This is a genomic window from Pinirhizobacter soli (assembly GCF_015905305.1).
Lineage (GTDB): Bacteria > Pseudomonadota > Gammaproteobacteria > Xanthomonadales > Rhodanobacteraceae > Pinirhizobacter > Pinirhizobacter soli.
This window is the reverse complement of sequence record NZ_JADZLQ010000001.1, coordinates 1-115,343: the sequence shown is the minus strand read 5'-3', so window position 1 is coordinate 115,343 and position 115,343 is coordinate 1. Positions and strand designations below refer to the sequence as shown.

General features: G+C 63.0%; 73 protein-coding genes (1 of these 73 running past the window's edge). 39 read left to right on the top strand and 34 right to left on the bottom strand.

Annotation, left to right across the window (positions count from 1 at the left end):
* Both NDK18_RS00350 and NDK18_RS00345 read right to left on the bottom strand, forming a co-directional pair.
* Positions 1-179, bottom strand: the 5' portion of a protein-coding gene (locus NDK18_RS00350) for a hypothetical protein (protein WP_250623049.1). It extends 94 nt beyond the left edge of the window; the window shows 179 of its 273 coding nt (coding positions 1-179); its start codon is at positions 177-179; its stop codon lies off the left edge, out of view.
* Positions 180-518: 339 nt separating this feature from the next.
* Positions 519-881, bottom strand: a complete 363-nt coding sequence (locus NDK18_RS00345; RefSeq protein ID WP_250623050.1) for a winged helix-turn-helix transcriptional regulator — start codon at positions 879-881, stop codon at positions 519-521.
* Between the two features lie 114 nt (positions 882-995).
* Between NDK18_RS00345 and NDK18_RS00340 the strand changes: the two genes are divergently transcribed.
* From NDK18_RS00340 to NDK18_RS00325, 4 genes are all read left to right on the top strand, one after another.
* Complete coding sequence (locus NDK18_RS00340) at positions 996-1,730, top strand: SDR family NAD(P)-dependent oxidoreductase (protein WP_250624409.1); 735 nt, start codon at positions 996-998, stop codon at positions 1,728-1,730.
* A 38-nt stretch (positions 1,731-1,768) separates the two neighbouring features.
* The gene (locus NDK18_RS00335; RefSeq protein ID WP_250626741.1) at positions 1,769-2,185 is read left to right on the top strand and encodes a nuclear transport factor 2 family protein; all 417 of its coding nucleotides are present in this window, start codon (positions 1,769-1,771) and stop codon (positions 2,183-2,185) included.
* An 11-nt stretch (positions 2,186-2,196) separates the two neighbouring features.
* Positions 2,197-2,829, top strand: coding sequence for a class I SAM-dependent methyltransferase (locus NDK18_RS00330; protein ID WP_250626740.1), 633 nt, complete (start codon positions 2,197-2,199; stop codon positions 2,827-2,829).
* A 384-nt stretch (positions 2,830-3,213) separates the two neighbouring features.
* A complete protein-coding gene (locus NDK18_RS00325) occupies positions 3,214-3,978 on the top strand; it encodes a TlpA family protein disulfide reductase (protein WP_250623053.1) in 765 nt (254 codons plus the stop codon).
* Positions 3,979-4,596: 618 nt separating this feature from the next.
* On the opposite strand, the gene NDK18_RS00320 is transcribed toward NDK18_RS00325, so the two are convergent.
* On the bottom strand, positions 4,597-6,027 hold the full coding sequence (locus NDK18_RS00320) for an amidohydrolase family protein (RefSeq protein WP_250626739.1): 1,431 nt from the start codon (positions 6,025-6,027) through the stop codon (positions 4,597-4,599).
* 152 nt (positions 6,028-6,179) lie between these two features.
* Here NDK18_RS00320 and NDK18_RS00315 point away from each other — a divergent pair, with 152 nt between their 5' ends.
* On the top strand, positions 6,180-7,100 hold the full coding sequence (locus NDK18_RS00315; protein ID WP_250626738.1) for a LysR family transcriptional regulator: 921 nt from the start codon (positions 6,180-6,182) through the stop codon (positions 7,098-7,100).
* A gap of 65 nt (positions 7,101-7,165) precedes the next feature.
* On the opposite strand, the gene NDK18_RS00310 is transcribed toward NDK18_RS00315, so the two are convergent.
* Positions 7,166-7,912, bottom strand: a complete 747-nt coding sequence (locus tag NDK18_RS00310) for an SDR family oxidoreductase (RefSeq protein ID WP_250623056.1) — start codon at positions 7,910-7,912, stop codon at positions 7,166-7,168.
* A gap of 350 nt (positions 7,913-8,262) precedes the next feature.
* Here NDK18_RS00310 and NDK18_RS00305 point away from each other — a divergent pair, with 350 nt between their 5' ends.
* The 4 genes from NDK18_RS00305 to NDK18_RS00300 all read left to right on the top strand — a co-directional run bounded on the left by NDK18_RS00305 (position 8,263) and on the right by NDK18_RS00300 (position 10,193).
* Positions 8,263-8,637 carry a hypothetical protein gene (locus tag NDK18_RS00305; RefSeq protein ID WP_250626737.1) on the top strand — a complete coding sequence of 125 codons (375 nt, stop codon included), beginning with the start codon at positions 8,263-8,265 and terminating at the stop codon, positions 8,635-8,637.
* 238 nt (positions 8,638-8,875) lie between these two features.
* Positions 8,876-9,451 carry a DUF3653 domain-containing protein gene (locus NDK18_RS19460; RefSeq protein ID WP_425600621.1) on the top strand — a complete coding sequence of 192 codons (576 nt, stop codon included), beginning with the start codon at positions 8,876-8,878 and terminating at the stop codon, positions 9,449-9,451.
* A gap of 2 nt (positions 9,452-9,453) precedes the next feature.
* Positions 9,454-9,792, top strand: coding sequence for an SEC-C metal-binding domain-containing protein (locus NDK18_RS19455; RefSeq protein WP_425600620.1), 339 nt, complete (start codon positions 9,454-9,456; stop codon positions 9,790-9,792).
* A gap of 98 nt (positions 9,793-9,890) precedes the next feature.
* Positions 9,891-10,193: a hypothetical protein gene (locus NDK18_RS00300; RefSeq protein WP_250626736.1), complete on the top strand. Its 303-nt coding sequence runs from the start codon at positions 9,891-9,893 to the stop codon at positions 10,191-10,193.
* 54 nt (positions 10,194-10,247) lie between these two features.
* Here the strand turns inward: NDK18_RS00300 and NDK18_RS00295 are convergent, their stop codons facing one another.
* From NDK18_RS00295 to NDK18_RS00275, 5 genes are all read right to left on the bottom strand, one after another.
* Complete coding sequence (locus NDK18_RS00295) at positions 10,248-10,949, bottom strand: nucleotidyl transferase AbiEii/AbiGii toxin family protein (RefSeq protein WP_250623070.1); 702 nt, start codon at positions 10,947-10,949, stop codon at positions 10,248-10,250.
* Positions 10,942-11,337, bottom strand: coding sequence for a helix-turn-helix domain-containing protein (locus NDK18_RS00290; protein WP_250623071.1), 396 nt, complete (start codon positions 11,335-11,337; stop codon positions 10,942-10,944). Before NDK18_RS00290 ends, NDK18_RS00295 begins: the two co-directional genes overlap by 8 nt.
* Positions 11,338-11,471: 134 nt before the next feature.
* A complete protein-coding gene (locus tag NDK18_RS00285) occupies positions 11,472-12,554 on the bottom strand; it encodes a S41 family peptidase (RefSeq protein WP_250626735.1) in 1,083 nt (360 codons plus the stop codon).
* A 114-nt stretch (positions 12,555-12,668) separates the two neighbouring features.
* Entirely contained in the window at positions 12,669-13,334 is a 666-nt protein-coding gene (locus NDK18_RS00280) for a response regulator (protein WP_250626734.1), read from the bottom strand.
* A 1-nt stretch (position 13,335) separates the two neighbouring features.
* A complete protein-coding gene (locus NDK18_RS00275) occupies positions 13,336-14,730 on the bottom strand; it encodes an ATP-binding protein (protein WP_250626733.1) in 1,395 nt (464 codons plus the stop codon).
* 501 nt (positions 14,731-15,231) lie between these two features.
* On the opposite strand from NDK18_RS00275, the gene NDK18_RS00270 reads away from it, so the two are divergent.
* Complete coding sequence (locus NDK18_RS00270; RefSeq protein ID WP_250626732.1) at positions 15,232-16,473, top strand: histidine-type phosphatase; 1,242 nt, start codon at positions 15,232-15,234, stop codon at positions 16,471-16,473.
* Here NDK18_RS00270 and NDK18_RS00265 read toward each other — a convergent pair whose 3' ends face one another.
* Both NDK18_RS00265 and NDK18_RS00260 read right to left on the bottom strand, forming a co-directional pair.
* Positions 16,474-17,745, bottom strand: coding sequence for an amidohydrolase family protein (locus NDK18_RS00265; RefSeq protein WP_250626731.1), 1,272 nt, complete (start codon positions 17,743-17,745; stop codon positions 16,474-16,476).
* Positions 17,742-18,320, bottom strand: a complete 579-nt coding sequence (locus tag NDK18_RS00260) for a TetR/AcrR family transcriptional regulator (RefSeq protein ID WP_250626730.1) — start codon at positions 18,318-18,320, stop codon at positions 17,742-17,744. The genes NDK18_RS00265 and NDK18_RS00260 overlap by 4 nt, the downstream gene beginning before the upstream one ends.
* Positions 18,321-18,453: 133 nt before the next feature.
* Here NDK18_RS00260 and NDK18_RS00255 point away from each other — a divergent pair, with 133 nt between their 5' ends.
* From NDK18_RS00255 to NDK18_RS00245, 3 genes are read left to right on the top strand one after another with little or no spacing between them, the layout of a single operon-like run.
* Positions 18,454-20,523, top strand: coding sequence for an alkaline phosphatase D family protein (locus NDK18_RS00255; protein WP_250626729.1), 2,070 nt, complete (start codon positions 18,454-18,456; stop codon positions 20,521-20,523).
* A gap of 43 nt (positions 20,524-20,566) precedes the next feature.
* Complete coding sequence (locus tag NDK18_RS00250; protein WP_250626728.1) at positions 20,567-20,914, top strand: DHCW motif cupin fold protein; 348 nt, start codon at positions 20,567-20,569, stop codon at positions 20,912-20,914.
* Between the two features lie 15 nt (positions 20,915-20,929).
* Complete coding sequence (locus NDK18_RS00245) at positions 20,930-21,433, top strand: DinB family protein (protein ID WP_250626727.1); 504 nt, start codon at positions 20,930-20,932, stop codon at positions 21,431-21,433.
* 11 nt (positions 21,434-21,444) lie between these two features.
* On the opposite strand, the gene NDK18_RS00240 is transcribed toward NDK18_RS00245, so the two are convergent.
* The 3 genes from NDK18_RS00240 to NDK18_RS00230 form a co-directional block, all read right to left on the bottom strand.
* Positions 21,445-22,176: an SDR family oxidoreductase gene (locus tag NDK18_RS00240; protein WP_250623081.1), complete on the bottom strand. Its 732-nt coding sequence runs from the start codon at positions 22,174-22,176 to the stop codon at positions 21,445-21,447.
* 54 nt (positions 22,177-22,230) lie between these two features.
* On the bottom strand, positions 22,231-22,824 hold the full coding sequence (locus NDK18_RS00235; protein ID WP_250633630.1) for a TetR/AcrR family transcriptional regulator: 594 nt from the start codon (positions 22,822-22,824) through the stop codon (positions 22,231-22,233).
* 77 nt (positions 22,825-22,901) lie between these two features.
* Positions 22,902-23,627, bottom strand: a complete 726-nt coding sequence (locus NDK18_RS00230; protein WP_250623083.1) for a hypothetical protein — start codon at positions 23,625-23,627, stop codon at positions 22,902-22,904.
* Positions 23,628-23,823: 196 nt separating this feature from the next.
* Here NDK18_RS00230 and NDK18_RS00225 point away from each other — a divergent pair, with 196 nt between their 5' ends.
* The 5 genes from NDK18_RS00225 (at position 23,824) to NDK18_RS00205 (ending at position 30,940) form a co-directional block, all read left to right on the top strand.
* Positions 23,824-24,516, top strand: a complete 693-nt coding sequence (locus NDK18_RS00225; protein ID WP_250623084.1) for a cupin domain-containing protein — start codon at positions 23,824-23,826, stop codon at positions 24,514-24,516.
* A gap of 184 nt (positions 24,517-24,700) precedes the next feature.
* Positions 24,701-26,887, top strand: coding sequence for an alpha-galactosidase D (locus NDK18_RS00220; RefSeq protein WP_250626726.1), 2,187 nt, complete (start codon positions 24,701-24,703; stop codon positions 26,885-26,887).
* A gap of 17 nt (positions 26,888-26,904) precedes the next feature.
* Complete coding sequence (locus NDK18_RS00215) at positions 26,905-29,280, top strand: glycosyl hydrolase family 95 catalytic domain-containing protein (RefSeq protein ID WP_250626725.1); 2,376 nt, start codon at positions 26,905-26,907, stop codon at positions 29,278-29,280.
* Complete coding sequence (locus NDK18_RS00210; protein WP_250626724.1) at positions 29,280-30,473, top strand: SGNH/GDSL hydrolase family protein; 1,194 nt, start codon at positions 29,280-29,282, stop codon at positions 30,471-30,473. The genes NDK18_RS00215 and NDK18_RS00210 overlap by 1 nt, the downstream gene beginning before the upstream one ends.
* A 143-nt stretch (positions 30,474-30,616) precedes the next feature.
* Positions 30,617-30,940, top strand: a complete 324-nt coding sequence (locus NDK18_RS00205) for a hypothetical protein (RefSeq protein WP_250623088.1) — start codon at positions 30,617-30,619, stop codon at positions 30,938-30,940.
* A 127-nt stretch (positions 30,941-31,067) separates the two neighbouring features.
* Here NDK18_RS00205 and NDK18_RS00200 read toward each other — a convergent pair whose 3' ends face one another.
* The gene (locus NDK18_RS00200) at positions 31,068-32,078 is read right to left on the bottom strand and encodes a zinc-dependent alcohol dehydrogenase family protein (RefSeq protein WP_250626723.1); all 1,011 of its coding nucleotides are present in this window, start codon (positions 32,076-32,078) and stop codon (positions 31,068-31,070) included.
* A gap of 24 nt (positions 32,079-32,102) precedes the next feature.
* On the bottom strand, positions 32,103-32,447 hold the full coding sequence (locus NDK18_RS00195; RefSeq protein WP_250626722.1) for a carboxymuconolactone decarboxylase family protein: 345 nt from the start codon (positions 32,445-32,447) through the stop codon (positions 32,103-32,105).
* A gap of 121 nt (positions 32,448-32,568) precedes the next feature.
* Here NDK18_RS00195 and NDK18_RS00190 point away from each other — a divergent pair, with 121 nt between their 5' ends.
* Positions 32,569-33,495 carry a cupin domain-containing protein gene (locus NDK18_RS00190; RefSeq protein ID WP_250623090.1) on the top strand — a complete coding sequence of 309 codons (927 nt, stop codon included), beginning with the start codon at positions 32,569-32,571 and terminating at the stop codon, positions 33,493-33,495.
* A gap of 239 nt (positions 33,496-33,734) precedes the next feature.
* Here the strand turns inward: NDK18_RS00190 and NDK18_RS19450 are convergent, their stop codons facing one another.
* Together NDK18_RS19450 and NDK18_RS00185 are read right to left on the bottom strand one after the other, a co-directional pair.
* Complete coding sequence (locus NDK18_RS19450; RefSeq protein ID WP_425600632.1) at positions 33,735-33,896, bottom strand: patatin-like phospholipase family protein; 162 nt, start codon at positions 33,894-33,896, stop codon at positions 33,735-33,737.
* Positions 33,897-34,047: 151 nt separating this feature from the next.
* Positions 34,048-34,764, bottom strand: a complete 717-nt coding sequence (locus tag NDK18_RS00185) for a transporter substrate-binding domain-containing protein (RefSeq protein ID WP_250626721.1) — start codon at positions 34,762-34,764, stop codon at positions 34,048-34,050.
* Positions 34,765-34,941: 177 nt separating this feature from the next.
* Here NDK18_RS00185 and NDK18_RS00180 point away from each other — a divergent pair, with 177 nt between their 5' ends.
* Entirely contained in the window at positions 34,942-35,655 is a 714-nt protein-coding gene (locus tag NDK18_RS00180) for an aminotransferase-like domain-containing protein (protein WP_345777062.1), read from the top strand.
* Between the two features lie 39 nt (positions 35,656-35,694).
* Here the strand turns inward: NDK18_RS00180 and NDK18_RS00175 are convergent, their stop codons facing one another.
* From NDK18_RS00175 to NDK18_RS00160, 4 genes are all read right to left on the bottom strand, one after another.
* Positions 35,695-37,254 (bottom strand): alpha-N-arabinofuranosidase, encoded by a 1,560-nt coding sequence (locus NDK18_RS00175; protein WP_250626719.1) that lies wholly within the window; start codon positions 37,252-37,254, stop codon positions 35,695-35,697.
* Between the two features lie 147 nt (positions 37,255-37,401).
* On the bottom strand, positions 37,402-37,893 hold the full coding sequence (locus tag NDK18_RS00170) for an SRPBCC family protein (RefSeq protein ID WP_250623095.1): 492 nt from the start codon (positions 37,891-37,893) through the stop codon (positions 37,402-37,404).
* Positions 37,890-38,219: an ArsR/SmtB family transcription factor gene (locus tag NDK18_RS00165; protein WP_250626718.1), complete on the bottom strand. Its 330-nt coding sequence runs from the start codon at positions 38,217-38,219 to the stop codon at positions 37,890-37,892. The genes NDK18_RS00170 and NDK18_RS00165 overlap by 4 nt, the downstream gene beginning before the upstream one ends.
* Before the next feature lie 57 nt (positions 38,220-38,276).
* Positions 38,277-38,669, bottom strand: a complete 393-nt coding sequence (locus tag NDK18_RS00160) for an iron chaperone (RefSeq protein ID WP_250623097.1) — start codon at positions 38,667-38,669, stop codon at positions 38,277-38,279.
* A 499-nt stretch (positions 38,670-39,168) separates the two neighbouring features.
* Here NDK18_RS00160 and NDK18_RS00155 point away from each other — a divergent pair, with 499 nt between their 5' ends.
* From NDK18_RS00155 to NDK18_RS00145, 3 genes are all read left to right on the top strand, one after another.
* Entirely contained in the window at positions 39,169-40,083 is a 915-nt protein-coding gene (locus NDK18_RS00155) for an efflux RND transporter periplasmic adaptor subunit (protein ID WP_250626717.1), read from the top strand.
* 117 nt (positions 40,084-40,200) lie between these two features.
* Complete coding sequence (locus NDK18_RS00150) at positions 40,201-78,549, top strand: tandem-95 repeat protein (RefSeq protein ID WP_250626716.1); 38,349 nt, start codon at positions 40,201-40,203, stop codon at positions 78,547-78,549.
* Positions 78,550-78,684: 135 nt separating this feature from the next.
* The gene (locus NDK18_RS00145) at positions 78,685-79,401 is read left to right on the top strand and encodes a hypothetical protein (protein WP_250626715.1); all 717 of its coding nucleotides are present in this window, start codon (positions 78,685-78,687) and stop codon (positions 79,399-79,401) included.
* Between the two features lie 60 nt (positions 79,402-79,461).
* On the opposite strand, the gene bamE is transcribed toward NDK18_RS00145, so the two are convergent.
* The gene (bamE, locus tag NDK18_RS00140; RefSeq protein ID WP_250626714.1) at positions 79,462-79,776 is read right to left on the bottom strand and encodes an outer membrane protein assembly factor BamE domain-containing protein; all 315 of its coding nucleotides are present in this window, start codon (positions 79,774-79,776) and stop codon (positions 79,462-79,464) included.
* 338 nt (positions 79,777-80,114) lie between these two features.
* On the opposite strand from bamE, the gene NDK18_RS00135 reads away from it, so the two are divergent.
* Genes NDK18_RS00135 through NDK18_RS00120 form a run of 4 tightly spaced genes read left to right on the top strand, consistent with a single transcriptional unit; the run spans position 80,115 to position 87,488 of the window.
* The gene (locus NDK18_RS00135; protein ID WP_250626713.1) at positions 80,115-81,515 is read left to right on the top strand and encodes a TolC family protein; all 1,401 of its coding nucleotides are present in this window, start codon (positions 80,115-80,117) and stop codon (positions 81,513-81,515) included.
* The gene (locus NDK18_RS00130; RefSeq protein ID WP_250626712.1) at positions 81,512-83,359 is read left to right on the top strand and encodes a GAF domain-containing protein; all 1,848 of its coding nucleotides are present in this window, start codon (positions 81,512-81,514) and stop codon (positions 83,357-83,359) included. The genes NDK18_RS00135 and NDK18_RS00130 overlap by 4 nt, the downstream gene beginning before the upstream one ends.
* 3 nt (positions 83,360-83,362) lie before the next feature.
* Complete coding sequence (locus NDK18_RS00125) at positions 83,363-85,507, top strand: efflux RND transporter periplasmic adaptor subunit (protein WP_250626711.1); 2,145 nt, start codon at positions 83,363-83,365, stop codon at positions 85,505-85,507.
* A complete protein-coding gene (locus tag NDK18_RS00120; protein ID WP_250626710.1) occupies positions 85,500-87,488 on the top strand; it encodes a preprotein translocase subunit SecA in 1,989 nt (662 codons plus the stop codon). Before NDK18_RS00125 ends, NDK18_RS00120 begins: the two co-directional genes overlap by 8 nt.
* A gap of 16 nt (positions 87,489-87,504) precedes the next feature.
* Here the strand turns inward: NDK18_RS00120 and NDK18_RS00115 are convergent, their stop codons facing one another.
* Positions 87,505-88,104, bottom strand: a complete 600-nt coding sequence (locus NDK18_RS00115; protein WP_250626709.1) for an ATP-dependent Clp protease proteolytic subunit — start codon at positions 88,102-88,104, stop codon at positions 87,505-87,507.
* Between the two features lie 56 nt (positions 88,105-88,160).
* Between NDK18_RS00115 and NDK18_RS00110 the strand changes: the two genes are divergently transcribed.
* Complete coding sequence (locus NDK18_RS00110) at positions 88,161-88,946, top strand: RNA polymerase sigma factor (protein WP_250626708.1); 786 nt, start codon at positions 88,161-88,163, stop codon at positions 88,944-88,946.
* A 15-nt stretch (positions 88,947-88,961) separates the two neighbouring features.
* On the opposite strand, the gene NDK18_RS00105 is transcribed toward NDK18_RS00110, so the two are convergent.
* The 3 genes from NDK18_RS00105 to NDK18_RS00095 form a co-directional block, all read right to left on the bottom strand.
* A complete protein-coding gene (locus tag NDK18_RS00105) occupies positions 88,962-90,230 on the bottom strand; it encodes an asparagine synthase-related protein (RefSeq protein WP_250626707.1) in 1,269 nt (422 codons plus the stop codon).
* 392 nt (positions 90,231-90,622) lie between these two features.
* On the bottom strand, positions 90,623-90,793 hold the full coding sequence (locus NDK18_RS00100) for a hypothetical protein (RefSeq protein ID WP_250626706.1): 171 nt from the start codon (positions 90,791-90,793) through the stop codon (positions 90,623-90,625).
* 194 nt (positions 90,794-90,987) lie between these two features.
* A complete protein-coding gene (locus tag NDK18_RS00095; RefSeq protein ID WP_250626705.1) occupies positions 90,988-91,500 on the bottom strand; it encodes a TetR family transcriptional regulator in 513 nt (170 codons plus the stop codon).
* Here NDK18_RS00095 and NDK18_RS00090 point away from each other — a divergent pair.
* Positions 91,499-92,002, top strand: a complete 504-nt coding sequence (locus NDK18_RS00090) for a DinB family protein (RefSeq protein ID WP_250626704.1) — start codon at positions 91,499-91,501, stop codon at positions 92,000-92,002. The two genes, NDK18_RS00095 and NDK18_RS00090, sit on opposite strands and share 2 nt — an antisense overlap.
* 39 nt (positions 92,003-92,041) lie before the next feature.
* Here the strand turns inward: NDK18_RS00090 and NDK18_RS00085 are convergent, their stop codons facing one another.
* The 6 genes from NDK18_RS00085 to NDK18_RS00060 form a co-directional block, all read right to left on the bottom strand.
* The gene (locus NDK18_RS00085; RefSeq protein ID WP_250626703.1) at positions 92,042-92,866 is read right to left on the bottom strand and encodes a glycosyltransferase family 9 protein; all 825 of its coding nucleotides are present in this window, start codon (positions 92,864-92,866) and stop codon (positions 92,042-92,044) included.
* On the bottom strand, positions 92,866-93,285 hold the full coding sequence (locus NDK18_RS00080) for a hypothetical protein (RefSeq protein ID WP_250623122.1): 420 nt from the start codon (positions 93,283-93,285) through the stop codon (positions 92,866-92,868). The genes NDK18_RS00085 and NDK18_RS00080 overlap by 1 nt, the downstream gene beginning before the upstream one ends.
* 275 nt (positions 93,286-93,560) lie before the next feature.
* On the bottom strand, positions 93,561-94,388 hold the full coding sequence (locus tag NDK18_RS00075; protein ID WP_284692056.1) for an OmpA family protein: 828 nt from the start codon (positions 94,386-94,388) through the stop codon (positions 93,561-93,563).
* Positions 94,389-94,452: 64 nt separating this feature from the next.
* Positions 94,453-99,633 carry a YadA-like family protein gene (locus NDK18_RS00070; RefSeq protein WP_250626702.1) on the bottom strand — a complete coding sequence of 1,727 codons (5,181 nt, stop codon included), beginning with the start codon at positions 99,631-99,633 and terminating at the stop codon, positions 94,453-94,455.
* 496 nt (positions 99,634-100,129) lie between these two features.
* Positions 100,130-100,627 carry an SgcJ/EcaC family oxidoreductase gene (locus tag NDK18_RS00065; RefSeq protein ID WP_250623124.1) on the bottom strand — a complete coding sequence of 166 codons (498 nt, stop codon included), beginning with the start codon at positions 100,625-100,627 and terminating at the stop codon, positions 100,130-100,132.
* 92 nt (positions 100,628-100,719) lie between these two features.
* Positions 100,720-101,229 (bottom strand): hypothetical protein, encoded by a 510-nt coding sequence (locus tag NDK18_RS00060; protein ID WP_250623125.1) that lies wholly within the window; start codon positions 101,227-101,229, stop codon positions 100,720-100,722.
* A 197-nt stretch (positions 101,230-101,426) separates the two neighbouring features.
* Between NDK18_RS00060 and NDK18_RS00055 the strand changes: the two genes are divergently transcribed.
* Entirely contained in the window at positions 101,427-102,116 is a 690-nt protein-coding gene (locus NDK18_RS00055; RefSeq protein ID WP_250623126.1) for a TetR/AcrR family transcriptional regulator, read from the top strand.
* Here the strand turns inward: NDK18_RS00055 and NDK18_RS00050 are convergent.
* A complete protein-coding gene (locus NDK18_RS00050) occupies positions 102,040-103,233 on the bottom strand; it encodes an acyltransferase family protein (protein WP_250626701.1) in 1,194 nt (397 codons plus the stop codon). The genes NDK18_RS00055 and NDK18_RS00050 overlap by 77 nt on opposite strands.
* Positions 103,234-103,912: 679 nt before the next feature.
* Between NDK18_RS00050 and NDK18_RS00045 the strand changes: the two genes are divergently transcribed.
* From NDK18_RS00045 to NDK18_RS00005, 9 genes are read left to right on the top strand one after another with little or no spacing between them, the layout of a single operon-like run.
* Entirely contained in the window at positions 103,913-106,096 is a 2,184-nt protein-coding gene (locus tag NDK18_RS00045; protein ID WP_250623128.1) for a polysaccharide biosynthesis tyrosine autokinase, read from the top strand.
* Between the two features lie 41 nt (positions 106,097-106,137).
* Entirely contained in the window at positions 106,138-107,370 is a 1,233-nt protein-coding gene (wcaK, locus tag NDK18_RS00040) for a colanic acid biosynthesis pyruvyl transferase WcaK (protein ID WP_250626700.1), read from the top strand.
* The gene (locus NDK18_RS00035) at positions 107,367-108,605 is read left to right on the top strand and encodes a glycosyltransferase (RefSeq protein ID WP_250626699.1); all 1,239 of its coding nucleotides are present in this window, start codon (positions 107,367-107,369) and stop codon (positions 108,603-108,605) included. The genes wcaK and NDK18_RS00035 overlap by 4 nt, the downstream gene beginning before the upstream one ends.
* Before the next feature lie 13 nt (positions 108,606-108,618).
* Positions 108,619-110,043 (top strand): lipopolysaccharide biosynthesis protein, encoded by a 1,425-nt coding sequence (locus NDK18_RS00030; RefSeq protein WP_250626698.1) that lies wholly within the window; start codon positions 108,619-108,621, stop codon positions 110,041-110,043.
* 1 nt (position 110,044) lies between these two features.
* Complete coding sequence (locus tag NDK18_RS00025; protein WP_250626697.1) at positions 110,045-110,932, top strand: glycosyltransferase; 888 nt, start codon at positions 110,045-110,047, stop codon at positions 110,930-110,932.
* 10 nt (positions 110,933-110,942) lie between these two features.
* Positions 110,943-112,172, top strand: a complete 1,230-nt coding sequence (locus tag NDK18_RS00020; protein WP_250626696.1) for an O-antigen ligase family protein — start codon at positions 110,943-110,945, stop codon at positions 112,170-112,172.
* The gene (locus tag NDK18_RS00015; protein WP_250626695.1) at positions 112,165-112,653 is read left to right on the top strand and encodes a serine O-acetyltransferase; all 489 of its coding nucleotides are present in this window, start codon (positions 112,165-112,167) and stop codon (positions 112,651-112,653) included. Before NDK18_RS00020 ends, NDK18_RS00015 begins: the two co-directional genes overlap by 8 nt.
* Positions 112,650-113,471, top strand: a complete 822-nt coding sequence (locus tag NDK18_RS00010) for a glycosyltransferase family 2 protein (protein ID WP_250626694.1) — start codon at positions 112,650-112,652, stop codon at positions 113,469-113,471. The genes NDK18_RS00015 and NDK18_RS00010 overlap by 4 nt, the downstream gene beginning before the upstream one ends.
* A 16-nt stretch (positions 113,472-113,487) precedes the next feature.
* Positions 113,488-114,966, top strand: coding sequence for a right-handed parallel beta-helix repeat-containing protein (locus NDK18_RS00005; protein ID WP_250626693.1), 1,479 nt, complete (start codon positions 113,488-113,490; stop codon positions 114,964-114,966).
* The last annotated feature ends 377 nt before the right edge of the window (positions 114,967-115,343 follow it).

The window sequence follows — 115,343 nt, the reverse complement described above, 5'->3', positions numbered from 1 at the left end:
TCGCCCAGAATCGGTCCATTTGAACCATAGGGGCGAGGGACAATCGCATCGACACCGCATTCAAGCCGGGCGTACCATCCACTGCCGGCGGGCGTCAGCGAAGTCAGCATCGCAGGGTAGATTTGGCCCACGGCGAGCTGGGTGGGGATAGATTGTTTGATGGGGCGCCCCGGTTTCATTTGAATTAAACCGTGAGTATGCGCCAACTAAAAATGCCACGCCCACTTGCCCAAGGTGCGGGGTGGTGGGGACCAGGCGATAACCCGGCGCAGGAGTGGATCCCGCCACCTCAACACTGGTGCTCGTGTGCGTCCCAACGTCAGACCCACTCTCCTACAAAATAGAAGACAAGCAACTGACGATTGGCCGCAACGAGGTATGCGATGCATATCTTTGGCTGCAAGGCCCATTCGGAGGACCTTCGGTCAAGGGCGACTACTTCAGCTTGGGGCTTGGAGGAAGTTCTCCACTTGGCTACTTCAACTTGAATCAATCAAGATGAAGGCGGCACCTGCCCGCTAGGGCAAAGCGTCACGCTTGGCAAAGATACCCGCCAATTCCCCTGCGTTCTCGGTTCCCCAGCTACACAGCGGCATGATCGCCTCGGCCAGGCCGCGACCGAGTGGAGTCAACGCGTAGTCCACGTGCGGCGGTACTTCTTTATAGTCGGTCCGAGATATCACGTGATCGGCTTCCAGATCTTTCAATTGCTGGATCAGCACCTTGTCGCTGACGCCCTGGATCAAGCGCTTGAGCTCGCCGTAACGCTTCGGTCCGTCGCGCAGGAAAAACAGGGCGAGCGGTTTCCACTTTCCCGAGATGATGCGCAGCGTGGCATTGAGGCCGCAGCCGGTATCGCAGATTTCAGGAGGCGTCTTCATTTTCTGATACTTACCAAAAAGTGCATACTTGTCCTCAGGTTATCAGGCCTGCATCTTCAGTGCTTAGGCAAGCAGTTCGCTGCCTCTGCACAACTCAAGAGAGAGATGCATCTTATGACCAGACTGAATGGAAAGACCGCCGTGATCACCGGCGGCGCTACCGGCATCGGCTTTGCCGCAGCAAAGCGCTTCATCGAGGAAGGCGCGTTCGTCTTCATCTTTGGCCGCCGGCAGGAGGCGCTCGACGCCGCTGTGGCCGACCTTGGGCCTAATGCCCGCGCGGTGAAGGGCTCGGTCTCGAATGAGGCCGACCTCGACCGACTCTACGCGGCGGTGAAGGCCGAGCGCGGAACCCTCGACATCGTCTTTGCCAATGCCGGGGTGGGAAGCCAGCTTCGGCTCGGCGAAATCACCGCCAAGCACATCGACGAAACCTTCGACGTCAATGTGAAGGGTACGATCTTCACGGTCCAGAAGGCGCTGCCGCTGATGGGCGAGGGTGGTTCGATCATCCTGACCGGATCGAGCGCCGGCACCACGGGCGCCCCGGCCATGACCGCCTACAGCGCAAGCAAGGCGGCCGTGCGCAACCTAGCGCGGACCTGGGCGGAGGACCTGAAGGGCACCGGCATCCGGGTAAACGTGCTGTCGCCCGGCGGGACGGCGACCGATCTTGCGAAGGCAGCGCTGGGGGAGGAAGGTATGAAGTTCTTCGCTTCGCTCAATCCGCTCAAGCGCATGGCCGATCCGACGGAGATCGGGGCGGTGGCCGCTTTTCTCGCGTCGTCGGACAGCAGCTACATGACCGCCAGCGAGATAGCCGTCGACGGCGGCCTTGCGCAACTCTGACGCACTACGCCCAGACGTAACCGAAGCGGAGAGATTCGATGAGCACCGAACAGAATGTCCAGATTGTGAAGGATTTCTTTGCGGCAATGGGCAGCGCCGATAAGCAAGGTCTGCTCGCGTTGGTTGCCGAAGATGTTGAGTGGATCATTCCGGGTAAGGACTGGCCGCTGGCCGGAACACACCGCGGTCACGCAGGACTGGCGAAAGTGCTTCAGAAGGCGTCCGCCGAGGTGGAAACGACATACCCAGAGCCCCCCGAATTCGTCGCGCAGGGAGACCGGGTTCTGGTCATCGGTGTCGCTACAGGGAAAATCAAAGCCACGAATAGGGCGTTCAAGGACAACTGGGTCTTCGCCATCACCGTTCAAAACGGGAAGGTAACGAAGATCCGGGAGTACATAGACACCCAAGCACTGGCTCGGGCCTCACAGATGGACACATCTGCCCAACCGTAACGGAGATCCCGATGTACGACCAAGCCAAGCAATCTGAGTTGATCCGTTTCGCACGCGTCGATGCGGGTTCCACCGTCATCGACGTTTACCCTGGCGACGGCGACTGGACCCGTCTCTTCTCCGACATCGTGGGCCCGGAAGGCCGGGTCTACAGTTTCGTGCCCGCCGAAGTCGCCCACTTCAAGAACGATCCGGTCGGCAACATGCGAACGCTTGCGAAGGAGCCGGGCCGGGAGAACGTGGAAGTTGTCTCGGTGGACCTGGTGGCGATGCCGGAGGCCACGCAATCGGTAGATGTGCTGTGGCTGCACCTGTTCTACCACGACCTCCACACCCCGCTGATGCAGGCCAATGGCGCGACGGCGGCCCAATTCAATCGAGCTGTGTACGAGCGGCTGAAGCCCGGCGGGTCCTATGTGATCGTAGACCACGCCGCGGCTGCCGGGGCGGGTACGGGCGACGCCCCATCGCTGCATCGGATTGAGCCTGCATCCGTTCGCAAGGAGGTTGAGGCGGCAGGCTTCGTACTGGACGCGGAAAGCAGCATGCTCGCGAAAAAGGGCGATGCGCACGCGATCAAGGTGTTCGAACCTTCGATCAAGGGCGAGACCGATCGCTTCGTGTATCGGTTCGTGAAGCCCTGAAAGGTCCCGGCGCCGAAAACGAATCGGGCGGATGAATGATGCGGGCCTTCACTGGAGCCCGTGGACCCGGTCGCGCGATGGGGGAGGGGAGCGACCGGTATTGTCCAAAAACACTTCCACGCGTTCCATGCGTCCATCCACCCGGCCTGGCCAGATGGATCCTGCTTCTCCCAGCCAACATCAAGGCCCCGCTCCGGCGGGGCTGCGAACTCCCACAATGCTCTCACAACCCTCGCACGGGGAAATTTCAGCGCTGAATAGTGCTTGCCGGGAGCAGCGGGCTATGATGCGCCCGGTTAGGTCGCTAACGACGCAAAGCGGACGTCGCCATCACAGCAGCGTGGATTGCACGACGGGCGTTGATTTCTTATCTGTGGATCGGAGATGAGTGACATGATGAATTATCGAGCTGTAGCATCGTTTCTTATTACTGCCCTAGCCATTGCGCGCCCAGGTCTCGTTTTGAGCGCACCTGTCGATGAAGCGGCTATTCGTCATGTTGCAAACGTCGATAAATCTATAAGTCTCTATTTTCGTACCGCGGATGGCTTACCTATAAGCGAGCAGGACTTCCTGCAAGCCGCGAGTCACGGCAAGCCTTATTACGCGGTAGAGCCCACCTATAACGGAAAACTGGTCGTCGTGAGCGGTGAACCCGTGTTGTGGGGCGCTAGTTCACAAGCAGGGGAACGCGCTAGCAATGTGAAGATAGGACAAGCTATGCCGGAGTTCACGCTGGTGACATTGGAAGGTCAGCACCTATCCAATTCGATGTTCAAGGGGAAACTGACGCTTGTCGACTTTTTCGGCTATGGATGCGGACCATGCATAGAGGAAATACCTGCGTTGAATGCATACAAAGTGGCGCACCCGGAAGTTCAAACACTTGCGGTCTCCCCAGATCCCGATATTTACATTCGCGACCTCGCCCTCAATAAGCATTTCTCTTGGTCCATAGCGGCAAATGCGGCCTCGCTTTTTCAAAGTCTCGATCTACCGGCAGTACCGACAATGGTGTTGATAGACGACAAAGGTAGCGTCGTTGCGATGAAAATTGGGCCTATCAAGGCGCCAACTAGCCGGACGGTTACCGAGGGGAGCATCGCGCAGTGGGTAAAGAGTTCGCTAGATTCCTCACAAATGCATTGAAGATGAGGAGCGTGGGCTGCCGGGAGGCATGATCCGGCGGCATGTATATTGACAACCGGCACCGGCCGTACCGGAAACCTTCGCGGCGAGCTTTCTGGAGTTTGGCTTATGACGAGATCATCTCTTCGATCAGTGTTTATTGCAGCGAGTGCTTTCGTTTCTTCTGCAGCGTGCGGTAGCACCCTGCTAGGGAAGTGGGCGCTGTCCGTGGAGAACCCCGAGCACCGTGCAATTGCAACGCTCAAGGTTGAGTTCACAGACGAGACCGCCAGATCTTGTTTGGGAGGAGACTGGAAGGTTGTAAAGGTAGATTCCGCGTCAACTCTAGATGAGAATTTCTTTCCGGCGTCTGACCCGCTCGCTTATCGAATAGAGAACCAGCAACTCACTATCGGTCGCAACGAAATGTGCGATGCATATCTTTTGCTGGAGGGAGCATTGAACGGTCCCACAGTTATAGGTAAGTACCGCACCTTTGGGCAATTTGGAAGCACTCAGCGTGGCTACTTCAGTCTGAGGCAGACTTTTTGACGCCGGTGCCATAGCGGATATTAGGGCCAACAGGCCTATTCACTGGATCCCGTGGACCCGCTCGCGCGATCGGGCACTCTCGCCAAGTCACCTATCGGTAATGTCGTCCTTAACCAAAGGTACAAACGCACCCCGCGCATAGACGCGACCGCGCTTAACGGTCATCAGCACGGACTTAAGATTCTTCAGGTCCGCAAGCGGATTGCGGGTGAACACCACCATGTTGGCGAGTTTGCCTGGCTCGATGCTGCCCATATCGCGCTGCTGGCCTGCCGCTTGGGCACTGATGAGCGTGGCCGATTTCAGGATCGCATCGTTCGGCATGCCGGCTTTGGTCGCCATCGTGGCGAGTTCGTGAAACAGATCCGGCCATGGATCGGTCCAGTCAGCGGTGAAGTCGGTTCCCGCATCGATCGATACGCCGGCGCGGTAAGCCTGGCCAGTGATCGCACCGCCCACCGTGTCGTCGCAGCTACCCGGGGGTAGGGGAGGCATGGTGGTTGAACCAGACGTATCTGAACTGTAGGCCCAAAGCGTGGCATCGAGGATGGTGCCTCGCCGCACCATTTCCTTGAAAAGACGAGCCAACGCCGGATTGTCGCCGTGACGAAATCGCTTCAGGTCGACAGGCGCATGCGGCTCGTTCCAGCCAGGGACATGCGCGTCGGGCTCGCGGATGAGCAAACAGGCATGCGAGATCGCGTCGACTCCCGCTGCCACCATGTCCGAGGGTTTGGCGGGATAGGGCGTTGCGTGGGCCCACACCAGTAGCCCCTGTCGATGCGCTTCGGTCGTGATCCGTGCGGCGAGATCGGCAGGGAGGTCGGCGTAAAGCTTGATCGCCGTCGCCCAGGTCCCTTGCGCTCGCGCAACCGCCAGGGGCAGATCGGTGTCTTTAGTGATGGCCTGCATCCAGGGCACGTGGCCCGGCGTGCCGCCCGCGGAAACCTGGCCGGCGCGCTCGTCCGTGAAGAAGGCGGGACCGGCCATCAGCGCGGCATAGTAGATGTCGGGAGCGGGGATCTCGCCGACCAGGCTGGCACGGGTGAGCTCCGCCACCGGGCGAAGGTCGTCGGCCATGTCGCGAACCGCCGTCACGCCTCCGTACAGGTCGCGCCGCAGGATCGCTTCGGCCTGCCGCCTATTCGGCGGGGTGGCCAGATGGACGTGCGCGTCGATCATTCCTGGCATCAGGAATTGTCCGTGCAGATCGATTACTTTTGCTTTGGCACGGAGCGTTGGCTCCAGTTCGGAGTCCGGCATGACGCGGAGGATACGTTCACCTTCGACGAGGACGTCCATGTTGGCCCGCGGGGGAGCGCCCGTGCCATCGATAAGGGTTGCGCCTTGAAACAGGGTAAGGCTGGACGGCGGCGCTTTGTCGGTGGCGGGTTCAGTCGCGTGCGCGAAAGCGCAGAACAGGAGCACGGCCAAGGTTATGGCTGGCCGGATCGATGCGGAAATCGTGCGGATCGGTATCGGCGTGGCTGATTCGATGCCGCCTTTTTCGTCATCCATCCTGCTTCTCCTGTCATGGCGAACCGTCAGTGACACTTCTACCGTGCGGAGCGTTGCAATGACAAGAGAGGCTGTGCTAGACGGGCGGCGATCATGGGTGGATTCAATCTGCTGGCTGGGTATACTTTTCCGACTCATTATTGGCGAGCAACGTGGACCGACTCGAAGCAATGGCCATGCTGGTCTCCTCGGTTGAATTGGGGAGCCTATCGGCTGCGGCGAGACGAATGCGGATCCCGGTCTCCACGCTCACGCGAAACGTCAACGATCTTGAAGCGCTTCTGGGCACGAAGCTCCTCGTCCGAACCACTCGAAAGCTCACGCTGACCGAGGCCGGCAATGAATATGTCGCCGCCGCGAAGCAGATCCTGGAGCAGGTCGATGAGCAGGAACGCCGTGCCGCTGGTGAGTTCCGGACACCGCGAGGCGAATTAGTCGTCGCCACTCCCGTGCAAGTTGCGCGATTGAGAGTCCTAACAGTCATAGATCAGTTTCTGGCACAGTACCCGGACGTACGAATCCGGCTTTTACAGTCGGACCGAAACGTCGATCTGATCGATGCTCATGCAGACGTCGCCATTCGGATTGGGCGCTTGCGCGATAGCAGCCTGGTCGCGACGCGCATAGGGACATTAAGGGTCGTGGTCGTGGCCAGCCCGGGTCTTCTCAAGAAACATGGTATGCCGGAGACACCGGAAGATCTTCGGGATTTTCCCTGCGCAGTATTCGATAGCCCCTATCTTTCGCCCTGGCGTTTCCGAAATCCCGACACGGAAGAGACCTTCACGGTTGCGGTCGTGCCGCGATTGCTTGTGCTATCACCGGATGCGGGGGTAGACGCCGCCATCGATGGGATCGGCGCGACGCTCGTTCTCGAGCACGACGTGGACGAAGCGGTGAAGGCTGGGAAATTGCAATATATCTTGCAAGCGTACGAAGTTGAGCCGTTACCCGTGCATCTGGTGCATATCTCGCGCCACATCATGCCCGCCAAGCTTCGACATTTTGTCGATTTTTCTGTACCGAAGCTTCGCGCTGAGCTCGCCAGCTTTGGGCGCATTCCTGAAATTTAGCGTGCAATCCGCCGTCTGCGATGGCTATCGGGACGGCGGGCTGTAGTGCGGCTCGCGTCGCTACGTCAGAACTGCGTCAGACCGCCATCAACCACCAGTTCGGCGCCCGTGGTGTACGACGAGTCGTCGCTTGCCAGGAAGAGCGCCGCCTTTGCCACCTCGCCCGCTTCGCCAAAGCGCTTCAGACCGGTCTTCGCCGTGATGGCAGCAGCGACTTCCTGGAGCGTCGCGTCGGGCAAGCCAACCTTGCTGTAGAAAGGCGTTGCGATGGCGCCGGGGCTGACGGCATTGACGCGTATGCCGCGGGGCGCAAGTTCAGCGCCCAAGGTGCGAACGAGAGACCGTGTCGCCGCCTTGGTCGCCGCCAGGATCGAAAGGCCCGGATACCCGATCGTATTCAAGAAGGACGTCGTAACGATGATGCTTCCACCCCTGGTGATGAGTGGGGCGGTCTTCTGGATCGTGAAAAACGTCCCAGTGAAGTTCAACGCCAGGTTGTCGGCGACGTACTCCTCCGTAACAGCTTCCAGCGGGGCTACCGTCGTGGCGCCTGCGTTCGCGAACACGACGTCGATGTGGCCGAATGTCGCCTTGGTCTCGCCAACCGCGCGTTCGATGTCTGCGACCCTGCGGATATCGGCATGAATCAGGAGAGCCTTGCCGTTGACGGCAGCACCCGCGGCCGCCAGACGATCTTCGTTCGAGCCGACCAGCACCACGTGGGCGCCCTCGAGCTGAAAGAGCTTTGCTGCCTCCAGGCCGATACCTGACGTGCCGCCGGTGATAAAAGCGACTTTGTTCTTGAGCTTCATACTAAGTACTCCTCGTTGGGTGGGTTGGTTGGGGAACGAGGAGAACGATGCATCTAATCAATCGGGTGGTGAATACGGAAAAAGCGAGCAACATCTGCTCGCAAAACGATGAAGTGGCTTTGCGGCTGGACTGGGCCGATGGGGCTGCCGTCGCGCGGGGGAGCCGACCGCCGGGTCATCAGGGGTTGGCGACAGCTTCGCCGAAAGCCCATCGGCCTCTCAGGCTGCGACGCCCCATCGCTGCATCGGATTGAGCTGAGCAAAAACGAATCGGGCGGATGAACGATGCGGGCCTATTCACTGGATCCCGTGGACCCGGTCGCGCGATGGGGGAGGGGGAAACCTTAAGTATGGAAATCGGTCCAGATATTGACGATGCCCGGCTGATAGTGGCCCGGCTAACCACGGCCGGGTCCTACGAGGCTGTCGGAGAATTAATTCGAGAGATCGCCGAGGCCGAGGAGCCCAAGCCAGCGACCGTCGCTCTGGCTATTGCCTGGTATGGCACCGAGCCTGCACGGCTCGACTTCAGTGCAATCAAGCGAACGGCTCTCAAAGGAGCACTTCAAGTCGAACTTGCAAAAAGCCAGATTGTGTCCCAGGAACGACTGTCCACGGCGGCGGACAGGCTCGCAAAGCGAAACTATTACGTTGCTACGGCGAGCCTGATTGTTGCTGGCGTGAGCTTGCTCGCGACTACGCTTCAATTGTTTTTCGCGCGGTAATCCAGATATCGGAATTGATACGCGTTCGCATAAGCAGTTTGAGTTCGGCGGCAATTTGGAATCGTTAGGCCGCTGATAGCAGAGGCTACTATTGTATTTTACATAATATACATTATGCGAAGTAACGGAGGGTCCTAGGCGTCGCTCTAAGCCCCGCGCGCCGCGTACTTGGCATGTCTCCCCCGAGGGCTTCCGGGACCTCCGCTACGGGTGTTTTCTTAGGGCTGTTGTTCGCCTGTTGCGCATCCTGCGTTGCGGCGATTTGGGTGCTTTGCAGCCCGAGTGGGAAGGCTGGGTCATCAACCGCAATGGGCTTTTTCCTCCTGATGGCCGTCGCTTTGATCAGGGCGGCATGCGCCGTTGGTGGCTGACCCAGAATCAGGCCGCGTGTTTTAGACGTGCCTATGACGAAGGCCGGATTCTAGGGGGTGTGGGGCACCGCCCCGCGGTGACGCTTCAACCCGAAGTCGTGCAGGCCACGGTGGTGACCGAGGCCCTTCCGTCTCCCCAAGAAGCGATCCTCCAGCTAGCCGCTCTTCTTGCCCCTGCGCTCCGCCGCATGGCCATCCAGGCGGACCCGGGTCCTTCGCCGTCGGCTCGCAGGGTTCCGGCTTGCCGGACCCTGCCGACGCCGGAGGAACCCGGGCTGTTGCCTTCCCAAGCGCCGGAAACCCAGGCAGAATGGGGCTTGCCGAGCATCGCGCTGGGTATTGTCCCTACAGTTAACAAGGGACTAAAGCCCCTAGATCGGGCCCAAAATGGGCCCAAACCGTGTAATCTACCTCCTGCCTCTAACGAGTCCCAGGAGATTTAGCCATGCCTGTTTTTCGGTTTCCAGACGAGCTGAGAGCGGAGGCGACCGCCTACGCGTCATCTATTGGTCTTTCGGTCAACGCCCTGGTGTGCGTTGCTCTCCGCGACTACCTAGACGCTAGGAAGGGGCTTCAACCGGGACGACAAGGCGTCGGGGTTGAAGCCCCTCAAACCCATCTTTCTGGAGCCAAAGCGTTCGCTGCGGTCGATGCTATTGCGGGCCCAAAGCGTACTAAGGCCGGGCCCGGTATAGACCCGTTGCAAGTACCTAAAGTGGGTGTCAACGACCCCTGCCCTTGCGGCAGTGGCCAGAAGTACAAGAGGTGTCACGGTAAGCCGTGATTGATTCGAAGAGTGCGGCACCCGGCCTAGTTTTGAAGGCCTGACCGGGTGCCGCGATTGCTAACGCAACCGGGGCGTAGCCCCAGGGAAATCATCTCATGAAAGCTGCAGAACGTAGGACTTTGGAGCGTCGTCGTGCTGTTTGGGATTCGGTTTTGGAGAGGCTTAACAGGGTCGGTCCTGAGAGCGATTCGTTTGACGATATCGATGCCTTTGGCCAGGTCAAGGATTATGTTTTAGACCGGCGTGATGCCCTAGATAACCTGCTTGTTAATTCGCCCGAAAAAGATCCGCGTGGTCGCCACCGAAAATCGTTTTTTAATTGCCCTCAGGGGAACGATTTGCCGGGTGCCGATCGCACCGCCCATAATGGCATCGTTTCGGGGGCAGACCATGGCTAAGCGGAGTCAGCGAAAGTATACATTATGCGAAGTATGGTAACGAGCCACTAGGCCCTAAATCCGCCTTTTAGCCCGTTTCGGCTTGTTGTTCTCCAGCACCTTGAGTATGTGCGGCCCGGTCTGTTCGCCCATCTTCATGGCCTTGAGGCACTCTGAGAGGTAGTCTCCGATCTGCAGCGTGCCCAGTACCTGGTCGAAGCTTCGATATATCGATTCACCGTACACGGCGTCTACCTTGTCGACGGAAACCTGTGGGATCGGGCCCCACGCGTCGATCATCATTGCAAGATCGATCATGTCGCGGGCTGCCGCGGAACGATCCAAGCCACGATCCGCGTTGGCCAGCAATTTCTCCGCATACATGTCGGACCGGCTGAGGACCGGAACTCCCAAAGCCGCGTTGTCCTCGCCAGAAATCTCTATTCGTCCTTCCAGCACGAATTCAAGCCGAATCTTGGCGCCCTCGACGTCCAATAGCGTCGACACCTTATCCCTCTGCATGCGTACTTCTCGAAGGTAGGTGACACTCGTCGTAACCACTTTTCCAAGTTTCGGCGGCGCCAGGGCGTTTCGGAGCAACCGATATCCATCCCTGTCGGAACACAGGAAATCGATATCTACGGATTCGCGGTACTCACCCAGAAGGAGCGCGATAGCAGTTCCGCCTCCGAAATAGCATTTCGCTTCACTCAATAAAGCTGAATTGAGTGATGAAAGCACCTTGTGTATCTGCTGGTGATGCAAACGGCTAAACATGAAGCACTCCGTTTCCATACGTGTGGACCAACTTGTCCAGGAAAGCGGCTTCATCCGGTGTCATGGCTGAGCAATCGACCATGTCCCAGCTGCGCTCATACAGCGAAAGAGCATCCCTCTCGGGAATCGTGTCTTCTTTTTTGCGATTCCACGCGACCAGCTCCAGCTGCGGAAAGTCACCGATCCTGACAAGCCGCGGCTTAACGGAGAATTCCACTCCCAGTGCACTCATCGCAGCAGCATACGTGGCAAACGCAACCCCTGGTTTGCCCTGCTCCACTTCAATGAGCTTCTGGCGTCCTATCCCTGCCCTGGCTGCCAGTTGCGCTTGGGTGAGCCCCAGCTTTCTACGCTCCGATCGGAGCATTTGCCCAAAGTCGGCGGTCAAGCGAGGGGTGTCCGTAGAGGTGCTCATGTCGCGAATATACGACACAAGCGACAAAAAGTCACATTTTCACGACATTTTTGCTATACGCCTTTGTCGCACACTTAGCCTTCTGCCCATTGGAAGAGCCAACGCCTTTATTTCAATTCGCCAATCCGCCTCTGCAAATCGCCCTTCTTGACGGGATCGGGCTCGGCGGCGAGACGCTCTTCCAAGATGGCAACTTGAGCAACGTCGAGTGCATTCTTTGCCGATGTCTTCACATCCGGCACCACGCCAACGCCCTCCCAATCGGTGTGTGTGACCGGGTTGATAGAACGGCCATTGGGCACGAACATCATGAAGTGCGCGCTCAAGCGACGTGGATTTCCCGGGTGTGCGCCGCCGCCCGTGGTCTCACCGACAAGCGTAGCGCGCCCGTTGTTCTTCAGCGCATAGGCAAAGTCTTCGCCCGCAGAAAACGTGTCTTCGCTGGTCAACAGATACACCTTGCGCGCTTCACCGTACTTTTTGCCAGGTACATCGCCAGCGGTCCACCGCTCTTCGGTCCGCTTTTCATCGCGCCAGTAGATGTCGTTCAAGTGCGTGGGCTTGTCGTACAGATAGCTCGCCAGCAGCATCACGGTGTCCGGATCGCCGCCGCCGCACTGACGAAGATCGATGATCAGTGCCTTGGTATCGGCAAGCAGGGCCATCGCTGCGGCAATCCGCCCTGCCGCTTGCTGCGGTCGCCCAAAGGCGTGCAGGTCGATATAGCCGATGTTGAACTGCAGGCGGCCGACTGTCTCGACGCCGAAGTTCAGGCGCGTCTGGTGAGCCAGCTCTTCGGCCTTTTCTTCTTCCGATTGGTCCTGACCAGGTGGCAGTTCGGGAACGGTCTTTTCGAAGTAGCGAACCTCCAGGTGCTTGTCGTGACTCTCGTACTGCAGGACATCGGTCAAGGTCTCGGCCATCTTTTCGGCGCCGGTCACGGAATCGAAGTCGCCATGCTGTGACTTCGCGCGCAGCTGCTTTTCCATGGCCTGGGCTTTCTCGGGAAAAACATAGTATTTGTCGAGGTTCGCGATCGCGGCTTCGATCACTTCGTTCCGCGTGGCCTTGTCCACCGTCATGTCCTTTTGCGGCGGCCCCGGTGGACCGAGGCGGGGCATTCCGAACAATACGAACCCCAGCACGCACAGCGCCCCAACTCCGGTCACGGCAGCGATGCGGATCGTCATCGTCTTTCTTGTTCTGTTCATTGCACATCCTCGCCGGTTGGAAGCATTCGTCGGTAACTGACAAATCCAGCGTGGCGGGAAAATGTGGAGCCATTGTGGATGGCCTACGCCGCGCTACAGTTCGACGCGATAGCCCAGGCCGTAAACAGAATGGATAATCTCGACGTCCGGTAGCAGCACCGAGAGCTTTCGGCGAAGGTTCTTGATATGGCTGTCGATCGCCCGGTCGGTGACGTCGAGGTTGTCGCGGCTCGCGAAATCCAGCAATTGCGCGCGCGAGTGGATGGTGCCCGGCCGCTTTGCCATGGCGGTGAACAGACTGTATTCCGTCGGTGTCAGGTCCAGCGCCTGCGAGCGGATTCGGACCGTGCGCGTTGGCTCATCGATGTTGAAGAGCCGCATGTCATCGTCAGGCTTGCGCTGCCGACGGAGAATCGCCCTGATGCGTGCAACCAGTTCGCGTGGACTGAACGGCTTGCAGAGATAGTCGTCGGCGCCAGTCTCCAGCCCAAGCAACCGATCGATCTCCTCGACCCTGGCGGTCACCATGATGATGGGCACGTCGGAAAACGTGCGCACCTCCTTGCACAGCGAGAGTCCATCCAGACCCGGCAGCATGATGTCCAGTACGATCAGATCCGGCGAACGGTGTTTCACCCTTGTCAGTGCGGCGCGGCCATCGGTGATCACGTCGACTTCGTAGCCTGCCGCGGTGACGTAGTCGGCGATGATGGCCGACAGATCGCTTTCGTCTTCGACGATGAGGATCGTAGCCGTCATCTTAGCCTGCCAGCTTCAACACGACGGTCACTCGCAGACCGCCCAAGGGTGACGGGCCGAATTCCAGGCGGCCCTCATGCGCGTCAAGAATCTGCCTGCTGAGCGCGAGTCCCAGCCCGGTTCCGCCGAGCTGGCGATTTCGCGATGGCTCGACGCGAAAGAATCGCTCGCCCAGGCGACCGAGCGCGTACTCGGGAACACCCGGTGCGGAATCGCTTATCTCAATACGCAGTTCATCCCCGACGGCAATGCCGTAGACTTCGATACGCCCACGGGCAGCCGTGTAGCGCACGCAATTCTCAAGCAGATTCGTCACGACCTGGCGTATCCGGTCGACGTCGCAGTACACCGTCGAGCAGGCAGGCGATGCACCCATCGCAACCGCCAGTCCGGCGACGCGGAATTTCTCCGCAAAGCCGCCCAGCAGGTCCTGGACAAGGCGCCACACGTCGTTCGAGGTCTTGGTGTACGACAGTTGCCCGATGTCCGCACGCGCCAGTTGGTAGAGTTCGTCGACCAGTTTGGTCAGTGCTCCGACTTGCCGCAGCATGATCGCGAGGTTTTCGGGCGTGGAGGATCGGACGCCGTCCTGCAATGCTTCCACCTGCCCGCGCAGCACGGACAACGGCGTGCGCAGTTCGTGGGCGGTATCAGCAATCCATTGCTGGCGCGATCGCTCGGTGTCTTCCAGTCTCGCCGCGAGATGGTTGAAGGTATCGGCCAGCTCGCCCAGTTCGTCGCTGCGCCGAGTGGTCAGGCGAGTGTCGAAGCGCGCGCCCTCGAGCCGCCGCGCGCCTTCGACGAGTTGCCGGATCGGCTTGCGGAAATGCGTGGCCAGCAATGCGGCCACCAAGGCGCTCAACAACACGCTGACTGCGGCTACGATGAAGAGATTCCGTTGCTGGTCGACGAGGAAAGCAACCGCTAGCTCGTCGTCGGGATTTTGCGGTGTGGCAACAATGAGGTAGCCGACGGTCTTGCCATCGACGACCAGATGGCGCGCGAATGTGTCGATCGACGCAAATGCGATGATGAGCGGGTTCGGGACCGCGCCCGCCAGATAGTGCCTGTCCTTGTCCAGCAAGCCGATCCGGTAACCCAAAGTGGGCCAGCCTGGTTTCGCTGCCCCATCTTCCTGCGAGCGCATCAACTCTTCACGCAGCCACGTCTTGCGCCTTGCGGAGTCGGCCGGCAGGAACGACCAATCGTGATGCTGCCGGTATTGCGTCGACAATGCATCAGATAGCTTCGCCACTGATTCGGATTCGATGCGGGCGGGAACATCCGAGGGATGGTCGAACAACTTCCAGCGCGTCGTTTCGATGCCGACCAACGCCACCGTCATGATGGACAGCAGGACAGCCAAAAACAGCCGATGACCGATGGAAAGCTTCAAGGGTACCGCCCTGTAAAACGCCATCGCCGGAATCTAGTGGGGATCACTGGAGCGGGCAAGATCATTCCCGCATCAACAAGATGTCCAGGCAGAAGCACAGACCTGCCAGGAACTGCAGTGCGAAGTCTTCCCGGCGCCGTTGTGACCGATCAATCCCACCACGCCCTGCGGAAGTCGGGCGGATACACCTTGGTGAGATTCTGGATGGTCAGCATGGCGGGCCGTGCGCAGAGCGTCGGTATTCGACGAACCCAGCCTGACGACGCAATGTGGAGACATTGTGGATGGAATTGACAACCAAGAAGCATGGAGGAGCTTGCATGACTTGCGTGCAAGCATGACCGTACTTTATATTTATATATATCAAATAGTTATATACTATAGATCATGTGAAATCTACTATCAGGGCTGTACGCCCCCCAGGGCGAATGATCAAATCGTCTCTGGCAAAATGGGGGAAACCGCTAACAACGACTCACTAAATTGACGAGTAGCCTCCGAATGCCCTATCGCCTTGCCGGCTTACTGGCCACTTGCGTCCTGGCTTTTGCAGCTAAAGCAGATAGCGCTAGCCCACCCTACCCCGACACATGGCGTGTCGAACGCGTAATCATGCTCTTCCGCCACGGTGTGCGCGCGCCACTTGTGGGTGAGATTGGCGCTATGGAACTTGCGCGTCAGCCATGGCCGACGTGGCAAACACCGGCAAGCATCCTGACCCCGCACGGGCGCGAAGGCATGCGTCTGCTGGGGATCTACGACCGTGAGCGATACAGCGCGCTCCGGCTATTGCCCAACACCGGCTGTCCGGCAGACGGCAGCGTTTCGATCTGGACCAACACCGAACAACGCACGATCGCCAGCGGCCAGGCACTGGCAGAAGGCTTGGCGCCGAACTGTCATCTTGTCGTGGGCCATCAGCCCCTGGGTAGCGAGGACCCGCTGTTCCATCCGATAGAGGCTCACGCTGTGCCTTTCGACGCAAAGGAAGCGGTGCGCGAGGTGATCGCGCAGACCGGAGGTCCAGCGAAGCTCACAGCGCCTTATCGTGACGCGATCCGGTCCATGGAATTGATTCTGGATTGCCGTGCTACGGGCTGCGATATCGCCGCAACGCCGTCATCGCTAACCCCCAGCGGTGACAACCGGGGCATGAATATTAAAGGGTCCATTGCCATCACCTCAGGCACCGCGCAAGTGTTTCTTCTGCAGTACGCCGAAGGCATGCCCCTGGATCAGGTCGGCTGGGGGCGGGCCACGCGCGAACGGATTGCCGAGATCTCCCGGCTGCATGCACTGCTGTTTGACATCCATGCACGCCCGGATTACATGGCCCGCCGTATTGCCGGTCCGATGGGGCAGCACGTGCTGGCCATGCTTGCCCGCACCGATGGCCCTCGCCTGAACTTGATGGTCGCCAGCGACAACAACATAGCCGCGCTCACCAGCCTGCTCGGCGTGCACTTCCAAATCGACGGTTATGGATATGACGATCCACCGCCCGGTGGCGCCTTCGGGCTGGAGGTGCTGCGTGATCCGGCTACCGGCGAGCGCTATGTTCGCTCGTTCTACCAGGCACAGACGTTGGAGCAGCTTCGCCAGTTGACCCCATTGTCACGTACGCAACCACCCGTCATACAGTGGCTAGCCATCGATGCGTGCAAGAGGCAGGGATCGGAGGTCTGTCGCCTCAGTGACTTCGAGGCCTTGCTGCATCGCCGGACGCATCCGGAACAAAGGTGATCACCGGTCTTTCCCCCAGATCACCAGTCCGCCGCGAATGGTGTCGCGCACGCGAGCGAAGGCGGTTGGATCCTTGGCCGGATCACCATCGAGAAGCACGAGATCAGCATCCATGCCCGGAGCGATGCGCCCCTTATGCGCGGCGTAGCCAAAGCGAGAGGCTGGCGAGGTGGTCAACGAGGCTAATATCTGGCGCCAATCGAGGCCGCCCGACATGAGGCGATATTCCTCAGTGGTGTCGTAGGCGTCGGTGTAGCCGACGTCGGTGCCGAACAGGATTTCGCCGCCGGCGGCGGAAAAATCCTTCACTTCGGAGGTGATCAATTTGATCGTCTGCGCCAGGACCTCCGGCTTCTGGTGGACCTTCTTCGCCTCCCACTCGAATAGCGTCATGGTGGGGGTCAAGGCCATGTTGTGGGCGCGCATGCGCTTGATAAGCTCGGGCGTCCAACCATAAGGATCGTGGCTGCCGTCTTCTGTCGCCGTGGTGTGAGCCAGGATGTCGACGCCGGAGTCGATCGCCACGTTGATGCCGGCATAGTTGGAAGGATGCGCGAAAGCAGGTTTGCCACGCTTATGCGCTTCGGCTACCACGGCCTTGGCGATGTCCAGGCGCATGGGCAGCACGCCAATGTCGCCACCCACGATAGCGCCAGCGAATATCTTCACCGCGTCTGTGCCGCGGTCGAGCTGTCGAACGGCACGATCGGCAGCCGCTTCGGGCGTCGAGACTTCCTCGTTGGCCCAGCCGTGATCAGCAAGGTATTGCCGCACGTAGATCGGCGTACCGCCTTCGGGAAAGAACGGATCGCCACAAGTAAGAATCATGGGTCCGAGGATCTCTCCGGACGCAATGCGCTCACGCAATGCCAAGGTGTTTTCGGTGGAGGACGCCAGATCGAAGACCGTGGTGAAGCCCCAGCGCGTCAGCATCGCCTGGATGCTGCCTTCGAGCGTCGCCGCCTTGGCTGTCTTCGCGCCCATAAGGTCCAAGGGCATGATATGAACGTGGCTGTTCCAGAACCCGGCAGTGAGGACAGCGCCGTGCGCATCAATCACGTGAGCGGCCTTGGGGACGGAAACTTCAGACCGGGTGCCGACTTTGACGATCTTGCCGTCCTGCATCAGGACCACCCCGTCACGTATCTGGGGAGCGTTGGGCGACGTATAGATCTCGGCGTTCACGATAGCGAGCGGCTTGGCAACGGCTTCCCCCGATAGGGCGAAGATGGCGGCTAGCATCGCGGCCGCGACTTTTACGAATGCACTCATTGAGTTCTTCCGGAGGCGGAAAAGGATTGAAGACAATGGTGGAGCTGGGCGCGAAAGAGCGCCCGGAACTGCTTGTCGCTGGAAAATCGGTTGGCGCGCTGCATGGAGACCAGCCCTTGCGCCATGCTCGCGAGCGCCAACGCGACATCAATCGCCGGCGTGCCGCCGAGGCGCCCGTCCGCTTTAGCCTGATCGATCCTGATCATAAACATCGCTATGACCGGAGAACGGCCCGCCACGAAGTCATCGGGATAGCGCCGTGCCTCGGGGGCCGGAAGGAAGAAGGCGGCGTCGAACCTATGCGGTTGGGTGAGCGCGAAATCGAGAAATGCCTCGATCGCAGTCTCTAGCCACTTCATCGGATCTTCGGCGCGGATGGCGCGGACGATCTTCTCCCAAGCGGCGAGGCCGTCATCCATCAGCGCGTTCAAGAGGGCGTCTTTGTCGGCGAAGTGCCGATACATCGCCATGGGCGAGACGCCGGCGCGTGTGGCGACTTTGCGCACCGAAAGCCCCTCGATCCCCTCGTGGTCGAGGATGGCCCTGGCGGCAGCGAAGATACGATCCTTGCTCATGTGTACAGCGTACGCCACTACGCGTACGCTGTACACAGCCATTCAGCACTATCAGACCCATGCCCCATCAGTTGGGTGTCGTCGCCCGCATCGCCCGGCTATGTTTGCCCGAAGCCACGGGGACGCCCTGCCGATGCAACTTACCCGACGCCAGTTCCTCGCCATGGCCGCCGCCTTTGGCGCTGCCGCCATCGTGGGGACGCCGCTGCATGCCCGCTCGCGCGTCCCCTGGCGCGAACGCCGTGATCTGTACCCTGAAGGTGTCGCCTCGGGCGATCCCACCGCTGATGGCGTGATGCTGTGGACGCGCTACCCGCTGAAGGATCCAGGCAAGGTCGCCGCGCTCAACGTCGAAGTGGCGGAAGATCCCGCCTTCCAGCGCGTGGTCGCCCATGGCGTGGCCAGGGTATCCAGTGCCGCGGATTGGACCTGCCGGGCGCTGATCGGCGGCCTGAAACCGGCACACGAGTACTGGTATCGATTCACCGATGCCGAAGGCAATGGCAGCCGCGTCGGCCGTACGCTTACCGCGCCTGCGGAGGGTGACAACCGCCCTGTCCGCTTTGCCTTCGTCTCCTGCCAGAACGCCAACTTCGGTGCGCAGAACGCCTACCGCCGCATGATCTTCGAAGACGAGCGCGCCGCGCCCGGGGATCGCCTTGGGTTCGTCCTGCACCTGGGCGACTTCATCTACGAGATCGTCTGGTATCCCGAGGACCGGTCCAAGGGTATGTACGACCGGCGCATCCGCGACATCGTGCGTTATGCACACGGCGAGAAGATCGCCGATTTCCATATTCCCACCACGGTGGACGATTATCGCGCCGTCTACCACGCCTACCTGCACGATCCGGATATCCAGGACGCACGCGCCCGTTTCCCGTTCGTCGCCATGTGGGACAACCACGAATTCAGCTGGCAGGGATGGCAGAGCCAGCAGCGCTTCGACGGCAAGAACTACGCCCGCCAGACACGCAAGGTGGCCGCCAACCAGGCATGGTTCGAAGTGCATCCAGCACGGATCAAGACACCGAGCGGCTCGCGCGACCAGTTCAACCCGCCGCATGTGGTGGATACGCCGATCGATCACTTCGACGACGCCGGAATGGGCCAGGAGCCCAACAACCTCGCCGCCCTGGCCAGTCTTACCGGTTACCGCACCCTGCGCTGGGGCGCGAATGTCGACCTGATCATCACCGACCAGCGCAGCTACCGCTCGGAAGATCCGCTCGACCTCGCCGAGGCGGATGCTTTCACAGCCAAGGAATTTCCCCAGCTCGTGCCGCAGGAGGCGCAGGAGATCCTCGATGCCGGGCGCAGCTACAACCAGGGCAAGCCGCCGGCGACGATCCGCTGGGGCGACCAGGACCTGCCCAACTTCACTCGCGACAAGCCGCGCAAGGTGATCCTCGGCGCCACCCAACAGGCGTGGTTCCTGCAGCAGCTGAAGGCGTCGAAGGCCACCTGGAAGATATGGGGCAATACCACGGCCACGCTGGACATGCGTGCCGATCCACAGAACCTGCCGACCGGCCTTACCAAGCCTTGGCCGGGCGCTGGCTATGCCGGCTTCGGCGGCGGAGATCACAGCAGCGCGTACGTGGAGCGGGCCGAGATCTATGATTTCGTCGAACGCGAAGGCATCACGGGTTTCGCCACGGTCGCCGGCGACCGGCACAGCTTCTGGGCAGGCCTGGCCGCCAAGGCGTTACCGCCGCAGAAATTCGAGCCCGTCGGCGTGGCCTTCGTGGTCGGGTCGATCTCGGCACCGGGGATGGTCGAGGCCATGGAGCACAACTTCGCCAAGGAACATCCTTTGCGCCCGTTGTTCCTTGCCGATAATGCAGGTACGGCCAAGCCTGGGCCGGCCGTGAACATGTTGTTGCACCACGGCGTCCGCAGTTGCCTCGAGTACGCCAAGAGCGCCGATATGGCCAAGGCACGAGCGGCATCGAACCCGGACAACGCGCCCCATGTCTCCTTCGTCGATATGGGTGGCCATGGCTATGCCGTGGTGAAGGCGAGCCGGGACGCGCTCGAAACCGAGTTCGTCTGCATCCAGCGGCCCATCGAACGTGCCAGCGGCAACGATGGCGGGCCGCTCCGCTATCGCGTGGTGCATCGCACGCCTGCCTGGAAGAAAGGCGAGCGACCGAAGATGGAGCAGAGAATGCTGGAAGGCGATGCTCCGTTTTCGGTGTAAGTGCCACGCTTTCCGGCAGTGATAGCCCTACCCGACGCTTAGCATGAAGGAAGAGAAACCCGTGCAAATTTCAGGCATTCCATTCGGTACCACTGACTGGTCAACAATCGAGCGAACGGAACACAAGGGCGAGCGCGGGTGCGCCTATTGGAGCACACAGAACTTTGGAGCCATCCGCGTACGCATGGTTGAATACACGCCAGGCTATTTCGCAGACCATTGGTGCGTCAAAGGTCATATCCTTTTCTGCCTTGAAGGCGAACTTCATACCGAGCTTGAGGACGGTCGGACATTCGTTCTCAAGCCGGGCATGAGCTACCAGGTTGCGGACAACGCCGAGCCCCACCGCTCTCAGACCGAGCTTGGCGCGAAGCTCTTTATTGTCGATTGAGGAACACCATCAACCATGAGCGACGTAAAAACCATGATGCGCTACAAGGCCTGGGCTGACGAAGTCTTCCTGGCGAGGATTGCGCAACTTTCCGAAGAACAGCTTGTTGCTCCGCAGCCCATCCTCTTCGGCAATATGCTCCGCACGCTCCATCACTCCTATGCCATGGATCGAGTATGGCAGGCGCATCTGCTGGGCGAGGCGCACGGCTATACCACTCGCAATCCCGACAACCCGCCGTCGTTTGACGTTTTGCACCAAATGCAACTCGCCATGGATGCCTGGTATGTGACCTATGCCGATGCACTGAATACTGAAACGTTGGGTCGGATCGTCGAGTTCGAGTTCATTGGTGGCGGTGATGGTGCGATGTCGCGTGGTGACATCTTGCTGCATGTGGTCAATCACACAACCTATCACCGCGGCCATGTAGCAGACATGCTCTACCATTGCGCCGTATTCCCACCTACTACCGATCTTCCGGTATTCCTTCGAGAGAACCGTGCTCACGGGGTGTGAGCGCTCACGCGTCAGAGCGACATGCCGCCGTCCAATGTGAGGCTGGCGCCCGTCATGTAACGAGAACCATCGCCCGCCAGGTATGACACGAGCTCCGCGACATCGTGGGGTTGGCCCACCTGACCCAGCGGAACCATGCCCTTGATGTGTTCGATGTGATCAACCGTCATATCGGTCTCGATCGGGCCTGGCTGGATGTTATTGACGCGGATGCCGCGTGGCGCCAAATCCAGCGCCAGTCCCTTCACCATGGCGGCCACCGCGGCCTTGGTCATCCCATACACCGTGCCGATCGGGGTTAACGGGCGCACGGCGCTATTGCTGCCTATCGTGATCACCCGGCCGTTGTCGCCCATCTGTGTCACGGCGGCCTGGATGGCCAAATAGACGCCCCGGACATTGACGGCCAACAACTGGTCCAGGTCTTCGGTCTGGAACGATGCTATATCGCCCAGGCGGAGCAACCCGGCGTTCACAACCACCACATCGAGCCGACCAAAATGGGCGAGCGTGCTGTCCACCGCTGCACGGATGGCGATCGGGTCGGCGCTGTCGGCCTGGATGGCCAGGGCCGCCCCGCCCAGGGCGACAATGGAGGCGGCGACCTCCTTTGCGCTGTCAGCGCGGGAGACATAGGTAAACGCCACGGCGAGCCCATCCCGCGCAAGCCGGCGAACGGCGGCCGCACCGATGCCCCTGGAGCCTCCAAATACCAGGGCGACTCGCTCACGTTTCTCACTCATATAGACTCCTTATTGATCGATTGATCAAGAACTAGGGAAAAAAAGGGGCTCTGTTTACAAACTCGGCGAAGCTTTGATCCGTTCGACCGTGAACCGGCCAAGCTGGCGAAGATCGGCTGCCTTGGCCCCGCTACGTGCGGCCAGCTGGATGCCGGTCATGGTCATCAGTAGAAAGTCGGCGGTCTGCTGAACGTTGAGCTTGGTATCCAGCTGGCCTGCGGTCTTGCCTTCCCGCAAGCGCTTGACCAGCTTGTCCCTCAGGTGGGCGGAAGCCTTGGCGCGCAGGTCGAATAACTGAGGTTCTGTGGCACCGAACTCGCAAGCGGAGCCCACTCCCATGCAGCCAAGCGCGCGCACTGCGTCATCGTCGTCGACGAGGCCATCGAGCATGTCCTGGATGCCCTGCACCGCCAAGGCGGGACCTTGCAAGCGCCGGATGTGCGCTGAGGTCGAGCGTTGCTGGTAGTCCGTCAGCGCTTCAAGATACAGACGCCACTTGTCGCCAAAGGCGTTATAGATGCTTTGACGACCGATCCCCATGGCCGAAACCAGCTCTTCCGTCGACGTGGCTGCGTACCCTTTGGCCCAAAACACCGACGCCGCCTTTCGTAGCACGGTCTCGCGGTCAAATTCAGAAGGTCTTCCCATGGAGGGATTGTCAGCTATGTTGACTATTCAGTCAAGAACCTTGGATTTGCCTGCGTTTTTGTCGAGGCAGCGCCGAACTATGTCGAATGAATCCACGCCAGCAACGCCTGGGTCGGCGGCGAGAACGCGACCGGCCCGGTAATCAGCATGCTGATCATGATGATCCCAACGCCCCATAGGTAGGCCGCATGCACCCGGCGTCGCGTGAACAGGTCATACGCAGGTCCTGCGAGGGCGAACAGCATGATCACCCCGAACATCACCAACGGTGCGGCACGCCCGAACGAGTCCATCGGTAGCAGCCGACCCACGCCAGGCCCGAGGATCGATACCGTGGCGCATATCATCAGCCGGCGATGCCAGTCGGCCTTGCGGCGAAGTTTTACACCCGCCGTCACCAGTGCGCCGAACACGATGATGCCAAGGGTGTTCATGGCCAGGAAGATGGCCGGCGGAAAAAATGACGGCACCAGGTTGTCGTGTATGGAGAGGTAAGTCGCGGTCAAGGCCATGACCACCATGGCTGCGGCAAGGACCGCGCCCGCGATGCCCAGGCGTCGATGAAGCCGGATGGATCCGCGAAAGACCAGCATCGGCTGGACCACCAGCAGCACGACCCACGACGAAAAGACCGCGCCGTGGATAAAAAGAAGCACAGGCAGGCTTGGTGACGCACGGAAGTCATCTGGAACCGTGCGGGAGAAACCCCCAATGATCACGGCGGCCATCACTAGCGACAGGATCAGATAGAACGCCGGTCGCGTCCTGGAAACGGCGCGAGCGGTCGCGTCAATGCTGGTCATTACCCTTCCCCGTTGTAGTAGCACCCCGGGAGAATCGTAACCGACACGATTGTCTCCAGGCGCAGAAACATGCCAACCAGACGCCCTATATCGAAAGTAGGCGCTGACGTTGGGCCAGCTGTTGCTACTGTTGGTGGTGTATCCGGCAAAACATGCAACACCCCATTGCCGTAAACCATTCCAGGGAGTACGAACGATGCGCCTGAACCTCTCTCTTGCAATCCTTGCTCTTGCGAATCTGGCGGCTGTGCCCTGTGTGGCGCAACAGGCGGCCGGCAGTGCGCCGCGGCACGATCATCGCACCATGGTGCCGAACGGCTGCCAGCCACTTGGCGCGCACCGGGTGGGCGACATCGGTTGCTACATTGTCGTGCAGGAAGCGATGGCCGCCCTGCCAGCCGGTCAGCTCTACTGGCATCTGGATACGTTCGCCGACACTGCCGCGGCCCGCGCCGCCCGCAGCGCGAACGGCAGCGTGATGGAAGCTTATGGCCGCACCTGGCTGCTGACCGTCGCGGACGAACACTGGCGTCCCAAGGGCGGACAGCACGTTGCCTCCATTGGCCCGTTCACGCCCCTGACCGGCGGTCCGCAAACTGCCACCTTCATGGTGGCGACGACGGACGCGAACATGGATTCCATGCCGCATAGCCATGCCGGCCCCGAGGTCTTCTATGTCGTCGAAGGCGCGCAATGCCTGGAGACGCCAAGCGGCACGAAGACCCTGAAAGCCGGCGAAGGCCAGGCCGTGGCCGGCGGCATTCCGATGAAACTCTACGGCGCAGGCGACAAGACGCGGCGGGCGCTGGTTCTGGTGCTACATGACGCCACGCAGCCGGTCGTCATCCGGAATCCGAATTGGCAACCGAAGGGCCTGTGCCTGGAATGAGCGGCCCTCGCTTGAAGTAATCCACCAGAACTGTGACCTGTTCATCGTTGAACGGCCTTGACTCCGGTAAACGCCTGGGCGTACTTTCCAATTGTCATATTATATGACGTCGCCACGCCGGGCGCTGCTGCGTATCGATGAGCGTCCATTCCCACGGTAAATACCGCTCAAGGGGTTAGTCTCGATGGATGCCAATATCAGGTCCCTGTTGCCGCGCTGTGCGCTGGCTTGTGGACTTCTCGCCGTGGCCTCGGTGGCCGGCGCGCAAGTCAACGGCGTAGCGCAAAGGCCTTATCTGGGCTGGAGCACCTTCAGCCAGCAGACGATCGACAACGACTTCTTCACCCAGGCCAACGTCATCAAGCAGTCCGACGCCATGGTCTCGTCGGGCCTCGGCGCCCATGGCTACAACTACATCAACATGGATTCCGGCTGGCAAGGCAGTTTCGATGCCAATGGGCGGCCCATTCCGGACACGGTCAAGTTCCCCGACATCAAGGCCTTGATCGACCACATCCACCACAACGGCCAGAAAGCGGGCATCTACTGGATCCCCGGTGTCGAGGAGCCGGCGGTGCTGGCCAACTCGCCGATCCTGGGCACGCCGTACCACATCCAGGACATCCTGGCGGTGCCCTACACCGCCGGCAATGCCTTCGGTACGCCCAATTCGACGTCGCCGTACCACTACAAGATCGACTTCTCCAAGCCAGGCGCCCAGGAATACATGGATTCCGTGGTGGCCCTGTACGCATCCTGGGGCGTGGATTTCATCAAGCTCGATGGTGTATCGCCCGGTTCCTACACTGACGACCTGAGCATCAACAACCTGGCCGACGTGCAGGCCTGGTCCAAGGCGATCGCCAAGAGCGGGCGCCCGATCTGGTTGACGGTTTCATGGGCGCTGGACCAGGACTACCTTGGCACCTGGCAGCAATTCTCCAACGCACGCCGCATCGACGACGACGTGGAATGCGAAGGGCGTTGCGCCACGCTGACCGACTGGCCGCGTATCTATAAACGTTTCAGGGACCTGCCCGCGTGGCAGGACGCAGCGGGCCCCAAGCTGGGCTGGAACGACCTTGACTCACTCGATATCGGCGATGGCGCCCTGGACGGCCTGACCAACGACGAGAAACGTTCGGCCATGACGCTGTGGTCGATCGCCAATGCCCCGATTTACCTCGGTGGCGACCTTACCAAGCTCGATCCTTTTGGCAAGCAGTTGGCGACCAACGATGAAGTACTTGCCGTGAATCAGTCCGGCAAGCCGGCGAAGCAGGTCATCGGTGGCGATCAACAGGTGTGGGTTTCCGACCAGGGCGACGGCAGCTATGTCGTGGCGTTGTTCAACATGAATGCAACGCCGACCATGGCCACCTTGCCGTGGCGCCAGCTCGGGCTTCTTGGTGCGCGACAGATGCGCGACCTGTGGACCCACCGGGAATTGGGGCGATCGGTGGGCGAATACAGCACGCGCCTGGAAGGCCATGGCGTGCAGTTGCTGAAGGTCTGGCCCACCGTGGGCCATGCCCCGCCGGCGCCCTCGGCCAGTTACGAAGCCGAAGCCGCCACGCTGGCAGGTTCCGCAGCCGTATACGGATGCGCCGGCTGTTCGGGCGGTAACAAGGTCGGCGGCCTGGGGCTGGGCGCTGGCAACACGGTGACCTTCAACAATGTCTATGTGCGTCGTACCGGCATCTACCAGATGCAGATCAACTCGATGGTGTTGGGCTTGCGTTCCTACCTGTACAAGGTCGGCGACGGCCGGTTCCAGACCTTCAATTCCGGTGGAGCAAGCTTCCAATTGCCTTCGGCGAGCACCGTGCCGGTATGCCTGAAGGCGGGCTTCAACGCCATTCAATTCGGTAACCCCACCAGCTACCCACCGGACCTTGATCGCATCGTGGTCAGCGGCAATGGCGATACACCGTTGCCAACCACCACTACTTACGAGGCGGAAGCTGCCACGCTGGCCGGCACGGTGACCGCGGGCTTCAGCAACTATGCTTCGGGGCTTTCCAAGGCCGGCAATATCGGCGGCGGCGCAGCGAACACCGTGACCTTCAGCAATGTCACCGTGCCGTCGGCAGGCGTGTACCAACTGGAGATCGACTACTTCACCAGCGGTGTGCGCACCTTGGTGATGACCGTCAACGGCCGCTCGCCGCGTTCGCTGGACCTGGACGGAAGCACGTTCGATGATCCGGTGCCGAAGGTGATCCAGGTAGTCCTGAAAGCTGGGGTGAACACCATCGGGTTCGGCAACGCTACTGGCTATGCGCCGGACCTGGATCGTATCGTGGTGGCGCCGCTGGTCGACTCGCCGTGGTCGTTCGACAATTCAACCCAGACGTGTGGAAGACAGTGAGTCAACGACGCCCGGATATGCACGCCCGTCGCCGGTTCCTGAAAGGGGCCGGCGCCCTCTCGGCCATGTTGCCGCTCATGGGTTTGCCGGTGTTTGCCGCACCCGGACCGGTGCGACGACCGCGAGGCTCCCCTGCCCCCGGTTCCATCGGCAAGACCAGCCTTTGGTACGACTCACCAGCCGTCGAGGCGAATGTGCTTCGCGAGGGCCTGCCCATCGGTAACGGCCGACTGGGCGCCCTGGTGGGCGGGGATCCCGCACGCGATTTTCTCTACCTTACCGACGGCTCGATGTGGCTCGGCGGCCTCAATGACAAACTGGATAAAGAGGGTCAGTTCAACTACACCACGGCGGATTTCGGTGGCCTGACAATGCTGGCGAAGTTGTACGTCGCCGTCGAAGGCCACGAGTTTGCGAACATCACGGACTATCGGCGTGAGCTGGATCTGGCCCAGGGCTACATCCGTATTTCCTACCGCAAGGGAAATGTCCGGTACGTGCGCGAGATCTTCGCCAGCCATCCAGACGATGTGGTGGTGGTGCACCTGTCGCAGAGCGGCGGGGGCAAGCACGGCGGAAGCATTGAACTGCTCGGCACCCACGGGGAGGCCAATCAAGGCGATGGCGCGAATCTGCGTTTTGACGGCAAGCTCGAAAATGGCTTGAAGTACGGGGCTCAGGTGAAGGCCATGGCCTCGTCGGGTACGGTGAGCGCCCATGGCTCGACACTGCGCTTCGATGGTTGCGAAAGCCTGACCGTGATCTTCTGCGGTGGCACCAACTACGCGCCGCACCTGGCTACCGGCTACCGGGACCAGGCACTGGATCCATTGGTCCGATCGCGTGAGAAAGTCGAGGCAGCGGCCAAGGTTTCGGCAGCCGTGCTGTTGCACACCCACATGGCGGACCATCGCGGATTGTTCGACACGATGAGCGTGGACTTCGGCGCATCGAGCGATGAACAGCGCGCCATGGATACGTGGAAGCGCCTGCAGGCGCGCGCGCAAACCAATTCAACCGCCGATCCGGAGCTCGAGGCGAGCTACCTGCAGTTCGGCCGTTATCTCACCATCGCAGGCTCCCGCGACAAACTGCCTACGGGCCTGCAGGGGTTGTGGCTGGGCGATAACGATCCGCCGTGGATGGCCGACTACCACAACGACGTCAACCTGCAAATGAACTACTGGCTGCCGGACCGGGCCGGACTATCCTCATGCTTCGATGCGATGGCGAACTATTGCCTGGACCAGGTCGAATCATGGACGGCGATCACCCACCGCTTCTTCAACGATCCCAGCAACGGGTTTCGCAACAGCTCGGGCAAGCTTGCCGGCTGGACGGTGGCGATCTCCACCAATATCCATGGCGGCAACGGCTGGTGGTGGCATCCGACGGGCAGCGCATGGCTATGCAACAGCCTGTGGCAGCACTATCAATATGTCATGGACCACGACTACCTGGCCCGCGTCTACCCACTGATGAAGGGTGCCTGCGAGTTCTGGGAAGCGCGGTTGCTCACCATCAGCGTGACGGACCCCTCCACGGGATCCAAGCGCGAGGTATTGGTCGACGATGCCGACTGGTCGCCAGAGCAAGGCCCGAAGAACGCCAAGGGCAATACTTACTCGCAGGAACTGGTCTGGGATCTGTTCGAGAATTATCGACAGGCAAGCACCCTGCTCGGCCGCGATGCCGACTACGCCGCGAAAATCGCCCAGATGCAGGCACGGCTATACCTGCCGAGGGTGAGCGACAAGAACGGGTGGCTGGAAGAATGGATGTCACCGGACAACCTTGGCGAGGTCGAGCACCGCCATCTTTCGCCTCTGATCGGCTTCTTCCCCGGCGACCGTCTTCATCCCTCAAGCAGTCCGCCGGCCTTGATCGAGGGCGTGACCAAGCTGCTGCAGGCACGTGGCATGGTCGGCTACGGCTGGGGTTGTGCCTGGCGTGCCATATGCTGGGCACGCCTTAAGAACCCCGAGAAAGCCTACCAGTTGTTGCTGACCAATTTGAGCCCGGCGCATAACCACCACAACGGTACAACGCAGAATTTCTTCGATTTCTACCAGATGACTGCGGATACCGACTGCTTCCAGATCGATGCCAATTACGGTACGCCGACGGCGATGCTGGAAATGCTCTTGTATTCGCGCCCCGGGGTGATCGAGTTGCTGCCCGCCCTGCCCTCGGCATGGGCAGCCGCGGGACGTGTCACGGGAATCGGTGCACGGGGCGGCTTCCGGGTCGACCTGACATGGCGCGATTCGCATGTGAGCAGCGCTACCGTACATAGCATCGGCGGCACAAAAACCACGTTGAAGCACGGGCAGTGGTCAAAGACGATCGTACTGCGGGCGGGCGAGTCGATCACCGTTGCGCCGGAGTCTTGATGCTCCCCAGGCGTTGGCTACTGGGGTTGTCGTTGGCGATGGTTGGTATCGTGCCAGCGACGGCCCAGGTCATCGGTGATCCCTACGTAGCCGCATGGTCGCCGAGCATGAGTGCGGGCGGCCCCAGCTTCCGCGATCAGACCCTGCGCATGGTGGTGCATGCAAGCATTGGCGGCACGTCGCTGCGTCTGCACTTGTCCAATCTTCGCAGCAGTACACCTTTGCTCGTGGGCAAGGTAAGCCTGGCGACGCAGGATCATGGAGCGGTTGAAGTAGCCGATTCGCGGCGTGGAGTGACCGTTGCCCAGGCCTCTACTTTCAACATTCCCGCCGGTGCAGAGGTCGTAAGCGACCCGATTCCGATGAGCGTCGAATCGGGTCAGAACCTGCTGGTCTCTCTCTATCTGCCCCAGGCAACCGAAGCTTCGACCTGGCACTCGGACGCGTTCGATACCACTTACCTGGCCGAATCCGATCATGCGGACGACGTCGACGACACCGCTTACGGCAAGTCAACCACGTCGTGGTATTACTTGTCGGGCCTGGACGTGCGCACCGACGCCCGCGGCGCCGTGGTGGCTTTTGGCGATTCGATCACCGACGGCTATAAGACACCGCAAAGCGCCTACGCACGCTGGCCAGACGACCTGGCCCGCAGGCTCGCCGAAAACCAGCATCCGATGGGCGTGGTCGACGCCGGCATCGGCGGCAACCGAGTGTTGACCGATGTGCCGAATCTCTTCCAGGGCATCAGCGCCATCAAACGATTCCGCCATGACGCACTGGACCAAGCCGGCGCACGCACTGTGATCCTGATGGAAGGAATCAACGACATCGGTAACGAAGCCGGACCCGATAACACACCATTGACCGCCCAAGCGCTGATCGATGGCTATCGGCAACTGATCGCAAAAGCGCACGGTGCCGGGGTCCGCATCGTGGGCGGCACGATGTTGCCGTTCAAAGGGGCCGGCTATTACTCCCCCGCCAGGGAAGCGATCCGCCAGGCCTGCAATCGATGGATACGCCATAGTGGCGCCTTCGACGGCGTGGTCGACTTCGAGCGAGCGGTGCGCGATCCATCCGATCGTCAGGCGCTACGACCGGAATACGACTCGGGTGACCACCTGCATCCGAATGCGGCTGGGATGCAGGCGATGGCGAATGCGGTGGACTTGCGGTTACTGCACTAGGGCCTCGTCTTCGTTGGCGTTTACCAACGCATCCGGAACCCAAGCGTGCCGTTCACCGCATGCGAATAACCGTAGTGCGCTTTCTGCTTACCAGCGGCGTATGCTCTCTGCGGAGTCCTCCGAGAGCTAAGGATGAATCGCCCATGAAACGCGTGCTCGCTTCGATGGTGGTTATTTTAGGGTTGGCCGGTTGCGGAGACGCTCAAGAGCAGGCTGCCAAGGACGCCGGTTACATACTCCGCATGAACGACGTCGTATGCCACGTTGCCGCCACTGAGTTGACGGAAGTGACCATCTGGCTCCGCCGGGCAATCAGCGAGAATCCAAAATTGGCCGAGTTTGTAGCGAAGGGCTCCGCGGAAGCCGATAAGGTTTATTCCCAGCACCGAAAAGAGAGCGATGGCGATCAGCGGGATGCGTCGGAGTGCAAAAAAGTAGTGGATATGGCGCATGCTTGGCACGTTTGACAGGCGGGCATTATTGCCTGACGAATTCCGTCTCGACCAGGATCGTCACTTGGTCTGCTTCCAGGGGGACCCATTGGCCGACGCCGAACTCCGATCGCCTCTTGTCGAATTTCGATGGATGGCTTCATCACTTGGCTCCGAATAGGTTGACCACGACCTTTCCTGCGTTCTTCGCCGAGCCCACGTGTTGGTATGCATCCCCAACGGTGGCCAGGCCAAATGGCGTGGCATCGACCCGCGCTACCAGCTTGCCGGTATCGACCAGGCGTGCGGCTTCGCGAAGGATATGCCCGTGATGCGCCCTACCCTCGCCGGTGAGCAGGGGCAACAGGGTGAACACGCCGGAATAAGTGCCGCCCCGGAATGAAAGTGGCGCCAGCGCGTGCGTGCCCCAGCCCAACGCACTTACGACATGACCGAAGCGAGCGATGGCCTTGAACGACGCATCGAGCACTTCGCCGCCCACGGTATCGACGACCAGGTCGAATCCCCTTCCTCCCGTATGGGTGTCCACATAGGCCTCCACCGATTCCTTGTGGCGATCGATCGGCGTGGCGCCGCGGTCCTTTATCAAGTCGAAATCGGCAGCCGATACCGTGCTGTACACCTGTGCTCCCATGGCGCGGGCAATCTGGATGGACATGTACCCCACGCCGCCGGCGCCACCATGCACAAGCACGCGCATGTCCTTGGCCACCCGCGCGCGATCCACCAGCCCTTCCCAGGCCGTGATGAATGCCAGCGGTATCGACGCTGCTTCGCGCATGTCCAGAGCCGCGGGTTTGTGCGCCAGGAGCGACGCATCCACCACGGCGTACTGCGCCAGGGAGCCTTGAATGCCACCGACGCCGCCGGTCATGCCGAAGACCTCATCGCCCTGGGCAAAGCCGGAAACATCGGCACCCACCGCTTCCACCACGCCAGCCAGGTCGATGCCCAGCACGGCGGGCAAGGAGTGCCTGGCGTGATCGGCCTTGCCCGCGCGGATCTTCAGGTCCAGCGGGTTGATGCCGCTGGCGTGAACCCTCACCAGCACCTCGCCCTTGCCTGGTACTGGGCGCGGTATCTCTTCCAGCACGAACGGTCCTTCGACGGTCTCGACGACCGCTGCCTGCATGGTGGGGTAATGGTTGCTCACGATGGGTACCTGATGGGAGATGTATTACGCTGGGTTTGCGTGGGCGTTCATGGCGTCCATCACACGCGCGGAGTAGACCATCGCCGCTCCGGCGTTCAGGGCCACGGCCACACCGAGAGCTTCGGCCACTTCCTCACGCGTTGCCCCGTGTTTCAAGGCTTCGCCAGTATGCACGGTGATACAGCCATCGCAGCGAGTGGTTACCGACACGGCCAATGCAATCAGTTCCCGCGTTTTCGCATCGAGATGGCCCGTCTTCGAGCCCGCCTTCGAAAGCGTCTGGTAGCCAGCCAGCGTATCCGGGGTCAGCTTGCCCAATTCGCCGATGCGTGTGCCCAGTTCTTTTCGGTATTGCAGCCAATCCAACATGGGAATGTCCTTCGATCAGGATTTTGCCGAGCCAGCGCCCGCTGGACCGTGGTGCAAAGTGTTGCGCACGATCATGAGTCGATGAATACTTGCAAGTCTCGATGTTTAGCGAGATCGTCTCATGGATGCGCTTAGCCGCGTACTTGAACTGTCCGACGTGAAAGGCGCGCCCGATCTTCGCTGCCTGCTTTCAGGTCAATTCGCCATCCATCACGATCCGGTGCCAGCAGGCGAAGCGCCGTACCACCTGGTGCTGTCGGGGCGCGCGCAGGTGCAGGTCCCGGATGGCACCGTCGTGCAACTGCAGGAAGGCGACTTGCTCTTGCTGCCTCGTGGCAGCGCCCACGTCATGCGCAACGCTCAAGGCGCCTGCAAAGGTGCCGGCGCGATGACCATGGATGATTCCGACGCCTTACCCGTCCGCAGCAACACGGGCGGCGACATTGAACTGGACCTGCTCTGCGGCCGGTTCACCTATGCCCCGGGATCCGCCGATATGGTGATGGCGGCGCTGCCCGACGTTCTGCACGTGTCCCTGGCCGACCATGGCGGCATGGACATCGTGCGCGCCCTGGTGGCGATGCTGCGCACGGAAGTCGCCGCGATGGCACCGGGCGCGGCAGCGGTGGTCACTGCGCTCAGCCAGGCGTTGTTCGTCCTGGCCGTGCGTGCCTATACACAAAGAGCCGATGTGCCGGCATCCCTGCTGCTGTTGCTGGCCGATGCGCGCCTGGGTTCCGCGGTGCTGGCGATGTTGCGCCATCCCGAGCAGGCCTGGACCGTCGAATCGCTTGCAGAAAGCGCGGCCATGTCCCGGGCGAGCTTTGCGCGCCATTTCGCCGCGAAAGGAAATTCCTCTCCATGGGAATTGCTCACCATCTTGCGCATGCGCATGGCCAGCAACCTGCTTCTCCATGGGAAGTTACCGGTTGGCGAAGTGGCCGAACGCGTCGGCTACCGGTCGGAAGCGGCGTTCGGCAAGGTGTTCGCCAGGCAAATGGGCCAGACGCCCGCCGCTTATCGCCGAGCACACGGCCAAGCTATTTAGCGCATCTCGCTTTCGGATTCAGATGATGCAGCCTCCACGCCCGGACAGGACGCGGCGGCATGTTCATCGGCGGCTACGTCAGCGACCATCTGTGTCGTCACGAAGTGATCCACTAGCTTGTACAGCCGTCCGCCGCTTCCCAAGCCGGAAGGAAGAAGAAGTCGCGCCAGGAAGCTCGACGTTGGCGAGTGCAGCAGATAGCTCCGTTCACCTCCGAATGCATCCTGCAATGCGGGGTCCTACGCAGAACCAAGGAACGCAAACGGGGCGATAAGGGCCCCGGCGCTTACCCCGGTCACCAACTGGAAGTCCGGCCGCTGATGCGCTTGCGTCAGGCCGGCAAGGGCGCCGGCTCCAAACGCACCACCGGATCCACCGCCCGACAGGGCGAGGATATTCACCGGCTCGCCGTGAGCGGCTCGATGTAGTCCTTCGATAATGGGCGGCGAAATGGTGAAGAAGCGATACCGGTCCGTCGTAACGATACGTATCCCGGCATCAAAGCCGATGGGCACGGCATTTACGCATAGGGCGTTCCCCGAACTTGCAAGGCTATCGTCCGATTACACTGTCGATCTCTGTCTTCATGATGCCGTACTTTGCCATGCGGGAGCGGTGATCGGCCGAGCCAAGATACTCGGAAAGTTTCCTGTTCACATCATGCAAAAGTCGGTCATTGCCAATTCTAAAAGAAAAGGCACCCACGGGCGTGCTGCTGTTCTCGCCTATTTCGTGTGCCACGGCTTCAAGTTCTGCATGGGTATCTGCAATGACACGGTTCCCGACCGCCGTGGCTGCGAATGCGTCGACCTTTCCCGCCAGCAAGGCAGCGACCGCCTCCGGCTGGTCCTTGAACATGACGACCTGACCGTCGCTCACACCCGCCGACTTTGCAGAGCCCAGCTGTATCTGGCCAGGAATAATCCCCAGCCGGGCGTCGCTCCTGGCCGCCACGGCTTCGTAGCTCGTAAGCGCTTTCGGGTTGCCCTGGTGAACTACAAAGCCATCGCCCAATGACCAGACTGGCACGCTAAATGCCACGTGTTTGGCCCGCTCAGCCGTCGCGAAAATGGGCACATTCATGTCCCAACGGCCTTCCTGGACACCAGGCAAAAGCTCTTCAAACGAGGCCAAGTGGTGCTCGATGGTCGACACGCCCATCGCTCGAAGCACCACCTCTGCCAATTCGATGTCTGCGCCCGTCGCAGCACGGTCCTTGCCGGTCCAGTAGAAAGGCGGCTCTTCTATATATGCAATTCTTACCTTCATCGCTCTACTCCGCTTTTTTCAACGATCGTAGCGGCCACACGACGACCATAACAGTTACAATTTACTGAAAATCGACCATCACAGTTTCGTCGACGAGCTACTGCACCTCCATGGACACGCACACTCCCTACCGTTACAAGCAATTGTCCGACCTCATCGTCGGCATGATCGCCAAGCGTGCTATCGCGCTTGCTCGATACAAAACCCGTGGCAGCCTGCGTACTGTCATCGAATTTCAATAACCCACTTGGGTCGGCCATGGCCGAAATCGACAAAAAGCTGCTGCTGAAGCTACTCAAACGGCATGATGTACCGCTCATCGAAGACGATGTCTATGGCGACATCTACTTCAGTAGTGATCGGCCGAAACCGTTCATTGCGCTCGATGGAGGGGAAAACACGATCTACTGCAGCTCGTTCTCGAAAAGCTTGGCTCCCGGTTACCGGATAGGCTGGATCGTGGCAGGCCTTCATGCACAGAAAGTGTTGGAACATAAGCTCGCCTTCAGCCTTTGCAGCCCTTCCCTGCCCCAGGTGGCGCTGGCGGAATTCCTGGCCAGCGGCGCCTATGACACGCACTTGCGCCGCATCCTCGATGAGAACCTCGCACGCATGACTCATGCGATAGAGGCAAGCTTTCCTGGCGATACAAAAGTGAGTCGCCCATCGGGCGGATTCGTGCTCTGGCTCGAACTGCCGAAGCGGTTCGATTCTCGCGCACTCTTCGACGAAGCACTCAAACAAGGCATTTGTTTTGCCCCCGGCGATGTGTTCTCCGCAAGCAGGCGCTTCCGCAACTGCCTGCGCCTGAGCGCCGCCTATGAATGGAATGGCCGGATCGAAGATGGCATCCGGCGTTTGGGGCGACTTGCCAACACGCTGCTTGCATAGGCTTGCCCGCGTCGGCTAGGCGATCATGTCCCCGAAATGTTAGTGAATCTCCAGCACGACGATCGATTTGGGAGATAGATCAGCCGCAATGACGTCATCTTTAAGCACCGCATGGTCGAACGGCACCGGCTCGACCTCATGGGGGCGGCTGAAGGTGTTGACCGAAGTGATGGCCGGTGCCGTCAGCATTTTGCCTTGCAGGTTCGCGCCGTGGGGGCCAACCAGGTGGATATGCACTGTCGTTGCGTGATGCGGGTCGAGGTTCACCAATGCCACGTGCAGCACGCCAGCGACATCCCGCCCGGCAGCGGCGTGGATGCCCGGTACCTTGGCGTTGCCATAGTGATATGGCGGTGCTTCGACTTCAATCGGCAGGTTTGTAGCGCCCTGGAACACCTTGTACATATCGAATACGTAGTACGTGGGCGTCAGCACCATCTTGGACTTATCGGTAAGGATCATCGCCTGCAGCACATTCACCATCTGCGCGATGTTGGCCATGCGCACGCGATCCGCATGGGTCTGGAAGATGTCCAGGGTGATGGCCGCCGATAGCGCATCGCGCAGGCTGTTCTGCTGGTATAGCACCGCATCCCCCGCGTCGGGATCCTGGTCCGTCCAGTTTCCCCACTCGTCCACGTCCAGCGCCACGCGCTTCTTCGGGTCGTATTTGTCCATCACCTGGCTATGCCGGGTGATGAGGTCATCCATGCCCAGCGCGCCCTGCAAGGTGGATATCCACTGGTCCTCGCCGAATTGCGTGGCCGAGCCTTTGTGTTTCCAGTCGCCGGTGGGGATGCTGTAGTTGTGCAGGCTTATGGCATCGATCTGACTGCCTGCTGCTGCCATCAAGGTATCGGTCCAGTGCACGTCACCGGCATTCGCGCCACTGGCGATGCGCGTGATCGGCGCATTCGGCGGTGCATGCACGAACGTGGCGTACTGACTATAAACGTCCGCATAGAACTGCGGCCGCATCGAGCCACCACAGCCCCACATTTCGTTGCCGATGCCGACATAATCGAGCTTCCAAGGCTTGTCGCGCCCGTTCGCGCGGCGCTGCTGTGCCAGGCTGGAATGGCCGTCCGCGGTGATGTACTCGATCCACTGGCTCATGTCGCGCGGCGATCCCGTGCCGACGTTGATGCTGACGTAAGTCTTTGCGCCGATCAGCTCGGCGAAATCCATGAATTCATGCGTGCCGAACTGATTGTCGTCTTCGCCGCCCCAGGAACCGTTCATGCGCACAGGGCGTTGATTGCGAGGACCTATGCCATCGCGCCAATCGTATTGATCGGCAAAGCAGCCGCCGGGCCAGCGGATGACCGGCACCTTGATCGCCTTCAGTGCCTCCACGACGTCCTTGCGGTACCCCTTGATGTTGGGAATGGACGAATGCTCTCCGACCCAGATACCACCGTATATGCCGTGTCCGAGCTGCTCGGCGAACTGGCCGTAGATCTCCGGGTGGATCACCGCTCCCGGACGATCGGCATGAACCGTGATGTCGACAGCGGGACTACCGTGTACGCAGGTTGCCGATGCCGCCATCAGCAAAGCGATGGCCCTTCTGATCCGCGCCCGAACGCTCGCCTTCATGAAGCCCCCTTGCATGCCTGTTTCCCCTGATCCTCAAGTATGCAGGAGAAGCCGCATGTCGGGGCGCTCAGCCCGTCGGCATCTTCTCGAACTTCACGATCGCCGGATCCAGATGGTCCCAGGCGCAGCCGCCGGTGTAGGACTGGCTCATGGCGTTTTCCCTGAGGCTGGAATTGCATCCGCTTCGGTCACGATGTTATCCAGGTTGCGGACCACCTTCTTCCAGCCTTCGCTCATGTTTCGATAGGCGGAGTCGTTCTTCGGCAACACAAAACCCGAATGCGTCAGGCGCAGACGCGTACCCTGATCCACCCGGGTTAGCGTCCACGTCACCACGGTATCCAGCGGCGCGCCGTAGCCATCGTTGTTCTTGTGACCGCCCAGCCAGCCGTAGACGAACCGCTCGCAGGGCAGCACTTCCAGCACCTGGCAATGGATGACGCCATCCCACTCCCCTGCCGGCGTTGTCTGGAAGGTGAAGCGGTTGCCGACCACGGGCTCGAATCCCGTAGGCGCCATCAACCAGCGGCCAATCAGATCGCCCGTGGTCAGCGCCTTCCAGATCGCCTCCGGTGCATGCGGAAAGACTTCGTCGACCACGATGGCCTGGGTGTCGGACTGCAGCGCAAGATTGTTCATGGGTCGATGTCCTTCAGAAGCGTGCGGAGGTTGGCGAAGCGCTCGCGCCAGAAGACGCCGTAGTGGCTCATCCAGTCGACCAGCGGCGTAAGGCCGTCTGGTTGCGCGCGGTAATAGACGTTGCGTCCCTCAGGACGCTCAACCACCAGCCCCGCCTGCTTGAGTGATTTCAGGTGCTGGGAAATCGCGCCCTGCGTCACGCCGCTCCCGCGGGTGAGCTCGGCAACGGAGATCTCATCGGCCCCGACTACCCGCTCGAACACGGCGCGCCGGGTCGGGTCGGCCAGGGCGCGCATGACAGTGGTGATGGCGGCGGCTTCGGTCATGGGTAGACACATTAGTGTCCGCTTATTGATTAGTCAATACTAATCTTTAGTGCTGGCTCAACTCGCCGCCTTCTTCACCAGCGCGCCGATTCGGGCCTGCTCGGCCGCGCCCATCTGTCTGAGGGCGAAGGCGGTCGGCCACATCCGGCCATCGTCGAGGTTCGCCTTGTCGCTGAAGCCAAGCGTCGCGTACCTCGCCTTGAATTTCTGCGCGCTTTGGAAAAAGCACAGGACATGGCCGTCCTTTTCATACGCCGGCATGCCGTACCAGGTTCTGGGCGAGAGGTTCGGTGCGTTGGCTTTGATGATGGCGTGGATCCGCTCGGCCATGCCCCGATCGGGTTCTGGCATCTCGGCGATCTTCGCGAGTACGTCCTTCTCTCCGTCGGCCTTGCTTGCACGCGACCCTCGGCGCGCGGCCGTCTTCAGTTCTTCGGCGCGTTCCGCCATCGCGACTCGCTCTTCAGCGGTGAATCCTTTGGACTTCTTTCCGCTAGCAGCGACGCTCGCGGATGACTTCCGCGGGCTGCTCTTTGTAGATGTCATGGTATCAATCCTCAGTAAATTCATTAGATTGTTGATCTAACTTCAAGTGCATTCGCCGCCCTACTCGCCCATGCCCAGTCAACGCACGGCCCTTGGCCTGTCCCGGCTGTATGAGGCGATCGTCGCTTTGATCCTTTAGCGAGGCATCGAATCGGGCTCCGATGCTCTCAATAAATTGCGCAAAATCGGCAAATCCACTGACTCGTCGTGCATGACCAATTCGCCTGCTTAAAAGACAAATCCAGGCCTTTCAGATACATCGCCCAAAGTGACGAAAAGCGCAAGAACTTGCGCTCAATCTCCTCTTGCCGCCGCAGGAATCAGCCGCTATTTTTTACGAGGGCGTGCTCGCTTAGATGGGTCACAGGGGGCCATCGGCGCTCGCTCTGAAGGGGACAATGGAATGACTCTTACGGCCGTGCCTTCGGGCCGCTGCCGGTCATGGGGCCGACTGCGCGGTGCACGTGCGCATGTCAACGTGCGTCATCGCAAACCCCAGCGCCGCTCTTTCCTCGGGTTCTGTACGTTGCTGGCATTGATTGCCGGCACGGCAAAGGCTGCCAATACCACCAACACCTATGACTGCCTGATCGAGCCCACCCAGATGGTCGAACTGGGTGCGCCGGTGAGCGGACTGATCGACCGGGTGCTGGTGGCGCGCGGCGATCGCGTGACACGCAACCAGGTGCTTGCCACCCTGGAGTCGCATGCGGAACAGGCCGCAGCGGATCTTGCGCGCTACAAATCGCAGCTTGCCGGGCCCACGCAGCTGGCGCAGACAAAGATCGAGTTTTCCCAGCGCAAGTTCAGCCGTCGCAGCGATATGGCGGCGGAAAAACTGATGTCCCGGCAGGACAGCGACGATGCCGAAGCCGAACTGAAACAGGCCCAGGCGGAGCTTGTGACCGCCAAGGAAAACCGCGAGGTGGCGCACCTGGAATACGTTCAGCAAAGCAGCCAGCTCGCCCTGCGGACCATTCGCAGCCCCTTCGATGGCGTGGTGGTTGACCAGATGATGTGGCCAGGCGAGATCTTCGAACCTGGCGCCACCAAGCACGCGGTGCTCAAGCTCGCACAGCTCAATCCGCTTCGCGTGCGCGTGGTGATGCCCATGCGTGCCTTTGGCGAACCCGTGCCCGGCACGCAGGCCAGCATCGCGCCTGAAATTCCCGCGGGCAAGAACTACAGCGCGATCGTTGCCAGCGTCGACCGCATCGTCGATGCGGCCAGCGGCACCTTCGTGCTGTTCATGGATCTGCCCAATCCCAAGCTCGACATTCCATCGGGCGTGAAGTGCAAGGCAACGCTGGGCAAGTAGCACCAGATTTCCACGGCGACGCCCATGCGGCGCCGGCAAGCAGCTTCGAACGCAACTTACTCATTTCAACGTCGATCGGTCGCCGCGCACGCGCGGCAGGACTGCCAAGAGGGCAACATGGAACAGTCGCACAGCAACGGCAACGGTAACCTCGCTAACGAAACCCTTCTCACGGAGCAGGCCGACACGGCGCCCGCCGCAGCATCGACGCCTGCCATCCGCTTTGAAGCGCTGGAGCCGCGCGTGCTGCTCTCCGGCGACGTGAACCCCGCGGCCCTTTCCATCAACGGTTCGCTGGACGCGCCCGGGCAGCAGAAGCAGTACCAGTTCACCTTGCAGGATACCAAGCGCGTTGTCTTCGACAGCCTGACCAACCGCTCGGACATCAACTGGTCGCTGGCCGGACCGAACGGCAGCGTGGTCAACAGCCGGCAGTTTTCCGATGACGGCAATTCCAACAGCAGCACCCCGGCCTTCGACCTGGGCAGCGGCACCTACACGCTCACCGTGGCCGGATCAGCCGATGCCGTGGGCAGCTATGCCATGCGCATCGTCGACGCCACGGCCGCGGCCGACCTGACGCCAGGCACGGCGGTGTCCGACACGCTGGTCCAGGGCAGCGAAACCAGTGTCTACCGCTTCGATGCCAGCGCCGGCCAGCAGTTCTCCTTCAAGAATAACGGCGTGACCGGAGGCTCGGCCTACTGGCGGCTGATCGATCCCTACGGTCGCCAGGTCGGCAGCCATAATTATCTCGGTAGCGACCTGGACACGTTCACCGTCCCCAGCAATGGCGAATACCTGCTGCTGGTGGAGGGCGCGCCGACCAATACCGCGCCGGTCAACTACAACTTCACGCTCAATCCGGTCGTCAATCCGCAGCTGCCGCTGACGCTAGACCAGGCCACCACGGCCACCACCCAGCTCGGCCAGACCAACTACTACAGCTTCACGCTCAATGCGGACACGCAGGTGCTGTTCGACAGCCTGAGCCACGACTTCAACTGGGGGCTGACTGGCCCGACCGGCCAGGTCGTACAGCCACATGACACCTCGGAAACGACCAACGCGCTCGACCTGACCGCCGGCACCTACACGCTGGCGATCCGCGGCTACAGCGGACAGGCGGGCACCTACGCCTTCCGCATGCTCACCGACGCTTCCGCGCAGGCGCTGACGACCAATACGCAGATCTCGGGCACGCTGGACCAACCCAGCGGCTCGCAAATCTACAAGGTCTCGTTGGCACAGGGCCAGAAAATCTATTTCGGCAGCCAGTCGCCCACCGGCGGCAGCGTGGCGTGGCGCCTGGTCGATCCGTTCGGCAACGCCGTGTCCACCGGCAGTCTCGGGCAGAACATCAACCCGCTCACCGTATCGACGGCGGGCGATTACTGGCTGGTTCTGGATGGCTCCACCGGCAACGCGTCCACCGCCACGGTGGGCTACACGTTCCAGCTCAACCTCGTGCCGGACATCGCCGCCACCTTGAGCGTGGGCACGGCGGTGAACGATTCGATCGCCCTGGCCGGCCAGTCAGTGAACTACTCGTTCCACCTGGCCGCAGCGACGCAGCTGGCCTTCGATGCGTTGTCCAACCGCAATGACATCGTGTGGTCGCTGACCGGACCGCGCGGGCAGGAAATCAACCGCAATACGCTGAACTCCTCTGACGGCAATTCGGGGCTGGATGTCCTGGCGCTGTTGGCAGGCGACTACACGCTCACCGTACAGGGCGTCGACACCGCCACAGGTAATTTTGCCTTCAACCTGCTGGACCTGTCCGCCGCCGCCGCGATTACGCAGGGGGCGCCGCTGTCAGGCACACTTTCGCCGGGCAACAGCAGCGCCGCCTATACGTTCAGCGCGGCCGCTGGCGACAGCGTCGCGGTGCAGGCCGCCAGCGCAACCGGTGGCAGCGCCTTTTGGCGCATCGTAGACATGTACGGACGTACCGTCGGCTCTGCTGCGCTCTCCGGGGATGGCACGGCCGTCAGCCTCACCCATGCGGGCGCCTATACGCTGCTGATCGAGGGCAGCATTGACAACAGCACGCCTGTCAGTTTCCAGGCGCGCCTGGACAACGCTGGCAACACCGCACCCACGCCCCTGCCCGCCGGTGATCCGCTAGCCTTTGGCGGCACGACCGCCGGCACGCTGGCGACCTGGGACGCCACCAAGACCTATCGCTTCACGCTCAGCGCGACCACCCAGCTGCTGCTGGATGCGCAACAGTCCGGCAACACCGCCTGGTCCCTTCAGGGACCGCGCGGTATCGAGTTCAGCGGTCAATGGATGTCCAACGGCGACCAGGTGCTTACCCTGCCCGCCGGCGACTATGCGCTCACCATGCAGGGTTCGGTAGCCAGCTATTACGGCTCCGGTGCCTATGCCTTTACCGCTGTTGATCTGTCCACGTTGCCCAGCCTGCAGCTGGGCCAGCAAACCATCGTCACGCGCTCCCCGGGTAGCGCCGCCGCAGGTTTCCGCGTGCAGGCCAGCGCCGGTGAGACCCTGCTGCTCAATGTGGATTCCGTATCGGGCTACCAGCCCACCTGGCGGCTGATCGGGCCGCAGGGGCAGATCCTGCAGGCTCAGTCGGGCGACAACCTCGGCAGTCTCTTTACCATTCCCGCCGACGGCAGCTACACGCTGCTGGACCTGGGTTACTACTACGATAGCTACGCCACGGACCGTGATACGTTCACGCTCAGCGCGACGGATACGAGCAACACGCCGCTATCGATCAACGACCTCGCCAGCACCACGCTGGCCGGCCGCCAATCGATCGCGCAATACACCTTCAACATTGACCACGCCCAGGTCGTGGCGCTCGACGTGCTGGCCGGCCCCAACGGCAACCCAAGCACCCTGCAATGGATGCTGCGCTCCACCGCCGGCACCCTGATCAGCTGGTCCAGCCTGGGCTACGACCAGGGCACCGCACGCTTGCTTCCACCCGGCCAGTACACGCTGCTGTTCCGCAACAGCAACGACACGCCCACGGACCTTTCGTTCCGGCTGCTCAATCGCGACATCGCGCAGGATCTGCAGCCCGGCACGGCGGTGCAGACCACGCTGGTTACCGATCACACGCAGATTTACCGCTTCAACGCCAACGCCGGCGAACACTTCTACCTGCAGACCGACCGTAGCTCGCCCACCAACGGCGCCGACTGGCAGATCATCGCACCTGGCGGCAGCGTCATTGCTTCCGGCTCCATGTACAACGGGAGCGACGCCGCCGATATCGCCGCGACCTACACCGGCGAATACCTGCTGGTGGTGTCGCCGTACGTAGGCTATACCGCGCCGAAATCGGAGTCGCTGGCCTTTACGCTGGGGCGGCGCAGCACGCAGAGCGCCGCGCTCACGCTCGGTACCGACATCGCCGGCAGCATCGCCCAGCCGGGCCAGGACATCCAGTACAGCTTCACGCTCAATGCACCGACTTCGGTGCTGATGAGCACGCCGCTCAACAATAATTCGAACCTGCGTTGGAGCCTGATCGGACCGCGCGGCAACGAAGTGTCCCAGCGCGACTTCAGCTATTCCAGCCAGAACCTGTTGAACCTGCCCGCCGGTACCTACGTGCTGACGGTGAGCTACGGCGACCTCTCCACCGGCGATTTCCGGTTCAGCCTGTTGGACCAGGCGTCGATGCCCGTCGTGGCTATCGACACGCCGACGACGGTCGCGCTGCCCATAGCCGGCTTGCCGGCGCCTTACCGCTTCAACGTCGCAGCCGACGGCGACTACCGGGTGGAAACTCCACTCAACGGCGACTACGACCAATGGCAGGTGCAGAACGCGCAAGGCCAGGTGATCGCCAGCGGCGGCAGCAACACCAACAATCCCGCGCTGTTCCACCTCGCCGCCGGCAACTACGTACTCACCTGGCAGAACGCCTGGTACACCAGCGCCGACACCACGGTGAACTTCACCCTGCGCAAGGTCGTCACCACCGTGCTGCCGCTGGTGCCGGGCACACCCATCGTAGGCACCATCGTCTCGCCCGGCCAGCGCTACGAATACGACTTCTCGCTCGCAGCGCCCACGATGGCGCTGTTCCGTAGCATCTACAGCCGCTCTGACATCAGCTGGCAGTTGCAAGGCCCCATCGGCTACGTGGTGAACGGTGAGAACCTGGATGACTTAAGCGATCAGCTGCTTGCACTGACTGCAGCGGGCGATTACCGCCTCACCATCATCCCGAGCGGCGCGGCCGCCGGATCGTTTGCGTTCAACCTGTTCGACTTTGCCACCACTGCCGCGCTGGGCTTGACCACGGGGCAGACCGCGCGCGTAGCGCCGGCCGGCTCGGTCATGGTCTACGGCGTACAGGGCGAAGCTGGCGATTACCTGAAGCTGCACATCGACAGCGTTTCGGGCGGCAGCGTCACCGCACGCCTGCTCGATGCCAACGGCAACGCCGTGGTGGACTTTGGTGCGTTGGCCCCAGGCCAGGACCTCCTCGTGGTGCTGCCGCGGGACGGCCGCTACCAGCTCGTGCTCGATGGCGCCGGCGATGCGGAAGAAACCGATATTGGCTATGCCGCTTCATTGACGACACCATCGCACACGAGCCTTACGCTCGGCACCGATGTGCAGGGCCACACGACCACGACGGGCGTGCCCGACAGCTACGGCTTCGCCATCGCAGCGCCGACCCTGGTGCTGGTCGACGGCTTCGGTGATGCGGGGCAGCGCTGGAACATCCGTGCGGCCAACGGCAGCCTCGTGCAGTCCGGTACCACCGGTGCACCTTCCGCGTGCCTGCTCGGCCCGGGCACCTATACCCTGGAAGTGCTCGCCGACAACGCGACACAGCTGGGCGCTTACGGCGTGCGCATCACGGACATGAGCGCCGCGGCGGACCTCGCCATCGGGCAGTCGATCGTGACCACGACGGACAGCCGTGCGCTGGTCTACCGACTTACCGCCACCACGGACCTGGCCGCGATCGAATTGGCCGTGGCCACGGGCCAGGCCAACGGCGCCACCATCCGTGTGTACGATGCGGGCGGTCAGCTGGTGGCCTCGGGCAACAGCGAACTTGCCTCCACCCTTATCGCGCAGAGCGTTGCCGCCGGCACGCAGCGCTATCTGGTGATCGACGGCCCGGCCGCCGACTACACCGTGACCTCGAGCCAGACGCAGGCGCCTCCCGCGCCGCCGCTTGCCTGGGGCGGCTCGGTCAGCGGCACGCTCGCCTTTGTCGGCGACAGCGCGCGCTACCGCGTGACCATGGACTACACGCAGTCGCTCACGATCAGCGCATTGCTTCGCGATCTGGGCTCGCAAGGCGTGCACTGGCGCCTGACGCCGGTCGGCGCTTCCAGCGAAAGCCCCTGGCAGGATGAAAATCCGGGCGCCTACGCGACGCTACCCACCGCCGGCGACTACGTGCTGACCATCGCCGCCACGACGGACCAGGCCAGCTATGCGTTCCAGAGCGTCGATACGTCCACCGCCGCGGCCCTGAACGCGGGCACCACGAGCGGCCATCTCGACGCCGGGCAGTCGGCGGTGGTTTATCGCTACGAGGCGTCGACATCGGGCGCCCTGCATATCGTGCTGGACAGCGGCGACGATAGCTCGGCGTCCTGGTCGCTGTACGACGAGTACGGCGTGCTGATCGCGACGGGCGCGGCCGGTTCCGCGGTGGATACCCCCGTGCTCGCGACCGGTTCGTACCGGCTGCTGGTGGCACGCACCGGCAATGCGGACGCCTCGTTCACCCTGCATGCCGACGCGGTGGCGCCGCCAGCCGCGCATCCGGGCGATACGCTTACCGGCAGCACGGATCCCGTCACCGGGTTCACGGTCTACCGGATCACGCTCGACTACGACGCACTGCTGCAGTTCCACAACCTGGACTCCGACGGCGACATCCAGTGGGGCATTGCCCTGGCAGGCTCCGGGCCTTCGCTCTCCTATCTGGACTCCAATGGCCAGGGCGGCACCGACGTCGAGAACGGTTCGCCGTCCACCCAGCGGTTCGCAGCCGGTACGTATGAACTGTGGATTCGTAGCGACAGCCCGGGCGAGCATTTCGCCCTGCAGTTGCTGAGCCTGCTCGATGCCCCCGCCCTGCCCGCCGCGGGCGCGCAAGGCACCCTCGCCGGCGGCGATACCGCAACCGTCTACCGCCTCTCGCTCACCACACCCACCGCGCTGCATCTGGGCTTCGGCGTGGCGGATGCATCATTGCTTCGCTGGAGTCTGCTCGATACGAACGGCAACGTGGTCGCGGAAGAACCGACCGGCGCCGACGTCGATATCGCCACGTTGCCCGCGGGCGAATACCTGCTGGTACTCAAGGCACAAGACCCCGACGGCAATGACGTGGCCTACGAGATCTCGACGGCACCGGCCACGCTACCAGTCGTCCAGCCGGGCCAGATCGTCGAAGGCGCGCTGGGTGACAATCCCGACACCGCGACGGGTTACCGCCTCAGCCTGGACCACGACGCCACCGTCCTGCTGAAGAGCCTGTACAGCAACGGCTGGGTCCAGTTCGCCATCTACCGCAATGGCTATGCGTACGATAGCCAAGGCAACGGCGGCCAGTTCTTCCTCCCCGCCGGCGACTACGACATCCGCGTCATCGGATCGAACGCCGGCGAATCCTTCGGTTACCTGCTGGTTGATCTGTCGCAAGCGCAGCCGCTCGGCACGACCGGGACCGCCCAGGGACAATTTGACGCCACCCATGGCGGCGTCGCCTACACCTTCAACAGCGATGGTGAGAGCACGCTTGATCTGGGCGCCGTTGTCGATGGCGACAATGGCGATGGCGAGCACGGTCTTTCGTGGGTCGTCTATGACGCCGACGGCGATCAGGTCATGTCGGGCAACAACAACATCAGTCGCCAGACGCTGTCCTCGGGAACTTACACGCTGCTCGTCTACAGCAACGCCGTGGACACTTTCTCCTACGACGTCTCGGCAGCGCCGCTCCCCGTCCCCAGCACCGTGCTCACCGTGGGCGCGACGCAGCCACTGGTGCTGGACGATGCGTCCAACTTCCAGGCCGACTACACCTTCGACCTGGCAGCTCCAGGCCGCTTCATCGTGGCCTCCACGGGATTGCTAGGCGCTTCCGCCTACTTCGACATCGTCGATGCGGACGGTCACGAGTGGACCAACGGCAACATGTACCTGCCGAACAGCCAGACGCAGGTGATCCAGCTGCCGAAGGGCAGCTTCACCCTGCACGTGTTTGCGTACCAGCCCCTGGGCGAATCGACGGATGAGGGCGCCCCGACACCAGGCTTCCGCCTGATCGACCTCGATGCCGGTGCCGACCTGTCTCCCGGCACGACCGCCTCCGCGGACCTTACCCAGTACAGCGACGCGCAGGCCTGGCACTTCGCCGGCCATGCCGGCGACACGATCGACCTGTCCATGCAGGTGAGCAGCGCGGTTACCACGTCGCCACAGGTGTACTGGTACCTGGTCGGCCCCGACGGCAGCTATCTGAGCTCGGGCTACGCAGGCCCCAATGCCAACCAGATCTCGTTCGACCTTCCCGATGACGGCAACTATGCCGTCGTCATTACCTATGCCAATGCCGCCGTCACGGCGACTTTTGGCACCACGCTGGTAGACCACACCGACCAGCCGGCTGTCCCGACCGCGCCGATCACGCTGGGGCAGGCGAGCAGCGTGACGCTGACCAACAACGACGCGCGCGCCTATACCTTCACCCTTGACCAGGTGTCGCTGGTTTCCTTTGCGGGCGTAGGCACCTCGTATGGCATGCACTGGCAGTTGATCAACGCCAGCGGGGAAGTAGCGTCCGGGTATTTCAACACCTATCAAGGCAATTTCCCTGAGCCGTCGCTGCTGGGCGCCGGCGACTACACATTGTTGATCAGTGCTTCGCTCGATGGCTCGGCGGACCTGGACTTTACCGTCACGACCCAGGCGCAGACGCTCGCTGCGAGTGGCGCGCTGACTGCCCCCGCCATCCCTGGCCTGTACGCCTTTCAGGTTGTGGCGGGACAGGATTACTACATCACCGGCGCGCGTTACAGCAACGTGGTGATCTACGATGCCAACCTGAACCGCATCGACTCGCGCGGGTTCTACAACCCCGGCGATTTCTACCACGTGCACGCCGATACGAGCGGTACCTGGTACGTCGCCCTTACCAGCGTCGACCAGGTCGACGCTGACACGACCGCCCTCCATGTCACGGCGCCCACGCCGCTGGTCGCCGGCCAGATCACGGTGGGCAGCCTGCCCGCCGATGGCGGCGTGAGTTTCTACAGCATCGACGTGGACCACGATCAGCTGGTCTATCTGCAGAAGCCCCAGGGCTCGGACGATGTCACGGCATCTGTCGAAATTGCTGGCTCGAACTACACCCTGGGCAACTACTACACCACCGTGTTCATGCCCAAGGGCCACTACGTTATCCAGGTCAGCGCCCAGGGCAACGACGGCGGCAGCGGGGGTGAGTCCGGTGAGTCCTTCGCCGTAGCCAGTACCGCGGACGACTCGGGCGATTACAGCTATGCGCTGGTTTTCGACCGCATGGAGAACGCCACTGCACTGCCGCTGGACGCACCAGCAACCGTGACACTGAATCCGGGCCAGGTGCAGCTCTACGCCTTCCAGGCGCAGGCCGGGCAGCGGCTCTACTTCGTGCCGCAGGCTGGCAGCACCAGCAACGGCGCGTGGGAGGTGTACGACGCACAGGGTCAGTACCTGTGGGGTGATACCTCGTCGAGCAACGACGCGCTGCCGGTGTTCGCGGCGAGCGGCACGTATTACCTGGTGTGGTCGGCGAGCTCCGATGCCGCAGGTTCAGCGAGCTACGGCTTCGCCATTGCCACCACGCAACCGGCAACGACCGCGACGGCGAACGTCGGCGACACCCTTCAGATCGACACCCAGGGCTCGGCCGACACCGCCTACTACACGCTGACCCTCTCTGGCCCGACGCGCCTGCTGCTCGATGCGCTGGCCAATAGCGGCGATGGCTACGAATGGCAGATCACCCAGGATGAAACCTACTTCGGCTGGGGCAGCTGGCAGCCAGGCGATGGCGCGGTACAGGCGGTCACGCTCGCTGCGGGAACATACCGGCTTACCGTCCGGGCGCACGGTGCCGACGCAAGCCATCTGTCGCTCGCACTTACCGATGCCGCCATGGCTGCGCCACTGGTGCTCGATGCACCGCTCAGCGACAGCGTGGTGCCGGGACAATCGAAGGTCTATGCCTTCGATGGCTTCAACGGCGACCGTCTGCATTTCGCGCCGCTGGACAGCGGAACGCTCAGTGGCCAATGGGTCCTGATCGGTCCGGATGGCAACCAGGCCGCCAGTGGCGACCTGGGCAGCGCCGCGGACCTCACGCTCAATGCCGACGGACGCTACTTGCTGGTGTACAAGACCGACGCCGCCGGCGATACCACACCGGTGGACTTCCAGTTCGAGCTGAGCCGTCCGCAGGTTGCCGTAGGTGACTGGCTGCGACCCACGGGGCCGACGGTCTACGACTTCCATCTCGACCACGCCACGCACCTGCTGCTGGACTCAGGCTTCCTCAACTATGGCTATGCCAACTGGCGCATCGTGCACCATGGCGAGACGGTGTTCAGCGCAAGCACGTGGGACAACGGCCAGGACAACACCACCTTCGATCTTGATGGTGGCGACTATCAGCTGGTCATCGAGAACATCCCGTATGGCTACGACAATGCCCGCCTGCGCCTGCTGGACCTGGGGGCCGCCACCGAACTGACGCCGGGCACGGCCGCCACGGGCACCACTTCCGCCGGTGCCTCGGAGCTCTTCCGCTTCACCGCCAATAGCGGCGACACGATCACGCTCGACAGCGACGACTTCAACTTCGGCTGGTCGCTCTATGATGAATTCGGCCATTTCCTGCAGCAAGTGCAGGGTGCCGGAACCATCGCCAACCTGCCGCGCAGCGGAACCTGTTACCTGGTCCGCGACACGCAGGACGATGACGGTACCGCGCCGGCACAGGACTACGCCTTCACCGTAACCACCTCGCACGACTTGCCGGCGCTGCCGATCGGCCAGCCCGTGCAAGGCCTGCTGCAGAACGGCAGCCTGGCTTACCAGGTGCAGGTGACGCAAGCGTCCTCGCTGTGGATCACCACGCCCTCCGATCCCAACGTGCGCCTGGACGTCTACGACAGCCAGGGCACCCTGCTGTATTCTTTCAACCCGCGCAGCGGCAACCGTGCGGTGATCCTGCCCTCGGCGGGCAGCTACACCTTCCGCTTCGTCGATCTGAACGGGAACACCGGTCAGCGCTGGATCAACTTCGCCGCGGTGAACCTGGGCACGGTGCCGGCGCTGCAGCCGGATACGCGCATCAACGGCACCTACAACGCGCAGCAAGGCCCGCAGATCTTCAAGCTCAACCTGACCCAGGCCAGTCTGTTCTGGTTCGACCCGTTCGTCACCTCGACCCTGACCAGCTACCTCAACTGGCATCTGATCTCGCCCTACGGCACCGAGGTGACTTCCGGCTCGCTGTACAACCAGAGCGGATCGCTGTCGTTGGCCGCGGGCCAGTACTACCTGGTCATCGACAACCCGGGCTACGTGCCTTCCAATGCGATCGCCTACAGCTTCGCGATCAAGGCCGGCTACGCGGCCCTGCAGCCTAACACCGTCGTCAACGGCACCGCGCCTGGCACTGGCGTACCAGTGCAGTACACGTTGCACCTGGACAAGGATACGGTGGTGGCCTTCGACGGGCTCAGCGCCACCAACAACGCCTATTGGAAGCTGACCAATGCAAGCGGCCAGCAGCTGTTCAACCAGCAGGTCGGCTACTACTACTATTCGAACTACAGCAACGATTACACCGGCCTGCTTGCAGCGGGCGATTATGTGCTGACGGTGTGGAGCAACAACACCAGCGACAACCCCTTCAGTTTCCGCATGCTCAGCTCCGCCAGCGCCACGGCGGTGACGCCAGGCACGGCGGTCAGTACCACGATCGATACGCGTGGCACGCAGCTATTCACCTTCGACGTGCCGGCGGATGGGCACTACTTCCTGGACGCGCTGCCGGGCCTGGGCTCGTCCACTTATGGCGCGGTGCCGACCTGGACCCTGCTCGACCCGCTTGGCCGCACGGTGTTCTACCAGCAGTCGATGGGCAATGAGTCCAGCGCCTGGAACGGCAGCAGTTACAACTACCAGTTCAACGGCAGCGGCATCGACCTGGGCCGGCTGCTGGTTGGCGGCCGCTACACGCTGGTGCTGGCGATGTCCAACTACCCCAATTCCAGCCCGGTGGCCAACGTCTCGTTCAATGTGGTGCAGGTGCCCGACGCACCGCCCACCGTGCTCGATACCCTGGTGGTCACCCCGGCACCGGACCTCACCGTCACCTCGGTGAATGTTTCGCCCGCCGGCACGCTGCAGACCGGCCAGACCATCGACGTGCAGTGGGTGGTGGAAAACCAGGGCGTGTTGGCCACCAGCGGCAACTGGAACGATCGCATCGTGGTGCGCAATATCGCCACGGGCGTGGTCCTTGCCGACATCACCGTGCCCTATAACGCCAGCGACGCGGCCAATGGCCCGATCGGCGTGGGCGATGCACGCACGCGCCACATGCAGATCCGCCTGCCCGACGGCTCATACGCGGCCGGAGATGTCAGCATTACCGTGCTGACCGACTCCGACAACGTGGTCAAGGAGAGCAACGGCGGCGGCAATGCTGAAAGCAACAACGCCGGCAGCGTCACCGCCACGGTGGTGCTGTCGCCGTATGCCGACCTTACCGTGCAGGACCTCAGCCTGCAGCCGTCCGGCGCCTACCAGCCTGGACAGACTGTCAATGTCAGCTGGACCGTCGGCAACCAGGGCAACGTGGCCGTCGCGCTGCCGTGGAGCGAGACGCTGGAGGTGCGTAATCTTTCCACCGGCAAGGTGGTCGCCACCGTCACCCTGCGCGACCTGCTCGACCAGGGCCCGCTGGCCGCAGGCGGCACGCGCCAGCGCAACGCCAGCTTCACCTGGCCAACGGGCGTGGATGCATCGGGCAACTTCGCCATTCGCGTGATCGCCGATAGCCTGGCCGAAATCCCCGAAGCCAACGCCGACGGCACTGGCGAAAGCAACAATGTCGCCGAGATCGACCAGGCGGTCGGGCCGGATCTGTCGGTGAAGAACCTGCAGGTGGTCACCACCACCATCCAGGCCGGCGGCCTGGTCACCATCACCTGGGAAGACTGGAACCAGGGCGCCAGCGCCACCGGCGCGCCGTTCAATGACCGCATCACCATCAGCCGCGTCGACAACGGCATGACGCTGCTCGACACCAGCCTGGTCTACGACCCGTCTGCACTCGTCGATGGCCAGGTCAACGGCCCGATCGGCTCGGGCGAACACCGCGTGCGCAGCTTCACCTTCCGCCTGCCCGACGGCCTGCGCGGTACCGGCAACATCAGCATCGCCGTCACCGCCGACCAGAATGCCGCCGGTGTGGGCGTGCTGTACGAGACCAATCTCACCCAGGACGCCGAGAGCAACAACAGCGCCGCCACGGCGGTGGTCTCGGCCGCCGTACCATACGCGGATCTGCGCGTGGACAGCATCACCACGTCCACATCAGGCATCGGCGGCCAGCCGGTTACCGTTAGCTGGACGGTGGGCAACCATGGCCAGGCGGCCACGGGCGACGCCTGGACCGACGAAATCGTGCTGAGCACGGATGCGATCATCGGCAACGCCGACGACATCGTGATCGGCTCGGTGCGTCGCAACGGCGCGCTTGCCGTGGACGGCACTTATACGCAATCGGCGACGGTCAACCTGCCGCTGCTGGCTGACGGGCACTACTACCTTGGCGTGCGCGTCGATGCGCAGTCCGAGGTGCTCGAGCCCGATACGCGTGGCAATGACAACAGCACGGCCAAGGCCATCAACGTGGCCGCCGCCTATGCAGACCTGGGCGTAGTGACGGTGAGCGCGCCAACGACCGCGCAGAGCGGCGATAACGTATTGGTGAGCTGGACGGTGAACAACACCGGCAACGCGCCGACCAACCTGGCCCTGTGGAACGACCGCGTGGTGCTTTCGCGCACCGGCGTGCCTTCGGCGGACGATATCGTGCTGGCAGGCTCCGTCACCCATGCCGGCGTGCTCGCCAACGGCGACAGCTACACCGCCAGCGCCACGCTGACCCTGCCGCGCGACCTGGTGGGCGACTACTACATCCTGGTGGTCACCAACCTCAACAACACCGTGGTTGAGAACGGCCATACCGGCAACAACGCCAAGGCCACCGCCGTACCGCTGCACATCGCGCTGTCACCCTCGCCCAATCTCACCGTAAGCGACGTTACCGGCCCCACCGCCGTGCGCCCGGGCGATGCGGTGAGCGTGAGCTACATCGCGCACAACCCCGGCACTGGCGACGCTACCGGTGTGTGGCGCGACCGCGTTTACCTGGACGATGGCCAGGGACACCAGATCGAAGTGGCCAACCAGTTCTTCACCGACGGCCTTGTCGCAGGTTCAAGCGTGGCGCGGACGATCAACTTCACCCTGCCCGCCGGCTTTACCGAAGGCACCTATACCTTTGTTGTACGCACCGACACCGACAATACGGTGTACGAGCGCGACGGCGAGAACGACAACACAGCCTCCGCCACCGCGCAGGTTGTGGTGGCGCGCCCGGATCTTGCGGTCAGCAACATCAGCGGCCCCACCCTGGTGCTGTCCGGTAGCACGCTGCACGTGCAGTGGACCGTTACCAATAGCGGCGGCCTGGCTGCCGGCAACTGGCTCGATCGCGTTTATCTGTCACAAAACGGCACGCTGACCAAGGTCGCCGAACTGTTGCACGCAGGTCCCCTTGCCACCAACGGCAGCTATGACGCCTCCGCCGACATCCAGCTGCCGCTGGATGCCAATGGCGATTACGAGATCGTCGTGGTGACCGACGCCGCCAGTGTCCTGGACGACCACAGCCGCACCAACAACACCGCCCAGCGTGACCTCACCGTGCAATTGGCGCCTTACGCCGACCTTGCGGTGAGCGCCGTGCAGGCGCCGTCCACGCTGATCGCCGACCCGGCCACGATCGACGTGCACTGGACGGTGACCAACAACGGCACCGGCGCGGGCACCAGCTCGCAGTGGGTGGATCGCGTGATCCTGTCCACCGATGGCGTGCTCGGCAATGGCGACGACCGCGTGATCGGCGAGGTAGCGCACAATGGCGCGCTCGCCGCGAATGCCAGCTACGACGGCGCGCTCAGCGTGATGCTGCCGCCGGGCACCACCGGCCGCTACAAGCTGTTCGTGGTCACCGACGCCACAGGCCAGGTGTTCCAGAACGGCAACACGGCGAACGACACGGCCCTGCTGGGCCATGACGTCGACGTGATGCCCAAGCCGTACGCCGATCTGCAGGTGCAATCCGTCTCCGCACAGGGCACGGCGGTGAGCGGCCAGCCGCTGACGCTGACCTGGACGGTAAGCAACCAGGGTATCGGCATCACCGATACCTCCGAGTGGTCCGACCAGGTATGGCTGAGTTCCAACCCTGATGGCACTGGCGTGATCGCGCAATTCGGCAGCGCCACCCACATCGGCCAGTTGGCGGTCAACGACAACTACACGCGCAGCATCACCGTCACCCTGCCCAATGGCATCCAGGGCAACTACTACGTCAATGTGCGCACGGGTGGACCGTTCGAGTTCGTCTATGGCGATAACGACACCGGCCACAGCCTGGCCATCCCGGTCACGCTGGCAGCCTCGCCCGACCTGGTGGTGCAGTCGGCCACGATCGCGCCGTCCTCTCCGGACAGCGAAGCGGAAGGCGGCGGCCTGCTCGAGGGCACCCTCGCCGACGTGACGTGGACCGTGAGCAACCAGGGGCAGGCCGTAGCGGTCGGTCCGTGGGTGGATACGGTGAAGCTGGTGCCCGTCAATGGCGGCACGCCGATCGTTCTGGGCAGCTTTACCTACGACCGGCCGCTGGCAGCCGGCGAGAACTACAAGCGCACCGAACAGCTGCGCCTGCCCTCGAAGATCGAGGGGCTGTATCGCCTGGAGGTGATCACCAACGCCAACGTCGGCGGCAATGGCGCCCAGGTATACGAATACGGCACAGCCAGCGCCAACAACGTGCTGATCGTCAGCGATGCGACCAAGATCGCCCTGCAGCCGCGTCCCGACCTGCAGGTGGGATCCATCACGATTCCCGACCATGTCACCGCCGGCACCAACGTCGGTATCCAGTACACCGTCACCAACCTGGGCTCCGTGCCCGCCAGCGGCCATTGGAAAGACAAGGTGTACCTGTCGCTCGACGGTACGCTCAGCGGCGACGACCAGCTGGTCGGCACGTTCGACAACGGCAGCGCGCTGGGGCCGACAGAGAGCTATTCCAACATCACCGGCTCGATCAGCATCCCGATCCGGTCCCCTGGCGACGCCTACCTGATCGTGGTGGCCGACGCCGACAACGCGGTGGATGAGTACCCGAACGACGTCAACAACGCCAAGGTGGTGCATTTCTACGTCGATCCGGTGCCGTTCTCGGATCTTGTCACCAGCAACATCACCGCGCCGGACCAGGCCGTGCATGGCGGTACCATCGACGTGCGCTACAAGGTAAGCAACCTGGGCAGCGCCACCACCCGCGGCCTCACCGCCGACGTCAACAGCTGGACCGACACGGTGTGGCTGGCCAAGGATCCGAAGCGCCCGGGTGCCAACAAGGGCGACGTGCTGCTGGGATCGGTCACCCACACGGGCAACCTCGCCGTGGGCGAGGACTATCTGGGCGACCTGCAGGTCACCATCCCGGACGGCACGCTCAGCGGCCAGTACTACATCACCGTCTGGACCAACACCTACGACACCATCCTGGAAGACACCCTGGCGGCCAACATCAATACGGACGACGCGAACCAGGTCAACAACAACGACTACAAGGGGCGCGCCATCAGCGTGCTGGGCATCACCCCGCCCGACCTTGTGGTGACCCAGGTCAACGCGCCGACCACCATCGACGCCGGCAGCAATGTCAGCTTCAGCTATACCGTGCAGAACCAGGGCGACCTGTTCACCGGTGGCTGGACCGACACCATCTACGTGGCCGACAACGCGGACCTCACCAAGGCCACGCACATCTGGACCATCGGCAGCTACACGCAGAACCGCACGCTGAACAATGGCGAGAAGTACACGGTCAACCAGACCCTGCAGCTGGCGCCGGACATCAGCGGCGCCTTCATCATCGTCAAGACCGATGCGCTCAGCCAGGTGCGCGAACTCAACGAGAACAACAACGCCACGCCGTTGGCCTCGGCGGTGATCCCGCATCCGGCCGACCTGCAGGTGACCGCGGTGCAGGTGCAGCCGCAGAATTATTCCGGCGAGCTGACCCCGATCTCCTGGACCGTGACCAACCGCGGCGAGACGGTATGGCCCGGCACCGTGAGCTGGCAGGACTCGGTGTTCATCAGCACCGATCCGACCTTCATCCCCAGCCGCGCCACCGCCCTGGGCGTGTTCGAGCACCAGAACACCAATGGCCTGGCCGCCGGCGCCAGCTACACCACCACGGTGAACGTGGCGCTTCCCGCGGGTACCAATGGGCGGTACTACATCTATGTGATCACCGACAGTGCGCGCAGCTCGCAGGGCATCCCGCCGCGCGCAGCGGACGAAATCAATGCCGGTGGCTTCAACGATGTGTCGCTGAATTTCTACGGCACGTCGGTCTACGAGGGTGTGAACAACACCAACAACCTCGGCGGCAGCCCGCTGGACATCACCTACCGCGAAGCCGACCTGCAGATCGATACCATCCAGGTTTCCAACCCGGCACCGAAGTCCGGCGACCAGATCACCGTGACCTGGACCGTGACCAACCGCGGTACCCGCGCCACGCGCGTGAGCCAGTGGAACGACGGCGTCTACCTGTCCAATGACGACTCGCTCGATCCCACCGATTATCCGCTGGTGGAAGGTTCGCTCTACAGCAATCCAGGCCGGGTGCAACCGGTGGCGCTGTACGACGCCGACGGCAAGCCGCGGTTCTTGCTGCCGGGAGAGTCGTACACGATGTCGGCGACGTTCCACCTGCCGCAATCGATCAGCGGCAACTTCAACATCATCGTCAAGGCGGACACCTCCACCACCAAGGATTGGTACTACAGCGAGCCGAGCTCGATCCGCGACGGACTGGACGTGGTTACCGGTACCGGCGCCGGGGCCGTGCTGGAATTCCAGGACGAAGGTAATAACGTCTCCTCGATCGCGCTGCCGATCACCCTGGCCACGCCGCCCGACCTGCAGGTGAGCCTGGTCAGTGCGCCGCCCACCGTGGTGGCAGGCCAAAGCTTCACCGTCGGCTACCACGTGACCAACGCGGGCGGCGATACGCCCAGCGACCAGACTCAGTGGAACGACCTGATCTATCTTTCGCGCGACCGCTTCCTGGACGTCAACCAGGACCGCTATCTCGGCTACCTCGGCCATACCGGCGGCCTGGCTGCCGGCGGCGGCTATGACGGAAGCTTCACCGTCACCGCGCCACGCGACCTGGATGGCCCGTACTACGTATTCATCATCACTGACCCGGCCCGTGCCTTCGGCGCCGGCCCGTACGGCACGGTGCTGGAATTCGGCAATGACCAGAACAACGCCACGGCCGCGCCTCAGCCGATGCTGGTGCAGACACCGCCGCCGGCCGATCTGAAGGTCACCGATGTCACCGTGCCGCCGCAGGCCAAGGTGGGCGATTCGGTAACGGTGACCTACACCGTCGTCAACGACTCCACCAACCCGGCCTACGGGACGTGGACCGACGCGATCTACCTGTCGATGGACAACGTCTGGGGGCTGGACGACATCCTGCTGGGCAAGGTCGTCCACAACGGCGACCTCGCCGGCGGCGTCAGCTACAGCGGCACGCTCACCGCCAACCTGCCTCCGTTGAAGGACGGCAGCTGGCGCATCGTGGTGCGTCCGGACCTGTACAACGAGGTTTACGAGGGCGGCATCAGCTATGGCCCGAATGGCCTGGTGATGGCGCCAGGCGAGGCCAACAACCTCACCGCCTCCGCCGCCACCATCCAGACCCAGGTGCCGCCGCTGGCCATTGCCAGCCCGTTGCAGACCACGCTCTCCAGTGGCGACGTGCAGTTGTACAAGGTGAGCGTGGCCGCTGGCCAGACGCTGCGCGTGCTGCTCGATTCCATCGCCGCCAGCGGCGATAACGAGCTGTACATCCGCTACGGCGACATCCCGACCACGTTCGCCTACGACGCGGCGTACACCGATGCCTCGGCGGCCGACCAGCAGGTGCTGATCCCCAGCACGCTGGCGGGCGACTATTACATCCTGGTGCGCTCGCGCAGTGGCAACGCCGTGCCTGCGACCTTGCGCGCCGACCTGCTGCCGCTGTCCATCACCAAGGTGACGCCGGACAACGGCGGCGTCAGCGACGACGACCATCGCTGGGTCACGCTGGACATCTACGGCTCGGCCTTCCAGGCCGGCGCCATCGTCAAGCTCACCCGCCCCGGCGTGTACGAAGCCGAGCCCGACCGCTGGCAGGTGTTGGACGCCACGCACATCCGCGCCATCTTCGACACGCGCAACTTCCCACTGGGCCTGTACGACGTCACCGTCATCAATCCCAACGGCCAGAGCATCACCGAGGCCAACCGTTACCTGGTAGAGCGCGGCATCGAGGACGACGTCACCATCGGCATCGGCGGCCCGCGCAACCTGGAGCCGGGCGATGCGGCGACCTACTCCGTTTCGCTGCAGAGCCTGACCAACGTCGACACCCCATACGTGCGCTTCGACGTCGGTGCTGTGGAGATGGGCTACAACCAGTACCTGATCGACGGGCTCAACCTGCCCTACGCGATCTTCGGCTCGAACATCGGTGGCTCGCCCTTCGGCGACATCAGCGGCTCGCCGGCCAACGACCAGGCTTACGGCCAGACTGGCTCCACGCTGCCGCGCACCGATATCCCGTGGGCGTCGCTGGACGGTACGCTCAACACCAACGGCTTCAACCTGGCGCCGGGCTACGCCTTCGACGTGGCCGCTCACGGCTTCGTGGGCATGAGCTTCCGCCTGCAGACCTACCCGGGCCTCACTGCCTGGGTCAACCGCGACTTCGACGGCCTGCGCGACGCGCTGTACGCCACGCATCCGGATTGGAAAGCGCAAGGCATCCTCGATGCCGGCGTCAGCGGCCTGGACACGATCTCGCAGGGCCTGACCGCGCGCTTCCTGTCCACCGATCCGGAAGACATCCTCACCAAGATCGAAATGCTGTCCGAGTCGTTCCAGATGAACGTGGTGGCCTCCGCCACCGCGCTCACCCGCGACGAGTTCATCGCCGAGCAGACTGCTTATGCACTGAAGCTGCGCGGCGCCGTGCTGGCCGACGCCAGTGCACCGAGCAATCTGGCTGCGCTTGCAGCCGACCCCTCACAGTGGGTCAACGGCTGGCTGGCCGCACTTGAATCCGCCGGCATGCTGCTGCCGGCCGACCAGGCACCGCCGATCACCACCAACCCGCAGGTGGTAAGCCTCAACGCCACGCTGGCTGCTGGCATCCTGATGTCCAAGGGTGGCGACAGCTATCGCACCCAGGCCGACATCCTGGGCTTCTTCGCCAAGGTGCAGCAGTGGTACGGCGACACTGCCAGCTACGCCGGCGATCCCAACGCCGCCACAGGCCCCATCGATCACTACGAGACCCGCCAGGACGACGAGGGCGACGAGGTCCAGGTGCCCGTGCCGGCGCTGGCCAATCCGGCCGATTACGACCAGCACGCTGGTCGCACGTTGCAGTTCGAGAACTTCCAGATATTCGTCGGCGGCCAGGCGGAGCTTGAATATCTGCGCGCGCAGGGCCTGCTGGACGAGAAATTCAACCCGCTGCCGGGCAAGAGCCTGAACCTCACCCAGTATCTGCAGCTCGTTGCGCAGCAGGCTGGGGCCACCGACGCGGCGATCAGCGTGCAGGGGCCGCAGGGCCAGGCCACCGCCGCCGACGGCAGTGTCTACGTGCCGGCCGCCACGCCGTTGCCGTACACCTTCGCCTTCAGCAACCCGACGGGCCAAGGTGTAGGACAAATCCGTATCGTGTCGCCGCTCGATCCGGATCTCGATCCGCGCTCGGTGCGACTGGGCGATTTGAAGATCGGCGACATCAACATCCACATTCCTGCCGATCGCTCCAACTTCCAGGGCGATTTCGACTTCACCGGCAGCAAGGGCTTCATCCTGCGCGTGAGCGCGGGCGTGGACGCGGAAACCGGCATCGCCACCTGGCTGTTGCAGGCGATTGATCCGATCACCGGCGAAGTGATGCAGGACCCCACGCGCGGCCTGCTGGCCGGGACCAACCTGGGCGGCTTCGTCAGCTTCACCGTGTCCGCCGCGCCGGGTGCCGCGTCCGGCGCGAAGATCTCCATGCAGGCACGCGTGTTCTTCGACGACACGCCGCCGATCGACAGCGCCTCGCTGGACGTCACGCTGGACGCCAAGGCACCCACCACCACCGTCACGGCCACATCGCTGGGCAACAACGCCCAGGGTGCGCCGACTTATGATGTGAAGTGGAACGCGCAAGATGACGCCAGCGGCATCCGTTTCGTCACGGTCTACGTTGCCACCAATGGCGGCGACTTCAAGATCTGGCAGCGCCAGGTCGGCCCGGGCGTGAACGAGGCGGTGTTCACCGGCGAGGCGGGCAACCGCTACGAGTTCCTGGCCGTGGCCACGGACCTGGCCGGCAACCGCGAAGCCGCCACGGTGAGCAATGCCGTGCTGCCGGACGACGGCGCACGCCAGGATGTGCTCGACGGCCTCGGCGTCACGCCGGGTGTCGACCAGACGGCGGAAGTGCCGCAGGCCCCGCTGGATCGCAACTACGACAGCAATCCGCTGTTCCAGCAGGCCACGCAGATGCTGCCCGGTGCGGTGGCGAGCGTGAACGCCGGCGACCTGAAGAACGTGCTCGCGCCGTTCGCCGCGCGTGGCTTTGCCGACGGCTTTGCCACGGGCGCGGCTGACATCGGCGCCATGGCCATGGTGCAGCTGCCGGATCAGTCGATCCTGGTCAGTGCCGGCCAGCAGCGCAACGAGGTGTACCGCTATGGCAAGGACGGCGGCCACAGCACTACGCCGCTGTTCGTGCTCGACCAGCCCGTGCTGGACATGGCGGTGGATTCGCTCGGCCAGCTATGGGTGATGACCGGCAACGAATTGCTGCAGGTGGACGCCAATAGCGGCGCCATCGTGCGCCGCATGCAGGGCCCCAGCCAGCAGCCGCTGACCCACGCCCTGGCGATCCAGCCGGGCACCGGTGATATCTATGTCTCCGACGGCGACGGCATCGAGGTGTTCCACCCGAACGAGACCGATCCGAACAAGGCCTGGCAGCACTTCAGCAATACCCGCGTGGGTGATCTCGCCTTCGGGCCGGACGGGCGCCTGTGGGGCGTGCGCTGGACGGGTAGCGATATCACCTCGGCTGATCCGAATGGCACGACCGACATCGTGAGCTTCCCGATGAGTGGGATTACGCTGGGTCGCGCGGAGTTGGAGTATCGGATTCGTGGGGTGGTCAACAGCATCGCGTTTGGTGCGGCAGGCACGCCGCTCGCCGGCCTGCTGGTCGCCTCCGGCGCGCTGCCGCAGCATGTGCAGGTGGCGGGCGTGGCAGATACCACCACCGGTTCTTCGGTGTGGACCATCGAACTGGCGACGCGCCGCGTTCTGCAGCTCGCCGGCGGTGGCACGCAGGGTGAAGCGATCCTCACCACGGCCGATGGCCGGATCCTTATCGCGGAAACGCACCATATCGACGAGATTGCCCCGGCGCGTGCGCCGAAGGTGATCGCCACCAGCGTGCCGGATGGGGCGCTGATTCCGCTGCCGGTGGGACAGATCGCCGTGCAGTTCGACCAGGACATGTGGCTGGGCTCGGATCCGCAATCCGCACTGACCGACGCTTCCAGCGTGCTCGACGCCGACAACTTCCAGCTGATCGGCGCCACCACCATCACGCCCAATAGCGTTCGTTGGGACGCTGCCACGCACACCGCGTACCTGGACGTGACCGGCCTTCCCGCCGGCCACTACCAGCTCACCATCAACGGCAACCTGCGCAGTGCGGCGCAGTTGCGTATTGGGCAGGACACCATCAGCGGGTTTACGGCGCTGCTGGATATGAGCAGCCAACTGCAGATCGCATTTAGCAATACCCGCGCCGACCAATCCACCGGCGAAGTCAGCTACGACATCAAGCTCACCAATATCGGCACCGACGACCTGCACGGTCCTTTGATGCTGTTGCTGGATCCAGGCGCCTACTTCGGCGGCGCTGTCGTGGGCGCGACGCACGGTGCCGGCGATAGTCCCGACTTGTGGGTAGTAGACCTCACCGCCGCGTTGCAGGCGCTAGGTGGCAAGTTGGCGGTCGGGGCCACCCTGTCCGATCTCACCGTGAGCGTGGTGCCGGCAAACCACTTCACGGGGGGGATGGCCGACCTGGCCAAATTCAATCTCGGCCAAGGCATTTACGCGGTGCCCGAGGCCAACGTACCGCCGAGACTGGGCGTTGTGGTAACCATTCCGGCGGCCCCCGCGGATACCGGCGACGAAGACATCGGCGACGACACCGGTGAAACGGCCGCCTCCACCACGGCAGTCGACTACGACGTCGACGGCTTCGATACACCGGCCACGATCGGCCAACCGTGGCAGGCACAGCTCGACGCGGCCGACAGCGACGGCACCCGCTTCTATTGGCAGGTGGTGCAGGCGCCAGCGGGCATGACGCTACATGCGGCCGACGGTTACACGCGCGACGAGGTCGGCATCTACCACTCGACCGCCACGCTAAGCTGGACGCCCGGCAGCGACGCCTTGGCCGACACGGTCGTGGTCATCCGCGTGCAAGACAGCCGCGGCGGCGTGGCCTTGCGTACGTTGCATATCCCGGTCACCAACGGCAACCGCGCCCCCACCCTGGCGAACCAGGGCACGGTGACATTGGCAGAAGGCCAGTCGCTCAGCTTGCCGGTGAGTGCCGCCGATGCGGATGCGGACGCACTCACGGTGAGTATCCGGAACCTGCCGCCCGGGGCGTCGTTCGACGCGCGCACCGGCGTGCTGAGCTGGACGCCCACCTACGACCAGGCCGGCGTCTATCACGACGTCACCATCGTGGTGAGCGACGGCATCAGCACGGTCAGCGAACGTTTCGACATCGTGGTCAACCAGGCCTGGGCTTCGCCCGTGCTGCTGGCGCCCGCTCCGCAGACGCTGCGCGAAGGTGATGCGTTCGGCCTGCAACTGGCCGGCACCATGCCCGGTGGCCTGGACCAGGCCGACGGCACCACGATCGTCCTGTCTTATGCCGCGTCTTCACTCCCTGGTGGCATGAGCATCAACAGCGACACCGGCTGGCTGGCCTGGATGCCCGGCTATGATCAGCACGGCGACTACAGTGTGGCTGTGACGCTCACCGCCACATTCACCCAGCCCGGCGGCGCGACAGTGGCCCGCTCCACCACGGAAACGGTCACGCTGCATGTGCTCAATGCCAACGGCGCGCCGCGCTTCGATGACAATCTCGGTAGCCCCTGGAACACCATGGAGGGGCAGCCGCTGCGTATCAGCGTGTTCGCCTTCGACCCGGACAACCCTGGTTTCGCACCAAAACTTCGCTTGGGCACAGACGCGCCAGTCACCGACCAGGGGTCGTCGTCCGCACCCACGGTAAGTTACCGCGTGCTCGGCCTCCCGGATGGCGCAAGTTTTGATCCGGACACGCTGGAGATCGTCTGGACACCGGGCTATCAGCAAGCCGGCACGTATCACATCACTGTGATCGCCACCGACGATGGCGATGGCACAGGTACGCCGGCGACCTCGCAGGTGATCATCCCGATCGTGGTGGCGGACACCAACCGTGCGCCAGTCATCGCGCCGATTACCGCGACCATCATCGACAAGGGCGCTACGCTCGACATCCCCGTTGACATCAGCGACGTCGACGGCAACCCCGTACAGATCACCCTCGATGGCCTGCCTCGCTTCGCGACATTCACTCAGAATCCTCCAGGTGCGAACGGCCATGTCACCGGAACCATCCATTTCGCGCCGGGCGACAACGACCGCGGCGACTACACGCTGACCATCGTTGCGCGCGACAACGGCAACGGGGACCCTTCGCGCGTGCTCGCCTCTTCCGTGCAGTTCGTGGTGACGGTGCGCAGCCAGACTGAACCGCCGGTGTTCAACCTTCCCAGCCAGATCGTCGCCGTCGCCGGCCAGCCGATTAGCCTGCCCGTGTTGATCGGCGATGCCGACCAGGACGCACTCAGCCTGACTACGAGCGGACTACCACTGGGCGCAGCGCTGACCATGCAGGCGCAATACGGCTACGCGCTGCTGACGTGGACGCCTAGCGCGGACGACATCGGCCCGCACGACATTGTCATCACCGTCACCGATAGCGGCCTGCCGCCGCGCGACAGCGGCTACCCCACGCCTGATCATCCGGTGCCCAACGTCGTCAGCCACACCATCCGCATTATCGTGCGCGCGGCCGATGCGCCGCCGCAGTTGCTCGGCGTGCAGTTGAACGGCAATGCCGTGGCGGATGCCGGCACGGATACGCCAATCCAGTTGACTTCCAGCGAAGGAACGCCGTTGACCCTGGACGTGTTCGCGCGCGACGCGGATGCCGACCTGATCAACTGGACGGTGGCTGGCCTGCCGTCGGGCATGACGCTGGACGTGCCGGCCGCTTCGGCCGGCGCGCATGCCGTGCTGCGCTGGACTCCGGGGTTGTTCGCTGCACAGAGTGACAACCTCAATGGCGCCAGCCCCGGCACCTATCGCTTCACGGTGACTGGAAGCGACGGCGTTTCCAGCTTCACGCGGAGCTTCGAACTGCACGTGACCGACGTCGACCAGGCTCCCGCCATCCTGCCGCTGCCGATGCAGCTGGTGAACGAGGGCGGCACGCTATCGTTCAACGTGCGCAGCATCGATCCCGACGGCGATCCGATCCACCTGAGCATGGTCTACGACGACACTACACCGGCCGGCGTGGTCTTTAATACCACCACGGGATATTTCGAATGGACGCCAGGCTTCGGCACGGTCGATAACGCCGTCGACCAGAGCAAGGATTTCACCTTCACCTTCCGCGCAACCGACGGCGCGCTCACCACGACCCAGAGCGTCAATGTCCGCGTGTTCGACACCAATCGCATTCCGGTCGTGAGCATAAGCAGCCATGCCGTGACGGTCGGCCAGACCCTGGTCATTCCCGTGCAGTTGGGCGGCACGCCCGCGGTCGGTGGCCTGCAAGCCACGGATCCGGATGGAACAGCGCAAAGCGAGGCTATCACGGTCAGCTTCAGCGGCTTGCCGGAAGGCGCGATCTATGATGCCGATCAGCATCGACTGGTATGGACTCCCGGCCCGGGCCAGGTAGGAGATTTCGTGGTCACCTTCGTGGCCAGCGACGCGTCCACAACCGTGCGCAAGACTTTCACCCTCCGCGTTGGGGCTGACGCCAGCGCCAACGCGCCCGACGTGCTGGTCGACGTCGTGCCGGGGACGCCTGCACTGCCGGGTCAATCGGTCCTGGTCACCGTGCGCGCCAGCGGCTTCAGCTCGATCGCCAACACCACGGTTCAGGTCCGTGGCACGGGCCTGGCGAGCGATCAATGGCAGACCGTGGCGCTGGATGCATCCGGCCGACTCCGCATCCAGGCGATCCTTCCGGGGGTGATCGAAGTACGCGCCGTGGCCACCGACGCCGATGGCTTCGTCGGCACTGGCGAGCAGGTCATCCTGATCCGCGATCCAGCCGATACGGCGGCGCCCGCGCTGGCCTGGACAGGTGCGCTGGCCGGCGCCGTGGCCAGCGGCCAACCGCTGGAGCTCACATCCGCAACGCAACTGCAGGCGAGCATCGATGAACTGCAAAGCATGGGCTATCAGCTGCAGATCGCTGCGGATGGTTCGGATACATGGCAGACCATCGCGGCGCAGGATGCCAGCGGTATAGCGATGCATCAGCAGCTGAATCTAGCCATGTTCGATCCGGCGGCCTATCGCAATGGCGTCTACCGACTGCGCCTCATCGCATGGGATCTCAGCGGCCGCACCAGCGAGATCGATGCCCGCCTGGTGGTCGATACCGCGACGAAGTCGTACCCGCAGGCGCAAGCGACCGACGGCATCTATCAATTGGGCGGGCATCAGCTCTCGCTGACCCGCACCACCGACGGTGCAACCGGCGGCGACTTCGGCAACTGGGTCTTGCAAGGTTTCCAGGTCGGCCTCAGCACCGACCAGCTGGCGCAAACAGCCACCGGCGCTACCGCGGCCTGGGCGATCGGAGCACGGCTGTGGCTGCAGATGCCGGCCAACCTGTCCGACCCTGCCGCACCGCTCGCCAACCTGTCCTTCACCCTCGGTGTCACTCCCATCGCCATCGCCGGCGGTCAGGGCGCGCCGCGCGCCTACCAGGCGAGTTTCACCGGCAACCAGGGCTGGCAGTTGCTAACCCAGGACGATGAGCCGCTGCAGAAGCTCGGCAGCGAGCTATTTGGCCAGGACAGCGGGCTGCCCTGGCGTCCGGGCGGCATGATCCTGGTGTCTCCCGATGGCACCCGCTACCTGCTCGGCAGCGACGGGCGTCTCACCGGTGTGCAATTCAATGACGGCACGCAATGGCAGATCTCCGATGCGGGCGTCGCGCTCGTAGGCGGTAGTTCGCAAACGCGCGTCGACTTCATCCGCGACGCACAGGGCCGTGTCGTCATGATCACCGGCCCGGGGGCCGCCGGCACGCGCAGCACTGCGTACCGTTACGACGGCGAGGGCCGCCTTGAACTCGTCCGCGAGGTGAACAGCGACGGCACCGGCCTGCCCTATGGCTATGGCGCCGATGGCCTGCCCTACGCGGATCCGATCGCCGCCAATCTCGGCACGGCGGCGGCCTGGATGGGCAATAGTGGCGCTAACCAGTGGGACGGCAACCTGCAAGCCGGCACGCAGACTACGCTGGCCTTCCAGATCCGCGACAGCGAGCTGACCTCCACGGTAAAGACGCCGGGTGCGCAAGGCGCTGTGCTGGTGGCGGTGAGCGCGCAATGGAGCGATGCGCAGGCCACGCTCGACGTGGTGGGTGGCGAAGTCCTCGGCAGCACGATCCACAACGGCGTGCAGACCTGGATCGTGCGCATCACCACGGCGGGCCTCAAGCTGTTGCGCCTGCATGGCGACGGCGCTGCCAGCATCCGCGTCACGATCGCCGGCGACCTCGACGGCAATGGAACGATCGACGGCGCCGATAGCGCGCTGTGGGCACAGGACGCCGCGAGCGCTAGCCTTGCTGGCGATCTCGACGGCAACGGCCTGGTCGACCAGGCCGATCGCCAGCTGCTCTATGCCAACTACGGCTTCCGGGCCAATCTGCCACCCGCATCTAGCGCCTCGACACCGATCCTGACCACGCACACCGACCTGGCCTCCAGCATCTCGCTTGCCGACGTTGCACGCGATCAAGACGGCGATGCACTGTTCTGGACCGTGCTCAGTGCAACCCACGGCACGGCACGGCTCGGCGCCGACGGCCATTCGCTGATCTTTGTACCCGAGCCCGGCTACAGCGGCAACGCGAGCATTTTCGTGCGGGCCGACGACGGCTACGGCGCGAGCGCTCCGATCGAGATCCACGTGGCGATCAGCAGCGCCAAGCTCACTGCCATCCACATCCAGCCCCTACCCGACCTGGCCCCCGGCCAGGCCGTGCCGGTGCCCATGACGGTCGATTTCGAAGACCAGCAGGGTGTCGACGTGAGCGACGACCCAATCTACCTGGCTCTCACTGCACAGGATCTCGCCGCCATGGGCGGGACCTTCGCCGGCGCGTTCAATGTCAGCGACGACCGCGATCTGCTCGTCTGCCACGGCGCCGGCCCGGGCCTGATCATCGCCACGCATACGGATGCCAGCGGGCATACGATCAAGGCCGTACTCGCCGTCAACGGCATCGCTCCGCCCGACGAGGACGGAGATGTGCCCGGCGCCGACCTGATAGTCACCCCTGACGTCTATCCCAACACGTTGTCGCTGGTTCCCGACGGCACGCGCCAGCTCAAGGTGCAGCTTACCGACCCGGTCACCGGCCAAGCGGTGCAAGATATCAGTCAGGCCCGGCCAGACAGCAGCAGCGGCACGCGCTACTTCTCCAGCGACGAAAGCATCGCCACGGTCAGCGAAACGGGCCTGATCACCGCGCTGAGGCCGGGTACCGTCACCATCACGGTGATCTTCCTGGGCAGCAGCGTCGACATCGATGGCACCATTGCCGCCCAGCGCATCGGCCAGGCTACGGTGACCCTGCACGTGGAAGCAGCCCAGGTCACCGACGACGACGCCAGCACGCCGGCACCGCAGCAAGTCGTGGTGGATCACGACCTGGGCGGCAACGTTAGTGCAGCCAGCGGCGAAACGGTAATGATCGGTGCAGGCGCGTTGCCATCCGATGCAGCGGTAGCGATCCGCCGCATCGATGTCGGCCAGGTCCAGCAGCCGCCGGCACCAGGCGTGCTGCAGGCGCTTGGCGCCTTCAGCCTCGACATCGACAGCGCCGCCAGCCGCTATCCGCTGCAGTTGGCCATTCCGGTGCAAGACAGTGCGCTCGTGCAGCCAGGCGACGAAGTGATCTTCCTGCGCAAGGGTACCGTGCTCGGCACCGACGGCCTGTACCACGACACCTGGTGGCTGGTCGACAACGGCCATGTGGGCAGCGATGGTATCGCGCGCACCGCCAGCCCCCCCTACAGCGGCTTGGACAGTTCCGGGGAGTACATGGTGTGCCGCCGCCTGCCGGGCGTAGTGGGTTCGAGCTTCGACCTCGGCGTAGGCATCGGCGACTGGGCTACCTTCGGCGGCCTGGGCGTAAGTCTCGCCGGCGGGCTTGCAGGCATCGACGTGACCTCGGAGATCATTGGCATCCTTGCCAGCTCAGCGACGACCATCACCGCGGGCAGCTATCACTTCGGCGTGCCGCAGTTCGCCGACATCCCGCTACCACAGGTTGCTCCGGGCGATACCTATCACCTGGACGTCAGCGATGCGCTGCCGCCGGTCACGACGCCTTACGGGCGTGTGGTGGTGCCGAACATCAGCAGCGCCAGCGCGGACAGTGTCCAGGGCACGCTCAAGTTCACCATCACCAACGCCGATCCGGGTGCCTTTGTGGGCCAACTCGTGCTGCGCGCGCTGTTCGCCGATGGCTCGTACCGCGACGTGCAGACCCTGCCCGGCAATGCTCAGGGCGACATCAGCATCACGCCACCCCAGGACATCGCCGTCGGCAGCGTGAGCTGGCAGCTCGTCCGCAAGATCTCCACCCAGACCATGGGCGGCTCCGGCGTACTCAGCGACAGCGCTCCGCTGGAATTCGCCGGCAACGTCGTGTCCATCCGGCCGCAGCCCAATATGGCAGCCGTCCTCACCCGCACCGGAGTGCAGTTCGTGCGTGAGCACGACCAGAGCGCAATCGCCCAGGTAGCTCTGCTCGACCTGCTCGGCACACCCAATGACCTGGACAGCACTTACCTCACCGGCAACAAAGTCCAGGACATCGCCTTCTCCGGTGACCTGTCGCGCTGCTACGTCGGCGGCAACGGCGTCGTATACGTCATCGACACGGTAACGTTCCGGCTGATCAGCACGATCGCCATACCCGGCGGCCACAACATCACCAGCCTCGTGTCTTCCGGCAACCTGCTGTTCATCGCCGAAGGCCAGAGCTTCGGCAGCGGCGCCGCGGGAAACCAGCTGCGCGTGATGGACATCGATCCGGCCAGCCCGACGTACAACCAGTGCGTGTCGATCCAGGGCACCGGTGTCGAGGCTTCGCCACTGGGTATCAGCGGCATGACCATCGGACCGGACGGCAAGACGCTCGTGGTCGCGGTACCGATCAATCCGAACAGTGTTTCGCTCGGCGATCCGAACAAGCGCGGCAACGTTCTGGTGCTGGACCTGTCCACGCTCAATTTCCGCACTGGCAAGATCGCGCCACCCATCGTCGCGGCGCTGCCCGGCGACGGCCTCAGCGGCAAGTCGCCGCAGACGATCAGCGCCACCGCGGATCCGGATCGCTTCCTCGTCACCGACATCGCCGACTACAATCGTGGCCTGTCCACGCTGGTCATCAAGCGCGACGGCGATGGCCACGTCGTATCGGCCACCATGACCGCGATCCAGATGTCGCAGCCGGACAACGCCATCCAGATCGACCGCCTCGACATCCAGCGCGCGCAGAGTGCCGTGCTGGTGAAGGTCGACGGTGTCGAGTACGCGATAGTCGCGGACGACAACTACAACTTCAACGATCCGTACTGGAAGGCGATGTTCGAGGCGCCGGACTTCATCTACTCCCCCTTCGGTCCGCCGGTGGCAGTAGGGGGCAGCGCCAGCGCCAAAAAGGTGAACGTCGGTGGCAAGCTCGGCATCATCAAGGATCCGTTCGGAATCAACGGTACGCCGCAGTTCCTCGGTGCCACGCTGCCCCTGGACGGTTACGGCATCGTCGACCTCAGCGTTTCCTCTGACGGCCAAGTACTATTGGGCCAGCTCAAGGGCGGCTTTGGCAGCGACATCACGCAAAGCCAGCAGAATCCGAATCAGAACCATGCCTGGAGCGTGGAAGAGCTGATCCAGGCCGCGCTGGCGCTGCCCGACCAGGACCGCCTGTCCAAGCACATCACGCTGCCTGGCGACGCCGAGCAGCTCATCCCACCGCCCGGCGGCAGCAACGCGGCGCCGCCGGCCAGCACGACCTTTGATCCGCCGCCTACCGACGTCGCCGTCAGCTACGACCGCTTGGGCGACATTATCAATATCGATGCCAAGAAGGTCATCGCCTACGCCATCCTGGGGTTGCCGTCACCGTACGCGAAGCTGACTCCGGCAGAGCAGGCCCAGGTCGCAGCCAAGCAGGGCCAGATCACCGAACTGATGGCCAACCTGGACCAGTTCTCGTTCCTGCCCGACCAAATTGACCGCTACACCGGTACCGCGACGATCGCCTCGCGCAACATGACCCTGGTGACGCGTGGCAGCGGCACGGCCCAGAGCGTCATCAGCGATGGAAGCGGGTTTGCCAGCAGCGGCCTGTTCTACGTCGCGCCCAATATCACCGACGCCAACGAGGTTAACCTGCGCCTCGGCCAGGCCGTGGCGCCGAAGACGGGCACCTTCAGCATCAGCTACACGCTCAAGAAGGATCTGGCCGGGGTCACGCAGGGCAGCCATAGCATCAACCTCACCGTGAATGCCACGGACGCGCCCGGCGTGGGCACCAATGCCTTGACCGGCGACCGCAACCTCGACAATCCCGGCTATTCGGCCTTCACGCTGTCGGGCGACGTCAAGGTGGATGCGCCTGCCACGACCGACGCGCAGGCGCTGGACGTATGGAGAGTCGAGCAACGCCTGAAGTACCTGGGTATCCCGGCTATGGGCATGAACGGCGCGGCACTCAACCAGCCGGCCGAATTCGTGGAGGACGGCGTGCTCGGTGAAGCCGAAGGTCGCGCGTTGCAGCTGTTCGACAAGATCGTCAACTACAGCGCGACCAACAACACGTTCGGCCAGTACGCCTTCAAGACCCTGGCCCAGAACGGCGACGACGCAAAATGGCTCAACTCCTACAACGCGCCGCACTGGATGCAGTTCTTCGCCAGCAAATCGTCGGGCGGTTACGAGGAAAGCAATACGCGCCTGGGCACGGTATCGCAGTGGAAGAACCTGCAGACGGCGGCGACCGGTTCGGTATATGGCGCCAGCTGGACGTTCGACCTGATGATCGCATCGGCCGGCGTGGCCTCCGGCTCAGGGGCCGATAGCGCCATGCACGGCGGCCAGCCGCTGCTGTTCAACGGCGCCGGCGAACTTGGCATGACGCTCAACCTGGGCATCGATCCGGCATATGTCTCCTCCAAGCCCACCGGCACCGACAAGGGCAACCAGCAGCAGGTCGATCCGGATGAACTGCTGTTCGGCCTGACCCAGAACAACGGTGGCATCACGGACGCGCTCAACACCAAGACGTGGGATGAGACTAACGCTCAGACGCTGGCCAACCTGCTGGTCAATCCGAACCGCACCAACACCAGTGGCACGGCCACCGATAACTCGCAAGGCGTCAATAACCAGAAAAACGCCCTGGGCGACTTCTTCGCGGTCTACACGGCTACGCAGCAGGGCAGCAGCGCCGGTGCATGGAACAACATCCCGCTATCCGGCTCGGGCAACCAGGATCTGATCCGCGCCGCACTGTTTGGCGACGGCAAACAGGCCACTGGACTGATCGATGCCAACAGCCTACTGCTGGGCGGTGAAGGCATCAGCTACAAGATGACCGCGAAAGTACTGGCTGGCATCATGGGGCGCTCGGAGGCGGAGGTCACTCCCTACGTCGACCCGCTCAACGAGGCGATGAAAGCCTTCGGCATCGACACGCCCAAGCGCATCGCCGCCTTCCTTGCGCAGGTCAAGGAGGAATCGGGCGGGCTGCACGCGCAGACCGAGGGTTTCAACTACGACCACGAGGGACTGAAGGATACCTATTCGGTCATGGCCGCCGGCAATCCACCGCTGGGCGATTCCTACGGTCGCACGGATGTCTACGAGCGCAACCCTGACGGCACGATCAAGCGCGATTCGCATGGAGCGCGAATCAAGATTTCCACCGGCCCCGCGGTAAGCGAAGCCGGCCAGATCGATATCGCCAACATCGTGTACAAGACCACCAATGGCAACGTCTGGGTGAATGGGCGCGCCGCCAAGGACCAGGACGCCTGGGTATTCCGCGGACGCGGCCTGATCCAGCTCACCGGACGAGCGAACTATCAGGCCGCGGTGGACGGCCTGGTCACGGCTGGCCTCATCACTCGCGCACAGGCTGACGTGCTCGTCCAGCCAGCCAATGGCACCCTGATCAGTGATCCGTCGGCGGTCGCCAGTGATCCGCGCCTGGCCGTCCTCACGGCTGCGTGGTTCTTCACCATGCACGACGGTCACAACCTGGCCGTCGCCGCAGACTCGGTGAATTTCGGTGACAACACCGCCTTCAAGAACCAGATCACGTTGCCGATCAACGCCAGGGCCAAGAACGAGGCCAAGCGCGAACAAGACTGGCGCGACGCACAAAAAGAAATCTTCAAAGGCAACGCCTACGGCAACATGACCGACGTGCTCAGTGCACTGGGCATCAAGGCCACCAACAAGAAGGGGTACGAGAACCAATTTGGCATCTCGCTGCGCCCACCACAGCGGCAGGCCATCGTCACCGTTGCGCCGCTGACCGAGGACTCGGTGGCTCTCGGCAACACCGACGCGAACGCCGACGGCGCGATCGTCACTACACCGACCATCACCGACGTGAACACCTGGGCACAGACGGCGGCCGGCACGGACATGGCCGGCGTGGTCCAGGCAGCGGTCGGCGCGCTGGGATCGATGGACGACCTTGCCGGCGGCGTCGTTGGTCAGACGCAGGGCACGGGTGCGCAGGCAGTCATTTCTCTCGACCTGAGTGCAGCGGGCAACGGTTGGTACCTCGGCAGCATTGGCGATAATGACGATTACCTGCCCACCGCAGATTCCAATGTCTGGGTCGCCAAGGCGGGTAGTGCGGCGGCCAGCAAGATGGATCTGCTCAGCGTTCTGCTCCACGAATACGGCCATGCGCTGGGCATACAGCACAGCGCCGATCCTTCCGACTTCATGGGTGCGGAACTCAAGGCCGGCGAACGACGGCTGCCGACGGCTGCCGAACTTGCGCAGATGATGCAACTGATCGGTCAGTTGAAGACTGCCGACGCTGGTGTAGTGCAGACGGCGAATACGGGGCCTGTCACCGTCACGCAGGGGACCACTGCCACAACTCAAGGCACGACGGGAGCCACGGTAAATGCGGGCAATGCTGCGGCCGCCAATCCGACGCTCCGGAACGGCAGCATGAGCGGCCTGCAGGGCTGGACCAGCACCGGCGACGTCAAGGTGAGCGCTGCCGGCGTGACGCTGGGCGAAAGCGCTACAAGCCAGGCGCGCCTGAACCAGGTCTTCGTGGTAAGCACCAACGACCAGTTCCTGCGTTTCACCGTCAGCAGCACCGCCCTGCAGAACCCAGGCGACATACCCGAGGACGCCTTCGAAGCCGCGCTACTGGATGCGGCGACGGGCGCGTCGCTGGGGGGCGCCATCGCCCTCAACCGCACCGACGCCATGCTCAATCTACAGGGCGACGGGAGTTCGTACATGGGCCAGGGCGTCAGCTACGTCACGAATGCCGACGGCAGCCGCACCTATCTGGTCGACCTGCGTGGCATCACGGCCGGCACGGCGGTCAACCTGTCCTTCGATCTGCTCGGTTTCGGCCCGACGGGCAGCCACGTGACCGTTAGCGACGTAGCCTTGATGGGCCTGCCGCAAGCCAACGACGACCTGGTGCAGGACCAGGAGGACAGCGCGGTCACCATCAACGTGCTCAGCAACGACACCAACGCGGCCGGCGCCACGCCGACCATCGTCACCGGTCCGGTACACGGCAGCCTGACGTTCAACGCCGACGGCAGTTTTACCTATACGCCAGACGCGATGTACTACGGCAACGACAGCTTCACCTACCTGCTCGACAACGGTAAGGCACAGTCCAACGTTGCCACGGTCAGCCTCGCCATTGCGCATGCAAATCATGCGCCAGGCGCCAACGACCTGACGGTGACGCTGCAGGAGGATGGCACCGCCATCGTCGACCTGAGCCAGCTCGGCTCCGACGCAGACGGTGACGCCCTCACCTACCGCATCGTCGAGCAGCCACAGCACGGTTCGCTGACCCAGAACGCGGACGGCACCTACACCTATGTGCCGGCCTCGCTTTACTACGGCGACGACAGCTTCACCTACGTGGCAAACGACGGCACGGCGGACTCGCCGGTGGCCACGGTCGGCCTGGTGGTGATCCACGTCAACCACGCCCCAATCACGGTCAACACCCAGGTGCATACGCCGGAAGAGCAGGCCTTCACCGGTCAGGTGCAGGACTACGGCACAGACGTGGACGGCGATCCGCTGACGGCGATCCTGGTCAACGGTCCGCAACACGGAAGCCTGGTGTTCAATGCCGACGGCAGCTTCACCTATACACCTGACGCTCTGTACCGCGGCAGCGACAGCTTCAGCTATCAGCTGAGCGACGGCCAGCTCAGTTCCGCCGTGGCAACGCTCACGTTCACCATGGACCCCGTGAACCACGCACCGACAGCCGCCGATATCAACGCCACAGTGGCCGAGGAAGGCGTGCTGGCGATCGACCCGCGCATCGCCGCCACCGATGTGGATGGCGATGCATTGACCACGGTGATCGTGAGCGGCCCGCAGCACGGCACCCTGACCCGCCTGGCGGATGGCAGCTACCAGTACGTGCCGGACGCGCTGTACCGAGGCGAGGACAGCTTCAGCTACAAGGTGAGCGACGGAACGGTGGACTCGAACGTCGCCACGGTGAACCTCACCGTGACGCCGATCAACCATGCGCCCACCGCGGCTGACGCCAGCGCCACCCTCCTTGAGGATGGCAGCTTGACGCTGGATCCGCGGACCGATGCCACCGACGTGGACGGCGACCCGCTCGCCGTCACCATCGTCAACGGACCGGCCCACGGCACGCTCACTCGCAATGCGGACGGCAGCTACACCTACGTGCCGGACGCGCTGTACCGCGGCACGGACAGCTTCAGCTACAAGGTCAACGACGGCACTACAGACTCCAACGTCGCCACCATCGCCCTGACCGTCACGCCGGTTAACCATGCACCGACGGCTGCGGACGGCAGCGCCACGGCGGCCGAGGACGGCGCCGTCGCCATCGATCCACGCGTCAATGCGAGCGACGTGGATGGCGATCCGCTGTCGGTGGTGATCGTCAGCGGCCCTGTCCACGGCTCGCTGGTGCGCAACGCCGATGGCAGCTTCACCTACACGCCTGCGGCTTACTACGCCGGCGGCGACAGCTTCACCTACAAGGTGAACGACGGTGCAGCTGACTCGAACGTTGCGACCATCGTGCTGACGGTGACGCAGGTGAACCATGTGCCAGTCGCGGTGAACGACACCGCCGCTACCGACCAGGGCGTGCCGGTGACCATCAATGTGCTGGCTAACGATAGCGACATCGACAACAGCACGGGCACAAACGCAGGTTCGGGCCGGGCGGCCAATGCGGGCCTCGCCGCCCGTATCATCAGCCAGCCGGCCAACGGCACGCTCACGATGAACGCGGACGGTAGCCTCACCTATACGCCGAATGCGGCCTTCAGCGGCACCGATAGCTTCAGCTACGTCGCCAACGACGGGCAGGCGGATTCGGCGGTGGCGTCGGTGACCATCACCGTGCGTGCCACCAACCACGTGCCGGTCGCCAACGACGATCAGTTCAACAGTAAGCAGAACCTTCCACTGACCTTCAACCCGCTCACCAACGACACCGACGCCGATGGCGATCCGCTGTCGCTGGTGATCGTGTCTGGCCCAACGCACGGCACGCTTACCCGCAACACCGACGGCAGCCTGAGCTACGTGCCGACGAACAATTGGTACGGCACCGACACGCTCACCTACCAGGCCAGCGATGGCAAGTCACTGTCCAACGTGGCTACGGTGCGCCTGGTGGTCGCTTCGGCCAACCAGGCACCGGTGGCGGCAAACGACAGCACCAGCGTTCACAACAACCAGACCGCGACGATCCGCGTGCTCGCCAACGATCGGGATGCCGACGGCGACGCACTGGCTTCGCGCATGGTGACGGGACCCAAGCACGGCACCGTGGTGCACAACGCCGATGGTAGCTTCAGCTACACCGCCGATTGCTTCTACACAGGCACCGACACGTTTACCTACGTCGCCAACGACGGCAAAGCGGATTCGAACCTGGCCACCGTGACCATTACGGTGCTCGGCCCGAACCTGCCACCGCTAGCCTTCGACGATTCGGCGAACGTCAACGAGAACGGCTCGGTGAAGGTCAATCCGGTCGCCAACGATTGGGACATCAACGGCGATCCCCTCACCGCGCGGATCCTGTGCGGCCCCAGCCACGGCAGCCTGGCGCTCAACGCCGACGGCAGCTACACCTATACGCCTGATGCAAACTGGTACGGCCTGGATGGCTTCGTCTACGCGGCCAACGACGGCCAGTTCGACTCCAATCCGGCCACCGTGTGGATCCGCGTGGCTCACGTGAACCAGGCGCCCGTCGCCAACAACGATGCGTTGACCGCCCGCGCCGGCCAGTCCACCCGGATCAACGTGCTGGCCAACGACAGCGACGTCGATGGCGACGACCTGCGCGCCACGGTCACCAGTTCGCCAAAGCACGGGACGCTGACGCGCAACGGGGACGGCAGCTTCAGCTACACCGCCCAGTCGGCCTTCGTGGGCACGGATAGCTTCGTGTACATCGCCGACGACGGCCAGCTGAAGTCGGCTCCCGCCATCGTGACCATCACGGTGCTGGCGCCGAACCACGCACCGGTGGCCCGCGATGACCAGGCCACCACCAATGCCGGCACGGCGGTGCGAATCAACGTGCTGGCCAATGACACCGACGCGGACGGCGACAAGCTCACTTCCCGCATCGTCTGCGCTCCTTGCCACGGCTCGCTCAGCCTCAATACGGACGGCAGCTACACCTATACGCCGAACAAGGGCTGGTACGGCACCGACAGCTTCACCTACCGCGACAACGACGGCACGGTCGACTCCGGCACGGCGATGGCATGCATCACTGTCGTACCGGTAAACCACGCTCCGACAGCGCGGAACGCCAGCTTCCAGGTGCAAAAGGACGGCAGCGTGTGCATCGACTTCAGCTGCCTGATCGACGATGTGGACAGTGACTGCCTGACCCTGACCCTAAACAAGGCCGCGCACGGCAGCCTGACGCGCAACTGGGACGGTACGTACACCTATCGTCCGGCCCGCGGCTACTCGGGTACCGATGGATTCACTTATATGGTCAGCGACGGCAAACTGAGCGCTACGGCGACGATCAGCCTCAATGTGGTTGCCAATGGAGGCTGTTGGAACGGCGAGAGCGTGATGGTCGCCGCAGGCCAGTCGGCATACGGATGGTCGTCGACCAGCGGTGGCTATATCGTCGTCCGGCGTAGCCAGATCGACGACACTGCGCCGAGCAGTGTGTCGGCCATCGACTGGCAGGGTTCGGCTGGGGGAAGTATCGGTACGTCAGCCAATGTCGGCGACGCATGGTGGAATGCTTTGCTTCAAGGTCCGGCACTCACCCAGGATGACTTGTCGGAGCGTACGGGGTTGGCCGTGCCCAAATCCCATTGAGTGTGCCATCTACGCGCGCGCCTTTAACCGGGCGCGCGTGGACGGCGGATGGGTCTTCCGGTTTTTTTGCGTGCCTGGGCAACCCTTGCTGGTAACCTGAGCTTTGCTTGTTTGCCAACTTATGGAACATGAATCATGCCATCGACGAGTCGTTCGAAGCTGGCTTTCCCACGACTGGCCTGTCTACTGTTCGTGAGTGGCGCAGCCTTGGCCTGTCCAGCGCTTGCCGACAACTCTCCTGCGGCCGTCGAGCCTGGAAAAATTTTCGCGGGCCTTGATGCATTCAAGGCATTCCTCGCCGGCGGTGGAGACCAAGTGACTGGTTTGGCTACCGGCGAGCTTGCCGGCATAGGTGATATACAGGCCGTTGTCATCCAGCGTCAAAGTCCGACGCTTGGCCCTCAGGTGGTTCTCCTTGCGCGCCAGGCAGACGGGCGCCTGCGGGTTCAAGCGGTGACCAGGGCTGCGGATGTCAGCGATGTCCAGGTGTCTGTCCGTATCGAACGCGGCAGCCTGTTCATTGGCGTGGAATCGACAACAGGTGGAGCGTGGGGGGCCTACCAGTACAAGCGCCAGGCGGACGGCCGGCTTCGCCTTATCGGGGTCAGGTTGCACCGGGCCGATAACAGTGGCGAACCCGATCACGACACAACGGCCGTGGTCGACACGGATTTCAATCTAATCACTGGCAAGATGCTCTTCAAGCGCATAGGGGATACGCGCCCCCCTGAGGCAACAGCCCATGGCCCCGCCTGCTATCTGGATGATTTCAACTTCGCTTTCTATAGCTGCGCGGCATCCATGAAGACCGCGGACGGAACATCCGCGGATCAATTGATGAATACGCCTTAAGAACAGCATGGTCAGGCTCCAGCCCCCGAACCCGGCGAATCAGCCTGGCGCCATCCCCGCTCACGACTCCGGCGGCACGATCACCACCCCATGCAGCCCTTCCCTTCGAGCCAGCCCCGGCCCGAACTGCACCACGTGCCCGTCCTTCATCACCACGGTGTAGTCAGTGTGCGCCATCGATACGCGCGAGCGATGCCGTGCCAGATAGGTATAGACCTCGAAATCCCCCATCGTGCCCAAGGCATCCGGACGGCCCAGCGTGGCGACGACCTGGTCGCGGCTGCTGTCCGGACTTAAGTTGGTGATTTTCTGGCCGGTGGTGTGACAGCCGGCCAAGGCGGTCGCCAGTGCGACCGCTCCCATGATGCGCTTCATGACTCCCCCTGAGACCGGCGCTGCCTGCGCCATGCGCTTGCGAATTAGGCCGCATGGTAGCGCACGACGGGAGGTGAGCAAATCGCAGGATATTACGAAATAGCCTGAACGAGACAACCCTTGGCATGCCCCGGGGCCAATGCCAAAATGCCCTGCGTCAGGGGGAAATCTTTGGAAAGCGACAGTCCACACCGTGCGGTTTCCGGTGCGGGCGCTGCCGTCGTGGTCCATGACGGACCGGCCTCTCCCTCGTCGGCGCAGCGAAAGGATTTGAGGTGCGACGCGAAAGTATTCACGCGAGGGGGCAAGTTCCAGCCGCAGGTTTCGGAAGGTCGCCGATGCAGCGGCGCGCCCTGCTCCTGGGCCTGCTCTGCCTGGCCATGCTCGCAACGTTGCCCGCCGTCGCCGCGCCTGCCGTCACCTCCCTCGGTGAGCTGTTCTCCATCGCCCACGACAGCGAACCTGGCTACCGCGCGGCCAAGGCCAGCCTGGATGCCTCGCACGCGCGCACGCGCGAGGCCTTTGGCGCGATGTTGCCGCAGATCTCAGCCACCGCCACCAGCAACGGCAATCGCCGTCGCTATGACGAACTGGACGCCGTCACCCGCACCCTGCACGACCGCTACCACGGCGACACCGGCCAGGTCAGCCTGACCCAGCCGCTGTGGCGCCCGGCCAATACCGCGAGCCTGCACCAGGCCGAGCAGGTCGAGCAGCAGACCCAATACCAGCTCAAGGACGCCGAGCAGCAGCTCTACCAGAAGCTCGCTTCCGCCTGGTTTGACCTCATGGAAGCGCGCGATGCCGTGGAATTCACCACCGCGCAGCGCGATGCCTTGCGCGCGCAATGGGACATCTCCCGACGTGCCGCAGAGCTGGGCGCGCAAGGCGAACCCCAAGCCGACGACGCGCACGCCAAATACGAGGAAGCTGCGGCCGATGCCGCTTCGGCGGAAGCCGACCATGCGATCAAGCTCGCGGCGCTCGAGCAATGGGTCGGCCCGGCTGAAGACCTGCAACAGCCCTACCTGGACGACCAGCTCGAATTGCCTGACCTGGTCGGCGACGATCTCGAGGCATGGCTGGCCCGTATCGACACCAGTAGCCCCGCCCTGCGCGCGGCCTCCCGCGCCATCGTCGCCGCGGAGGAAGAGGTCAGCAAGCAGCGCGCCGGCCACCAGCCCACCCTGGACATGGTGGCAAGCTACGGCAACACCGACCAGAACGTGGGCAACTTCCCCGGCCAGGTCGGCTATCGCATCCGCACATTCGTCGTGGGCTTGCAACTGAACGTACCGATCTATTCCGGTGGCACGCAATCGGCCAAGGTAGCCGAGGCGCTAGCCTTGCGCGACAAGGCCCGCGACGACCTGGAAGCGGCGCGGCGGCAGGCCATCCTCAACGTGAAGACGGCCTTTCTCGCCTGGCGCGCGGGCCTGGCCAAAGCCCATGCCGCACGCATCGGCATCGCCTCCGCGCAACGCGCCCTGGCGGTGGCCGAGCGCGGCAGTGAGCGCGGGCTGAAGACCCAGGCCGATACGCTCGCGGCCAGGCAGCAGATCGCAGCCTCCCGCCGCGACATGCGCAAGGGGCGCTACCAGCAGCTGACCTCCTACATCAAGCTCAAGTCCACGCTCGGTGACCTGAATATCGCCGACGTCGACGAGCTGGATCAGTGCTTCGTGCCATCGAACATCGACGCTACCGCTTCGCTCAAGCTGGAGCACGCGCCGCGATGAACGCCCTGCCTGTCCTGCCCGATTCTTCAGCGCCCACGCCCCTGCTTGTGGACGGCTGGTCGCGCTTCGTCGCCGCGCGCACCTCGGCTGAATTCTGCGACGCGTGGCTTACCGTGCTGCGCGACAAATTCCCGCTGATCGTGCAGGCGGCGATCCTGGTGGAGTCCAGCGACGGCCAGAATTACGTGCCGATTGCCGTGTGGCCCCAGGCCAATAGCGATATGGCGCGCATGGGCGAAGCAGTGCAGCGCGCACTCACCGACCGTCGCGTGGTGGTGCAACCCTGCGCGGAACCGGCCGGGCTGTGGCACGTGGCCGCGCCGCTGGCAGTGCACGACCGCATCGCCGGCTCCGTGGTGCTTGAACTCACCGCGAACGACGAAATGCTGCCTGGATTGTTGCGCGAGCTGCATTGGGGCAGCGCCTGGCTCAGCAACCTGTTCATCCGGCGCGAGCACGACGCCGCACTCGCGGCCAGCGTCCGTTCCCTGGGCGTGCTCGAAGCCATCGCCATCGCGCTGCGCCACGAGCGTTTCCAGCAGGCCCTGTTCGACCTTAGCAACGAACTGCGCCGCCGCTTCGCCGGCACGCGCGTGGCCATCGGCCTGATGCGCCATGGCGAAGTGAAACTGACGGCGCTGTCGGAAGCGGCGACTTTCGAGAAATCCTCGCCGCTGGTGCAGGCGTACTCCGCTGCCATGAACGAGGCCTGTGATCTCGCCCAGCCAGTGGAAGCGGCCGCGCCCGAGCATGATGCGCCCGACAGCTTCCGCGCGCACACCGCGCTATTGCAACGTACCGGCGCCGGGCGATTGCTCTCGCTACCCATCACGCAGCAGGCCAAATGCATTGCGGTGGTAACGATCGAGCGTGAGGCACCCGCGCCATTCGGCGAAGAAGAACGCAAATGGCTGGAAACCTTCGGCGCCCTGCTTGCCCCGGTGATCGCGCAGCGCGTCGATGCCGAGCGCGGTTCGTGGCAGCGCCTGCGCGATGAAGGCCGTCGCTTCCTGGCCGCCTTGCTGGGTCCTCGCCATCTGCTGTGGAAGGCAGGTGCCCTGGCCGCGGCGCTGGTGCTCGCCTTGCTGGTGTTCTTGCCGGTGTCGTATCGCGTGTCTGCCAAGACTGTCACCGAGGGCGAGAGCCAGCGCGTCGCCGCCGCGCCGTTCGAGGGCTTCCTGGCCGCCAGTTTCGTGCGCGCCGGCGACATCGTGGCCAAGGGCCAGCCGCTGGCCCAGCTCGACGACCACGACCTGCGCGTGGAGCGCGCCAAGTGGGCCAGCGAGCGCGATCAATACGACAACAAGCTACGCGAGGCCATGGCCGGCCACGACCAGACCGCGATGCAGGTGGTCGGCGCCCAGCTGCGCGAGGCGCAGGCGCAGCTCGACCTGCTGGACGACAAGTTGTCACGGGTGAAATTGCTGGCGCCCTACGACGGCGTGGTCGTCACCGGTGACTTGAGCCAGCAAGTTGGCACGCCGGTGGAAGCGGGCAAGAAACTGTTCGAGATCGCTCCGCTGCACAGCTACCGGATCATCCTGCAGGTGGATGAGCGCGACATCGGCCAGGTACGCGCGGGCCAGTCCGGTGAATTGGTGATGACAGGCCTGGCGGGTGAGCCCATGCCGTTCACCATCGCCAAGATCATGCCGGTGGCGACCGCGCAGGACGGCCACAACTTCTACCGCGTCGAGGCGCGCCTGAAACAGGATTCGCCATTGCTGCTGCCGGGCATGGAAGGTATCGGCAAGATCGGCGCTGGCGACCGCAAGCTTGGCTGGGTGCTGCTCCATAGCCTGTTCGACTGGCTGCGCCTGAACCTGTGGAGCTGGGGCCTCTAGGTCATGGCACGCAGTCCGTTCAGCCCGTCCTGGCATAGCGCGGCGCAACTGCGGCCGCGGCTGATGCCGTACGCCACCGTGCAGCGAGTGGTGTTCCGTGGCCGGCCCTGGTACGTGGTGCAGGACCAGACCGGCGGCCGTGTCTATCGCCTCTCCACCGCAGCCTATGCCTTCATCGCCGGCATGGACGGCCGGCAGACCGTGCAGGCCCTGTGGGAACGCGCCAACGCTTCGGAGTCGCGCGACGCCTGCACGCAACCAGAAGTGATCGACCTTTTGGTGCAACTGCACGCCGCGGATCTGTTGCAGACCGACGTGGCGCCGGATTCGGCCGAGGCGCTGGATCGCCACAAGCGCAAGCGCACCGAAACCGTGCGGCAATGGCTGCTCAACCCGATGAGCCTGAAGCTGCCACTGCTCAATCCCGATCGCTTCCTTACACGCTTCGCACCCTATGTATCGTGGTGTTTCGGCCCCATTGGCGCCCTGTTGTGGCTGGCGGTGATGCTGCCCGCCATGGTGCTGGCCACGCAGCACTGGAGCGAGCTGACGCACAACCTCTCCGACCGCGTGCTGTCGTCGAGCAACCTGCTGGTGATGATGGCGGTGTATCCGGTGGTGAAACTGTTGCACGAGCTCGGCCACGGCTTCGCGGTGAAGCGCTGGGGTGGCTCGGTGCGCGAGCTGGGAGTGATGTTCCTTATCTTCGCGCCAGTACCGTACGTGGAGGCGTCCTCCTCTGCCGCCTTCCCGTCCAAATACCGCCGCGCGCTGGTGGCAGCGGCCGGCATGCTGGTGGAACTGTTCCTGGCCGCGCTCGCGCTGTATGCGTGGCTGGCGGCGGAGCCGGGCGTGCTGCGCGCGGTGGCCTTCAACGTGATGGTGATCGGCGGGGTCTCCACCCTGCTGGTGAACGGCAACCCACTGTTGCGCTATGACGGCTACTACATCCTGGCCGACCTGATCGAAATGCCGAACCTTGCGCAACGCGGCCAGGCCTGGTGGACGTGGCTGGTGGACCGCTACGCTTTCGGCTCCACCGATGCGGTGAAACCGGACGAGACGCCGGCAGAACAGCGCTGGCTATTCTTCTATACGCCGCTGGCCTGGTTCTACCGCACCACGGTGACGATCTCGGTGATCTTCCTGGTGGCGGGAAAATATTTCATCGTCGGCGTGGTGATGGCGTGCTGGAGCGCGTTCGGCTTGATCGTGATGCCGATCCGCAAGGGACTGAAGCACCTGCGCACCGCCGGCGGCCTGCACCGCGTGCGTGCCCGGGCCTATCGCCGCACGGCCCTGGCCATAGGTATCCTGCTGGCGGTGCTGCTGTTCGTGCCGGTGCCCCTGTATACACGTGCCCAGGGCGTGGTGTGGCTGCCGGACCGCTCCATGCTGCACGCGCAGGAGAACGGTTTCTTCCACACCTGGATGATCACGCCGGATGAGACCGTGCGGCGCGACCAGCCGGTGTACCTGATGGACAACCCGCAGTTGCAGGCGGAACTGGCGGTGGACCAGGCCAAGCTCGACCAGGCGCAGGCGCGCTACGACGCCGATGCCTTCGTCGATCCGGTAAAGGCCCAGGTCAGTGGCCGCCAGTTGCAGGAAGCGCGCGAAGTACTGCAGCGCGCCGAACTGCGTGCGGCACGGCTGATTGGCCATGCCGGCGGCGATGGCCGCCTGATCGCCGCCACGCCGCAAGACATGCCCGGCCACTACTACAAGAAGGGCGAGCTTCTGGGCTATGTGCTGACCCCGCGCGACCTGATGGTGCGTGTGGTGGTGCAGCAGGACGACATCGACCTGGTCCACCAGCGCTTGGAGGGCGTGCAGCTGCGCCTGGCCGATTCGCCCGGCGACGAACACGACTCCACCGTAGTGCGCAGCTTTCCCGGCGCGGTGGAGGAGCTTCCTACCGCGGCGCTGGGCCTCAACGGCGGCGGCAACATCCCCACCAACCCCAACGACAGCAACAGCCTGAAGACGTTGCAACGCGTGTTCATCGTGGACATCGCCCTGCCCGCCGGCTCCGCGCCACCCTTCGGCGAGCGCGTGCACGTACGCTTCGACCACGGCAGCGAGTCGCTCGCGCGCCAGGGCCTGCGACGCCTGCGGCAGGTCTTCCTGGGGCATTTCGGTGTCTGACGTGCGCGCCCTGTTGAGCAGCCGCGACCTGCGGCTGGGCGATGGGCCTTACCTGGAACGGCTCGACACCAAGCGCTCGCCCTGGGAAGACCGCCTGCGTGCCATGCTCGACAGCGTGCCCCGCTTCGACGGCCGCCGCGTGCGTGCCTTCCTCGCCGCGACCGCGGCGTTCGAGGAAGAAACGCGCACGGCCGCCGACGTGCAGATACGCGAGCGACTGCATGCAGTTGCCCATCGCATGCGCCTGGAAGGCTTCGTCGACGCCGTGCTGCCCGAGGCCTTCGCACTGATCCGCGAAGCCTCCCGCCGCACACTGGGCATGCGCCACCACGACGTGCAGCTGCTGGCTGGCCGCGCCCTGCTGCAGGGACGCCTGGCTGAGATGTCCACTGGCGAAGGCAAGACCCTTGCCGCCACCCTCGCCGCCTGCGCCGCGGCGGCGACGGGCGCGGCGGTGCACGTGGTGACGGTGAATGACTACCTGGCCGAACGCGATGCGGAACACAACCGGCCGCTGTTCGACTTTCTGGGCATGAGTGCGGGCGTGGTGCTGCAGGACATGGCGGTGGCGGATCGGCGCAATGCGTATGCCTGCGACATCGCCTATGTGTCGAACAAGGAGCTGACGTTCGATTACCTGAAGGACTGCATAGCGCTGGGGGAGATTTCACTGACCCAGCAGCGGTTGCGTGAACTGGCCGGCGGCGCGCGCGGCGAGCCACCGATTCTGCGCGGATTGCACTTTGCCATCATCGATGAGGCCGATAGCGTGCTGATCGACGAGGCAAGTACGCCGCTGATCATTTCCGAGACCTTGCCCGATGACCTTGATCCAGGGATCTATGCGCAGTCCGTGGAGCTGGCGCAGACGCTTCGAGCGAGCATCGATTACATCAAGGGCGCTCGGCGCGACATCTGGCTGACCCAGGCAGGCCGGCAACGTGTGCGGGAACTCACGGCGTCGTTCGGCGGCCTGTGGCGGTCGCCGCTATGGCGCGACGAGTTCGTGCAGAAGGCGCTGTCCGCCGTGCACTGTTTTACGCGCGACCAGGATTACATCCTTGCCGAGGACAAGGTGCAGATCGTCGATGAGTCCACCGGGCGCGTGATGCCTGACCGCACCTGGGAACGCGGATTGCATCAGATGATCGAGTGCAAGGAGGGTTGTGAGATTACCGGGCAGCGGCGAACCCTTGCGCAGATCACCTACCAGCGCTTCTTTGGCCGCTATCTCCTGCTGAGCGGCATGACCGGTACCGCGCAGGAAGTGGCCACCGAGGTGAAGCAGACCTATGGCTTGCCGGTCACCCGTATTCCCACCCACAAGATAAGCCGTCGCCGGCGCCTGGCCGACCGTATCTGCGCCAATAGCGAGCAGCGGTGGCGCGAGGTGGCGCGACGCGCGATGGAGCTCGCGGCTGAGGGCCGCGCCGTGCTGGTGGGGACGCGGTCGGTCGAGGCATCGGAGACGCTGGCTCGGCTGCTCGAGGGCAAAGGCGTCGAGCACATCATGCTCAATGCGCGACAAGACAAGAGCGAAGCGGAGATCGTTGCCGACGCCGGCCAGCCCGGACGCATCACCGTTGCCACCAACATGGCCGGGCGTGGCACCGACATCAAGCTGGCCAAAGAGGTCGAGGACAGCGGCGGCCTGCACGTGATCCTTACCGAGTTCCACGAATCGGCGCGCGTCGACCGGCAGTTGTTCGGTCGCAGCGCGCGCCAGGGTGATCCGGGCACCACCGAGGCCATCATCAGCGTTGACGACGACCTGTTCCGGCACTTCTCCCCCGCCGGAGGGCGCCGCTTGATCGGCCTGCTGATCCGCGACATGCGCTACAGCGAGCGCTGGTTCCGGCGCTGGGTCACCTACGTGCAGGACCGGGCCGAGCGCCATTACCGCAAGCAGCGGGTGCAGACCACCCGCAGGGACGCGGAGTGGGTGCGGGCATCAGGGTTCGTGGGCAGGACCAGAAAGTAAGAGCGATTCTTCGTTTTCAGCTTCCGGCCAGTTCCTTGCGCCGCACGATGATGCGCGATACCAGGCCATAGGTCACCGCTTCCTCCGCGGACATCCATAGATCGCGCTCGATGTCCCCAAGCACGCGCTCGATCGGCTGCCCGGTTTCTCGCGCGATGACCTGGGCGATGCGTTGGCGCGCCTTGATGATCTCCTTGGCCTGGATGGCGATGTCGCTGGCGGGGCCGCCTGCGCCGCCGCTGGGCTGGTGGATCAGGAAACGCGTCTGCGGCAGGCAGAAACGGCGCTCGCGCGGTACTCCGAGGTAGAGATGGGTGGCGGCGCTACCTACCCAGCCTGTGCCGATCATATTGACGGGCGCAGAGATGAAACGCAGCACGTCGTGTATCGCATCACCGGACTCCAGGTGGCCGCCGGGGGAGGAAACAATCACGTCGATCGGCGCTTCAGAGTCGGCGTCGAGCGCCAGCAGGCGGCGCACCGTCTCGGACGCAACGACATCGGTGACGGCGCCGAACACCAGCACGGTGCGGGCGCGGAACGCTTTCTCTTCCAGGAAAGCGCTGTTCTGTGACGCGACGGGCTGGGTGGCAGAGTCCGGATCGTTGGCAAACATCGAAAGAATTTCCTTTGTGATAAGTTCATTGGATAGACGAACGAGTGGCCATCCCCGTGACATTCCTGCCCGATCTGCATCCCCTGGCCGACGACAAGGCACTGCGCCAGCGGCTGATCTCACTGGCGCGACACTGGCTGCGCGATCGTGGCGAGGCCGAAGACCTGGTGCAGGACGCTTTCCTGCGCGTGGCCGACGGAGGGGTGCCACACACCACCGTCAGCCAGGAAGCCTGGCTGGTCACGGTGCTGCGCAACCTGTGCATCGACGCATGGCGTCGACACGGCCGCTACCAGGGTGTCCTGGGCCAGGTTGCCGAAGACTGGACTCCGGACCTTGACGGTAACCCGCCGGAGCGCCTGGCTGATCAGGCGCAGCATGTCGAACAGGCGCTGCGCCATCTGGTCCACACCCTGCCGGCCGGTGACGTGGCGGCCGTGTTGCTGCACGAAGTCTTTGACTGGAGCCATGCCGAACTCGGCACGCTGGCGGGGCGTACCGAAGAGGCGTCGCGTCAGCAACTACGCCGCATGCTGCAGCGCCTGCGCCAGGCCCGTCCTGCGGAGGTCCCGGTAAACGAAGATCAATCCTGCCTGTTCGCGCTGTGCCAGTTGGCGCTGGCGCAGCGCAACCCGGCGGGGCTGGTCGCGGTGATTCGCGTCGCCAGGCCGCAGGCGATGAAGGCATCCGCGCAGGCCATGCACCGCAGCCCTGCCGGTACAGCCCAGCCACCCAGGACGCAGATGGTTCAGATCGACAATCACCTGGCCTTGATGATCCAGACCAGCGACGGGCCGGTTGCATGGGTACCTCTTGGCGAGGCCTTCACCGAGCTGGCGTAACGACGTCAAAGCGCATTAGTGGAGCTGCCGTACGCTCCGCTCCAGCCACAGGAACGAAGCCAGTGCCGTTGCAGGTGCGGATGCCCGCGTGGTGGCTACCGTTTCAAGCAGCGCCAGTACGGCGGGCTGCTCTACCAGTCCAAGGTCAGCCAGTGCGCAATCGCGCAGTTGCCCGGCAATCGACGAAGCGTGCCGGGATATCGATTCGGCCATCACCCCGGTAAATGTTTCCTTGGTGTAGCCGCGCTGGAACACGTCGTTGCCCAGGTGCTTGTGCAGGTATTGCCGGATGAGCTCCCGGCCCTGCCGATGTTCGCGCGGAAGCCGATGGCAGAAAGCGGCAAGGCTGGGATCGCTCAGCGGATTGACCGGCCACAACCCATGCCGCACCAGGTCGGGGGCGCGGCAAGCAACCGCCAATAGTGCCGTCCACGGCACCGGGCTCGCGGGGGCATCGAAGTTGCGCAGGCTTTGGGCCGCGCTGTATGCATGGGGAGTGAGCAGTTGCTCGGCGTAACGCCTGACGTCGTGTTCCCTCGTTGGCTTGCTCGGGCCGCTGTCGCGTAATTCATCGACATAGCTCGGGAAAAGCTCATCGCCACCGATGCCGGTAAAGAGCATGTCGTGTCCCTGCGCGCGCGCCTGACGCCACAAGGCCGAGCAGGCCTCCAGGTAATATTCCCGGGACAGGCTTTTTGCCTGCGCTGGCTGCTGGATATCCAGATCAGGCGGAAAAGCGGACATCTCCACGGTGTCGTCGGCAAGGCCAAGGCGGCTGGTGATCTGCTTGCGCCGCTCAACTTGCGGGTGACGAACGTGGCCATCGAGCAGAATTCCCTTGCTTGCCACAGACCCCAGGCGCTTGGCCAGGGCGCAGGCGACACTGCCTGAGTCCATGCCACCGCTCAATTCAAGCGAGATGCGATCCGCTGCCATCGATCGGGCCGATACGGCACGCTCGATCAGTTCGGCGAACATCGCCAATGCCTCGCGCCCCTCTGGCAGGGGCGTGGGCGCGGTTTCCTCCGCCGCTGCGGGATACCGGTAACTTGCCCTGCCCGGCTGGATATCGAGCGACGCGCGCTCGGTCAGCAACCCGATGCCCACGCACAGCTGGCGCGCGGAGTAGACCGGGTTCATCACAAGACGGTGGCTTGCGACTTCCGGGTCGATCGCCAGCGGCTCGGTTGCCAGGTCCGTGACGTCCCAGGAAATCCTGATCCTGTCTTCGGTAGCGCGGTAGTACACAGGTACGGAGCCAAATACACCGGCTCGCAATTTCATTCGACATCCAGCTTGCGCAGCCTCGATCATGACGTAGTCGAGGTGCCATAGGAGACATTGCCGATAAAGCCTATGGAATTCCTCGCTGTCGACATCACGTGTCGCCGGGTTCGTATCTGGCGACGCCGCGGCCGACCGCTCCCTCACCATGACGAACCACTGGCCTTTCGTCCTTACCAGCAGTGCCTCGACGCTTAGATGGGCATGAGGGGTGATGCGGCTGTCTCCCAGTGCGATGGATCCATCCCTCCACTGAGCCTGGTGGGAAAGGTCCCCTAAAGCGATATCGGCCTTCAGCATGTTGGATGCTTATCCATTAAAGAAGCCGTTTCCTATTTAGGGAAACGGCTCCGTATTATCAATGACGAGATTAATTTGCCGAATTTGCGTTATTAACCGCCACCGTGGATCGTGCCTACCCTACCAATATCGCCATCGGCATTGATTTTTGGTGCAAGCTTGCCCGCCCCCGCCTGGAACTGCAGCGGCCCTTCCAACTGAACTCCGAAAGTATTGATTTCGTTCTGGATTTCTTCGTGCATCACAACGTTAAGCTGATCCATGAAAGCACTCCGAATGAGATAAATATGCCGCCCCAATGGCGGCTCCCAAAACGTAGCATGATTCACCATTATTAAATGCACCTTGGTAAGGTAGTTATAATTATTATGAAATGGCTCACATTCTGTCCGGCAGCGTTGTTCTATCCCCATGCCGCAATATTTCTCGCCATGCCCCGGGGGCAAGGTGGAGGTAGCTAGCCCTTCAGATACCCGGTTACCAGGCGCGCGGCTTCGTCGATGAGCGCTTCCATCGTTTCGTCCGGCAGCATCTTGGGATGGTGCAGCACCGCGTTATGCGTCAAGGCCTCGATCGTGGTCACGCATACAAAAGAAGCGAGTTCCAGGTTATCGATACGGATTTCGTCCCGCCGGCTCTCAAGGTACGTCCTGAAGATGGCGTAGTTCTCGCGACTGAATGTTTCCAGTTCCTCCAGCTTGCCCACGCGGGGAATCTGCTCCGCGAGCACGCGATGCAGCTTGGGATCGACGCGGTGCGCTTTCACTGCCAGGGCGACGATCCTGCGCACCCCCTTCTCCACGGGTTGGGTCAAGACCTCCGCCAGCTCGCCCCGGACGGTTTCCACGATCTGAAGCTGGTGGCGCTCGATGACGGCAGCCACCAGCGCTTCCTTGCCGGGGAAATACTGATAGAGCGAGCCGACTGAGAACGACAAGGCAACACCTTGCGCAACGGGAGCCAATGACATGCACGACACCATACAGCGCTTATTCCGCTACAAAGCCTGGGCGAACGACGAGCTGCTGACCTCGTTGGCCAGGCTTGCCGGCGATTCCACCATCACCGGCCTAGCCATCAAGGCTCTTAGCCACACCTATATCGTCGACCGGATCTTCAATGCGCACATGAGGGGACAACCTCATGCTTACACCTTGGCCAACGCAAGCAAAATGCCCACGCTGGAAGAGTTGTCGATGGACATCAGGAAAAGCGATCGGGAATATATCCATTACGTTTCAACGCTCGATCGCGACCAGTTGTCGGAACGAATCGACTTCGTGTTCACCGACGGCGCGCCTGGCCGCATGTCACGCGAGGAGATGCTCATGCACGTGATTACCCACGGCATAGGTCACCGGGGACAGGTAAGCGCACTGATGTTGCTCAATAGCCTTCCGGCGTCGAAGGATGGCTTCACGACCTATCTGCATGACGCGGAGGCCTCGACGAGGGGGCGGGCCGCCGCCTGAAGCGGGGCATATAATGGACACATGGAAAAGCCGTAACGGTCAGCACCCAAGGCAAAGGTCCCGCCGCACCCGATCCTGATCCGAAGCAACCGCTCGCTTCATCGCCTCAAGCACTCGATCAATACCCATCATCGCCATGTCAACATCTGGCAGATGACGAGCGCTGCTATACCTCTCTCCTTGCGGATAGAGCTCCTCGTGCATATCGATGCAGAACGACTTATCCCTATACGGGCCGTAGGTCACCGTCGAGGTTGCTCCGTAGAGTCCAACCGCGGGCACGCCCAATGCATCAGCCAAATGCACCGGGCCGCTATCGGGCGCCACCAGGCAGCTTGCACGAGTGAGCAAACGCGCCAGGCCAACCACCGAAACATCCAGGAACTCGGCCCCATGAGGAGCACGAATTCGCTCCCTGGCCGGCTCACTGGCAATCACCACATCCAACCCCAGGCCCAGGCTCTCTTCGATCACATGTGACCACGACGTCTCCGGCCACTCCTTGTACCCGATCGCGCTGTTTGGACAGACCACCACATACTTCCCGCCCCGGATCAGGCCGGGTAGCGGCTTCAGCATCGCACCCAACCTGTCGAGCTCAGCTCCCGCGGCCTGGGCCATGCTGTCGCGCACGTGGAGTCCGTGTTCAGGACCCGGCCAATGACCGCCCGGACGGGCAACCCATCGCGAACCCTTCGGGTTTGCGACCACCGGCAGTTCCTGGTTTTCGAAAATGGGGGCGAAGGGGACGAAGGCCTCGAACGGCAGCGCCATGGTGGCGGGAATCGCCTGCATGACGGCCCAGGCATGGATCGAATCCCCCAGACGCCTGGTGCGTTTGGGCAATGCCTTCTGAACCGCCATCACGCCCGAAACTCGCGTGTCCATTCCCAAGTGTTGTATCGGGCAGCCTGGGTAACGACTTCCACGACCGCCTGGCCTTCGTCCCAGTGGATTCTCCCCTGCATGGTGATGCCCGAATACCCGGAGTCGAGAGCCAGACGGGCGAAAATCGCCTCCAGGACGAAGTTGTAACGGTGGGCTGCTCCTCGCAGGATCATGCGCACCTCGCCCTTGGCCAGCATTCCTTCGCCAGCCACCTCCCCCACCCGCACGACTTTCTCTTCCACTGGGTAGGGCGCGAGTGAACAAGTGCGAAGCTCGATAACCTGCCCGGACCGCGTGGCAAGATCGCGCACCACCGGCATCAGCGCAGACGCCAGGACGGCGTCCGCCGTGTCCTCAATCGAAGGCAACGTGCGCAGCGAGGTCAGGTAGTCCATTGCACGCCTGGAAAACGGCGAGCACGACTAACCGATACCGCAAGTGCGGCATCGACACGAGAATTACGATTCACTCACTCCCCCAAGCGTCCAACCCTGGACGCGCGCCAGACTTAACTCCGCACCCTCGCACGGAACAGAGGGCACTCTAGCGAGAGAATTTGGAGCGTTGCAAGTAAAATTTCTTAATTCCGTCTTCCTTGATCGCAAGAATTTGCTCCGCCATCCGTACACCAGCGACGACCGGGTTCAGTCGCCGCTGGAGCAAAGCTCGATTACTGCTCCGTCCGGACTTCCACGCGTCTATTGGGAGCAAGACACGCCACGAGCTGCGCGTGGGGACCGCCCTGGCAATCCTTCACCGGGTCGCGCTCACTTCGTCCATCGGCAACGATCTTCGTCGATGGCAGCCCCTCTTCCACCAAGGCAGCTTTCACGGCGTTCGCCCGGCGCTCGGACAGGTGCTGGTTATAAACGACGCTGCCAAGGCGGTCGGTGTATCCGACCACATGGATGCTCCGCACCTGATCGATATGCTTGTGCAATTCCGCCGCCATATTCGTGAGTGCCCTCCTCCCTTCGGGCTTGATATCCGCCAGATCACCCTTGTCGAACGGAAACAGTGCATCGGCGGAAAGCGTGTAGCTCTTCGGCGTTTCATCCCTGGGTTGGGGAACAGGAACGGGCTTGGGCTCTTCTACAAGTGCCGCGCAAGACTCCGGCTTCCAATAAAAACTCTCCGCCAGTTTGCCATCGTCGAACAGCACTTTGTATTGGCACACGGTGACCTCATCACTACCCGGCCGCCGGAAGTTGAACACGTAATTCCATTCGTGCACGCCCCATACGCCTTCGCTGAAATGCGGATAGCCGATGAGGTCGGATACTTGCTGCTTGTTGAGGCCCGCCCGCATGTGTCGCAGGTTGGCCAGGTTCGGGAAGGTACCGCCCTTATGCATGGGGGTAACGGTGTCGGGCGCCGGCCATAGCAGTTCGCCGGCGGAACGGCCGTCTTTTGCCACGCTATGGCTAACGTTGCCGCACGCGGCGAGTGTGAGCGTGGTAACTGCCGCCACGATGAAAGATTTCCATGATTTGCGCATGTCTAAAGACTCCTTGATGCATTCGTCAGGACAAACCGGCACTTACCGTGCCGGTTCGCGCCAATTACCAGACCACACCCGCACCGATACCCGCGCCAGCGTCGCCGCGCGAATTGGTGGTGGCATTGAGCTTGAACACGTAGCGGCCGCTCTCGGTGATGGTCGAGACGCCAACGGCGACGCCCGTCTCGCCGTGGAACGAACCCACCGCTGCGCCGGCCGAACTCTGGTTCGGCTGGTATGCCTGCGGCAGGCTTGCCATCGCCATCGCCGCGGCGATGCCCGCGTTGGCGCGATTGCCGATACGGTTAAGGTCGTTGTCGACGCTCTGGAACTTTTGATCGACGTAATCCTTCGACCAGCTCTTGGCCTCGTTGATGGCATCGCCAAGCTGGCCCACATTCACCGCGTCCGTGGGGTTCACACCATTGGCAACGTTGGTGACGGTGCGCTCGTGGCCTGCCGAACCTACCGATACGGTGTTGTTGTTGTTGGCCACGGAACCTGCGCCGATGGCGACGCTGTTATCGCCGCTCGCGGTCGATCCGGCACCGACCGCTGTGCTGTTGTTGCCCGACGCTGTGGATCCCGCACCGGCCGCGGTTGAATTGTCGCCCGTGGCGGAAGCCGTCGACGTATTGTTCGTGCTGGTTTGGTAGGTGCTATTGGTGGTCGAGCCGCCTCCCGGAGGGAAATTGTTGATGGTGTTGGAGAGGTTGATGATCTGGGACCCCAACTGTTCGAGCGTCTGGTTGGTGGCGAACAGCTGCGAGCCGTTGATGGCATCGGTACTGCTGCCGATGATCCGACCCGCCGCCACATTGGTGATGGTGCGCTCTGCGCCGACCGCGCCCACGCTCACCGTCGACCCTGGCGTGGCGCCGGCGAACGTATAGCTGGTGCCGAAAAGGGTTGTGCCGGTGGTACCGACCGGTGCGTCCGTCACCGAGCCCGCACCCAGGGCCACGCTGCCCGCGAAAGCGGCTTGCGTGCCCGCGCCCAGAGCCATGGCCTGGATGCCATTGGACGTGGCGTTGGTGCCCAGTGCCACGCCGTCGGCGAGGTTCACGGTGGCGGTCTGGCCGATGGCCGTTCCACCGGGCGCCGTCTGCTGCACGATCGCGCCATTGCCCATGCCGATACCGTTGTCACCGTTCACCGTAGTCTCCGGTCCAATGGCAACGGACTCGGCACCCGCCGCCAAGGAATCGGCCGCGGTGGAGTTGGCATGGAAGTACTTGATCGGCGTAACCGAGAAGGAGCTCATCGCACCCTTCAACTGACGCAGCGTCACCGCATCCTGGTCCTCCGTACCGTCCGCCACATTGGTGATCTGGCGGAAGTCGGTGGCGTTGCCCACCGATACCGAGCCCAGGAGGTTGCGGTCGGTGGTGTTGAACGGGATCACATTGGTGCCGACGAGAATCGAGCCGGACGTTGGCGCGATCGCCCGGTCAGAAACCGCTCCCGAGCCCAGCGCTACACCGCCCAGCACCGTGGTTTGCGTGTTCTGGCCCAAAGACGTGCCGCTATCGGCCTGCGCGGTAGCACCCACGCCTGCTGCCAGCGCGTTAAGGCCAGTGGCGCCGTCGTTGGCGAAATTGCCGCCCAGTGTGCCGCCATCGTTCACGCTGTAGTAGTGCGTCGCGTTGGCGGTGACTGTGTTGTTGAGTGTTTCCAGCGCCTGGTCGGTGGCAAACAACTGCGAGCCATTGATCGCATCGGTGCTGTTCCCATTCACCTGCCCTGCTGCGACATTGGTAATCGTGCGCTCGTTGCCGGAGGTGCCCACGCTCACCGTGCTGGTCGGGGTGGTGCCCGCGTAGGCGTAGTTGTTACCGGCGATGGTCGTACCGGCGGTGGGGGTCACCGTACCCGTCGTCGAACCTGCGCCCAGGGCCACGTCGCCCACATTGGTTCCGGCCGTGGCGCCATTGCCGATCGATACCGAATTCTCCGTGCCGGCGGTGGAGACAGGCCCGATCGCCACGCTGTTCAGGCCGGTCGCCAGCGAATCGGCCAGGTTGGAGTTGGCATGGAAGTACTTGATGCCGCCGGTATCGATCTGGTTGAAGACCTGCTGCAGCGAGCTGAAGGTATTGCCACCGTAGGTGATGCTGGTATTGATCGTTCCTGTGGTCGGGTCGTAGGTGGTGGCGCCGCCGTAGCTGTTGGCTAATGAGTTACCCAGGTTGGTCACGGTGTTACCCAGGTTGGTAACGCTCGTCCCCACCGTGCCGATCGCCTGGTTGGCGGCGAACAGCTGCGAGCCGTTGATCGCATCGGTACTGCCTCCATCGATGCGGCCCGCCGCCACGTTGGTGACCGTGCGTTCCGCGCCAACCGCCCCCACGCTCACCGTCGAGCCCGGCGTGGTGCCGGCAAAGTTATACGTGTTGCCGTTGATCGTGGTGTTGGCGGTAGCCACGGGTGCAGCCGTCACCGCACCCGCACCCAGGGCCACGCTGCCGGCAAACGCGGCCTGCGTGCCTGCACCCAGGGCCATGGCCTGGATGCCGTTGGAGGTGGCGTTGGTGCCCAGTGCCACGCCGTCGGCAAGGTTCACCGTGGCGTTCTGGCCGATGGCCGTTCCACCGGGCGCCGTCTGCTGCACGATCGCGCCATTGCCCATGCCGATGCCGTTATCGCCATTGACCGTGGTTTGCGGGCCAATAGCGACCGATTCGGCGCCCACGGCCAACGAATCAGCCGCGGTGGAGTTGGCGTGGAAGTACTTGATCGGCGTGACCGAAAAAGAACTCATCGCACCCTTCAACTGACGCAGCGTCACCGCATCCTGGTCTTCCGTGCCATCGGCCACATTGGTGACCTGGCGGAAGTCGGTGGCGTTCCCCACCGACACCGCACCGAGCAGGTTGCGGTCGGTGGTGTTGAACGGGATCACATTGGTACCCACCAGGATGGATCCCGAGGTTGGCGCTATCGCTCGATTGGACACGGCGGCCGAACCCAGCGCCACGCCGCCCAGCACCGTGGTTTGCGTGTTCTGGCCCAATGAGGTGCCGCTATCGGCCTGCGCGGTAGCACCCACGCCTGCAGCCAGCGAATTAAGTCCGGATGCGCCGTCGTTGGCGAAATTGCCACCCGCGGTACCACCGTCATTGACGCTGTAATAATGCGTCGCGCCGGTGCCGATCTGGTCGAAGACCTGCTGCAGCGTGTTGAAGGTGTTACCGCCGTAGGTGATACCGGTATTGATCGTGCCGGTGGTCGGATCGTAGGTAGTGCTGCCGCCGTAGCTGTTGGCTACCGAGTTGCCCAGGTTGGTAACGGTATTGCCCAGGTTGGTGATACCCGTTCCCACCGTACCCAACGCCTGGTTGGTGGCGAAGAGCTGCGAGCCGTTGATCGCGTCGGTGCTGCTGCCGCTGATGCGCCCGGCCGCGACATTGGTGATGGTGCGCTCCGTGCCTGCCGCGCCTACGCTTATCGTGCTGGTCGGCGTGGTGCCGACGAAGTTGTAGGTCGTGCCGTTGATCGTGGTGCTGGGCGTGCCTACCGCCGCAGCGGTGGTCGACCCGGAGCCCAACGCCACGTCGTTGGCGTTATTGGCGATCGCGCCGTTGCCGAATGCAACCGCGCCAGCCGCCAGCGCGCTGCTGGTGTTACCCAGCGCCACCGAACCCACGCCTTGCGCATTATTGGTATTGCCAATGCCCACCGCGCCGTCGCCGTTGACCGTGTTGTTCGCGCCCATGCCCACGGCGCCGTTGCCGTTGACACTGTTCGGATCGCCGATGGCCACCGCGCCGTTGCCGTTGGCGACCTGGCCTTGGCCCAGCGCCACCGCGCCGGTGCCTCCGGTCACCTGCGAGTTATGGCCGCCGGCAATGGAGCCCGGGCCGGCTGCAGCGGCAACCGTGTTGGTGTCGCCGAACGCGATGGTGGAAGCCGCTTGCGCCTTCGATGTAAACCCGAGCGCCAAGCTGTTGCCGCCGGAAGCGGCACTCCCTTGTCCCGCCGACACGGCATTGTTGGCCGACGCGGTACTGGCGCCCAATGCAACGCTGTTCCCACCTGACGCAACTGTAAAGTTGCCTAGTCCGACGGATCCCACGCCGCTGGCGGTGACATCGACGCCTACACCAATGGCGTTGGTCGCCGTGGCGCCCCTACCGGCAGTGTCCGGGAGCGGCCCTATGTACATGGAGTCCAGGCCGGTGGCAATGGCCTGCCTGCCGATGGCGATAGCGTTGCCCTGGCTCGCATTCGCCTGCAAGCCGATACCGATGGACTCAGTGCCCGATGCGGTTACATCCGTACCGATGGCAATGGCCGACTCGGCCGATGCGCCGGTCCCGGTGGTGCGGGCGCCCAGATAGATCGCATTGAGGGCTGTCGCATAGGCTTGCCAGCCTACGGCGGTCGCATGGGAAAAAAGGCTTTGCGACGAAAGTCCGACTGCCGTTGCTCCATCGCCTGTGGCATTGGTAAAGCCGCCCAATGCGGTAGCTTGTCCGTTGTTCACCTGAGCGGACGTGCCCAGGGCGACGGCATTCAAGGCACCGACAGCTTTGGACACGCTACCGATGACTACGCTATTGGCGGAGTTCACATCGGCCGAAGAATGAGTTCCGATGGCTACGCTACTGGTAGAAGCTGATGATGCCCCATCGCCTTGGGCGATTGACGAGGGAGCCGTGGCGTGAGCGATGATGCCGAAGGCAATCGCGTTGCTGCCAGAGGATACCGTTTGGGTTCCAAATGCCATGGAATTGCCACCGGAAGCTGTGACATCGGTGCCAATGCCTATATCACCACCTGCGAGAGCGCCGGTGCTCGGGGCGGTACGCGCGCCGATATAAATAGAGTTAATAGCAGCGGATTTAGCCTGAAAGCCAAGAGCTATACCGTTCTGCGCCGTACTCTGGGAGGCGTATCCCACCGCGAGCGCACCCAATACGGTAGCCTGGGAGATAGAACCCAGCGCCGTGGCGCCCACCCCACTGGCCGTCGCCCCAAAACCCATGCACGAGGCAGTGCCGTTGTAGGCGTTGTAGGGCGACGGATTGCAATCCACCGCCTGGGCGTGCGCCGGCAACACCCACCCTGCTCCACCCATCGCCGCAAGCAAGGTCAATATCTTCGGGACCAGGCTTTGCACAGGCGAATGACCCACCGCCCGCTGCCTCTTCCCGCCACTGCGCGGGCAGGAGGCCAACTCTGACACCACCACGAGCTGATTCAGCGCGAGGCTCCAGATTTTCCGATAGACCTTGTTCATGCCTGACTCCCTTATGGCTGATTCAATGCCAGGGACGTAAGTCAGGGCCAATTGCGGGGCGCACGAATACCACCGCGCATGCGCCAGTCGTGGGCGCAGGACGAAGAAGTTCTGCGCTCACGCTATGGCATGAACGTTTGCCTTGGGAAAATCGTGGAACGAATCGATGTGCCCTGCGACTAGAAACCCCTGCCTACACAACCCCTGTTTTTTGTAAAGGACTCAAACGAAACGCAAGGCTGGGGACAGACGCCTTGATTCGCTTCGCTCTACTTTGGTGTGCGGCATTCGGCTAACGCGCAATTGTCGCGATTGAGATCATCTCACCGCCGGAGAGAACACGGCAGTGGTGAGCGTCGGTTTAAATGCGATTAGCATCACATTTAGCACGATTCATTTTGTTGTTTTCTAATGATGCTGCTTAAGTAACTTTTATGTCATGCAAAGAGTCATCGACGCAATGTTTATCGATGGCTGGATTATTTGCCGATTATGTCTATGGGTTTGTACCGGGAAGCACGGCAGTATTTTGCGAAGCCGCAATACGCCACACGCCGTCGCGGCGTTGATAGACGTGTTTCATGCGGGTCAGCAACAAGCCCGGCGACGTGGCCACCGCACCTGGCGGCAATGCGCGGAACTGGGTCACGCGGATGTCGGTGTCGACGATAGCGACATCCGGACCGAGGAACAGGATTCGTCGCACCGTGCTTTCGAAGTGGCTGCCCTTGAAGGGACCCGCCAGGACAGCGGCGTGGCGTTCGCGGATGGCGGTGGGGTTGGGCATGATGCCGCCGAGGATATTGATCAGCTCGCCCTGGGGCCAATACTCATCCGCCCACATCTTCGCATCGGCGGTATTCCACGCCTGCGCAAGGCGGTCGAGCGATTGCCGGAGGGGTTTCTCGGCCGGCTCATCCGCGTAGCTGGGCGAAGCGATGGTCAAAAACAGCGCGCTTGCTGCAATGAAGGATAGGAAATACCTGCTTGTCATGATTGGTCTCCCGCAAAACCCATTGAATGACGCAGATGATGTGTCGGCGGGAGATAGCGGCACCGGCTGCTGCTATCCCCCGCCGCGTCTGACTATAGTCCGAAGCGGCTACCGACCGCCGTGGCGCAGCCCGTCGTCAACAGGTTGCCGGCGGGATCGAAGAATTCGATCTCGGCCTTGGGCGTGGTGAACTTGTTCTGGCCAGGTCCCATGTCGATGACCTGGGTAATCGTCTGGGTTTTCACCAGCGCGCCGTCCATCGTGATAAACGCCATGGTTACGGCGCTGTACTCGCCTTTATGCCGGCCGCGGCTCCAGGCGCCGTGGCCTGGGCCGCGTATCGCCGGGAAGAACATGGAGTTGGCCGTGGTCTCGGTCACCGTTCCGCCGTCTGCAAAGGTAAGCAGCGAGTAGAACGGGGCGCCGACCGGCGCCCCGGTTGCACAGTTGCGCAGGGTTATCTGCACTTTCCACGTCCCTGCCAGGTCGCCTGAGTCGCCCCTGTCATCCGAGTCGTGGGCTACAGCGCCCGTGGCACAGGCGAGGGCAAGAACGCCGACGAGTGCCAGCGCCGCGGGTATGGCTGGATATTTCGCGATCATGATTTTTCTCCGATGAGTGAATTCGTCGGGCGCGAAACGAATGTTCGTGCCCGATCCCGTTAGTCACGCCTTTGCTGCGAGAACCCACCCTTTGCCGATTCATCCACGGCGCTACTCGCCCAGGCTCCGTGCCGTTACGCGACCCAGGTGCCTTTATGGCACTCTAGTGCCACGAACACTAGTGCTAGAATTTGGCCATGTCAATATCCAAATCGAATGATTTTGCGGCAGCCGGGCTACGCAAAGGCCGCTCAAACCAGAAACTGCGTACGCGACGCGTCCTGCTTGAAACTGCCGCGGCCATGATCGCCAAGGGGCAGCGCCCTACCGTCACGGAAGTGGCCGATGCCGCGGAAGTTTCGCGGCGCACGGCCTACCGCTATTTCCCTACGCAAGTGAAGTTGATGACCGAGGCGTCCCTGGAAGGCCTGCGGCCCTCTATGGAATCAGCGCTCGATGCCGCACCCTCGGGCACGACCACGGGCGCAATCGAAGCGCGCGTGGATGCATTGGTGGAGCAGATGCAGCGCCTGGCGCTGGCCAACGAGCCTCTATTGCGCACAATGATCCATGAAACCGTGCTGCATTCGCCCAGTGACACGCAGCCGCCGCGAGGCACGCGTCGGATTGAGTGGATCGAGTCGGCCATCGGGCCCTTGCGCGCACGCCTGGGACCGGCCGGCTATGCACGCCTGGTGTCGGCATTGGCACTGACTACCGGTATCGAAGCGCTGCTGGTGCTTCGCGACATCCGCGGCCTGTCGGCCGCGCAAGCAGTGCAAGTCAGTCACTGGATGGCGCGGGCCTTGCTCAAACAGAGCCTTGCCGATCGCCAGGCCGGGCAGCGACGGGCACGGCAGAAGCGGCGCGACGCTGAGGATTCATAGCTGGTTTCCGGCCCGCACCGCTGGCCCGCAGCCGACGGTTCAAGGGATCCCCGTACCACCGGGCGACCAGCCACGCAATGAACGCTGACGCCACGAAGAACACCGCCAGCATCGGCAACTTCCGTCCGGCACTCATATCAGCCCTCGGTAGGATCTCTTGCATCAGCCCAAGCACCACGATGTGAAACAGGTACAGTTCGTAGCTATGTGAGCCCAGCCAGGCCAATGGGCCACCGGCGCGCCTGGCCAGGGTGCCTGCCGGCAGCCCTGACACCATGACCAGGAAGACAGCCGCGGCGACACCCAATTGAGTCGCCCCGAAGGCCTCGTTGCCGCCAATGCCGCGCATGTAAACCCATCCCATGGCGACCAGCGAGAGCCAAGCCAGCAGCCGGCGATGGCCATTGCCCAACTCGACCGACCGTGCTGCCACCGCGGCCGCACAGCCATAGACAAGCATGTCGACGCAGGCCAGGTTTCCGTACATGAAGAATAGTTCGTCGCTGCGATAGAGCCACCTGTAGGCCGGTCCCACGACGAGCCCGAGGCAGCCAAGCACAAACAGTTGCCAGCGGCGCCGGGCGATCACCAGCACCAGGGGATAGACCAGGTAGAACACTTCCTCTACCGACAACGACCAGTAGATGTTCATCGCATAGTTGAAATAGCCCACGCTCTCCATCAGGACGTTGTGCCAGAAAGTCAGCACGGAGAGATTGGCCACCAGGAAAAACCCGTTACCCAGGGCCTTCCCATGGACGCTGTTTGAAAAGTTCGGCAAGCCGGCAAGGCCGAGCACCGTAATGACAACCAGCGCAAGCACCACGGATGGGTAGAGGCGAAACAGCCGCAGCTTGTAGAAATGGACAACCTCCGTGCCGGCGAGCGACCCGTAACGGCGCAGGATATTCGTCGTGATGAGAAACCCGGAGATCACGAAGAACACCGAGACGCCGTAGTTGCCGTTGAAGAAGATCGTGCGCAGCGTTTGCACGCCGATCCACTCGTTCAGCGGACTCAAGTGCAATCGATAGGCAAGGGAGTAATGCAGAAGCATGACCAGCACGATCGATATCCCTCGAAGGATGTCGATGTGGAGGTTTCGTTTGTCGATCATCCCCGCCCCTTCCCTGGTGCCAGTGGGCACGCTCCATCCACAGATTCTTGCCCACCCGGGAGGTGGCGTAAACCGGCGCCATGCAGGAAACCTTCGGCGCAGCCTAGGGATGCTGCATCACAGCACAAGAAGACCGTGAAATCTCTAAGGCCTTGAGTCAACTCGGAGACATGCCTCGTCCCCAGGCATCGCATCGCAGCACAAATAGGCCAAAACATGAATGACTTGTTATTTCTTTGTGTACGAACGCCTGGATATTCCTCACGGTCAACATGCACTTTTGCCTTGAGACGGCCACATACACGCCGTTAACTTGATGCGTGTCGCAAAAATCGACGCCGTCGCTTTAAGGCATCCGATGCGACGTCTATGCTGAAACCCTCCATCGATCTTTGTCCCCCAGGTCGATGTGGCGAAGGACATCGTGTATTCCACGAATGGCGTCCGCACAGGCATTGTCATTGCCCGTCGCATAAAAAGACGTCCGCCTCATGTGACTAAAAAAACGCATCCGCGGATGCGGCATGTGCCTGCGTGTTGCGAGGGCGCAAGACGGCGGCTGCGCGAAGCGCATGGAATCTCCATAAAACACGCTTTTTCCTTAGCTTCCCTACCCATTCATCATCGATACGATATAAACGTCTAGACGTCCATTCATTTCCAGGAAACATGCTGCCGCATGACGACGAAGATTGATCAGGCTCATGATGACGACACCATCGATCTCAATGCGTTGCTCGGCACGTTGCTCGACCACAAGTGGCTGATCGTCGCCATCACCGGGACGTTCTTCGTGGCCGGCCTGCTGTACACGTTGCTCGCCACGCCGATCTACCAGGCCACGGCGGTGGTGCAGGTTGAGCAAAAAACGCCAAGCCTGCCGGGGCTCACCGACCTCACCCAGTCGTTGGGAACCACCGCTTCGCAGGCGGTTACCGAGATCGCACTGATCACCTCGCGCCTGGTGATCGGACAAGCGGTGGGCGACCTTCGCCTGGACATCCAGACACAGCCCTGGCGCTTGCCCTTGGTGGGCGATTACCTTTCGCGGGGCCACGACCCGGGCGACCTGGGCGCGCCCCGGTTTGGCCTTAGCCGATACGGCTGGGGTGGCGAGGTGCTGAACATCTTCAAGCTCGACCTGCCCGAAACCATGCTCGGCAACAAGCTGGAGCTGCGCACGGGAGAACACGGGCAGTTCAGCCTGTATGACGCCAACGGCAAGCTGATCCTCCAGGGCGCGGTCGGGGAAGTGGTGCATGGCCGGGGCGTGACGATGCAGATCAAGCGGCTCACGGCGAATCCGGGCACGCGCTTCGATGTCGTCGAGCAGACGCCGCTGACCACGATCGGCCACCTGCAGACAGACGTCGTGGCGCTGGAGCAAGGCACCGACTCGGGCATCCTCGGCCTGACCTACAACAATGCCGACCCCGTGCTTGCGCAGCAGGTACTTTCGCATATCACCACGGCCTACGTTCGCCAGAATGTCGAGCGCAACTCCGCCGAGGCCGCGAGCCAGTTGCAGTTCGTCAGGGAACAGTTGCCCAAGGTGCGCCAGGACCTGGACAAGGCACAGGACGCGATGAACAAGTTCCAGACCCAGACTCACTCGGTCGACCTCAGCATGCAGACCAAGGGCCTGCTTGACCAGATCGTGGCGGTGGAAACCAACCTGCAGCAGTTGCACCTGCAGGAAGCGGACATCGATCGGCGCTTTACCCACGATCATCCGGCCTACAAGGCGTTGCAGCAGCAGATGGGTCAGCTGCAGGCGCAAAAGGACCAGATGCAGAAGCAGGTGGGCAGCCTCCCCGACACCCAGCAGCAACTGCTCAAGATCAACCGCGACGTGCAGGTCACCAGCAACACCTACACCAGCCTCCTCAACCAGGCGCAGCAGCTGGATATCGCCCGCGCCGGCACCGTCGGCAATGTTCGCATCGTCGATACATCCGCCGTCGACAACACCCAGCCGGTACAGCCTCGAAAGATCCTGATCATCGTCATCGCCACCTTCCTGGGCGGTTTCGTGGCGCTGGCCTTCGTCTTCCTGAAGCAGATCCTCAACCGCGGCATCGAGGACCCCTCGATCATCGAGGACCTTGACCTGCCGGTCTACGCCTCGGTTCCCTTAAGTACCAGCCAGCATTCCCGTTCGTTCAACGGGCATCGCCACGGCCGCGGCCCCCTGCTTGCGATCACGGATCCCGCGGACCTTGCCGTGGAAGCCATCCGCAGCTTGCGCACGAGCCTGCATTTCGCCCGGCTCGAGGCAAAGAACAATGTGCTGATGATCACCGGCTCAAGCCCCAACGCCGGCAAGACCTTCATCTCGGCGAATCTTGCGGCGGTGATTGCGCAGGCAGGCCAGCGTGTGTTGCTGGTCGACGGCGACATGCGCCGCGGCACCTTGCATCACCTGTTGGGCATCAAGCCTCCGCAGGGCCTTTCGGACGTGCTGGTCGGCAGTGCGGAGCTTGGCGACGTGCTGCAGCAAGGCCCGTTGCCGAATGTCGATTTCATTGCCCGCGGAAGGGTGCCACCCAATCCGTCGGAGCTTCTGATGCATGAGAATTTCACCAGGTTCATCGCCAACGTGGTGGCGGCCTACGACCTCATCATCATCGATACCCCGCCGATCCTCGCCGTCACCGACGCCGCCGTGATCGGCCACCACGCAGGCACCAGCCTGCTGGTCGCCCGGTTTGGCCTGAACAAGGCGCGTGAACTGGCCCTGGCGAAACAACGCTTCGAACACAACGGAGTGGAACTGAAAGGGGCGATCTTCAACGCGGTAGAGCGCCGTTCGTCGGGCTATTCCACGTATGCCTACTACAAGTACAAGGCCGACCCGGCCTGAACCGCCTCCTTTGGCAAGGGGCACTGCATGAATCGAGCACCATGGCGCGCATCCTGATCGTCGGCAACCACACCTGCGGCAACCGCGGCGACTGCGCCATCCTGCGCGGCCTGCTGCAGTGCCTGGAGGACGTCTTGCCCGAAAGCCGGATCGACGTCACCAGCCGCTTTCCCACCAGCTCGCAATACCTGCTTGGCCGCGCGCTGCTGCCCGACGTGCTGAACGGCTATTACCAGGACGCAGGCAAACAACGCCTGGGCGCGGTGCGTTCGCTGCTGCTCAGGAGGCTGGTACCACGATTGCTGCACAGTCACCTGCGAAGACGCTGGTGGACCCGTTGGCTGAAACTGCCGCGGCATCACCGCCAATATATTGATTCCCTCAAGGAATACGACCTGGTGATCCAGGTGGGCGGTTCCTTTTTCGTGGATCTGTACGGTGCCACCCAGTACGACCAGGTCAGCTGCGCCCTGTTGGCAGAGCGGCCGACCTATCTGATCGGCCACAGCGTGGGTCCGTTCAACCATGCGTTCTTCCGCAAGGTATCGCAGGACGTGATGCAGCGGGTGAACGCGCTTGCCCTGCGTGAAGAAGTAAGCGCACACCACATGAACGCAAGCGCGATCCCGCAGGACAAGGTGCGCTGGACGTCCGACACGGCCTGGCTCGTACATCCGGGAACGCCCGTGGCTGTCGATACCGCGCAGCCGACCGTGGCGGTGACATTCCGTGAACTGGCGCCGTTCGACAAACGCCTTGGCGTGACCCAGGAGCAGTACGAAACCGCCTTCGCCGAACTCCTCGATGCGGTGATCGAGGCCGGCTACCGGGTCGCGGCATTTTCCACCTGCACGGCGATCGACGGTTACCCCAAGGACGATCGCATGATCGCGCTCAAGGTCGGGGCAAGGCTGCGCCACCCTGAAAGCTTCCATGTCGAGATGAACGAACTCAACGACATCGAGCTTGGGCTTAGGTTGGGAGCCTGCGTCCTGACCATCGGTACCCGCCTGCACAGCGCGATCATCTCGATGAACTTCGGCACGCCTTCGGTCGCCCTCAATTACGAACACAAGTCCGAGGGCATCATGAAAAGGCTCGGCGTGGACGACCTGGCCGTGCCGATACCCTCGTTGCTGGACGGCGGCTTGCGCCGCAAGGTCCTGGCCCTTCTTAAGGACGACACGCTGCGCGCCAGGGTGGCCGCGGCGGTGGCCCGCGAGAAAGCCTTCGCCCGGGAATCCCTGCTCGCCACGCTTGGTATCGGGCCATGAGCATGCCGATCCTCTTCGTCCTGCCCGAATTTCCCCGGTACTCCGAGACGTTCGTCATCGATCAGATCGTGGGCCTGCTCGACCGGGGCTTCGACGTGCGCATCCTGGCGATCAGCCGGGGCCCTTCGCCCACGGCGGGCGACATCGTGGCCACGCGCGGACTGATGGACCGCGCCACCTTCATCTTCGATCACTCGGCAAGCGGAGCGGCAAGCTGGCAGATCCTGCTGCGACGCCTGCGCCAAATACTGCCTGGCCTGCCCCAGGCCCGGGTGCGAAGGGCCTTGTCCATGCGGCGCTATGGCCATACCGCGAAAACCCTGGTGCTAGCCGGCGCGGTGCGGCGGTTGAGCCTGCCACTCAAGGCGGAGGCGATCATCGCGCACTTCGGGCCGACGGGTGTGTTGGCCGCGAACCTGCGCGCGTTGGGTTTGCTCGACGGCCCGCTCTTCACGGTGTTCCACGGTTACGATCTGTCCCGGCACAGCGTGCTGGCGCGGCACGGCGGCGACTACCAGCGCCTGTTCTCAAGCGGCGAACGCATGCTCCCCATCAGTACGCTCTGGGAGAAAAAGCTCCAGGCGTTGGGATGCGAACCTGGAAAGATCCAGGTGCACCGGATGGGCGTGGACCTGGACAGTTTCCGTTTCCAGCCGCCGAAGGACGCGGCCTTATCCAGTGGCCGGCCGTTACGGGTGGTCTGCGTGGCGCGCCTGGTCGAAAAGAAAGGCGTGATTTATCTGTGCCAGGCCGTGGGCGAACTGGCGCAGCGGCAGATCCCGGTGGAGCTTGAGGTCATCGGCGACGGGCCGCTGCAACAGGAACTGGAACGTTTCGTTGCAAGGCAAGACCTGGGCCAGAAAATTACCATCCGTGGGCGGCGCGACAAGGCATACGTGCAGGCAGCGCTCGGTCGCGCCGATGTATTTGCCCTGCCCAGCGTCACGGCGGCCGATGGCGACCAGGAGGGTATCCCCGTGTCGTTGATGGAGGCCATGGCAAGCGGCGTGCCTTGCCTGTCCACCGTGCACAGCGGCATTCCCGAGTTGATCGACGACGGTCGATCCGGCTGGCTGGTGCCCGAACGCGACGCCACTGCCTTGGCCGACACACTGGCCCGCATCCAGCGTGGCGACTTCGACCTGCCTGCGATCGCGCGATGCGCGCGTGCCACGGTGGAAACGCATTTCAACCAGAGCCGGTTGCACGACCAGCTCGCCGCCCAGCTGACCTAGGACGATATCGCCGATGATCTCCGCCAGACGCGATGCCTTCTGGACTGCCGGGTCGGCCATGTTGAGCGCGGCCAGCCAGCTACTGCAGATTTCCGTACTCGCCCACCATGTCGATGCCCATTTGCTCGGTGCGCTGGCGATCGTCAACGTGGTCAACGCGATCGCCATGCTATTGCAGGACATGGGCCTGAGCAGCTACCTGGTCCATCGACAGAACATCAGCCGCCCGGAGCGCACGTCGCTGTTCATGATCAGCGCGGGGCTGGGCCTTGTTTCAGCGCTGGTGCTGTTCGGCATCTCCTACGGTGTTGGCTACTTCTATGGCTCGGATGTGCTGGGTCAGCTGCTGCGGCTGTCCACCATCAATTTCGTGCTGCTGGGGCTGGCGGCGCAATACCAGGCCAGCCTGATCAAGTCGTTCCAGCTGCCCAGGCTCGCGCGCATCGAGGTGATCGGCCGGCTATCGGGCCTGGCTACGCTGCTGGTGCTGGTTTTCGCCTACGGCGCTTCGATCGAGGCGGCGGTGTACGCGATGATCGTCAACAGCCTGGTTCGCCTTGTCTGCTTCGTCGCCGTTGCCGAGCGCGACTGGCACCCTGGCCGTGGCTTCGACCGCGGCATCATCCGGCAGGCGCTTAGCTACGGTGCCTTCCAGCTTGGCTCACAGGTGCTCAACCAGCTGCGCAGCCAGGCCGACCAGATCATCCTGGGAAAATTCCTGGGGTTGGCGTCGCTCGGCGTTTATTCCCTGGCCAAGGAACTGGTGCTTCAGCCGACCAAGCTGATCATGCCGGTGGTACAGCGGCTCGCGCTGCCCAGGCTTGCCATGCGGCAGCACGACCGGGAAGCGATGCGCCATATCTACCTGACCGGCCTGCGCGCGGTGTCGATCTTCAGTGCCAGCGTGTTCATCATGCTGGCCGTGTTCGCGCCGCCGGCGGTGACGATCCTTTATGGCCATCGCTACACCGGCGTATCGGAACTCATCCCATTGATGCTGCTGTTCGGCATGCTGCGTCCGCTTGGCTCGCTGATCGGCGCGCTGAGCCAGAGCCTGGGCCGCTCGGACATCGAGTTCGGATGGAACGTAAGGATCTGCGGCATCACCTTGCTGGTGAGTGTGGCCGGCGCATGGTCGCGCTCGCTCGAGGTCATGGCGGTGGCGTTGGCGGCCAGCCAGGTCCTGGCCACGGTGCTGTCGTACTACTTCTTTTCCTCCAAGATCATCACCCTCACTGCGCGCGAATTCTTCAGCTCATGGGCGGTGGAGAGCTTCGCACCCTATGCCTTCCTGATGCTGGCCGTCGCGCTGTATCCGGCTGACGACTGGAAGGCGAGCGTGGTGCGCCTGGTGCTGGTAACGCCACCGCTGCTCTGGGTGATCTGGCGTGGCCGGCATGTATTCGTCAAACAGCAAGCGAACCCGGTGGCTGCTTGAGATGAATGCGCCGTCGAAACCGCTAGTGAGTGTCTATATTCCTACCCGCAACCGGTCAGCGCTGCTGCGCCGGGCGGTCGACTCGGTGTTGGCGCAGGACTATCCCGAGATCGAGGTGCTGATCTGCGACGAGGCCTCCACTGACGATACCTCGGACGTCGTGGCCGGCTACATCGGCCGCTATCCCGGCAAGTTCACTTACTTACGCAACGAGACACCCCAGGGAGCCTGCCGTGCCCGGAATCGCTGTATCGAGCACGCCGTGGGCACCTATGTCACCGGGCTCGACGACGACGACCTGTTCCACCCACAGCGAATCAGCTGCCTGGTGGACATCTATCGCCGCCACTCGCCATCGTTTGCCTGCAGCCGCTTCAAGTACTTCCAGGCGCCTGCCCAGATCGCATCGCTGCTCGAACGACGATACGGCGACGCAGAGCTTGGCAGGGTCGATACCCTCACCATGCCCGCCCTGTTGTACGCGAACCTCGCCGGCAACCAAGTGCTGACCGAGCTGTCGCGGATGCGCGAGCTTGGCGGTTTCGACGAATCGATGCCATCGTGGCAGGACTACGACATGTGGGTGCGCCTGGTTCATCGCTACGGCACGGCCGTGCGTACGCGTCCGATGCTTTCCTTCGTCGACGACGATCGTTCACGCGCACGGATCCGCAACTCGAGCAAGCGCGCCGAGGGGAGCGATCGTTTCATTGCCAAGCACGCAGGGCTGATGACCACCGACCAGCAGCGCAACCACCGGAACATCCAGTACGTGATGAACCGGCAGAGGCCGCCGTTGCGCGAGATTGCCCGCAACATATCGTTCGGCGGCTACAAATCGACGGTGAAAGTGCTGCTGCATAAACTCTTCGGCGTGGCGATCGGCTGATGGTGACCTCATGTTGATCAACAGGACACGCGCCGCCGCCATCACGCTGATGGCCATGATCTTCGTGCAGATACCGCTGACGCACAGCACCGCCAGCAAGTCGCACATCAACGTCTATCACATCCTGTTGCTGTTGATGCCGATGCTTTATCTCCCGGCACTGCGTTACCTGAAGTTCAGCCCGGCGACTGCGTTCCTCGGCGTGATGGTGATGACGTCGCTGGCGGCTGCCGCCACCTACGGCGGAGGCCTTCGCTCCACCCTTATTGTGTTCGCCGCGACGTCGTATTTCCTGGGCGTGGTGTTCGGGCGAAAGTTGCATGACGTGGAACTGCGCAAGATCTTCATCTGGATGCTCGGCTGCTGCATCGTCTTTCTGGTCGTTCGCGATGCCATCTACGCGGGCCAGCTTGGCGCGGTTTATGCGCGCAGCGAAACCGCGTCGAGCATCCTGTACATGTCCACGGGCGGACGCAACATCGAGGCCAGCCTGCTGGCATTGCTCTCGATCCTCCTGCTCGGCACCCGTGTCTATCCGATCGCGGCCTTCATCGCCCTGATGACCAGCGCCACCATGCTTTCCCGCGCGGGCCTGGTGGGTGTGGCGATATCGATCGGCATCGCCGCCTATCGCACGCGCAAGACGCGCTTCTACTACCTGTACTCCTTCCTGGCGATGGCGATGGTGGTGCTGGTGGTCGGGATGGTGTTGTCGTCGGTGATCGACATCCCGGTACTGGACCGTTTCAACCTCCAGGCCGAGACGAACCTGGAACACAAGAATGTCGGCCGGCTCGCCTTGTGGACCAGTGCCGGCAGCGCATTGAAGCAGAACATCTTCGGCTATGGCGTTGGAAACGGCGTGCCACTGATGGAACAGATCTCCGGGATCACCTTCGTCGAGAACAACGTCCACGACATCTACCTGCAATTCCTTCTCGAGGGCGGCATCCAGTCGCTGCTGCTGTTCCTGGTGGTGGCCGCACATATCGTACTCAGCCCCGCCGAAGGCCAGCAACGCAACATCAAGGCCTTCCTGGTGTGCTACCTGATGCTCGCCTTCATCGAGTTCAGCGGCTACGAGGCGTACTTCTGGTTTTTTGTCGGGATGTTCTATGCGCGCAACGACATGCGTCTGACCCAGCTGAAGCTCGATGCCGCCGAGAGGGCAAAGATAAGAAGGAACAAGTTCCGGAAGTTGCCGGCACCTTCGCCAATTCAGGACCCTGTCCATGCTTGACGACTTCCGTGCCGATGTCCGCCGCCTTAAATCCCTCCCCGGCTTCCACGGCATGGTCTGGTGGATGCTGGACCAGTCGTTCTGGGTGATCTTCAGCTACCGCTTGATCGCCACCAGCCGCGGCACCTGGCTGCACGCACCGCTGCGCGTTCTGGAGAAAATCGCCGAATTCGTCTTCAAGTGCTACCTGCCCACCACGGCCTCGATCGGCCCGGGGCTGGTGATCTACCACGCCTTCGGCGTGATCGTGAATGGCAAGACCACGATCGGTGCCAATTGCACGCTGTACGCCCGCGTCTGCATCGGCAATCGCTGGCCCGGCGACGGCACGCCGGTGATCGGCGACAACGTCACCATCGGCACTGGCGCCTGCATCTTCGGCCCGGTGGTGATCCCCGACAACACCGTGGTGAAGGCCAATGAGGTCATTACCCCGTCCTCGCTGCGAGACAGCGCCCAACCCCCTGGAGACCCGTCATGAGTGCGGCAGACGTGAGGTTGTCGATCATCATCATTACCTGGAACGAGCGGGAGAACCTCGAGCGCTGCCTGCTTTCGTTGATGGACAAGGTCGATTTCGCCCGCGACGAGGTGATCGTGGTCGACAACGGCTCGCACGACGGCAGCGCCGAATTCGTCGCCACCCTGCCGCAGGTCCGGTATTTCCCTCTGGAGCGTAATTTCGGCGTGGGTCCGGCGCGCAACCGCGGCCTGTTCCTGTCGCGTGGCAAATACTGCATGACGCTGGACAACGACACCATCTTCCTGACCCAGGACCCGGGCACGATCGTCGAGGACTTCTTCAAGGCCCATCCCGACGCCGGCGTGGTCGGCTTCCAGCTGCTCAACGTCGACCGCAGCCGGCAGGATTCCACCCGGCGCTTCCCGCGCTTCTACCAGCCGATCGCCGCGCGCATTGCGGTGAGCCGCAAGCTGGGCTTCGTGAAAAGGGAATTGGAACGCCACCTGATGCTCGACACGCCGTTCGACGACGGCAACGATCCGCTCGAGGTGGACTACGTGCTCGGTGCCAACCAGACCTTCACCAAGGATGTCGCCGCGCGGCTCATGGGCTATGACGAGCGGATCTTCTTCGGGCCGGAGGACGCCGAATTCTGCGTGCGCACGCACAAGCTTGGCCTGCGCAACTACTACTGCCAGCAGATTTCCATCGTGCACGACTATAAGCGGCGCACGCGCAAGTTCTCGAAGCTGGCCATCAAACATCTCGCCGGATTCGCCTACATGCTGAAGAAGCACGGGGGCGTCTATCGCTATTCATTGAGCGAACGGCGCTGAAGCGAGGAGGACCACCATGCATCGTCGAACCTTTATCGTCCAATCGATGTGGAGCCTGGGCGCCCTGGCGGCGCTGCCTTTGCGCTACGTCCAAGCCGCCACGACCGGCAAGCACTATTACCTGGACAGTGCCGCCGGTAACGACGCCCACGACGGAAGTAGCCAGGCGCAGGCCTGGCGAAGCCTCGACAGGCTCAACAAGGCTACGTTCGGCCCGGGCGACCAGATTCTCTTCAAACGCGGCGGCGACTATCCGGGCATGTTCCAACCGAAGGGCTCAGGCGCCGTGGGTGCACCGGTCGTGGTCGATGCCTACGGCAGCGGCGCCCTGCCTCACCTGCATGCCGATGGCCGCGGCCCGTCCACGGTACGCCTGCAGAATGTCGAGTACTGGACGCTGCGCAACCTTGAGATTTCCAACCAGGGGCCGCAACCCGGGCCGCGGCGCACTGGTGTCCATCTGTTCCACCAGGACTTCGGCATTGCCCACGGCATCTTGCTGCAAGGCTTGCATATCCATGATGTGAACGGCGTGGCGATCAAGCAGCAGGGCGGCGGCAGCGCGATCCTGGTGGAGGCCTCGGGCAAGACCCGGCCCACGCGCTACCAGGGCCTGACCATCGCCGACAACACGATCGAACGCAGCCAGCGCGACGGCATCCTGTTCCTGGGCGCGGGCAACCGCACTGGAGGCCTTGCCTCGGGTGTCGTCGTGCGCGGCAATCGCATCAGCGAGGTTCCCGGCGACTGCATCCTGGTCAAGGGCTGCGACGGAGCGCAGGTTGAGCACAATATAGTGAGCCGCTGCGGGGCCTTGCCGCGAGGTGAAGCCGCCGCCGGCATCTGGCCGTTCGATTGCGACAACACCATGGTGCAGTACAACGAAGTAAGCGATCACAAAGCCTTTGCCGACGGCCAGGGCTACGATTCGGATTTCCGCTGCCGGAACACGGTGATCCAGTACAACTACAGCCACGACAACATCGGCGGCATGGCGCTGGTATGCAACGACGGCCGCAGCGGCGGCGACATCGGCAACACCGGCACCATCGTGCGCTTCAATGTGAGCATCAACGACGCCCTGCGCAAGACCGACAGCGCCTCGCTGCGCATCTCAGGGCCCGTGGACGGCAGCCAGATCTACAACAACATCATCATCATTCCCGAAAAGCCGCTGGCAGGCGCCCAGGTCACGGTGTTCAAGGCCACCAGCTGGAAAGGGGTTCCCAACAGCACCGCCATCCACGACAACATCGTAGTGTCACCGCAATCCCCCGGTGTCGACATGCAACTGGCCACGCATACCCAAATGGGAGAGAACCGCATCTACGCCAGCAACGACCAGGCACCTGCCGCTCGCGCCGACGCGCAAATGCTCGACCGCTTCAAGCAACACCGCCCTTCGCTTGCGCAAGTGAACGCCCTGGTGAAGGCCTGCTTCGCTGGCGGGAAGCCCGTGGCCAATGCCCTGGAGCTCATCGCCAAGGTGACTTAACGGGCGCTCTGTTCCGTGGCGTCGCGCGAGAGCCTTGCGCGCGAGGAGGAAGGCATCGGGGTGTCACTACGTCACTAAGTCCTCGTCGGGCTTCGCCCTCCTGCGGAAGCGTTCCGAAAACGACACCCCGACGCCTTCCCCCGGACGTGGCTGTGGGTTGTCGGGCGAGCGGAATCGGACTTCACCGCTAATGATAGACGGTCATTTCAAGCTGACGCCGCCCACAGCAAGAACGATTAGGGCCATGCGCCCAACCGCCTTGCTCTGCTCTCATCCACCTCATGGGGTCGGAGGGAGCGGTCGGGCGTCACCCCCGGGAACGATTCCGCAGGAGGGCAAAGCCCGACGAGGACTTAGTGACTGGGGGTGACGCCCGA

What these genes read in the sequence shown, in the direction of transcription:
- NDK18_RS00085 (WP_250626703.1), bottom strand. Translation starts at nt 92,866, where the DNA reads ATGGCGGTTCAGAAGGCATTGCCCAAACGCACCAGGCGTCTGGGGGAT.
- NDK18_RS00135 (WP_250626713.1), top strand. Translation starts at nt 80,115, where the DNA reads ATGCAGCGGCGCGCCCTGCTCCTGGGCCTGCTCTGCCTGGCCATGCTC.
- NDK18_RS00305 (WP_250626737.1), top strand. Translation starts at nt 8,263, where the DNA reads ATGGAAATCGGTCCAGATATTGACGATGCCCGGCTGATAGTGGCCCGG.
- NDK18_RS00270 (WP_250626732.1), top strand. Translation starts at nt 15,232, where the DNA reads ATGCCCTATCGCCTTGCCGGCTTACTGGCCACTTGCGTCCTGGCTTTT.
- NDK18_RS00235 (WP_250633630.1), bottom strand. Translation starts at nt 22,824, where the DNA reads ATGGGAAGACCTTCTGAATTTGACCGCGAGACCGTGCTACGAAAGGCG.
- NDK18_RS00005 (WP_250626693.1), top strand. Translation starts at nt 113,488, where the DNA reads ATGCATCGTCGAACCTTTATCGTCCAATCGATGTGGAGCCTGGGCGCC.
- NDK18_RS00295 (WP_250623070.1), bottom strand. Translation starts at nt 10,949, where the DNA reads ATGTTTAGCCGTTTGCATCACCAGCAGATACACAAGGTGCTTTCATCA.
- NDK18_RS00340 (WP_250624409.1), top strand. Translation starts at nt 996, where the DNA reads ATGACCAGACTGAATGGAAAGACCGCCGTGATCACCGGCGGCGCTACC.
- NDK18_RS00010 (WP_250626694.1), top strand. Translation starts at nt 112,650, where the DNA reads ATGAGTGCGGCAGACGTGAGGTTGTCGATCATCATCATTACCTGGAAC.
- NDK18_RS00175 (WP_250626719.1), bottom strand. Translation starts at nt 37,254, where the DNA reads ATGAAGGCGAGCGTTCGGGCGCGGATCAGAAGGGCCATCGCTTTGCTG.
- NDK18_RS00255 (WP_250626729.1), top strand. Translation starts at nt 18,454, where the DNA reads ATGCAACTTACCCGACGCCAGTTCCTCGCCATGGCCGCCGCCTTTGGC.
- NDK18_RS00080 (WP_250623122.1), bottom strand. Translation starts at nt 93,285, where the DNA reads ATGGACTACCTGACCTCGCTGCGCACGTTGCCTTCGATTGAGGACACG.
- NDK18_RS00020 (WP_250626696.1), top strand. Translation starts at nt 110,943, where the DNA reads ATGTTGATCAACAGGACACGCGCCGCCGCCATCACGCTGATGGCCATG.
- NDK18_RS00335 (WP_250626741.1), top strand. Translation starts at nt 1,769, where the DNA reads ATGAGCACCGAACAGAATGTCCAGATTGTGAAGGATTTCTTTGCGGCA.
- NDK18_RS00090 (WP_250626704.1), top strand. Translation starts at nt 91,499, where the DNA reads ATGCACGACACCATACAGCGCTTATTCCGCTACAAAGCCTGGGCGAAC.
- NDK18_RS00150 (WP_250626716.1), top strand. Translation starts at nt 40,201, where the DNA reads ATGGAACAGTCGCACAGCAACGGCAACGGTAACCTCGCTAACGAAACC.
- NDK18_RS00210 (WP_250626724.1), top strand. Translation starts at nt 29,280, where the DNA reads ATGCTCCCCAGGCGTTGGCTACTGGGGTTGTCGTTGGCGATGGTTGGT.
- NDK18_RS00060 (WP_250623125.1), bottom strand. Translation starts at nt 101,229, where the DNA reads ATGATCGCGAAATATCCAGCCATACCCGCGGCGCTGGCACTCGTCGGC.
- NDK18_RS00105 (WP_250626707.1), bottom strand. Translation starts at nt 90,230, where the DNA reads ATGAAATTGCGAGCCGGTGTATTTGGCTCCGTACCTGTGTACTACCGC.
- NDK18_RS00325 (WP_250623053.1), top strand. Translation starts at nt 3,214, where the DNA reads ATGAGTGACATGATGAATTATCGAGCTGTAGCATCGTTTCTTATTACT.
- NDK18_RS00265 (WP_250626731.1), bottom strand. Translation starts at nt 17,745, where the DNA reads ATGAGTGCATTCGTAAAAGTCGCGGCCGCGATGCTAGCCGCCATCTTC.
- NDK18_RS00205 (WP_250623088.1), top strand. Translation starts at nt 30,617, where the DNA reads ATGAAACGCGTGCTCGCTTCGATGGTGGTTATTTTAGGGTTGGCCGGT.
- NDK18_RS00190 (WP_250623090.1), top strand. Translation starts at nt 32,569, where the DNA reads ATGGATGCGCTTAGCCGCGTACTTGAACTGTCCGACGTGAAAGGCGCG.
- NDK18_RS00115 (WP_250626709.1), bottom strand. Translation starts at nt 88,104, where the DNA reads ATGTTTGCCAACGATCCGGACTCTGCCACCCAGCCCGTCGCGTCACAG.
- NDK18_RS00250 (WP_250626728.1), top strand. Translation starts at nt 20,567, where the DNA reads ATGAAGGAAGAGAAACCCGTGCAAATTTCAGGCATTCCATTCGGTACC.
- NDK18_RS00045 (WP_250623128.1), top strand. Translation starts at nt 103,913, where the DNA reads ATGACGACGAAGATTGATCAGGCTCATGATGACGACACCATCGATCTC.
- NDK18_RS00280 (WP_250626734.1), bottom strand. Translation starts at nt 13,334, where the DNA reads ATGACGGCTACGATCCTCATCGTCGAAGACGAAAGCGATCTGTCGGCC.
- NDK18_RS00025 (WP_250626697.1), top strand. Translation starts at nt 110,045, where the DNA reads ATGAATGCGCCGTCGAAACCGCTAGTGAGTGTCTATATTCCTACCCGC.
- NDK18_RS00075 (WP_284692056.1), bottom strand. Translation starts at nt 94,388, where the DNA reads ATGCGCAAATCATGGAAATCTTTCATCGTGGCGGCAGTTACCACGCTC.
- NDK18_RS00145 (WP_250626715.1), top strand. Translation starts at nt 78,685, where the DNA reads ATGCCATCGACGAGTCGTTCGAAGCTGGCTTTCCCACGACTGGCCTGT.
- NDK18_RS00160 (WP_250623097.1), bottom strand. Translation starts at nt 38,669, where the DNA reads ATGGCGGAACGCGCCGAAGAACTGAAGACGGCCGCGCGCCGAGGGTCG.
- NDK18_RS00130 (WP_250626712.1), top strand. Translation starts at nt 81,512, where the DNA reads ATGAACGCCCTGCCTGTCCTGCCCGATTCTTCAGCGCCCACGCCCCTG.
- NDK18_RS00225 (WP_250623084.1), top strand. Translation starts at nt 23,824, where the DNA reads ATGCGCCTGAACCTCTCTCTTGCAATCCTTGCTCTTGCGAATCTGGCG.
- NDK18_RS00125 (WP_250626711.1), top strand. Translation starts at nt 83,363, where the DNA reads ATGGCACGCAGTCCGTTCAGCCCGTCCTGGCATAGCGCGGCGCAACTG.
- NDK18_RS00185 (WP_250626721.1), bottom strand. Translation starts at nt 34,764, where the DNA reads ATGAAGGTAAGAATTGCATATATAGAAGAGCCGCCTTTCTACTGGACC.
- NDK18_RS00035 (WP_250626699.1), top strand. Translation starts at nt 107,367, where the DNA reads ATGAGCATGCCGATCCTCTTCGTCCTGCCCGAATTTCCCCGGTACTCC.
- wcaK (WP_250626700.1), top strand. Translation starts at nt 106,138, where the DNA reads ATGGCGCGCATCCTGATCGTCGGCAACCACACCTGCGGCAACCGCGGC.
- NDK18_RS00095 (WP_250626705.1), bottom strand. Translation starts at nt 91,500, where the DNA reads ATGTCATTGGCTCCCGTTGCGCAAGGTGTTGCCTTGTCGTTCTCAGTC.
- NDK18_RS00165 (WP_250626718.1), bottom strand. Translation starts at nt 38,219, where the DNA reads ATGACCGAAGCCGCCGCCATCACCACTGTCATGCGCGCCCTGGCCGAC.
- NDK18_RS00070 (WP_250626702.1), bottom strand. Translation starts at nt 99,633, where the DNA reads ATGAACAAGGTCTATCGGAAAATCTGGAGCCTCGCGCTGAATCAGCTC.
- NDK18_RS00065 (WP_250623124.1), bottom strand. Translation starts at nt 100,627, where the DNA reads ATGACAAGCAGGTATTTCCTATCCTTCATTGCAGCAAGCGCGCTGTTT.
- NDK18_RS00055 (WP_250623126.1), top strand. Translation starts at nt 101,427, where the DNA reads ATGTCAATATCCAAATCGAATGATTTTGCGGCAGCCGGGCTACGCAAA.
- NDK18_RS00220 (WP_250626726.1), top strand. Translation starts at nt 24,701, where the DNA reads ATGGATGCCAATATCAGGTCCCTGTTGCCGCGCTGTGCGCTGGCTTGT.
- NDK18_RS00320 (WP_250626739.1), bottom strand. Translation starts at nt 6,027, where the DNA reads ATGGATGACGAAAAAGGCGGCATCGAATCAGCCACGCCGATACCGATC.
- bamE (WP_250626714.1), bottom strand. Translation starts at nt 79,776, where the DNA reads ATGAAGCGCATCATGGGAGCGGTCGCACTGGCGACCGCCTTGGCCGGC.
- NDK18_RS00155 (WP_250626717.1), top strand. Translation starts at nt 39,169, where the DNA reads ATGACTCTTACGGCCGTGCCTTCGGGCCGCTGCCGGTCATGGGGCCGA.
- NDK18_RS00345 (WP_250623050.1), bottom strand. Translation starts at nt 881, where the DNA reads ATGAAGACGCCTCCTGAAATCTGCGATACCGGCTGCGGCCTCAATGCC.
- NDK18_RS00245 (WP_250626727.1), top strand. Translation starts at nt 20,930, where the DNA reads ATGAGCGACGTAAAAACCATGATGCGCTACAAGGCCTGGGCTGACGAA.
- NDK18_RS00330 (WP_250626740.1), top strand. Translation starts at nt 2,197, where the DNA reads ATGTACGACCAAGCCAAGCAATCTGAGTTGATCCGTTTCGCACGCGTC.
- NDK18_RS00230 (WP_250623083.1), bottom strand. Translation starts at nt 23,627, where the DNA reads ATGACCAGCATTGACGCGACCGCTCGCGCCGTTTCCAGGACGCGACCG.
- NDK18_RS00215 (WP_250626725.1), top strand. Translation starts at nt 26,905, where the DNA reads ATGCACGCCCGTCGCCGGTTCCTGAAAGGGGCCGGCGCCCTCTCGGCC.
- NDK18_RS00030 (WP_250626698.1), top strand. Translation starts at nt 108,619, where the DNA reads ATGATCTCCGCCAGACGCGATGCCTTCTGGACTGCCGGGTCGGCCATG.
- NDK18_RS00100 (WP_250626706.1), bottom strand. Translation starts at nt 90,793, where the DNA reads ATGGATCAGCTTAACGTTGTGATGCACGAAGAAATCCAGAACGAAATC.
- NDK18_RS00260 (WP_250626730.1), bottom strand. Translation starts at nt 18,320, where the DNA reads ATGAGCAAGGATCGTATCTTCGCTGCCGCCAGGGCCATCCTCGACCAC.
- NDK18_RS00015 (WP_250626695.1), top strand. Translation starts at nt 112,165, where the DNA reads ATGCTTGACGACTTCCGTGCCGATGTCCGCCGCCTTAAATCCCTCCCC.
- NDK18_RS19455 (WP_425600620.1), top strand. Translation starts at nt 9,454, where the DNA reads ATGCCTGTTTTTCGGTTTCCAGACGAGCTGAGAGCGGAGGCGACCGCC.
- NDK18_RS00195 (WP_250626722.1), bottom strand. Translation starts at nt 32,447, where the DNA reads ATGTTGGATTGGCTGCAATACCGAAAAGAACTGGGCACACGCATCGGC.
- NDK18_RS00170 (WP_250623095.1), bottom strand. Translation starts at nt 37,893, where the DNA reads ATGAACAATCTTGCGCTGCAGTCCGACACCCAGGCCATCGTGGTCGAC.
- NDK18_RS00050 (WP_250626701.1), bottom strand. Translation starts at nt 103,233, where the DNA reads ATGATCGACAAACGAAACCTCCACATCGACATCCTTCGAGGGATATCG.
- NDK18_RS00240 (WP_250623081.1), bottom strand. Translation starts at nt 22,176, where the DNA reads ATGAGTGAGAAACGTGAGCGAGTCGCCCTGGTATTTGGAGGCTCCAGG.
- NDK18_RS00310 (WP_250623056.1), bottom strand. Translation starts at nt 7,912, where the DNA reads ATGAAGCTCAAGAACAAAGTCGCTTTTATCACCGGCGGCACGTCAGGT.
- NDK18_RS00300 (WP_250626736.1), top strand. Translation starts at nt 9,891, where the DNA reads ATGAAAGCTGCAGAACGTAGGACTTTGGAGCGTCGTCGTGCTGTTTGG.
- NDK18_RS00285 (WP_250626735.1), bottom strand. Translation starts at nt 12,554, where the DNA reads ATGACGATCCGCATCGCTGCCGTGACCGGAGTTGGGGCGCTGTGCGTG.